The sequence below is a fragment of the Vibrio sp. Y176 genome (assembly GCF_033438945.1).
The window spans coordinates 419304-527850 of record NZ_JAWOQS010000004.1 but is presented as its reverse complement, the minus strand read 5'-3'; the positions used below and the strand labels follow the sequence as shown (position 1 = coordinate 527850).

The following is a 108547-nucleotide window of genomic DNA, read 5'->3' as shown; positions in this document are numbered from 1 at the left end:
TCAGAAGTGAAACGAAATAGCGCCGATGGTAGTGTGGGGCTTCCCCATGTGAGAGTAGGACATCGCCAGGCTTTAAATTTAAGAAGCCCGCTCGAAAGAGCGGGCTTTTTTGCATCTATTGTGCCGTCCTAAATAAGGTTGACACTTTCCACCCCCAAAATTGGAGAGTGTTATGAAATCAACAACTAAAAGAACTCAGCGCGATTACTCCCTCGCTTTTAAACTCACTGTAGTTGATGAGGTTGAAAAAGGAAGCCTCACTTACAAACAAGCCCAAGAGAAGTATGGCATCCAAGGTTGCTCTACGGTTTTGGTTTGGCTTCGTAAGCATGGTCGACTAGATTGGTCTAAAGGGACACCTAACTTTATGTCCAAAGGAGACTCTATGACCGAGTTCAATTCACCTCCTACACCAGAGCAACGTATTAAAGAGCTTGAAAAGCAGCTCGAAGATGCTCAACTCAAAGCCGACTTCTTTGAAGCTGTCGTGAACGTTATGGAACGTGACTATGGTGTTAGAGTGACAAAAAAGCACAAAGAAGCGTTGTCCAAGAGAAAACCATAGTAGGTTTGAGCGTTACGAAGTTTTGTCAGTTAGTACAAATCTCTCGCCAAGCTTATTATAAGCAATGCCAAACTCAATCTCGTTGTGAACATCATGAGCATACTGTCATTGGCTTTGTCCGTGAAGTCAGGCTGAAGCAGCCACGCATTGGCACGCGTAAACTGAAGTTCTTAGCAGCAACAAAGGGCATTCAAATAGGTCGCGATAAGCTCTTTGAACTTCTCAGAAAGCATCGGCTGTTAGTGAGAGCAAGACGAGCCTATCACCGAACGACTGACAGCCGTCATCGATTTTTCTGTCACCCAAACAAAGTGAAAGATGGGCTGACACCAACGAAGCCAGAACAACTGTGGGTTGCTGATATTACTTACTTGCCAACTCAAAATGGAGAGAGTTATCTCAGCTTGGTTACAGACGCTTATTCAAGGAAGATTGTTGGTTTTTATGTGGATGACAACATGAAAACTCAATCAGTTAAGCGGGCATTTATCTTAGCTCTCAGGCAACGGCAGAGTGAAGAAAAGCTAATACACCACTCAGATAGAGGCTCACAATACTGTTCGAAGGAATATCAAGATATCCATAAGAAACATAGAGTGACTTGCTCAATGACTGACGGGTATGACTGTTATCAGAATGCTTTAGCTGAGCGTGTAAATGGGATACTCAAAATGGAGCTCTTGCTGAAGAAACCGAAAGATCTGAAAGAAGCAAGGACGATGGTAGCAGAGTCCGTAGATATCTATAATCAAATGAGGCCTCATACGGCTTTAAAATATAAAACGCCCGATGAAGTACATCGAGCGTTTTAGTTAAAAAGTGTCAACCCATATCAGGACGGGTCATATAGAGTTTTAAAATTAGCTCACTTTATACCTAAAAAGTGTTCATCTAAGGTGCGATATACTTGCTTTCTGCAACCTTCCAAAAGGCTTTAACAAGCGGATTTTCCAGCTGAGTTTTGTTGCAGCAAACACCAAGTTTAAAAGGTTTAATTGGTAAGACTTTTAAACGATTTATCTTTTCTCTTACCGGACTGTTGTTGATTACAACATCAGGTGCGATACCTACTCCACACCCCAATGCAACCATACTTACGATGGCTTCATGTCCGGAGGTTTGTGCGTAGATCTTTGGCTTTATTTTCATTTGTTTGAGCCAAGTATTGGCCCTGTCCCTTGCCGTTCCTGCTTCTGGGAGTATGAATGGAATGACCGACCAGTCTGGTTTTTCTTTTTGTAGCTCTTCAGCAAACGCACTAACCCCAACAGGTACGATGACAGAAAGTGGGATTTCACTGATCGTTTCAAATGCGATTTTATTTGGCATCTGTTCTGACTTGGCTGATATGGCAATATCGGCTTCATCTGCTAGTATTTTGTCGATCGCTTGAGCTGGATCGCCGGTTGATAGTTTGAACTCAATGAAAGGGTTCTGAATACGAAAGTCAGAGATTAGCTCCGGAAGATGGCTGTAGCTTGCAGTAACAGAACAAAAGAGACGGATTTCTCCTTTCAATTCATCCTCGGTTCCCTTCAGGTGACTCTGATACTGCTGCCATTCGCCAAGAATCTTTAAGGCAACTGGGACTAGCTTTTTACCTTGGATAGTTAAATCAACGCTACGGTTGTCGCGTAAAAACAATTGTTGGCTGGTTTCCTCCTCTAATTTTTGTATCTGTCGGCTTAAGGCTGAAGGGCTAATATGCATTGCCGCTGCGGTCTTGGCGAAACTTTTACTCTCACAGAGATGAATGAAAAGTTGCAGGCTTTTGATATTCATTAAATTTTCATTTCCATGTTGCATAAATTGCAATAACTAATTGTGAATATATCACTTTAAGCAATCTCATGTCTGTTTTAGTATGAAGTTATTCGGTAAGGCAATTACTGACCTCAATGGAAGAATCTCAAAGGAGCACCCAGATGGCTAATTATTTCAATACCCTAAACTTGCGCGAGCAGTTGGACCAATTAGGTCGTTGTCGTTTTATGGACCGCAGTGAGTTCGCTTCAGAAGCGGATTATCTGAAAGGTAAGAAAGTAGTCATTGTAGGTTGTGGTGCTCAAGGTCTTAACCAAGGTCTGAACATGCGCGACTCTGGTCTAGACGTTGCTTATGCGCTTCGCCAAGCCGCGATTGATGAGCAACGCCAGTCATTCAAAAACGCAAAAGACAACGGTTTTGAGGTAGGTAGCTACGAAACGCTAATTCCACAAGCTGATCTAGTAGTAAACCTTACTCCAGATAAGCAGCACACAAACGTTGTTGAGACGGTAATGCCGTTAATGAAAGAAAGCGCAGCACTAGGTTACTCTCACGGTTTCAACGTTGTTGAAGAAGGCATGCAAATCCGTAAAGACCTAACGGTAGTAATGGTTGCACCTAAATGTCCAGGTACGGAAGTTCGTGAAGAATACAAGCGCGGTTTCGGTGTACCGACTCTTATCGCTGTTCACCCAGAGAACGACCCAAAAGGTGAAGGTTGGGATATCGCGAAAGCTTGGGCTGCAGCAACCGGTGGTCACCGTGCAGGCTGTCTAGAGTCTTCTTTTGTTGCTGAGGTGAAATCTGACCTAATGGGTGAGCAAACTATCCTTTGTGGCATGCTACAGGCTGGCTCTATCGTGTGTTACGAGAAGATGATTGCTGATGGTATTGATCCTGGCTACGCTGGTAAGCTTCTTCAATACGGTTGGGAAACCATCACTGAAGCACTGAAGTTTGGTGGTATCACTCACATGATGGATCGCCTAACTAACCCTGCAAAAGTGAAAGCATTTGAGCTTTCTGAAGAGCTAAAAGAACTGATGCGTCCGCTATACAACAAGCACATGGATGACATCATCACCGGTCACTTCTCTAGTACTATGATGGCTGACTGGGCAAACGACGATGCAAATCTACTAGGCTGGCGTGCAGAAACAGGTGAAACTGCTTTCGAAAACTACCCAGAAACTGACGTAGAAATCTCTGAGCAAGAGTACTTCGATAACGGTATCTTGATGGTTGCTATGGTTCGTGCGGGTGTTGAGCTAGCATTCGAAGCGATGACGGCATCTGGCATCATCGATGAGTCTGCTTACTACGAGTCTCTACACGAGCTGCCACTTATCGCAAACACTATCGCACGTAAGCGTTTATACGAAATGAACGTGGTTATCTCAGACACTGCGGAATACGGTAACTACCTGTTCGCTAACGTAGCAACGCCGCTTCTACGTGAGAAGTTTATGCCAGCCGTAAATACTGACGTAATTGGTAAAGGTTTAGGTGAAACGTCTAACCAAGTGGATAACGCGACTCTTATCGCTGTGAATGAAACAATCCGTAACCACCCTGTAGAGTACATCGGTGAAGAGCTACGTGGTTACATGACTGATATGAAGCGTATCGCGGTGGGCGGCTAAATGACTGGCCTTAAGGCTCCATTTCGGTGTCGAAGGTGCTCGTTTACTATCGTAAAGTCCGCGCCTTCTCCTAGAAATGAAACCTTAATACTGCGTAATTTACTTAGTCTCAAGTAACGCAGTAGATAAACTCCAGGCAGACTGGAGTGATAAATACAAAATAAACACAACATCTAATCAAAAGGCTTGGTCGCCGTTGACCAAGCCTTTTTGTTTTTAGCCGATTTATCTGCGCGCCGATAAGAAAACGCTCCTTTGTGAGGAGCGCTTTGATACTTATTTTTCAGCAAGCTTTTCTTCAAGTTGTGCCAACTTCTGTTCCATTTCTGTTAGCTTTTGACGTGTACGTAGTAAAACTTGAGTTTGAACATCAAACTCTTCGCGACTTACAACATCTAGCTTGTTTAGCTGGCCTTGGATTACTTGACGAACTTTCTGATCGACATCAGAGCCCAACTCTTTTACAGGTTGAGGCATTGAGTCGTGAATCTGTTTAGCAATTTGCTCTAATTTTTTTGGGTCAAACATAGTGGCTAAAACTCCTTTTGATTTGTCCTCATTTTAAGTAAATGATACGTGAAAGTCGCCATTTAGATGGCAAAAAAGAGAGCGGCAATAAAAAAGGCCACCGAAGTGACCTTTTTGAATGCCTTAATAGCTTATCTGTTATCCGCTAATTCACGATGAGCTGCTTTCGCTTCGTCAACTCGCGCTAACTTCTCCAAGTCTTTGTCTTCAACAAATACTGGCAGAGGTTTGTGTTTTTCAGCTAGGTAGCTGTAAATCACAGGTAGTACAAATAGTGTGAACAGTGTACCGATTGCAAGGCCAGCAACGATGACGATACCGATACTGAAACGTTGCGCGGCACCTGCACCTGTTGCGTACATCAGCGGGATAAGACCTGCGATCATCGCAGCAGTGGTCATTAGGATAGGGCGAAGACGCACTTTCGCAGCTTCCATCACCGCATCAATACGAGACAGTTTATTATGTAACTGCTCTTCCTTGGCGACTTCACAGATCAAGATACCGTGCTTGGTTATTAGGCCGACCAGCGTGATCAAACCAACCTGCGAGTAGATGTTCATCGAGGCCGTACCCCAGGCCAATGCGATCAAGGCACCACATATTGCCAGAGGTACAGATACCATGATGACAATAGGATCGCGGAGTGATTCAAATTGAATCGCCAGAACGAGGAAGATGATCGCAAGTGCAAGACCGAAGGTTGCATACAAGGCACTACCTTCCGTTACAAACTGACGAGATTCGCCCATGTAATCATGGTTATACCCTGCAGGCAGTTTGGTTTGTGCAATATTTTCAAACCAATTAACTGCATCCCCCATCGAAACACCAGGGCCTGTAACAGCACCCACAGTTGCTGAGTTTAGCTGGTTGAAGTGTGGCAAAGAGCGAGGCTCAGCCACCACATCAATGGTAATCAGACTACCTAATGGAACCGCTTTACCGTCCACAGAGCGTACATAGTAGTTCTTCATCGATTCTGGGTTTAGACGCCATTTACGCTCAACCTGAGGAATTACCTCATAAGAGCGGCCATTTAGGTCGATACGGTTTACATAACCATCTGCCATCATGGTGCTGAGGGTGATACCAATGTCTTGCATAGTCACACCGTAGGCACCTGCTTTGTCTTTGTCGATCTTGATCTTCATCGTTGCAGAATCATATTTCAGATCCAGATCGGAATAGACAAACATTGGACTGCTTGCTACTTCCGACAGAATGTCATTTGCAACGGTAAACAAACTTTCAAAGTTGTTTGGCGTTGTAATTACGAACTGTACAGGAAGGCCTGAACCAGCACCTGGTAGCTCCGGCATTTCGTAGGCAGCAATAGACATTCCCGGAATGCTCGAAACAAGCCCACCAACACGCTGTTTGATTTCTGCTTGGCTCGCTTCTCGTTCGCCCCATGGTTTGAGTGTAGCTAAACCAAACGCTTGATTAGAATCCGGTACACCGTTAAATACCTGAGCGTATTCCACTTCTGGTTGATCAGAGAGAATCTTATTCACATCATCCATGGTGTTTTGGATGTAGTCCAAATTCGAATTTGATGGTGCGGTCCCTATGAGTACTACAACACCTTTATCTTCAGATGGAGCTAGCTCGCTAGGAATAAACTTGAATAGGACTGGTAAACTTGCGAATACAATTATCGCAAACACGATCACCACTGGTCGGCTAGCCATTATTGCTTTTAACATGCTTGCGTAGCGATTAGTCATGCCATCAAGTACATGGTGAACTTTTTGCTCAAACTTGCTCGGCTTCTCGTTTGCCTTAAGCATCTTTGAACACATCATCGGTGAGAGTGTTAAAGCGATGATGCCGGATACGAATACTGAACCTGCCAGTGTCAAAGCGAACTCTTTGAACAATGAACCGGTGATACCACCCATCAATGCGATCGGTGCGTACACTGCACCTAGCGTCAATGTCATCGCGATAACTGGAACCGCAATTTCACGTGTACCAATGATTGCAGCTCGGAATGGTGACTCCCCTTCTTTGATGTGACGGTCAACGTTTTCTAGTACAACGATCGCGTCATCCACCACCAGACCGATGGCAAGCACCATCGCCAGTAGCGTCATCAAGTTCCAAGAGAAACCCATTGCCTGCATCACCATTGCCACACCAATCAATGAAAGTGGAATAGTTACGATAGGAATGATTACCGCACGGAATGAACCTAGGAACAGTGTGATAACCACAAGTACGATTACTGCTGCTTCAAGAATCGTTTTGACTACTTCGTGAATTGACTCGTTGATCGCAATCGTAGAGTCGTACATAACGTTCATTTTGATGTTACTTGGTAGGTTGCGCTCAAGCTGAGGCAACAGTTCAAGTACGTCTGCTGCAATGTTGATTGGGTTAGCGCTTGGTGCTGCGTTGATCGCCGCAACCACGGCTTCTTGACCGTTTGCACTTGCGCGATAAACGTCGTGACTCTTCTCCAGCGTTACTTTAGCGATATCACCTAGGCGGATGACATCCCCTTCACCAGTTTTCACGACCAATGCTTCAAGTTCAGCAACGTTTGATACCTGAGTATCTGCGCTACCGTTATAAAGCACGAACTCACCCGTCGCTTGACCGGTTGCAGATTGGTAGTTGTTGGCGTTAAGAACGCTCATCACATCCGTAGCGGTCAACTTCAAAGCGCCCATTTTGGCAGGATCTAGCCATACGCGCAGTGCGTACTTCATACCACCATACAGGTCAACTTTGGATACACCGTTTACAGTGAACAACTGCGGGTTGATTACACGCTCGAGGTAGTCTGTGATCTGGCTTGAAGATAACTCGTCACTCGTAAAGCCGATGTAAAGCACTGCGGTAGTCGAACCTGTCGACATGGTTACGGTTGGATCTTCGGCTTCTTTTGGAAGCTGAGAACGTACCGAGTTCGTTTTCGCTAAGATATCAGCCAATGCTGCATTCGGGTCAGTATTCAACTTCATGTTGACAGTAATGGTTGATTTACCTAGTACCGATTGCGAAGTCATGTAATCAATATTATCGGCTTGCGCCACCGCTTGCTCCAATGGCTGAGTAATAAAGCCTTGGATCAAGTTGGCACTTGCACCGTAGTAACTGGTGGTCACGGTGACCACCGTATTCGTCATTTCAGGGTACTCACGAACTTGCATTTTGAACACCGCTTGCAAACCAAGCAATGCAATCAAAAAGCTGATCGATACCGCTAAAACTGGACGTTTTATAAAAACATCTGTAAAGCGCATAATGCCTCCAACTTAAAGCATTGGTGTTTCAGCAGGTGGGGTAGTTGCATCGCTTTCGACAATGCTTACTTTCGCATGGTTACTCAAACGGACTTGACCCGATGTCACCACTACATCACCTGGCTTTACGCCTTCTAGAATGTGTGCGATATCTTTAGAGCGTTCGCCAACTTTTACCACATGCTGCTTAACGCGTTTTTCGCCATCTTCTTCTGTTACGATGTAAACATTGTCGCCATATAGCGTAAATGTGATCGCGGTTTGAGGTAGAGTGACCTGATTTTCTAACTTAGGCAGAATGATGTTTGCACGCGCGAACATACCACTACGCAGTTTGCCGTCACTGTTAGGGATATCCGCTTGAACTTGAATCAAACCACTTTGTACGTTAACCGCAGGCTCAATCGCAGAAATTGAACCTTTGAAAGGCTGTTCTGGGTAGGCATCCACGAAGATATCCACTTCTTGGTCGATATTGATACGTGAAATATCGGTTTGCGGCACGGTAAAGCGTAAACGCATCACGCTGGTGTCTTCCAGGCGAACAATATCGGTACCCGCTTGTAGGTACTGACCTAGGTACACGTTACGAATACCTACTACACCATCAAATGGCGCTTTGATTTCGCGTCGGTCGATGGTCGCTTTCAAGCTTTCAATGTCCGCTTTTAAGGAGAAGTAGTTCGCTTCTGCTTCGTCATACGCTTCTTTAGAAATAGAGCCTTTTTTAAATAGCCCTTGGTAGCGTTTGTATTTCGCTTCTGCTGCTGGCAACTTGGCTTGCGAGCTCTTTAAATTCGCTTTCTCAACGTCTGAGTCAAGCAGTACTAGTGGCTGACCTGCTTTGACTTGAGTACCGGAATCAAATGCGATTTTATCGATAACACCGCTCGTTTCGTTCGCTACCGTCACGCCTTGATTTGGCTCGATAAAACCAATTGCCTCGATGACTGGTACCCAATCCACCGCTTGCACTTCAGTTACGGTTACTGGGAATGCTGGTTCAGGGCGATTGGCAAACTGCTCCATTTTGTCTTTGATATCAATTAGTCTGTATGTAACAACGCTACCAAAAAGTAATAAAACAATTGATAGCATCAAAATCCACTTTTTCATTCTATTAAGAACTCCAAGTTAGTGTTTAATAATTGCGTCCCAACTGGCTTCAATAGCGGCCTCTAATGCCGTCTTATCCAGTTGATAAAATCCCAAAGCGTGTTTCCGAGCAAGTGCAACACTTGCCTCAAAACTCAATCCAGAAAGTACTTCGTTATCGAGAAGCTTGAATACTCCCTCGTCTTTGCCCTGATTGAAAAGAAGATCTACTTGGGCAAACATTTGTCTCTCAAGTTCCCGAGCTTTGCTACTATTTGAACAGGGTAAAGACTCATATTGGACTCGGTTGCTGATCGCACTTAAGTTCGAGCTCGCTAAATTCCAAATATTGAGCCACATGGTTCGATAACGCTGTTTTAAAGGCATCTCTTCACTAACACCTAGTTGCACCGCAGTAGCAACACGCTTAGCAACGTTAAGGCGTAGTTCCTCTAAAAGATGTTCTTTATCTGAGAAATAACGGTAAATCGTCCCTGCTGCGACACCTGCCTCATTGGCGAGCTTTTGCATGGAAAGCCCTTGAAAACCAGATTCAGCAATGAGTTGTTCAGCAGCGACTAAGATTTGTTCTCGTTTATCTACAGCAGGGTTATCCTTCATAATGTCACCCTTTAGTGAATGAACGTTCATTCATTATAGCTTAAATACCCGCCATTTATGCAACAGAATATTGCACTTAATTGGTGTGAAAATTACAAGAAATCAGCATAGCTTTCACGAGGCCACCCCTTTATCATAGGCGCCACATTCATCACCCGCAGAGAATTTCTATGAAGCTGAACCCTAGTCAAGATGAAGCCGTGAAATACGTGTCTGGTCCATGCCTAGTGCTAGCTGGTGCTGGCTCGGGCAAAACTCGTGTTATTACCAATAAAATCGCTTATCTGGTTCAGCAATGTGGTTACAAAGCGCGTAACATTGCGGCGGTGACGTTTACCAACAAAGCGGCACGTGAAATGAAGGAGCGTGTAGGTCAAACGTTAGGGAAAGGTGAGTCTAAAGGTTTGATGGTATCAACATTCCACACTTTAGGATTGAACATCATCAAGCGTGAGTACAAGCATTTAGGGTTGAAAGCGGGCTTCTCACTGTTTGATGACCAAGACCAGCTAGCTCTGCTCAAAGAGCTTACTGAAAAGCAGCTTGATGGTGATAAAGATCTGCTACGCCAGCTTCTGAGTTGTATTTCCAACTGGAAAAACGACATGTTGACGCCAGAGCAAGCCAAAGCGCGTGCGCAAGGTGAACAGCAACAATTGTTTGCGTTCTGTTTTGATATGTACCAAAAGCAAATGAAAGCCTATAACGCGCTCGATTTTGATGACCTAATTTTGATGCCCGTTTTACTCTTACGTAATCATGAAGATGTTCGTCAGCGTTGGCAGAATCGTATCCGTTACCTACTGGTTGACGAGTATCAAGATACCAACACGAGTCAGTATGAGCTGGTCAAATTAATTGTCGGAGAACGTGGGCGATTGACTGTTGTAGGGGATGACGATCAGTCTATTTATTCATGGCGTGGTGCGAAACCTCAGAACCTCGTGTTGCTGGGTGAAGATTATCCGAATTTGCGTTTGATTAAGCTAGAGCAAAACTACCGTTCAACGAGTCGAATCCTGCGTGCGGCCAACATTTTGATAGCTAACAACCCTCACGTCTATGAGAAGTCCTTGTTCTCTGAAATTCCTGACGGTGAAAAACTCAAAGTGTTGTTGGCTAAAAATGAAGAGCACGAAGCAGAGCGAGTAACGGGTGAACTAATTGCGCATAAGTTCCTAAACCGTACCGAATATAAAGATTATGCGATTCTATATCGTGGTAACCACCAATCACGTTTGATTGAAAAGTCTCTGATGCAAAACCGCGTACCGTATAAAATTTCTGGCGGCACCTCGTTTTTTGCGCGCGCAGAGATTAAAGACATCATGGCGTATTTGCGCGTTTTGGTTAATCCGGATGACGACAATGCATTTTTGCGCATTGTGAATACTCCACGACGTGAAATTGGCCCAGTAACGTTAGAGAAGTTAGGCAGTTATGCCAATATGCGAGGGAAGAGCCTGTTTGAATCGAGCTTTGAAATGGGGCTCGAACAGCACCTAACGGGACGTGGTCTAGAAAACTTGCGTCGTTTCACCCAATGGCTAGTGGCGATTGCTGATCAAGCTGAGCGTGGTGATACCGTCGAAGCGGTTCGTTCGCTAGTTCGTGATATCCATTATGAAGATTGGCTATACGAAACTTCAGCAAGTCCGAAAGCCGCTGAAATGCGAATGAAGAACGTTTCTGACCTTTATTCATGGATAGTGGCGGACCTAGAGGGTGACAACTACGATCAAGAAGAGAAAACGTTAAAAGAAGTCGTTCAACGTTTGACCTTGCGTGACATGATGGAGCGCGGTGAAGAAGATGAAGACAGTGATGCAGTACAACTGATGACCTTGCACGCATCAAAAGGCCTTGAGTTCCCATATGTATACTTAATTGGGTCCGAAGAAGGTATTTTACCGCACCAAACCAGTATTGATGAAGATAACGTGGAAGAAGAGCGTCGCCTGATGTACGTTGGTATTACTCGCGCGCAACGTGAACTGACTTTCACTATGTGCAAAGAGCGTCGGCAGTTCGGCGAGTTGATCAAACCGACTCAAAGCCGCTTTTTGGATGAGTTGCCATTTGATGACGTTGAATGGGAAGTAAACAAAAAGCCAGTATCAGCAGAAGAGCGTATGGCGAAAGGTCAAGCACACATTGCCAATATTCGAGCAATGTTTAAGAAGTAAAGTAACCTTGTTCTCACTGACTAAAAACAAAAAGGCTTGCCAACTGGCAAGCCTTTTTCGTTGATGTCTTTACTTATAGACCTTCAATCATGTGGTCAATTGCTGCGATGATTTCATCGTCAGAACAGTCCATACAGGTTCCTTTGGCTGGCATCGCATTGAAGCCTTCTAATGCGTGCTTCACTAACGTATCTTTGCCTTGTGCAATACGTGGTGCCCAATCATCGGCATTACCTGTTTTAGGTGCGCCGTTTACACCAGATGCGTGACAAGCAATACAAAAAGTACCATAAACTGTGGCGCCATCACGTGGACCGGTTGGTTCTTCTTTCACTGGCTCAGAACCTGCTAGATAAACATCACCGACAGGTTGGATGCGTTCTGCGATCGCATCGTATTCAGTTTGGCTGATGTCAGAAGCTAAAGCTGCCGTAGAAAACGTTAAGGCAGCGAACAAAACGCTAATCATTTGTCGAGACATATCCATTAAACCCACTTCACATTCCCGAGGTAAGTGACTTACCTATTTATATAGTTAGAGTATTAATGCCGAGCAGAGAAATTATTAAATTCCACTGAATGGCATAGAATGATTAGACAACTTGGTTGCAGCTGTTAAATCAATGTAAATAATGGGTGATTATATCCCGATAACTTGTTGCAATAAACAACAAGTTATCCATGACAGGGCGTGAATCACATCAAAAATCCACTTTAACTGAAGATAACTGTCGAAAAAGAGACCAAACGATAAAAAAAGTAAAAAAAGTACTAGACGGCATAGTGTGATATCCGTATTATTCCACTCCGCCGATAGGGCATGCGCCCGTAGCTCAGTTGGATAGAGCGTTGGCCTCCGGAGCCAAAGGTCGAAGGTTCGAATCCTTTCGGGCGTACCATTGCCTCGGAGGATACATCGGTAAAAATCAGTGGTGGCTATAGCTCAGTTGGTAGAGCCCCGGATTGTGATTCCGGTTGTCGCGAGTTCAAGTCTCGTTAGCCACCCCATTCTTTCTTTTTTAGATTGAATGCGGTAGCATTGCTCCCAATCTTGATTCAATCAAGATAAAACATCGTCGGTGAATAGCGCAGCTTGGTAGCGCATCTGGTTTGGGACCAGAGGGTCGGGGGTTCGAATCCCTCTTCACCGACCACTATTTAGTTTATGGCTCTAATAGAGCGGTAAACAGCAAAAATTGATGGTGGCTATAGCTCAGTTGGTAGAGCCCTGGATTGTGATTCCGGTGGTCGCGAGTTCGAATCTCGTTAGCCACCCCATTAATTAAGGTGACTTCTTAGTTGAAGTGTCCTGTCTGATTTGAGAAAATCAGCAAATACAGTTCGGTGAATAGCGCAGCTTGGTAGCGCATCTGGTTTGGGACCAGAGGGTCGGGGGTTCGAATCCCTCTTCACCGACCACTATTAGAAAGCCTGCTTTTTAGCAGGCTTTCGTCGTTTTAGAGTTTATGATCTCGCTTGGACTGTATTAGTCGGTAATGTATCAATGGATTTGAACCCAAGTGGGGTTCGCCTGAAGTTAGAATTCGGCTCTTCACCGACCGCTATTTAGAGCCTCAGTCGAAAGACTGGGGCTTTTTTACATCTCTCCTGAAAAGAATCGGCATTCCATTTCAATTTTCCCCAAAAGTGTACAGCTCTAGGGGCTTTTGACCACCTATGATCTAAATGCTTTTCGAGCTGACAAAATAAACCCCAGAGCAGTGTCTGGGGGTTTGTAGTTTTCTAATCCGCTGCTTTTATTGGGCGAGTGTTTTAAGGATTTCTTTTACTTCTACCGTTTTTTGGATTTCAAAACTTGGCGTTATATCCGTTGAGTTACTTGCGCCTGTCGCATTCACCCACACACTCAAAATGCCCATATTGTTAGCGCCAGCAATGTCAGCAGGTAAAGAGTCGCCCACGTGTAGAGCCTCTTCTGGTTTTACTTCGACCAAGTCGAGCGCTTTTTGGAAAATACTTGTAGCAGGTTTCTCTTCTGGCTCTTCTCCTCCCACAATAATATGGTCCACCCAGTTGCTCATTTGTGTCGCGTTTAATTTAGGGTGTTGAGAAAAAATCGGGCCGTTAGTGATCACGACGAGTTTGTAATGTTGACGAAGGTCGCTGAGCATTTCTTTTACACCAGGGAAGAAAGTGAACGCGCCCATACGTGCAGAGTCAAAGTAGTCTTGAGCTTGTTGAGCCTCTTTTGCAGTGATGCTGACGCCTTGCTCCGCCAAGATGTTTTGGATCAGGCCACAACGGAAGGCATTTTCATCGGGTAGCAGAGCCACAAGGTGAGGGAACTCAGCATTCAGCTTTTTGTATACACCCTGTAAGTAGCGCTGCAAAAACGCTTTTGGCTCGGTAACTTGTGGGTAGGTCTTATGAATCCAAGTTGTAAACGCTTGTCCTGCAACTTTATCGGCTTGTGACGTTGCACATAAAGTCTCGTCCATATCAAAAAAAATCGCTTTAAGCACAGGGGCTCCTTTTATTTACGGCTTGGCTTTGACACTGTTCATCTATTATCCCACTCTCAATTGTGTCGTAAAGGGTTAAAACCGGCGAGTTTTCTTATGACGTACGAATGAGGATAGCGGTACTTTCCTTTGCTTAGTCAATAAACCGCTTAAGTGGCGCATAATCTGCGTTGGAGCAGGATTTGTGTGGTTTTGCTGTTTTGTTCACGTTTTGACCTATCCTTTCTCTTCCTAAGTTTGGCTTTTTGTATTTGCCGACTATTTTATTAATAGTTTTTTATGTTGAAAAAACACTTTTTTCATATGATATTGTTTGTTAAATGTTAATAAATGCACATGAATAATATGGTTAATGATCTTGTTTAGCTCATGTTTACTTTTAGAGCATTTTTCTAGTTTTATTGGTGCATGACGCACAAAAATAGTGTGATATGAAAATGGTTAAATACTTGTTAATGCATTTTTATTCGCTAATTGTGCGTTTATTTAATGTTTTTTCGGCGGAATATACTTTAATTGTTGCTTTTTTGTGTGATTTTTGCCAAATTATTTCCGCATTAAGATTTCAGAGTATTATTCTGAATTTGAACGGATTCATTCAGGTGATGAATGGTGCCTTTGGCATGATTCGATACCACAGACAAGGCAGTAGAGGTCTGAAATGTCACTATTAGAAGTGAAAAACCTTCGTATTGAATACCCATCCCGACACGGCGTTCACGCTGCCGTGAAGTCACTTTCTTTTCATATTGAACGTGGTGAAATCGTGGGTGTTGTTGGCGAATCAGGTGCGGGTAAATCCACCGTTGGTAACGCTGTTATCGATTTGCTTAGTCCCCCAGGTCGCGTTGCTAGCGGTGATGTATTCTTGGATGGAGAAAAAATTTCTGGCCTATCACCAGAAGCGATGCGTAAGGTTCGCGGCTCGAAAATAGGTTTTATTTTCCAAGATCCGATGACCTCGCTCAATCCACTTTTTACTGTTGAGCAACAGCTGAAAGAGACGATCCACGCTAACATGAAGGTCTCTGATGAAGAGGCGTATCAGCGCGCGCTTTCTCTTATGCAGCAGGTTGGTATTCCGCAACCAGAAAACCGCTTAAAACAGTACCCGCACCAATTCTCTGGTGGTATGCGTCAGCGTGTTGTCATTGCTATTGCTTTGGCTGGTGAGCCTGATCTCATCATCGCGGACGAACCAACTACGGCGTTAGACGTTTCTATCCAAGACCAAATCCTCAACTTGATCCGCGAGCTGTGTATCAAGAACAATGTCGGCTGTATGTTAGTTACTCACGATATGGGTGTCGTCTCCAACGTCACCGATCGCGTGGCGGTAATGTATCGTGGTGACTTGGTGGAGTTTGGACCAACAGCCAAAGTATTGGGCGATCCTGATCACTCTTACACTCGCAGTCTAATTTCAGCGGTACCACGTTCAGACAGAAAGCTAGATCGTTTCCCGTTAGTAAGCTATATCGAAGAAGCGGCGGAAATGGAGCCACTCGATATCAAGAACCACTGGTTAGGACAAAGCCAAGATGAGCGTGAGTACACTGGCCCGCTTTTGGACGTGAAGAACGTCAATCTTCGCTTTGTGACCAAAGACTCTTTGTTCGAGAGCCGCCGAGAATACGTGCAAGCATCTAATAATGTGAGCTTTGAAGTGCACGAAGGCGAAACCTTTGGTTTGGTGGGCGAGTCTGGTTCAGGTAAATCGACCATTGCACGTGTGATTGCTGGTTTATACCAACCTAACTCTGGTCAGGTGAAATTCGAGGGCATTGACCTGACCGCTTTAACCTCTGAGAAAGAGCGCCGCCCGATGCGTCGTCAAATGCAGATGGTGTTCCAAAACCCATATACTTCAATGAACCCTCGTATGAAGGTATTCGATATTATTGCTGAGCCAATCCGTTTCCATAAATTGACGAAAAACGAGTCGGAAACTCGCCAAATCGTGAATGACCTATTGGATCATGTTGGTTTGGGTCGAATGGCTGGGCTTAAGTACCCTCATGAATTCTCCGGTGGTCAGCGTCAGCGTATTTCTATTGCGCGTGCGTTGGCGACTCGTCCTCGACTTTTGATTTGTGATGAACCGACCTCAGCACTGGACGTATCGGTACAGGCACAAATTCTAAACTTGCTGAAAGATCTGCAAAGTGAGCTGAACTTGACTATGTTGTTTATCAGCCACGATTTACCTGTTATTCGTCAGATGTGTGACCGAGTAGGTGTGATGCAAATGGGTACACTTTTAGAAGTGGCACCAACAGAACAGTTATTCACGGCACCTCAACACGAATACAGCAAAAAATTGATTTCTCTGATGCCGGAGTTTACTGGCTTGCGAGAAGAGATCGAAACGGCATAAACCAAGCAATTCGCTTGGCTAACCTTTAGTCATAACAAAGACGCAAACACAACAACAAGGGATCCGTATCCCCGCATGAAGGAGTTATGCAAATGAAAACCATGAAAAGCAAATTAGCAGTGGCGCTAATGGCTGCGGGCCTAAGCTTTAACGCAATGGCAGCAGATATCAAAGTTGGCTATGCAGCTGACCCAGTATCGCTTGACCCACATGAGCAGCTATCAGGTGGCACACTGCAAATGTCACACATGGTATTTGATCCGTTGGTTCGCTTTACTCAAAAAATGGATTTCGAGCCTCGCCTAGCAGAAAGCTGGGAACGTATTAACGATACGACTGTTCGTTTCAAACTGCGTGAAGGTGTGAAATTCCATTCTGGCAATACTCTAACGGCTGACGACGTCGTGTGGACGTTCCAGCGTTTACAAAGCTCTCCTGACTTTAAAAACATCTTCGACCCGTACGAAAAAATCGTCAAAGTTGACGACAACACGTTCGATCTTGTAACTAAAGGTCCTTACCCACTAGTGTTGCAAACCGCAACGTACATTTTCCCAATGGACAGCAAGTTCTACACGGGCAAAACTGCGGACGGCAAAGACAAGTCTGAGTTAGTGAAGCACGGTAACTCATTTGCATCGACTAACGTATCTGGCACGGGTCCATTCATTGTGACTTCACGTGAACAGGGCGTAAAAGTGGAATTTGAACGCTTTAAAGATTACTGGGACAAAGAGTCGAAAGGTAATGTTGATAAGCTAACACTTGTGCCAATCAAAGAAGACGCAACTCGTGTAGCAGCGCTGCTTTCTGGCGGTGTAGACATGATTCACCCTGTAGCGCCAAACGACCACAAACGCGTTGAAGATGCTGATGGCATCGACCTAGTCACGCTGCCTGGTACTCGTATCATCACGTTCCAACTAAACCAAAACAGCAACGAAGCATTGAAAGACGTTCGCGTTCGCCAAGCGATTGTTCACGCAATCAATAACGAAGGTATCGTGAAGAAAATCATGAAAGGCTTCGCAACGGCTGCTGGTCAGCAAAGCCCGGCAGGTTACGTAGGTCACGATGACAAACTGGTTCCTCGTTACGATTTGAAGAAAGCGAAAGAACTGATGAAAGAAGCGGGTTACGAAAACGGCCTGACGCTAACGATGATCGCACCAAACAACCGTTACGTGAACGATGCGAAAGTAGCACAAGCGGCGGCGGCAATGTTGTCTAAGATCGGTATCAAGGTTGATCTGAAGACCATGCCAAAAGCGCAGTACTGGCCTGAGTTCGACAAGTGTGCGGCAGACATGCTGATGATCGGTTGGCACTCAGATACAGAAGACTCAGCGAACTTCAACGAGTTCCTAACGATGACTCGTAACGAAGAAACCGGTCGTGGTCAGTACAACTGTGGTTACTACTCAAACCCAGAAATGGACAAAGTAGTTGAAGCTGCGAACGTAGAGACGGACGCTGCGAAACGTGCAGAAATGCTGAAGGGCGTAGAAGCGACACTATACAACGACGCAGCATTCGTACCGCTACACTGGCAAAGTGAAGCATGGGGCGCGAAGTCTAACGTGAAAGCGGCAGATATCGTTAACCCAATGGTAATGCCTTACTTCGGTGACCTAGTGGTTGAATAATCACGGTTAGTCGACTTTGAGGAGGGATGGATTTCCCTCCTCAACTTAAAGCACTCGACTCAATTTTGTTTCAGTCGGATTGAGTTGGTTATTTAGACTGAATTTTCTCTCTAATTTAGAGATCTATGGATAGTTAAGGGGCAAGGAATGTTTTCGTTTCTGGTCAAGCGCCTGTTTCAGGCACTGATAGTGATGTTTGTGATCAGTTTGGTGGCGTTTGCCATTCAGGACAACCTGGGTGATCCGCTGCGTGAGCTTGTAGGTCAGTCGGTTTCGGAATCGGAGCGTCAAGCGCTACGCGACGACTTGGGCCTGAACGATCCCTTTATCACAAAGTACACGCGCTTTGTGGGTAATGCACTGCAAGGTGATTTGGGTACCTCATATTTTTTCAAGCGACCTGCGGTTGAGGTGATTCTCGACAAGCTGGTAGCTACATTAGAGCTCGTGTTTGGCGCGACGCTTATCATCATTGTTTTCTCTATTCCGCTTGGGGTGTACTCTGCGATTCATCCTAAGAGTGTTTTTACCAAATTTGTCATGGCGATGAGCAGTGTCGGTATCTCGATTCCGGTGTTCTTAACCGCAATCATGCTGATGTATGTCTTCTCCATAGAACTTGGTTGGTTGCCTTCCTATGGGCGAGGTGAAACCGCTAACGTACTCGGTTGGGAATCTGGCTTCTTTACCATTGATGGTATCAAGCACCTCATCCTACCTTGTATTGCGCTAGCGTCTATCATGTTGCCGTTGTTCATCCGCTTGGTGCGTTCAGAAATGCTGGAAGTTCTGAGTTCAGAATACATTAAGTTCGCCAAAGCAAAAGGTTTGAACTTACAAAAGATTTATTACCAACATGCACTTAAGAACACCATGCTGCCAGTATTGACAGTAGGTGGTGTGCAGATTGGTACCATGGTGGCCTACACCATTCTTACTGAAACCGTGTTCCAATGGCCGGGCACTGGCTTCCTTTTCCTAGAGGCAATCAACCGTGTAGATACACCGCTGATCACTGCCTACGTTATCTTTGTTGGTCTGATCTTCGTGGTAACCAATACCATCGTTGACTTGCTATACGGCATCATCAACCCAACTGTGAACCTAACTGGAAAAGGAGCTTAATCATGAGCCAATCAAATTTAACACCAGCTCCTGCTCCATCAGCGTGGCAGCGTTTCAAAGAGTCAGATTTTCTGTATTATTTCAAACGCGACAAAGTGGCGATGGCGAGTTTTACCGTCTTTATGATGTTCTTAGTATTGGCATTGGCTGCACCGATTCTTGCGCCAACAGACCCGTACGATCTGACGTCTATCGACATCATGGATTCTGAGTTGCCACCTTCGTGGATGGAAGATGGCGATGAACGCTTTGTGTTGGGTACTGATGAGCAAGGCCGTGATATTTTATCGACCATTCTTTACGGTTCTCGTTTGTCTTTGACGATCGGCTTTTTAGCCGTCGGTCTTCAGTTGATTCTGGGTATCATCATTGGTTTGTCGGCGGGTTACTTCGGTGGTCGTATCGATAGCTTCTTGATGCGCTTTGCGGATGTTCAACTATCGTTCTCAACCATGATGGTGGCGATCATCGTATCGGCCATTTTCAAAGCCAGCTTTGGCAGCGATTTTTACAGCCAATACGCAGTGGTGATGCTGGTGGTGATCATCGGTGTGGCTGAATGGCCGCAATACGCACGGACTATTCGTGCCTCGGTATTGGCAGAGAAGAAGAAAGAATACGTCGAAGCGGCGCGTGTGATGGGCTTTAAAGCTCCGCGAATCATGTTCCGTCACATTCTGCCAAACTGTCTATCGCCAATCTTGGTTATCTCGACGGTACAGGTAGCGAATGCGATCATGTCGGAAGCGGCACTGTCATTCCTAGGTTTGGGTCTTCCTGTTGATCAGCCGTCACTGGGTGCGCTAATCAGCATCGGCTTTAACTACATCTTCTCTGGTGCATGGTGGATTACTGCTTTCCCTGGCATCGTGCTAGTAACATTGGTTTTGGTTATCAACCTGTTGGGCGACTGGCTACGTGATGTATTCAACCCGAAACTGTACAAAGGATAAGAATTTTCCCACCAAGCGTTGTAAATTCACTTAATTCCTTCCTAAACTGAGAGCCGGATGCAAATTCCGGCTCTTTTTTTGCTAGTTATTCTTTGTTCACATTTTTTTGGCGCTTTTCCGCCATGATGACCTTACCCACTAATTTAGAGTGAAGTGTATGGAAATGAAGAAGGCCCAACGCCCATCTAACGTCTTCCAAGCAAGCCTGGCTTTGGGTTTGTTGCTGGTATGCGCCCAGTTTTCTAATCCAGTTGAGGCGGAGGAGTTCCTTTGCCAAGCCACTCAAGCCAGCGAGAAAGAATTACCGATGCTTGAGAAAACATGCCCAATTGGTAACGGAGTATGGGGAAAGAAAGTGCCGCAAGGAGGCAACTACCTTTACTGGATTCAATGCGGATTGCTACCCAAGCCTATGTCTCTCGCGAAAGCTAAGCCTCTCTATAGTAAAATCACGACTGACGTATGGATGAAGCCTGAATCCAAAGGCTATCGCTGTTTGATTGGACCTTACAAGGCATTGTCTGATGCGAGGGATGACTTACGAGGAGTCAAAACCTTGTCGAATTACAAAGAGGCGTTCATCCGAGTGGTTGGGAAAGGGACGAAACAACCAGTAACACCACCTACACCTAAATCTACTGTATCGTCGAAATCAGCCGCATCTTCGGTTAAGCCAACACCGACGGTGACCCCGAAACCCGCGCCAGTTCCTGCTGTGCGAGCTGATACCGACGCCTTTAAAGCGCGGGCAGAGAAGCCAGATACCAAGGCAAAAAGTTCACATGATAGCTCTTCGTCTACGCCTGTTGCTAAGACCAAAGCGAAGCCAATTGTCACTGGAAATGATGACATTGAAGTTCGGTTGAGAACTTCAGTACAGGGCAAAACGTACGTGGTCCCATATTTACTCGATCACCATAATCAGTTTTACATGGAACATGGTAAGCCGTGGAACCGCCTCAACTACGAAAACTCGCACAAAGTATGTCAGCACCTGGGTATGAACTTAGCTAACCCTGCAGAGTTTAAAGCGCTGAGGGCGTCTGGGGTGATGGAAAAAAATCAATGGCCACTGCAACTGCCGTATTGGGGCAAAGATAAGAAAGGTTTGTTCGCCGATCGTGAGCCCAATCAGCTCACCGGGACCTCATTATTGAACGTGGTGTGCGTGAAATAACGACTCAGATATTGTGGTCAAAATATAGAAGAAAGCCCCGAGTTCGGGGCTTTTTTGCGGTCTCAAATATTATCGCTATTTGAGTGGCGTTTCTTTGTGACAGTTAGAGCAGATATACACTTCTTTGATGCCGACCAATCGTTCCCAAAGTGTTCTGCGTCTTCTACGCAAATGCACGCTATCACAGCAAGGGTTAACGATGGTTGCTTTAGTCATCATCACCAGGCTCCAAAATCGGTAGTGAACTCGCGATGCTTGTCATGGCTTCTTTGCTGTTAGAGTACAGACCATATTCCGGTGCGGATTCATGACCGTTTTGTTCTTTACTCCAACGAATACCAATATAAAAGTCACCAAAATCGCGGTTGATGTAACGATGACGAGTTTTGTAATCTGACTCTGAGCCTGTTTCTTCTAGAATCAGCAGTTCACGGTCTTCATCATTCTGGATTTCCCAATTACCTGGAGTTTGGAATCCTGTTGGCATGAACGAAGTGTAGTTGTAAGTATCAGTGTCGTATTCGTACGCACCTGACGAGTATTTCAGGACTGTGTCGTCGCCTGTGCCATTACTTTCTACCATCAAGTCATGCTCTACCGTGCCGTGTTTGATGTGTTCTGCAACCGAAAGTGATTCTGCAAATGGGGTATTGCTTGAGTCCATCCAGAACAGCTCATCATCTGAGATTTTAACGATCATTTGAGTGCCGTTATGCTCGGTTTTGTGCTGGTACAACATTTCATACTCGTCGCCGTAGCTGTTGTATAGCTTACCGTCTTTCAGCTCAACGTCGTTACAGTCTTTATTGTTGTATTCCGTGTAACCAGTTTGTTGGTCCAGATCGGCAAGAATGGCGTAAGCATCGTGTTCCCATGTGTCTTTTAGGAAGTCACTGATGTTCGCTTTGTATTCTTGATTCATCTCATCGTGGTTTGAACCCCAGCAGAATAGTAGGCCTTCAGAATCTTGCATCAACATGGCGTAGCCAATTTCACCATCTTTCTGTGCAAAGCTACCCATTTTCCATTCTTGACCGTTGAAGTGCTCGTGAGTGAAGCCCAAAGTCGGTACTACTGGTGGTGGCGTGACGCCTTCGATAACCGTTGGCATGCTGAGCGCAATTTGTACCGCGGTATGGCCATCTGTTGCGCTAATCGCAAGTACTGCTCCAGCTTCACCTGCTTTTGTTGGTGTGCCTTTAATGGTGATAATTGCATTACCATCCTCAGATACTGTTAGACCTTCAATGTCTACATAGTCCGCTGAGTAGTCGGTAATTTGACCGTCTTTATCTTGGAACAAACCAGAAATATCGAGTGTTTGTTCAAACACTTCACCTTGTTGTAGGTACCAACCATCAACGATGGACTGCAGACGCGCTTGTTCTGTTTCTACAACCATTGGTGGTAAGTTTGCCGATTCGATTTCGAACTGAAATACGGTGCTTACCGTACCCAAAACCTTACCTGACGAATCAATGTCTTGCGCCGTTAGAACAATCTCAAAATCACCAGCTTTCTCTACGATTGCAGTTGGATGTAGAACAATCAGGTTGCCAGTTTGCACAACTTCAATGCCTGTGCCTGCAAAGTTGTGCGTCAGTTTGGTTGTCACAAGGTTTTGGTCTTTGTCTGCAAATAGACCTTCAATGTCTAGCTCTAAGCCATCAAAGTCCACGCCTTGTACGATTTTTGGTAGTTTTTCTAGCTTATCTTTAGCTGCCTTTTCGACGATTTTGTTTATGGTTAGCTTGTTATTAACTGCCGTTTCAGGTGCTAAGGTGTCGCTGTCTGGGGTCGCGTCAGTGATGATTGGACGTAGATTTGGGTCATTGATGTTTTCGCCAGATGCAACAAGACGTTCCACTTCTTGGTTTGCCGCTTGAGCAAACTCCGTGGCTTTTTTCTCGTAATTCGTTGGGTTTTGTGCTTTCGAGTCGGTCAGAATCTGAGCGGTTTTATGTAGTTCGGCGTTTTTTGTCGCACCTTCAACAAAATCACTGTACAGATCAATTGGTGCTTCTTCTGAGCCTCCTAGCGCTTGGTTTACTTTCGCTTTCGCGTCTTCTTCACTAATGGCTGGATCTTTTGCCATTTCAATCGCCACAAGATCCGTGATAGGTGAAATCACGTTTGATGATGTTGGTGCACGGAATACGATTTCGTGCGCCATAGCTTGGCCTGGATGATCCATATCTACCGTGTATTTGCCAGCGTACTCTTTCGCATCCAAGGCGATGAGCTGTTTCTGCTTTGAACCGTTTGGTGTGATGGTCTGTAGCGCTAGAGTGCTTTCTGGTTTTGCATCCAATTTCAGTTGACCTTTCTCATCGGTCAGACCAAGGAATGTTTCTTGAGTGTCCCATTGGCCGTTGTTGTTCGTATCTTCAAAAACAACGGCATGCTTGAAGTAGCCGTCAAAACCTGTGATCACAACGCCGTCGTTAGCACTGTTTGAACCACCATCTGAACCGCCACAGCCTGTAAGAGCGATAGCCACTGACGCTGCTAGTAAACTCACCTTATTCATTATTTATTTGTCCTTGTTTCGTTTCCGAATGAGAAAGTCGCTTTTTTATTATTTTTTTCTTTATATCTCACTAGTGAGATATAAGAGAGTGGTGTCTTTTTAATGACTATTGAGCTTAGGTTCAAGACACGAAAATCCGCACAAAACCCGTAAAATTTATTTCTATTTTTTGTCTATGGTGGAAAATTGATAATTTGATCACGGTTCCAGTTTTGTTTTTGGGATGATTGTTTTGTCAAAATAACCATCTGTAAATAAAGGTTTATTGGGTATTAGTAAGGGCTGGGGCGTGATAAATCATGTTGATCTTAAATTCCTCAACGCGATCAGCGAGCTCAGGTTTTGGACGTAAAATGTAGCTATACACCTCGCCATCAAGTAGCTCGTCGTAAGGGGAATAGTTAAGATCAAACGATAACGATTGTTGTCCAGTAGCAGGGGTGCTGATGAACTCGTGGCAATCAATTTGGTAAGTCGGATCGTCTGGGTTAGGGTCTGATATGATGTCGATTTGATAGTCTCCTTGACCAGCAATGACATGGCTGTGATACCAAATGGCGACATCGCTACAATACAGGTTAGGACCATAAGTGTGTAAATTGAAATCGGATTCGATGCTTTCACCATGAGGACCAATGACTTGAGTACCATAGTGATAAATATAATTGCCAACTTCAGCAACCAGATACCCCCCACTTGGGAGAGGTAGCAAATAATCAAAAAAGGAGATTTGATGCAGATATCGTCCTGTCGGTGCATTGATGCGCTTCTCCATGGACTGCTTGTTCTTTTGCATGGTATAGCTTTCGAATTGTTTACCATCAAACACGGTGGTGAAGTAGTTCCGAGTATCTTCATGAACCTGAGATGGGTATTCTTTTTTGATGGTCCAAATTTGGCGTACACCTTGGACATAAACGATCAACGAATCATCACTGATTTTGTACTTGCCCACTTTTTTCAAGTCTCCCTTTTCAGGACACTGGCGTTTGTTGTGTGAGGCGGCATAACTTACTTCGCCCCCCTCAAACTGAAAGGCCTCGCAATACACCACTTCATACGCGTACGCGATACCTGCAAGATTTTGTGTCGTCTCTAGGCGATAAACTACATCGCCAACTAACGGGTGTTCTGTGTCATTTTGATCGGGTGTGATAACGGGTAACTCAAAGCGCGTTGTGACCCATGCATGATCGCTATTACCGTGATAATCATCGCGCGCTGCTACCGCCAAATATGTGGTGGTTTTTATTTCCTCAGGCGCTCCTTGCACCATCATTTGTCCTTGGTTGAGGACTCTTAACCCATTGGCGTTTTCAAGCCAAATCTGAGTGGTGAGGAGATCGCCATCTGGGTCTTCAAAAAGCTGGTTAAGGTTGAGCGAATAACTCACCGGAGAGTTTTGTTTCAGCTCCCAAGCATAAATAATGGTTTGTAGCTGCTGTTCCACAGTGAGGTTGATGATGGGTTTATTATTCTCTGATGGGTCCTCTTGTGGTCGGCTGTTCTTATCACCCAATGCTGACTCGTAAAACGTGTTGTCTTCTGTGGTATGAAATGGATTCGTAACAGGGCCTGGTTGTCCTAAAAGGGCGGAGTTAAATGCGTCATCTCCCGTTTTTTTAGGAGTGCGATCCAACGCAGAACCTGTCAACGCTTGCTTTACTTCAACTAAAGATGTGCGCTCATATTGACGATGTGCTTGCTGGGTTGACTTGTCGGCGTTGTCTGACGAGTCTTTTACAGATGCCAAATTGTGTTTGTTTGAAATGAAGTAAATACCGAACAAACCGACGCATACTGCGCCGATTATCCAAAGCTTTTTGTTCATGATTACGTGTGCGCCATTCGTGATTGTAGCCAACTGCGAGAGAATTTGAGGTCTTTCTCTATCAGGCTTGCGCTGCACTCGAGTAGCTCACTGATTTCTTGGTTTTTCATGCCCATTAAATACTTGAGTTTGAGTGCGCTCGATTGGCGTGGATAGCGGCTACTGAAACTATCCAGAGCTTTATCCATGATAATCAATTGCTCGAAACGATCTTCTTCATCTCTCATCAATGTAATGTGTTGACGCTTTTGTGCTTGGTGCGAGCGTGCGTTGTCGATCAAGATTTGACGCATCACTTTGGCGGCCATCAAAAAGAAATCGCGCTTTGTTTCAATTTCACTCATGTCGCAGTTGGACATTTTCAGGTAAGCATCATGAATTAATGCCGTGGTGCTGTTGACGCTGTCTGCCAGTACTTTGTTGTCGGTGCCGTACTTTTCTGCATTTCGTTCACGCTCGTGTTGGGCGATCTTACGCAACTGTAAATAAGCAAACTGATAGAGCTCGCTCTCAGCTCGTTTATCACCAGATTGCCATTGTTGAATGATTTGTGTCAGTGCTACTGCTGTTGCCATGGTTATACATCCTCGCTCACTTTGACAAATTCAGAAATGGTGTGGGTTTCAATGCGATCGGAACCGTCTTGGTTGCGCAGAACATTTTGTTGATAGCGATATAAAATGCCTTGCTCCCAAGTTGCACCAGCTGGCAAGTATTCCCAGGTGGTGTAATTGATTTCGGATGGGGTTGTTGACCAACGTACCATGACGTTCATTTGCGCGAGTTCGGCTTTGGGGGCGCTATTGTTGACCCACCACATGTCGGCAAATTCGCGGGTAACATCTTGGGTGTACAGGCTTGTATCGGTTGGGCAGGTGTCCGTATTTTGCGGCAGTCGCATGACTTGTTGATGGCGCATCAATAGGCACGATTGTGTCATGGACTGTTGGTGGTATTCGGTTTGCTGCCACACGCCGAGGTAGTCAATGTCGTGTTCGCTAGTATTGGGATACGTAAACCAGAGCATTTCTGTGCGGTTATTGTGTTGGATGTTTTTTTTACGCCCGAGACCTTGTACTTTTTCCATCAATAACTCGGTGCTCGGATCAAAATTGAGGGCAACGGAGCGGTACTTCCAGTCGCCTTCATCATCGAAGTCTTCGAGAGAAAAGCCATTCAAGTCGTTGCGGGTGCACCCTGTGATTGAACAACCAACGATATTAAACCAATCCGCAAACTTGCTTATCGGTTCGACGACATCTTCCGTGATAGGGCGTTTCATCGAGAGGAAGCAGCCTTGAAAATGATCGCCAATGCTTGGGTGTTCAATCAATGAGTCTTTGGTGATGGTGAATCGAGTTTCACCAATAGGAGGACGATATTTGGGATGATGCTGATAGCGTAGATCGTAAGCACAAGCGCGGCCTTGCCAATCCTTCTTTTTGATGACGATGTTTTTGAACGTCATGTCGCGAGGTTCAAAAATGATCTCATCAGAGGAAAAGTTTTTTTCAATGTACTGCTGGCTTTCGTTTAGGTGCTCAATCGCCTCATTGACAGATACCCAATCGAGATTGAGGTAGTGTTTAGCGTCATCCAGGTAATTGAGATCAAGGCCTTTGAGCTGGCTTTGAAAGTGAGGATCAGAAAGCACACGGTTTGCTAGGACAATTTCCTCACGATTCTCAGGCGTGCTGTCGAGAGAAAGCAGCAGACGCGTCATATTGATGCTGCGGCTAGGTTTGGTTGTCGCCATCGTCGGCGTCAGCACTTCTTGGCTTGATAAGGTCGTCAGCAGATAACCTTTATCATCGTTACCAAGGAAGAAGCTAATTACATCACCGGGTTGGTAATGAAATGCTCCTTGCTGAGTGACGCCAGTGATATTGGAACTGGTTTTGTAATACAGGCCAGTCACTGGGGCGTCGATAAAGTAGCCTTGCTTCAAGGTTGAAGCTGGTGGTTGTGAAGTGGCAGCTGAAACGTCTGCTGCCAACGTGGACGTAGCCGTCAATGCAGACAGCCAAAATACCACTGAACGTGTATACATCTTGTTTTAAGCCTTATTGGTTGGTGCTGTCCTTAGACGCACAATTTGGCTGACAACTCATTGGTGTAGTTAGGTGCTTCTCTGGCACCGGTGTCATCATCGCCAACAACATTTTTTGTTTTATATGTTTGGGGATATCTGGGTTAGAGAGTATCCGCCTTCGTGTTAACTCCATCATGGAGTTCACTGAGAGATGTTCGACATTTTGCCCCTTCGCGTGGAAGATGAGGCGAGTCATTTCGTACATCATATCTTCTGCAATCTTCTTCTCTTGTTGCAGCTGGATATTCTTTTGCATCATGGCGCTGCCAAATAACACACCAGAGAGCACAATGATGCCTGACAATACCGAAGCAAGGGGACGTCGCTGTACCAAGCGAAAGGCGCTATACAATGGCCAGTTTTTTTTCTGCTCGATTGGGCGGCGTTCGATAATTCGTTCGATATCAATGCGCAATGCTCTAGCATCGGTATATCGCATTTGAGTGGCAGGACGCGTTGCGCGTCTTATCACCCAGTAAACATCAGACCAAATTGTTGGTGATGGAAACATCAAAGCGAGAATTTTGCCTAAGGAGTACACGTCGCTTTGCTCTGTTAGAACCTGTCCTGCTTGCTGCTCTGGGCTGGCAAAATTTTGGCTAAACGCAATCAGCGCTGAGGGTGAATCTTCTCGGTTGGAGTGCGCTTTTTGAGTCAAGTTGAAGTCAAGCAGCTTGGGACGCTTGCTACGATCAATCAGTATATTTTCTGGTTTTAGATCGGCATGCAAAACCTGGTGCTGGTGGGCGTGCTCCATCGCCTGGCAGATCTGCTTAAACAACAGCAGCTTCTCCGTTTTTTCTAGCTTATTTTCAGATAGATACTCATCCAAAGTTTGACCAAACACCCGCTCCATCACGATGTAAACCGAATCTTGATGGAGACCGCCGTCAAACACTTTCGCGATGTAAGGATGGTTTAGACGCGCGAGAAGTTGAGCTTCGTCGAAGAGTGCGCGTTGCCCTAACACATTGCTCAAATTGCTTTGAATAAACTTGATAGCCAGATCTTGCTCGAACGTTTCATCTGCACGTAGAGCTGCGTATACGACACCCATGCCACCACGCCCCAACTCATGAGTTAGGCGGTACTTACTGATGATTTCTCCGCTTAGATCGACGTCTTGGTTCGTTGCCTGATGAGCACCAAAATAAAGTAACTGCGTTAGTTGTTCTTCCGGTGTCTCGTTGGCTAAAAGAGGAACGAGTTGTCGATACAGCTCAGGTTGACTTCGTTGCAATGCTTGGAGGTATTGCTGCTTTTGGGAGTCGTCCAGATCAAGCAGGTGGTAGTAAATCTGGGTTTCGCTAGAGCCTAACTGCACTGTGACTAATGTCTTATTCTTTTAGGTACGGCATTTTATAAGAACTTTGATATAAATGTCATTTATTTATTCGGTTTTGATTCACAATCCATGAAACGCAATTTGATGGCTAATGGAGTAATAACGTCATGATTTTGCGAATTATTTTCACTGAGCTTGTCGGCAGAGAGTCTATTCGTCATAATGTTACTTGTAACATTACTGATAAATCACATATTTATGGCTCAACAGAATAAGAAAACTCGTACGACATTGCAGGATGTCGCAGACCAGGTTGGCGTCACGAAGATGACCGTTTCACGCTATATGCGTAACCCTGAATCGGTGGCAGAAAAGACTCGGGCCAAGATTGCGACTGCGATTGAAGAGATGGGTTACATCGAAAACCGTGCACCGGCGATGTTGTCAAAGTCCTCCAGTAAAGCCATTGGTATTTTACTGCCGTCTTTGTCCAACCAAATTTTTGCTTCCTTTGTTCAGGGCATAGAGATGGTGACCAAAGTCAATGGCTATGAGACGCTTTTAGCGCATTTTAGCTACGATGAGCTTGAAGAAGAGCGCAAGATCGCGTCATTACTCTCTTATCAAGTCGATGGACTTATTCTAACTGAAAGCCATCACACGCCGCGTACATTACAGATGATCAAAAATGCGGGCATTCCGGTGGTCGAAACCATGGAACTGCCATCGGAGCCGATTGATATGGCGGTTGGACTCGATCATGAAGATGCGTCGTACACCGTGGTTAAGCAGATGCTAGATACGGGGAAGAGTACAATCGTCTATTTTGGCGCGCGTCTGGATACGCGAACCAAATTGCGGATGCAAGGTTACGATCGCGCGATGACAGAAGCAGGGCTAGAACCCAAACATGTATTAACTGGTGATCATTCTAGTTTTTCTTTAGCGCATGATTTGCTCGAACGCGCACTGGAAACGCACCCAACGCTCGATGGGGTGTTCTGTACCAACGATGACATCGCAATTGGCACCATGCTGAGTGCGCAGCAACGTGGCATTCAAGTTCCACAGCAATTGGCAGTGGCGGGCTATAACGCGCTGGATATCGGTCAAACCATCAGTCCGAAACTGACCAGCGTTGATACGCCGCGTTTCCAAATTGGTGTAAAGAGCGCAGAGCTATTAATTGCGCGCCTGAAAGGCGAAACGCAAGAAGAAAAAGTCTTCGATATGGGGTATCAGATCACGTCGGGAGAGAGTGTTTAACTAATTGTTAACTGCTCTTTGTATTCGCTCATCAATGATATTGGTAGGTTAGGGTATGGCACATCAGCTGGATGCATTGGATCTCAACTTAATGCGTTTATTAAAAGCCGTGGTGGAAAACCGCAGCATCAAGCTGGCCGCAATGCAGCTTGGCATTTCTCAACCGAGCGCCAGCCGCGGCGTGATGAAGTTGAAACAAGTGTTTGATGACCCGCTTTTTGTGCGTAAAGCACATGGGGTAGAGCCATCACCCATGGCGATTCGTCTCGCCGCCGAGTTCGACAATATGGTTGCACCACTGGAAAAAGTGGTGCAAGAATTTGAAGTGTTCGACCCGCTGCAATACCAAGGGCAGATTGCGATTGTAACTGACCCTTATTTGATGGATGAACAAGGGCAGCGACTGCTCACTGGTTGTCATCGAGCCTTTCCCAAAGCGCACTTTGCTTTTTCCAGCTGGAATACTTACTCGCACGATGAAATGTTAGAAGGCGAGCACGATTACTGCATTCTTGACCAAGAGACCGAGCTGTCGAAAGACATTTACATGCGCCCGTTATTCGTTGAAAAACGAGTGATTTTGGCGCGCAAAAACCACCCAACGTTGTCGAAAGTCAGCAATGATTGGGACACGGTGTCCAAACTACCACTTGTCTCTTTGCCTGCGCCCGCGTCATATAAACCGCTTTGTACCGTGGAGTCCGAGTATCGACGTATGGGTTATGAGCCAGTAGTGTTACTGAAGTCCTATAATTTGCGTTTGGCTTGCCAAATGTTGCAAGAAACCGACGCGATTATGTATGCCAGTCAAAGCTCGGCATTGTTGATGCCAGAACTCGCCTCTTACGCAATGCCACCCGTTAATCGTGAGTTTAGCCAGTTTGTTGTCTCTGGCGGTTTCCTTCAAACCAACCGCAACCATCCTTTGCACAGACACCTACATAAAGTGGTGCGACAAACCCTCAATACGCCGCTGATTTTTACGCAATGACGTCACCTTATGGCATCGGCTGAATGAGAGAGTAGATGCTTTAACCTTATCAATATTGTGTGACTACATAGACAACTTACTTCTTAAGATATTCAAAAATGAATATCTCAATTACCTGTCTCTTTTTCCTACCCAGCGCTAACCTTATCTCAAATAGTCAGGAGAAGTGGCTCATTTTTATCTTTTTAACTTTTTGAATGTCGATACAGGTACGTGACATTCACCATTCTCCGTTATGCATTTTTTTAATTTCTGATGGAGGATTAATCATGCTAGTTGCACGTCTATTTTTATTGCTCGCCATCGTTGCCGAAGTGGCTGGCACCAGCACTATGTCTCTTATCGGACAAGGGCACGGGTGGTGGGGCTACATCGTAATGTATGTGCTGATCGCAATCTCTTACTACTTTCTCGCGTTTGCCGCGAAGAAAATATCGATCGGTGTGGCATACGCTGTTTGGGAAGGGTTAGGTATCTCGTTGATCACCGTGGTGTCGATCATCGCCTTTGATGCCCACTTAAACCATCAAGAGTTGTTTGGTTTGATGTTAGCCGTTGTTGGCATTGTGTGTGTGACCTTAGGGGAATCGCATGGTCAACCTAACGCCAAGAAAAATGCCGATAAACCGGCAAAAGAACGTTCATTTTCTACTAGTACAAGGTGCGAATCATGAGTCAATTTTTTACGATGTCATTTGGATTTGTCGTGATGGCTGCCTTGGTCGATATCATGGCCAATATGGCGCTGACACGCTCAAAAGGTTTTAAATATAAAGGCTGGGGCATTGCGGCGATTGTGTTGGTACTGACAGCATTCACGCTGTTGGCACAAGCGGTGAAAGAGATCGACTTAGCCATTGCTTATGCCTCTTGGGGTGCGATCGGTATCTTGGGTACCGCAGTGGGTGGAGCCTTGCTGTTTAAGCAGAAACTCAAGCCAATCGGCTGGTTTGGTATCTTTGTGGTGATTGCTGCGGTCGTAGTGATGAAGACCGCTTGATGTAATTTAATGAATGCTAGATATCGTCATTCTGAGCAGCAAGAGACGAGCGTGATTCAGAATCTACCAACAAAAAGTGCTGTGGCAGAGGGGATTTTCTCTGGCTTCACAGCTCGTTGATATTAGATTCCTGATCTCGCTTAGGCTCGTCGGAATGACGGATTCATTCGTTTTTTAGAAAGAACTGAGGCCAATCCTAAAGCTCGTCATTCTGAACTGCGAGGGACGAGCGTGATTCAGAATCTACCAACAAAAAGTGCTGTAGCAGAGGGAATTTTCTCTGGCTTCACAGCACGTTGATATTAGATTCCTGATCTCGCCTAGTCTCGTCGGAATGACGGATTCATTCGTTTTTAGAAAGAGCAGTGACCAATCCTAAAGCTCGTCATTCTGAACAGCGAGGGACGAGCGTGATTCAGAATCTACTAACAAAAAAGTGCTGTGGCAGAGGAGTTTTCTCTGACGTCATAGCATGTCGATATTAGATTCCTGATCTCGCTTAGGCTCGTCGGAATGACGGATTCATTCGCTTTTTAGAAAGAACAGAGGCCAATCCTAAAGCTCGTCATTCTGAACTGCGAGGGACGAGTGTGATTCAGAATCTACCAACAAAAAGTGCTGTGGTAGAGGGGTTTTCTCTGGCTTCACAGCACGCTGATATTAAATTCCTGATCTCGCCTAGGCTCGTCGGAATGACGGACTCATCATTTTTAAAAAGAACCGAGGCCAATCTCAAAACTCGTCATTCTGAACAGCGAAGGACGAGCAAGAGTCAGAATCTACCAACAAAAAGTGCTGTGGCAGAGGAGTTTTCTCTGGCTTCACAGCACGTTGATATTAAATTCCTGATCTTGCTTGGGCTCTTCGGAGCGACGGATTCATTCGTTTTTAGAAAGAACTGAGGCCAATTCCAACGCTCGTCATTCTGAACAGCGAGGGACGGGCGTGATTTAGAATCTACCAACAAAAAGTGCTGTGGCAGAAGTGTTTTTTCTGGCTTCACAGCTCGTTGATATTAAATTCCTGATCTTGCTTAGGCTCGTCGGAATGACGGATTCATTCGTTTTTAGAAATAGCGGTGGCCAATCTCAAAGCTCGTCATTCTTAATAGTGAGGGACGAGCGTGATTCAGAATCTACCAACAAAAAGTGCTGTAACAGAGGGGGATTTTCTCTTGCTTCACAGCACGTTGATAGTAGATTCCTAATCTTGCTTAGGCTCGTCGGAATGACGGACTCATTCATTTTTAAAAAGAACCGAGGCCAATCCCAACGCTCGTCATTCTGAACAGCGAGGGACGAGCGTGATTCAGAATCTACCAACAAAAAGTGCTGTGGCAGAGGAGTTTTCTCTGGCTTCACAGCACGTTGATATTAAATTCCTGATCTTGCTTGGGCTCGTCGGAACGACGAGGTCTTTCTTCTCGCCTTAAACAATAAAGCTTGCGCCTTCTTCTGCACTCGATACGTTTTGGCGGATCACGCTAAACAGACCTCGTCCCCAAGTTTGTTGGGTCGATTCGGTATCGAAATGAATCAACTCGCGTCCAGTGGTATCGCTTAAGTTGTTCAGTTCGCCCGTTTGGCAATCCAGACGAATCAAATCACCGTTGCGCACCAAACCAATCGCGCCACCACGAATGGCTTCTGGAGAAACATGAATCGCAGACGGAATTTTACCTGACGCGCCAGATAAGCGACCGTCAGTAACCAACGCCACTTTAAAGCCCGCTTTTTGCACGTTACCTAAAATTGGCATCAGCTTGTGCAGTTCAGGCATGCCGTTTGCTGCTGGGCCGTTGTGTGTGACTACAACGATGCAATCTTTGTTCAGCTCACCACGTTTGTACGCGGCTTCCACTTCGTGTTGGCATTGGAATACAATCGCAGGTGCAACAATCACGCGTTGCTCTTCTTTCACCGCAGACACTTTCACCACGGCTTTGCCCAAGTTGCCAGTCAGTACGCGAGTGCCGCCGGTGTTTTGGAAAGTGGCGTCCGGTTTGGCGATCACGTCACCGTCTTGGCTGCCTTGGCACGGTGTCCAAGTCAGTTGGCCATCGATAAGGCTCGGTAGCGTCATTTGGTCTTCAAATTCACCAAACACGGGTTTCACATCGCGATGCAAAAGCTCGGATTGGTTCAAGCGGTGCAATAACGCAGGCACGCCCCCCGCGTCTTGGAACGCGTTCATATCGGCTGGGCCGTTCGGGTAAACGCGAGCTAACAAAGGAACCACATCCGACAGATCGCTGATGTCTTGCCACGTGAGCAAGATGCCAGCAGCACGCGCCACGGCGATCATATGAATGGTGTGATTGGTGCTGCCGCCAGATGCAAGTAGAGCGATGATGCCGTTGACCAAGCTCTTTTCTGTGACCACTTCTGCCAACGGACGGAAGTGTGCAGAACCCGCCGTCATTGAGGCGATTTTCAGAGCCGCGTGATCGGTTAACGCTTTACGCAGTTGGGTATGGGGATGAATGAATGCCGAACCTGGCAGCATCAAGCCCATGGCTTCGAACACCAACTGGTTGGTGTTGGCTGTGCCGTAAAACGTACACGTACCCGCAGAGTGGTAAGCGCGACACTCCATATCCAGCAGAGCGTCTTTGCCGACTTCACCCGCTGCGTATTTTTGGCGCACGTCGACTTTCTCTTCGTTGCTGATGCCTGTTGCCATCAGACCCGCTGGTACAAACGCAGTCGGCAGGTGCGCGTAAGACAGTGCGCCCATCAGTTGCCCCGGGGCGATTTTGTCACAGATGCCAAGCAGTAATGTGGCATCAAAGACATTGTGGCTCAAAGACAACGCCGTTGATTGCGCAATTAAGTCACGCGAAAACAGCGACATATCCATGCCGGCTTGACCTTGAGTCACCCCATCGCACATCGCTGGCACACAACCTGCGACTTGCGCTGTATGTCCGTAGTCCGCCAGCACTTGTTTGATTTGCGCTGGGTAGTCTTGGTACGGCTGGTGGGCGCTCAACATGTCGTTGTAGGCGCTGATCAGCGCGACATTGGCATGAGTAAAATCGAGAATATTTTTCTTTTCAGAAGAGCAAGATGCGGCGACTGCATGAGCTAAGTTACCACAAGATAAACCAACACGGCCTTTGCCAGCTTCGGCTTGCACTTCGGTGCGAGCAAGAAACGCAGCGCGCGCTTCACGGCTGCGCTCGGTCAAACGTTGTGTGACCTCAAGAACAACAGAGTGAGTCATTACGCCACCTCGATCGCTTGCATTTTGATTAGCTCAGCGGCAGAGCGTTCCACCACGTCGCTGATGTCTCCGTCGATACTGACGATCAGAGTTTGAGGCTCGTTGTCTGGGCGCTCTAGCGTCTCGAATTGGCTCTTCACCATGTTTTCTTTCATGAAGTGGCCTTTGCGCATACGCATGCGATTAAGGATCAACTCCATATCGCCATCAAGGAACAGGAAGGTCACGTTGTCGTTGCCTTCGCGGATCTGATCGCGGTAAATCTTTTTCAGTGCTGAACAGACAATAATGCCGTGTTCGTTTTTGCTTTCTAGGCTGTACGCCGCATCACGAATGCGTTCTAGCCATGGCTTGCGATCATCATCGTTCAGAGGCTGGCCCGATGCCATTTTCTGAATGTTCGCTCGTGGATGAAGATCATCACCATCAATGAATTTACGCCCTAGCTTTTTCGCTAGATGCTCACCAATTGTGCTTTTACCACTAGCACAAACGCCCATAACGATGACACTACTACCAGCCATAACTTATCCTCATAACCAAATTTGCGCGTGATCTCAATTTTTGAATTCACTTTAAAATATGGGTTTATCTTATTCATGTTATCGGTAACATGTTACCGGTAACTGAAATAAATGTGAACCATAACACAAACAATAATTCTTAAAGGTGAACCTATGGAGCAATTAACCCAAGCCCCAGATCCTACGTTCCTACTGACGATTGCAGGCCTTGCCATTGCAGCGTTACTCGTTCTGATCATTAAACTGAAAGTCCATGCTTTTGCTTCCCTTACTATGGTGAGTTTAGGCACAGCAATCGCCACTGGCGTTCCTTCTGAGAAAGTCGTATCGACCATGATGGGCGGCTTCGGCGGCACACTGGCTTCCGTGGCATTGCTGGTTGGTCTTGGTGCGATGATCGGTAAAATTCTTGAAGTGACTGGCGGTGCGAAAGTGCTGGCAGACACTTTGATTGGTCGCTTTGGTAAAGAGCGCGCACCATTTGCTTTGGGCGTCGCTTCATTACTGTTTGGCTTCCCAATCTTCTTCGATGCTGGCCTTGTAGTGATGATGCCAATCATCCTAAGTGTGGCGGCTCGTTTTGGTGGCTCACCAATTAAATACGCGTTGCCTGCAGCTGGTGCTTTTGCGGTTATGCACGCGTTTGTTCCACCACACCCAGGTCCGGTTGCAGCGGCAGAATTCCTTGGCGCAAACATCGGTCTGCTATTGGTGGTGGGTATTCTGGTTGCTATTCCAACTTGGTACCTTGGCGCTTACCTATTTGGTTTGTACGCGGGCAAAAAATTCGATATCCCACTATCTAAAGCCTTCTTTAATGGCGAAGCAATGGTGGATGAGCGCAACGCACCAAAATTTGGCACGGTTATGACCATCCTTGTGCTGCCAGTCCTGCTAATCTGTTTGGATACGGTATTGAACACACTGGCGGTTGCAGGTTTGATTGATGGTAAAACGGCACTGGTTGAGTTCCTACGTATGCTAGGTAAAACCCCAGTTGCGTTGCTGATCACTTTGATTGTCTGTCTGGCTGTGTTTGCCAAAGACTACGGCATGGCAAAACTAGAAAAATTATGTGGTGAGTCATTGGCTCCTATCTGTGGTGTTATCCTAGTAACGGGTGCAGGTGGCATGTTTGGCGGCGTACTGCGCTCAAGCGGTATTGGTGATGCACTGGCTGACGTTCTTACAGACACAGGTATGCCTGTGATTGTGGCGGCGTTTGTGATTTCAACTTGTCTGCGTGTTGCTCAAGGCTCGGCAACCGTAGCGCTAACCACTACGGCGGCTCTTATCGCTCCAGTTGTGGCAGCATCAACAGGTTTGAGTGAACTCGACCTTTGCTTTATCGTAATCGCGATTGCGGGTGGTGCAACGGTACTGTCTCACTTCAATGACTCTGGTTTCTGGTTGGTATCTCGTCTGCTTGAGATGGATGAGAAAACCACATTAAAAACTTGGACGGTAATGGAAACGTTACTTGGCAGTATCGCGTTTATTATCGTCGCAACATTAAGCTTTATTCTTTAGAGGTTCCCCATGACAACACTTGAACAACGATTAAGAGAAATCAAAATCGTCCCAGTTATCGCAATCAACGACGTAGCACACGCTCTGCCACTGGCAAAAGTGTTGGTAGAAAACGGTTTACCATGTGCGGAAGTGACATTCCGCACCGAAGCTGCGGCGGAGTCGATTCGCATCATGCGTGAAGCGTACCCAGAATTGTTGATTGGCGCGGGCACCGTTCTGACCACAGAACAAGTGGACATCGCGATCGAAGCGGGCGTGGACTTTATCGTTAGCCCAGGCTTCAACCCAACCACAGTGAAATACTGTCAGCAACGTGGCGTGACTATCGTACCGGGTGTAAACAACCCAAGCTTGGTTGAGCAAGCGATGGAAATGGGTCTGCGTACGTTGAAGTTCTTCCCTGCTGAGCCATCAGGCGGCGTAAGCATGCTGAAAGCACTCACGGCGGTTTACCCAGTTGAATTCATGCCAACAGGTGGCGTAAGCCCATCCAACGTGGAAGATTACCTAGCGCTGAAATCGGTTGTAGCTTGTGGCGGTACGTGGATGGTGCCAACCGCAATGATGGACAACGGCGATTGGGAAGGCATTGCTGAATTGGTTCGCGCAGTTAAGTAAAACGCACAAACGGCTCCGAAATGCCCCCGAACGTTGGGAAACGTGATACGAAAAAGGGTCATCAAGTAACTTGATGACCCTTTTTCTTTTTGGGATGAAACGGCTTTAGAAGTGATGCTTCATAAAGCGCTTAATAAAGCGAATGAAATCTGCTTCGGCTAGCTTCGCGCACTTCAATGTTTGGGCGTGAGACAATTCTACATCTCCCAAGCCTTCTGCCATGTTGGTGATCGCACATACTGCCAATACGGGTAAGCCGCAATGCGCCGCAGAAATCACTTCTGGCACGACCGACATGCCCACTACGTCACCACCGATGATTTGCATCATGCGGATTTCGGCTGCGGTCTCAAAGTTGGGGCCCGTGTAAGAGACAAACACACCTTCATTCAGGTGAATGCCATTGGCTTTGCCTACTTCAAACGCTTCTGCGCGCAGGTCTTTGTCGTACGCATTGGCGAGGCTGAAGAACCTCGGGCCGTACTCTTCATCATTCGGACCGATCATTGGCGATTCAGGCATGGTGTTGATGTGGTCATGAAATACCACCAGAGAACCGACATCAATACGCTCAGGGCGAAGGGAGCCTGCCGCGTTGGTGACGAGCAGAAACTCACAGCCCAGCTTTTTAAAGGTGCGCACGGGCGTTGTCATGACCTTCATTGAGCCGTGTTCGTAGTAGTGACCGCGACCTTTCATGCACACTACGTCTACGCCGTCCATGGTGCCAATTACCAACTCACCAGAGTGTCCTTGCACGGTGCTAACCGGAAAGCCTTCGAGCTCTTCGTATGGAATGACCACTTTGTCTTGTAGCTCGTCTGCCAATACGCCTAAGCCAGAGCCTAAAATAAACGCCGCTTTAGGTTGGAAGTTTGGTTTGCGTTCGCGAATGGTTTGTAGCGCGTCGATTACTGGATCGTGATTCATGTTAGTCACCTTCTGGTTGTGTGTTGATTCCATTGTGTGACTTTCTGCGCTGGTTATCTTTGCTTTATTCTCTACTATCATCCTTAAAAAGAGGATAATGAAACTCGCTAGGACTCAATGCATGAAGTCAGAACCATTTGAGCGCGTGACGCTGAAGATGCTGCGTTACTTTTACGAGGTCGCACAAACCAAGCATTTCACTAAGGCCGCCGAGAACCTTAATATCACCAATTCGCCGTTGAGCAATCGCATCAAAGAGTTGGAAGAAGTGCTTAACGTCAAACTGTTTGAGCGTGATTCAAGAAACGTCATGCTGACGGAGGCCGGGCGATTGTTGGAGTCCAAATGCCAACTGATTTTTCAGACCTTGGATGTCTCGCTCAATCAAGTTCAGCAAGTGGGGTTGAACCAGAGAAATATCTTGCGAGTTGGTGTGGTAAGTAGCGCATTTTGGGGCGGATTTGATCGTCTGTTACAGCGCTTCCATACTGAGCATGACACTTATCACGCCGACATTTTTGACCTCAACCCAGAGACGCAAAAGAAGCACCTTAGCGAGAAGAAAATCGATGTGGGCATTGTGCGTTTTGCTGATGCACTCAACATTTATCCGTATCAGTCGGTATCTTTGGGCAAAGATGTGTTTGTGGTGGCGGTGTCGGAGCAACATGAGTTAGCCAGCAAATCTTTGCTGCGGCTCCAAGATTTAAAGACGTGTGAGTTTGCGTTTATGAGTTTGGCGAATTCTGCCTCGGCAAACTTCATCATCAATGCCTGTCTGCAAGAAGGCTTTTCACCCCATCTTGGCAAACAAGTGGTGGAGCCAAGCACCTTGATGGCGTATGTGGCAAACAGCAATACCGTGACGTTGGTGCCGTCGACGTTTTCTCAGCATCATTGGCATGGGATTCGTTTTATCAAGCTGAAAGAGTCACTGCGTGCAGACTTGTGTCTGATTCATGACGGTAAGCAGGAGAGTGCTATCAAAGCCGAGTTTATTCGCACGTTATTGGAGAATGCGAGTTAAGCATGGTCTAACAAAAAAAGGTCATCCTAAGATGACCTTTTCAAATGATTCGCTGAAATCAGCAATGCGATTAGCGCGTAATTAACGCATCGTTACCCAATACCAATACAGGTGATTTCTGGAATAAATCTGGAAAGGTTTACATTATAAGACTTGATAATCTTTTCCAGAAAGTGGGTTCTTTCTAGCTGTCTTTCCTAAATTTTTGAGTTTTAATGGTATCAGTTTCCAGAAAAACTGTCATGGTGTAGTGCTCTGTATTTCATGATTATGACTTGCTTTTTGCCATAGAGGCACCATTTATAAATTGTTCGATAAACTTTACTGTTAATCACTGGCGGAGATCAGAGCTTTGCTATCTCTGAACTAAAACGACATCTGTCTATATTTTGATATTATATATGCGCAAATCAGCATATCTGATGTAAGCTTACTTATAATAGTTAATTTGAAACAACACTCTCAGGTTGAAAAGTGAATAGGCTATGGAATTACTACACGAGACACATCAACTACATTTTTTTTCTAAAAATAGTGATATAGAGCCAACTGCTCCGTTTATTAATGCTTTTAAGAATGAACTTCAAGCTTTTAATCTTGTTCCAGTTTCTGGAAACGAATTGAATTTGAGTGGTTCTGTAGGGCAACAGAGACAGTATCTAATACTCATGACGCCAGACAATAAACTGAGAATTGAGTTTCCTACGTCAGAGGTTGTAGTTATTGTTGAGGGTGGAACTCTTGAAGAGTTTCGCGATATTAGCAGCACTGTACTTTCAGCTCTTGAAAAGCTGTTTCCTATGAAGATGGCTAATAGATTATCCATACTCAATTCTAAGTACTTTCGCAGTAATGTTGATAGTTACAGTCGTCTTTACCATAAGTTGTTTACCTACAAGGATGCCGAACCTTTTGAGTGGGACAATCGTATTGTTGAAAGAAAAGAGCTTCCAGAGTCTAAAGAGCTGATAAACAGTATCAGCACGATAAGACGCTGTGAAGTAAAAACCCCATTCATTGATGGTGGTCGCCAGCAAGATATAATAGCAATGGAAATAGACAGTAATACCCTTCATCAGCATTCATCTATGAGGTTCTCTATTCCTGAAGCAAGGCGCGTTTTTTCTGAATTGTATGACAACAATGATAGCTTGACTTCCGCTCTGGTACGCTATTTTTAGGAGGTAATATGGATAATCTAACTGATACACTACCACCTAAAGTTCAGTTTATTTCAAGCGGCTCGCGTGGCTCTTTAACGCTATATTCTGGCAGTTCAACCTCACAGGTGTTTCAGTTTAGAAGTGAAGAGCAGGAACGTTGTGCAAAGCAGATCATTTCTTTTGTTATGAAAGATGATTTTGTTGAAGGCGAGATTAGTAAAACTCAGCTATACCTTGAAAAATTGCATCTGAGAGACCCCTTCTTATTCAGGGACAGTTTTACAAGAGCTTGGGTAAAACTGTTTGGTTTGGACAATGAAGTTCATATTTATACTCTCGCTTCTGTTGCTTCATGTCTTCCATATGAGTGGCTGGAGCATCATGGGATTACGCTAATTTTGGGGTGTAGTTCTCACCCTAGCCTTCTTGTCAATGAAGCCTGCTTGAGACTAGCGGAAGCTTGGGAACAACATGACCATGTAGAGTATTTGAAAAAAATGCGCACATTTGATTATCCTTGGCTAGAAGAATATCGAGTAAACGTCATTGAGTTTTTAGAGAGGTTGAGCTGATGACGTATTTACTTAGAAAAATTAACCCGAATAAGTGGCAACCTAACTTAGGTAAAGTATCTGCGAGACATAGTGCTGATGCAATTACGGGATGTACTCGAACTACGTCCAACACACTCTCTGTATGGCATTCAGACACAAAAGATTTTAATGATGAAAGCGTACAGAATTTAATTGTTGGGCTCGCCATCACCATGCCTCAACCTGCGAAAATTGATTTATTATGGCTTGAAGAAGATAGCTTAGTCGCCAAGGGGCTAAAGGTAACGCACACAGATCCCGGAAGCGATTATGTAGCGATTAACTCACTTCATAAAGACATTGAAGAGCTAGATCACGAAGGTCTTGGAATTGTAAGTGAGCATATTGTAAATCAATTCTCTGATCATCAAAATTACAAGCAGGTGCCAAGACCAGTGCTGATTAGCATGGTTTCTGAGTGGGTATTAAAATCTGATACGTTTAATCTCGAAGATTTAAATGATAATTGGTTAGATGCTGTTCAAAAGTATTTTGAAAATAACCCTGATGCGACCAAGTAGTGTCTGTTTAAATTTTATAATACAGGGTGTTAGATAATAATTTCTATGCAAACTTGCTTTTTATTCCGTTTTGAACATTGCGAACGCTGAACGCTAAAGTTTGATAATTTTTCCGTGTATTACGGCGATTAAGGCTAGGCAAAGTTAACCATAAAACTATCTAAATCTTTTGCGACAATATCTAACATTTTCTTCTCGGACTGTTGGAGTATAACCGCATGATAAGAGAATTTTCCACGTAATTGTTGATAGTTTAATTGATAGACTTTTCCGCTCAACATTGTTTCGATCGGATTACTGTATCCCTTGAAAAAACCAAATAGTCCAGTTCTTTGCTCCAAACAAGTATTTATAGATGCCGCAATATTTACAACATCTTGATAGTCATCGCAAAACTGTCTTAATAGGTATTGATAATCAGATTGATAAGTCTCAAACCCATTTTCTAACGCTACTGTTGTCTTTAACTCATTAATTTGTTTAAAAATAGAAGATAGACGCCTGTAAAGAGTTGACACGTCTATCTTGGCAATATCTCTCATATTTCGTTTATAGTGGCGTTCGTCTAAATTTAGGCTTTCTGTTGGTTTTTGTGTTTCCTCTACAATCATTATCATTAAGCTTTTGAACGTATTTAACACATAGTCTGAGTCATGCACTTTAGATATCCTTATTTGAATGCTGTTATGCTAGCTCGGTTAACCTTAATAAGCTTGTCTTTTAGCTCTGAATTCTCATACTCCAACTCATCAATACGAGCCAATGCTTCAACCAGTTTATCGTTCAGATGGTGCTGTGCAGCAGCAAACAAAGCTAACTTTTCTCGTTCGACCTCATACTTGGCTTTGTAATTATCTTTGATACGTCTTTGTTCTTTCAGCTTGGTACGAACGTTCTGGATCTCTGGCTGTACACTCTCCCCTTTGCCTAATAAGATGTCAGCTTTGAGCTGTTTAACCTTTTCTACGAACTCAGGATAGTAATAACCGCTGCCATTACCTAGGTTTGCTTCCTCCTCAACAGCACGTACACTGAGTTTACGGTGAGTAGGGATACGCTTTGGCTTACCTTGTCTAATGCGTTCTAGAGCTGCTTCTAATGCTAGTTTTGTGTTTTCGCTCTTACTCATAAGTTCGTTACCCTCAAATTAGGCTCGAAAGGGGTGAAAGGTATATCGAAGTCTGTCATGACGCTCTCCGCAGCTCGAACTTGTGTGATGTAGTGACTGCGTTCACTTACGGATAATTCGTCACACGATTTCATGTATGTTACTAAGCTGTCGTGTTTTTTCTTCCACCAACTCGCTTGTTTTTTATCAATAATGCTACTACCAGACCCACAACTCACACAGAACTGAGGTGCGACAACTCCTTCCATATCGCAGTCATAACCGGATTTGCAATAACTGTGCATTGAACCATGGAGAGTCAGCTTTCCATCTTTGACTGCTTTGTATATCACTTCCCAGGAACTATAGATGGTCGGTATATTCCCACGCATTTTCATAATTGCCTTACCATGAGTACCTGATAGTGTTTCATCGGAATGCCACTGTTTGAAGATTTTATTGGCAGTAGTTTCTGCGTTAATTTCCTCAAGAGTCAATTGAAATCTTTTATCTGCCTTTAAATCCCTTAGGCTCGCTAGCCTTCCGCCATTGGAGTACCATTCTGTCATTGAAAGATAGAGATGTTTAAATTGATGTTTAAGTGCAACATGAGTGCTAAAGCGATTCTTTATGCAGTAAAATGCAAGTGTGCGTCTAAACTGGTGAGTACAAAAGTACCAAGGCTGGCCAATTATTACTTTTTGTTTTAACTTTTCTATTGAACGAGGATTAGACTCTAAGCATTCTTTATAATCTTGTTCCGTCGTTACTAGATTCAACTGCTTACAAAATCGTTGTAATCTTTTGTTCCAGTCCGGAATTATATTCGGTGGTTTCGAGCGAGCATTTCTGTTTAACCATAGAGAGTTCTCGTATTTCTTGTCTGGATAATTAAATTCTTCTCGCCAGTTCTTTGTCAGCACCGTCATTAAATCAATTGCAGTTTTTGAAGCTGCAGCAGTAACCCAAGTTTCTCGTCTTTCTCCTAACTTAAATGTGTGTGATTGTAGCATATGGTGGACGCGACCATTTAGCTCATCTTTGTAGTAACTATCAGGAGTTAGCTTTTCTAACTCAGACGTACGCATACCACTAAAGCCTCCACAAGTTATGTAACTTGCAGTGATAAGCTGCCCGAAATACCGTAAGAATTCACTGGCATTGTTAAGTGGAGTACTCGGTATTTTTTTGGCCAATGGAGCAATGATAGTTTTAGGTGGGAGTGGTTGGTTATCATTGATACAGAGCGCGTGTTTATGATGGTTAATGGCACTCGCGTTATCCATAAATGTAAAAACATGGCCCTGTTTGATTTTCTCGCAGACAATATGCTTACCTCTAAGATAGTTTTCTTGTAATGCATTTTCCGTGTCAGCAATTAATTGAGCGTGAGGAAGTGCAGTTTCAATAAGCTTGATAGCTTTTCCATAGATTTCATTGCACAAGCGTTCAGGGATAACTAGAGTTTGTTGTGCTTCTCTATTGCTGAGTTTTTTGGACTCTGCCTGTGGTTTGATAAGTTCAATATCTAATTTGATTTTATGCCAACCACTATCATGGATGGCGCTATTGATAGCCCCAAGGCACAGTTCAATTGATCGTTGAGAATAGTTTTTCTCTTGTAGGCTGTATTTGAATTTATCCCATGTTGTCGGGCAAGATAGGGCTCTTAGAGATGATGCTCCCTCTTGTTGTAGAAAGCGATAAACTATTTTTATTTTTGATAGCAGTGATAGAACTCCAGAAAAGTTCAACGCCTTTTGTTTGTTGTAACCTTTGTTAAAAATCCACCCAAAGGCAATTATTTTTAATTCTCGTTGTAGTTCAGGTGTTGCACTAAATTCGTTGAAGTTTAAGTTGTAGTTTTTTGTGTCACGAGAGAAAGAAAAACAATTCCAGTTGTTTTGGCCGAATCTAGCGGTGATACTCCCATTTAGATCTTTGCAAATAATGATTTTATCTAACTTATCGAACTGCTTATGGTGATAAAAATTGACAGGATCAACATATTGAATCTTATGTTTTTCCGGGAAGCTTACGTCATAAAGATGATTCATATTCATACTTTTACCTGACTAGAGCTAGGAGGTATCAACCCAAATACAGCATCTGGTCCATCCCAAATAGGGTGGTAGCCATCGTCATTCAGCTTTTTTTCAGCCTGCTTCAATAGCTTATTTCTTATATTAGGAAGTATCTTTTCATCTATGAACTTGATAATTTCAGTGAAATTTGCATGAAAATGCTTACTATCAAGATGAAGATATAATGATTCTTCGATACAAGCTTTAAAGCTCAATAAGCACCATATATCTACAAGAGATTGAACAATCACTTGACTAGGGCAGCCAAAGCATGCCAATAAATCAGAGCAAGCTAGCCATTCGCCATCTTTAGCTAGACCTTGCTTGAGAGCTCTTCTTGTATAGTTTTTAGATCTTTGGCCAAAAGGTGAACTACAACTCCCACCGTTAGGTGTCCTACTTAGATCTGGAAATTGTATCTTGTATTCTTCCTCTATAACTAACTTATTGATTCCTAATCTTATCTTTGCATCAATAGGGCTTGCGCCGGTTTTTACCTGTTCTTCTCGTATAGATAAAGCATCTTGAATCATACCGTTATTTGATACTTTATTGCCTTCACTGTAGTTTTTTTTGCGGGTGCTTGATGTATTTCCCAGCATAATATTGTTTGCTAAATCACCTTGGTTATATGCGGTGATTTGAGCACCTGTTTCACGAAAGCGACTAATTACTGGGCGTAATCGACGACCTGTTTGGTCGTTAAATGTAAAATGCTTTTCAAGCCATAACTTAAGGAAAGCTTGGAGGTTTGAACTTTTCATGGGGATAACTTTATTAAATGCAACGGATTGAAGTAACGTCGCATTGCTATCTTTTGAAATTAATTTTGAAGCGTTGAGTAAGTTGTCAAAAAAACCCATAGCGTATTTAGGAATTTCAAGATCGTGAGAGCCAATTTCAATATGTATGGTCTTGAAAGCACGGCGCTTAAAAGCTGGCATGGTGTACCAGTATTCACCCAAAGTTGCTGATGTGTTACTTGGTTGTTTGAGCTGAAATAAATCACTTGTGTTCGCATAAGTATAGTAAGACAACAGGAATGTCCCAGCACACATCATTTTAGTTATTCCACTACACAAGCTGTATATTTTCCCATCCCATTCAAAGGTCATAGTGGGGATAGATTTATAAGTATGAATGTGTTTTTCGGGAGCTTGGATAAATTGCTTATAAGTTTGTTTAAAAAGACTTCGTAGAAATGGTAAAAGTTGATTTAAATCGCTGCGCGTATAGGCTTCAAATGAACTTAGGTCACTGCTATCCATGACTGGAATGTTAGAGAAATAGTTGTGTGGGAGGCCGAGATAGTTTTTGGCCATAATATACAAGATATGTCGCTTTGTTTTATAGGTGCTTCTTTTTTGTTCTCCCTGCATGACTTTAGTTTGTTCATAGAGCATATAGTCTTCAAACGATGATTTAGTGAAGGCTTCTTTGTCATTTTCATCACACCATCTTAGATATAGAGAACACCGAATAAAGATTGTGTATAAAGTCTCATTACTCTTACCTTCCTCTAGGTCATCCTCAAATCGAGATTTTAATTGCAGTACAAAACTTTCACGTTTAGCGTTTTCAAATTTATTGCTTTGTTGTAGTTGTTTAGTTGTTGGTACCTTCTTAAAAAGGAATCGATTAAAGTCTGCTTTGTTGTTGTCCTCGGTATTCAATGGCAATGATAAGTCTGGGTTCCAGCGTGATACATAGAGCAACTTAGTCATAAATCCTCCCCAAGAAAATCGTGCATGAGTGTATCAAGGATACCGAATTTTACTTTCAAGGCTTCCTTACGCTGCAAGTAACGCAGATACTTCCAAGTCGTGGATTCATTTCTATGTCCCATCCAGCTCATTAACAGCTCCATACACTCCATTGGAGATAGACCAGCCTCAAGTAAGTCATTTAAGCGGCATGTGGCGTAGGTTGAGCGCAGGTCGTGGAAGCGATGATTAAAGGTGGGGGAGGTTTTCTTGACGGATGTTCTAAATTCCGCCCATCTTGCTTCAATAGATTTAGCTGTTACAGGATTGCCTTGCTCACTCACAAAAAGAGGCTCATGATGCTCACACAGAGCAAATCTTTCGATTGTATCTTGCTTTAGTGAAGACGCATTCTTGGGCAATAATTCTAATTTGGCATTGAGTTTGTTTACCCGTTTAATTCTACGTTCAGAGGTACGGTATTCATTCAGTGTGGTCAATAACTCTGATGAGATTTCTACACGTCTTTGCTTTAAGTATTTAGTCTGAACACCTGTCGATTGAGGCGATAGAATTATCTCGCAACGATGCTCACTTTCAGCTAGTGGTGTTGCGGTATCAAGAGCATTTAGGGAGAGCGTGGCAATTTCTTGTATCCGCATTCCAGTATCAATAGAAATTAACACCTGCAAGCGTAATTCTTCGGATGTGCTAGGAAGGTGCTTTGTCAGAATATTCAGTGACTCTTGACTGAGTGGAGATAAAGGTCGAATGTTCTTACTACTTGCATCCTTAGGTATTTTTATTCGCAAGTCGCTCGTTTCAACGGTAAACGTTGGAGTTATGTGTGCCAGTATTCTCGTGCTTTGAACCGATACAAACTCCATCTTAAATGGGGCTTCTTTTTCGTTATTTATTTTCAAGTAACCATCATGCATTAACCACTTGTAGTAGTTAACAATCTGATTCATTCGCACGCTTGCTGTACTGTGTGCTAAGTCACCGCTCTTAATTTTCTTTAGCAGATAAGAACGGAAAAGATAGGTTGGTTTCAGTCTTTTGACAGGAGGGAATTTATTCCACGCTAACTGTTTATCTTCAAGGAATTGGTAGTAAGCCAGTAATGCTTGAGAGCATGGTGAAAGGTCTTTAGCTGCTTTGATGGTTTTCTGATAGAAGAGGTAACTATTAGCTTCGTGATTGAACGAACCGTCCTGATTAAACAGTGTAGGTAATGAGCCAATACTTCCCTTAATAGGGGAGCATTGGCAGATATTATCACTGACTGATAATTCTGTCTGTTTATAGACATTGTTTGATTGTATGAGGTACATAAATTCACCTAGAAAACCACTGACTATACATCCAGCATAGTCAGTGAAGGATTGTTTTCCAGATTTATTTATGTGTGTAAGATACTTTTCCTACACTAACCCCTCATGGTAACGAACTCTTCTGAGCCCGTTGGGTGGATAGCCACAACAGAGTCGAAGTCTGCTTTGGTTGCGCCCATCTTCATTGCTACGCCGAAGCCTTGGATCATTTCATCTACCGTGAAGCCGATGCCGTGTAGGCCAACAACCGTTTCTTCTTCGCCCGCACATACAAGCTTCATCTTACATGGTTGACGGTGCTTAGTAACAGCGGTGTACATCGCAGTAAAGCCAGATGTGTAGACTTTGATGTTGTCTTTGCCGTACTTCTCTTCTGCTTCTTGCGTTGTTAGACCGATAGTGCCGATTGGTGGGTGGCTAAATACCACAGTTGGTACCAAATCGTAGTCCATCTTCGCGTTTGGTTTGTTGTTGAAAAGACGCTCAGAAAGTTGACGACCCGCTTTCACTGCTACTGGTGTTAGTTCGATACCGCCTTCCATGATGTCACCCACACAGTAGATGCCTTTCACGTTAGTTTCTTGGTATTCGTCTACCTTGATGTAGCCTTTTTCGTTCGTTGCCACGCCGGTTGACGCTAGGTTGATTGCGTCTGTCGCAGGGTGACGACCGATTGCCCAAATCAGTTGGTCAACGTTTTGGCTTTCACCGTTTTCTAGGTGCAGAGTTAGGCTGCCATCGGCTTCTTTTACCACTTCTTTTGGTACAGAGTGGGTGTGCAGTTTTGGACCTTCTGCGTCCATCACTTCAACCAACGTATCGATGATCATTGGATCGAAGCTACGCAGTGGTGACTCTTTACGTACGAACAGGTGCGTTTCTGTACCTAGCGCGTGCAGTACGCCAGCAATTTCAACTGCGATGTAGCCAGCACCCACAACCGCAACGCGTTTTGGTTGCTCTGCTAGGTCGAAGAAGCCGTTTGAATCGATGCCGTATTCAGCGCCTGGAATGTTTGGAATAGTAGGACGACCACCAACCGCGATCAGGATGTGATCTGCTGTGTAGTGTTCACCGTTTACTTCGACAGTTTTTTCGTCAACAAACTTAGCAAAGCCTTTAATCACGTTTACTTTGTTGTTGCCAAGAACGCGATCGTAAGATTGGTGAATACGACCGATGTATGCCTGACGGCTCTCAACCAGTTTGCTCCAGTCGAAACCTTTCACGTCGACATCAAAACCGTAATCTTCTGCGTACAGGTTCATTGCTTCTGCGATTTGCGCGCCATGCCACATCACTTTTTTCGGTACACAACCTACGTTTACACAGGTACCGCCAAGGTCTTGAGCTTCGATTAGCGCAACTTTCGCGCCGTACATCGCCGCACGGTTTGCAGATGCGATGCCGCCACTGCCGCCACCGATACAGATATAGTCAAAATGAGTCGCCATTACTTTCTCCAAGAGCTTATAAATTTTATCTGGTACATAGATAGATTGGGATGACCTTGCCCGAACTCAATGCCACCGTTATCCCACTATCATAAATCGAATTCGACTAATTCCTAAATGGGAAAAAGCGACAATACTTATGACAAATAGCGATGAGAGGCACAAAAAGAAGAATAAGCACGATTGGAGGGAGAAGGTGAGAGCATAAAAAAGCGCAACGAGAATATCGTTGCGCTTGAAGATAGCAGTACTGAAGTGCTTACTCTGGCACAATCCAGTCCACTTTCCAGTGGCCAGTTGCTGGTGCGATCGCGTCTTGCAGGAATGGCAGAATCTCTTTCATCTGGCTTTCCAGTTTCCATGGCGGGTTAATCAAAATCATGCCGGATGCCGTCATGCCGCGCTCGTTGGTATCTGGTGCAACACCTAACTCGATTTGCAGAATTTTACGAATGCCCAGTGCTTCCAAGCCTTCGATCATATCTTCGATGTCGTGACGGTTTACCACTGGGTACCAAATCGCGTAGATACCGGTTGCCCAACGCTTATGGCTCTGATGAATCGCGCGCACTACATCGCGGTACTCTTTCGCGAGCTCGTATGGTGGGTCAATCAGCACCAAACCACGACGTTCTTGTGGCGGTAAGCTTGCTTTGAGGCGTTGGAACCCGTCCTCTTTGAAGATGCTCACTTGGCGATCACGATGGAATTCTTGCTCTAACAATGGGTGATCGGCCGGGTGCAACTCGGTCAGCACCATGCGATCTTGTGGGCGGATTTGCGCGCGCGCCACACGTGGTGAGCCTGGGTAGTAACGCAGCTTCTCGCCATTGTTGAGCACTTTAATGGCATCGATGTAGCTTTTGATGTCTTCGGGAATGCTTGGGTTATCCCAAATACGTGCGATGCCTTGTTTGTATTCGCCCGTTTTTTCAGACCATTCGTGAGTCAGATCGTAACGGCCCACACCCGAGTGGGTATCGTGATAAACGAATGGCTTATCTTTTTGTTTCAGCGCATCAAGAATGAGGCTTTGAACGATGTGTTTGACCACGTCGGCATGGTTGCCAGCGTGGAAGCTGTGGCGGTAACTTAACAAATTAAACTCTCGAAACACTCTTTGGTTGAGTGTGGTCTGTGATTTTCACTCTATGGCGGTATTATACTCAAGTAACTTAAAGATGTAGAACTTCCAATCAAATCTGTTCCTCTGATAAGGGGACGCTATTGAAATTTCTTTAAGTCACCCACACTTACTATTGGTAATCGAATTGAACTAGGTGAGTTTCTCGCACTCAAAAGGGTGTGCAATTTCATTTAGGTATAACAAGACTCAAGGACAGAGTAGCGCTGGTTGACTATATGATGGTCATCGCGGCATAGAGAAAGGGAACGGAGCTCCCCCAATCCATGTTGCTGGCTCGTCTGTACATTGAGTTGGCCTATCTACACAAAATAGACAGGCAATCACAGAGTCAAAACACAAAAGGAATTATTCATGTCTAATCCTCTTCTGACGTTTACGGACCTACCTCCGTTTTCTCAAATTAAACCAGAACACATCAAGCCTGCCGTTGAGCAAGCGATTGCTGACTGCCGAGCAAAAATCGATGAAGTTCTACAAGACAACGCTCACCCAACTTGGGACAGTGTGATTGCGCCAATTGAAGAAGCGGATGATCGCTTAAGCCGCATCTGGTCGCCAGTGGGTCACATGAACTCGGTAGTGAACAGCGAAGAGCTACGTGAAGCTTACGAAAGTTGCCTACCAATTTTGTCAGAGTACGGCACTTGGGTTGGTCAGCATAAAGGGTTGTACGAAGCGTACAAAACCATCAAAGCGAGCGAAGAATTTGCAACGTTAACTCGTGCCCAGCAGAAAACCATCACTGATGCACTGCGTGATTTCGAGTTATCAGGCATTGGTTTGCCATCCGATGAGCAGCACCGTTACGGCGAGATCAGCAAACGTATGTCTGAGCTGAGCTCTAAATTCTCTAACAATGTGCTGGATGCCACCATGGGTTGGACCAAGCACATCACGGACGAGAAAGACCTAGCAGGTATGCCAGAATCGGCGCTGGCAGCAGCGAAAGCTGCCGCAGAAGCAAAAGAGTTAGATGGTTACCTCATTACGCTAGATATCCCATCTTACCTACCTGTCATGACGTACTGCGATAACCAAGAGTTGCGTAAAGAAGTGTACGAAGCGTACGTGACGCGCGCTTCTGATCGAGGTCCAAACGCAGGCAAATGGGATAACTCAGAAATCATTACTGAGCAGCTAAAACTGCGCCATGAAATTTCACGTATGCTAGGTTTCAATACTTACAGTGAAAAGTCGTTAGCAACAAAGATGGCTGAAACGCCGGATCAAGTGCTGGGCTTCCTGAATGACCTAGCGACACGAGCGAAACCGCAAGGTGAACGTGAAGTCGAAGAGTTACGTCAGTTTGCGAAAAGTGAGTTTGGTGTTGAAGAGCTGAACGTTTGGGATATCGCTTACTACAGCGAGAAACAAAAGCAGCACCTGTTCCAAATTTCGGATGAAGAACTGCGCCCATACTTCCCAGAGTCAAAAGTCGTGAGCGGTCTGTTTGAAGTGCTAAACCGCGTGTTTGGCATGACCGTTACTGAGCGCGAAGGCGTAGACACTTGGCATGAGTCCGTGCGCTTTTTCGATATCTTTGATGCTGAAGGCACACTCCGTGGCAGCTTCTACCTAGATCTCTACGCTCGTGAACACAAACGTGGCGGCGCGTGGATGGATGATTGTCGTGGTCGTCGCGTTACGCTATCTGGCGAGCTACAAACGCCGGTTGCGTATCTAACGTGTAACTTCAACCGTCCAGTGGGCGACAAACCAGCACTGTTCACGCACGATGAAGTCGTGACGTTATTCCATGAATTTGGTCATGGAATCCACCACATGTTGACGCAAGTTGATACAGGTGCTGTTTCAGGTATTAATGGCGTGCCTTGGGATGCGGTTGAGCTACCAAGTCAGTTCCTAGAAAACTGGTGTTGGGAAGAGGACGCGCTGGCGTTCATTTCTGGTCACTATGAGACAGGTGAGCCGCTACCGAAAGCGATGCTAGACAAAATGCTCGCAGCGAAAAACTTCCAATCTGCGATGGGTATTTTGCGTCAGCTAGAATTCGGCTTGTTCGATTTCACGCTTCACACTGAATATGACCCAGAAGTGGGTGCGCGTGTACTGGAAACTCTGGCGAAAGTGAAAGAGAAAGTCGCGGTAGTTCCTGCGGTTGAGTGGGCGCGTTTCTCACACAGCTTCGGCCATATTTTTGCTGGTGGCTACAGTGCGGGTTACTACAGCTACCTATGGGCTGAAGTGCTGTCGTCAGACGCGTATTCTCGCTTTGAAGAAGAAGGCATCTTCAACAAAGAGACGGGTCTAAGCTTCCTGAACAACATCCTAGAAATGGGGGGCAGTGAAGAGCCAATGGAGCTGTTCAAGCGCTTCCGTGGCCGCGAGCCACAAATCGATGCACTGTTGCGCCACTCGGGTATTGCGGCGTAAATTGAGCAAAAAACATCAAGGCCAACCGTTCGGTTGGCCTTTTTTGTACAGTTTTTATAAAAAATTTTACGGATTTACGTTGCGGTTGATCGGGTTCTGCAACGATATCAATGTCTCCGTGGACTGAACCTCATCAATGGCTTGCAGCTTGTCGATCAGTACAAATTGCAGCTCTTCAATCGATTTGCACATCAATTTGACGAATATGTTATACGCGCCCGTGGTGTAGTAAGCTTCAACGACTTCGTCGAGCGCGTTGAGTTTTTCTAACGCGGAGTGGTAATCACGAGCTGCATTGAGGTTAATACCAATAAAGCAGCACACATCGTAGCCAAGCTTTTTGGTATTGATGATCACCTCCGTTCCTTCGATGATGTCCGCCGACTTCATCTTCTCGATACGCACATGGATAGTGGCAGGGCTGACATCGAACTGCTTTGCCATTTCTGCGTAGGGCGTTCTGGCGTCAGCCATCAGTGTTTTTAATATTGCGCGGTCAAGGTCGTCGAGTTTCGGCAGGCTCGCATTCATACTATGATTTCCGTTAGGGATAGAGTTTTACCTCCCTTTTATACTCATAGCGGATAGGATTCACAAGGTTTGGCAGGAGTAACTGCGGGTTAACTCCGAGCTATGGAGATAATGTGCAGCGTTTTCTGGTTATTGCCGCGCTATGTTGGAGCGCGTTTGCTACGGCCTCAGATCCGAAGGTGTTGGTCGTGCACTCCTATCATCAGGGTTTTTTCTGGACGGACTCCATACAGCGAGGCATCGAGCAACAGCTGGGCGATCGAGCGCTGGACATGCGTGTGCTCTATCTAGACTCGAAACGTAACCAGAGTGAGCAGTTTTTTGCACAACTAAAATCCTTATATCTTACGAAATTACGCAAAGAGCGATTCGATGCCATTTTAGTGAGCGATAACAATGCGCTTGAACTCATGCAGCGTTTAGCCCCAATCATCAAAGACACCCCAGTTATATTTAACGGCATTAATAACTACCATCCTTCTTTACATCGTTCTCTGAATGCAACCGGAGTCATGGAAGATGTCGATTTGGAAGCGAATCTCGCTCTTATTGAGCGCTTACATCCGAACTACACACAAGTTCTCATAGTCAGTGACCACTCGGTGACCGGTGAGGTGTTGCGTTATCAAATCGACAATTTTGTCCTCAAGTTCCCGCAATATCGAGACAAAATCGTACAAGTTGTCCCAGACAGTATCATCGATCTAAAACAACAAGTCGCAAAACTGAGTTCCGATAAAGTCGTCTTGTTCTGGACCTATTACCGAGATAAACAAGGTATGGTTGGCAGCGAGCGTGACTGGGTTGGTGTCAACAAAGTCTCAAACGCGCCGCTGTTTATGGTGCATGACATTGGTTTGGGTCATGGCGCAGTTGGAGGGGTTATTCAAAGTGGTTATCGGCATGGTATTGAGAGTGCAGAGATGCTTGAATTCGTTTTGGATAACCCTGATCAGCCTCTGCCTGCCGTGAAAAAAAGTGATTCTGAAATAAAGCTCGATTACCAAGCGGTAGCGCGTTGGGGATTGGGGGCTGAACAAGAGGTTTCTGCGGTATTTTTTAATAAGCCAATGAAGCTTTCTGAACGTTTTGCCAAGGAAATTCGCCTGTTTGGTAGTCTGTTTGTGGTGATGTCGGTGGTCATTTTGCTGATGGGTTATTATTTACAGCGGATGCGTCGCAGTGAGAGCGCTGCGCGAGAAAGCCAGGCTATTCTAGAATCGATTTTCGATCAGAGCATGCAGTATATGGGCATTTTGGATGCCAACGGTGTGCTTAAATCGGGCAACGATCACCTTCAATCCTTACTTTATCACCAAGGACTGCGCTTAGACCGACCACTTTGGTTTCACCCCAACTGGAGTGAAAAAGCACAAGCGTTGCTTGAGGAGTATTTCCACGCGCCTCACCATCAAGTGTCGACGTTTGAAGCTGAAATTTGGAGTAAAGAACACGGCGCATTGGTGTTAGAAGTTTCGCTCAAGCCTTTTTCTCAGCAAGTAGGGAATCATAAGCAATACTTGTTTGAAGCGCGCGATATTACCAGTCGTAAATTGATGGAGGACAAGCTCTACCAACGTGAGTCAACCCTACGCAACTATTACGAGCAGCAGCCCGTGATGATGGTGACGCTTGATAGTAATAACCGAATTCAAGAAGTGAATCGATTTGCTCAACTACTTCTTGGCTACAAACCGATGGACATGCTCGGACATCGCCTGAGGGAGTTCTATTTTGATGACAAAGTGCTGTTCCCTCGCCAAGTGTTATTGCAACCCAACCAGCAAGTGCATGGTGTTTGGCGACGTGAAGTCGAGTATCGTCATGCAAATGGTCATCGTGTTTGGGTGCGCGAGAATATTCGTCCGCTGAGTGAATCTGAGCAACTGCTGATTGTGGGCGAAGATATTACCGAAACCAAACTGCTTTCCGAGAAATTGGAATACCAAGCTCGCTATGACTTACTGACGGGGACTTACAACAGAAACCACTTTGAACTAGAGCTTAAGACCGCACTGTGCGAAGTGGACAGCCATCGTCGAGTCCACGCCATGTTGTACCTCGACTTAGATCAACTAAAAGTCCTCAATGATACGGTTGGGCATGATGCAGGTGATGCGGCGATTCAATTCTGCGCAAGTATGCTGGAAGGCGTTCTGCCGTACAATTCCATCTTGGCTCGAATGGGAGGCGATGAGTTTGCGGTGTTACTCAAAGACTGTGACGAATATGGCGCCATCAATATTGCCAAACTGATCATCTCGACACTAAGCGAACACCTCTTTATTTGGGAAGACACACGCCTGTTCATCAGTTGCTCAATTGGTATCCGTATCATCGTTCATACCGCTGATACGCCACAAATGGTGCACGCTCAAGCAGACTCTGCTTGTCACGCCGCTAAAGAGCAAGGCCGTAACCGCTATAATCTATTCAGCTTAGATAACGAAGAGTTGCAGCGTCGTCAGATGGAAATGCAGAGCGTCAATTTGGTGCATGAGGCATTGTCGAATCAACGTTTAGAACTGTTTGCTCAACCGATAAAAAGCTTACAAAAGCACGAGACTCAAATGTATTTTGAGATTTTGGTGCGTATTCGCAATGGGTACGGTGATTATGTTTCTCCTGCGCTGTTTATCCCTGCTTCCGAGCGCTACAACATTGCCCATTGGATTGATAAGCAGGTTATTACTCAAACGCTAGAGTGGTTTGAACAGCGTCCTGAGGTGGTTGAACAGCTTGGTCGCTGTTCGATAAACCTTTCAGGTCAATCTATGGGGAATCAAGAGTTTATTGACTTCTTATTGGATCGATTGGAAAGTTCGACTCTGCCGTGTGAAAAAATCTGCTTAGAAATCACCGAGACAGCAGCGATGAGTAATCTGGATCAAGCCATTGAGCTGTTTACCAAGCTAAAGGCTTTGGGTTGCATGATTGCATTGGATGATTTCGGGTCTGGATTGTCTTCATTTGGTTACTTAAAGAAACTTCCTGTCGATATCGTGAAAATTGATGGTCTTTTCGTGCAAGATATCAACGTAAATGAAATGGACCGCGTGATGGTTCGTTCAATCAATGACTTGGCGAAACAGCTCGGCAAAGTGACGGTGGCGGAGTTTGTCGAAAATGACCAGGTCATGCAGCATTTGATAGACCTCGGTGTGGACTACGGCCAAGGCTACGGTATTGGCCATCCTAAGCCGCTTTCTGAGCTAGTGGAGCAACTGACGGCTGTATAACCTCTGCGTAGCAAGCTCAACCTAGCATTAATAGGTAACTTAGGTATACACTCAGCGCCAGTTACCTCGATTTTTATTGGAGCCTCCTTTTGCAACTGCAATTGATCTGTGAAAACCCGTCTCAACAATCTCATCTTGATGAACTCGCTGCGCGTTGGCAGCTTTCACACACTGACTATAGCGATTTTGCTTTGGTGCTAACCACCGAGCGTTTGGAGCTACGTAAAGTGGATGAGCCAAAGCTGGGTGCAATCTTTGTGGATTTGATTGGTGGTGCGGTAGGTCATCGTCGCAAGTTCGGTGGTGGTAAAGGCCAAGCAATTGCGAAAGCGGCGGGGTTGAACAAAGGGGCAACGCCAACCGTGTTAGACGGCACGGCAGGTCTTGGTCGTGATGCGTTTGTGCTCGCCTCGCTAGGTTGTAAAGTGCAGATGGTCGAGCGTCATCCAGTCGTAGCGGCTTTGTTAGATGATGGCTTGGATCGAGCGAAACAAGACCCAGAAATCGGCACCTGGGTATCTGAGCGCATGTCGCTAATCCATGCCTCTAGCCATGATGCGCTGGAACAATTGGCGCAAGATAAAGACTTTGTCCAGCCAGATGTGGTGTATCTTGACCCGATGTATCCGCACCCAGAAAATAAAAAGAAGTCGGCGCTCGTGAAAAAAGAAATGCGCGTTTTCCAATCGTTGGTTGGCGCCGATTTGGACGCCGATGGCTTACTAGAACCAGCCATGGCGTTAGCCACAAAGCGTGTAGTAGTTAAACGCCCAGATTATGCTAACTGGCTGAACGAGAAAAAACCGACCATGGCGATTGAAACGAAAAAAAATCGCTTCGATGTCTATGTTAAAGCATCGATGGCATAACTTCCTGACGGCTCAACTTTTCTTGTCACAGTACGGTGTGTCGTGCTGTGACTCAGCCTCTCTTTCCTCGTCTCTATTGATAGTTTTCTCTTGCTAATTCCCTTCCCTGACTGTATATCTAACTAAGAATTATTATTATTTCACTTGTTGTGATGCGGTCGATAACTGGGAAGCTGGAGTAGTAGAATGGCTAAACGTTTATGTAAAATGAGTCGCAAACAGATCGCGGCAGAACTTGGTGATATCCATCGTTTAGTTGTCGCACCAAAATTCGTTTGTCGTTCTTGCGCACGCTCTTCATCGGCCAAAGATACCCTTTGTAAGCCAGCCGCAATTCCTCCACAAAAATGCCAAGACAAGCCATTGAGTGAGCAACAAGCATGTGGCTTATTGGTTGAAGCTCTGCCATCACAAGCGATTCCAGTGACCACTAAACAAAGCAACGAAAAAGCCGCGATTGTGAAGCGTGTTGTTGAGCGTGTGAAAGAGAAAAAACAAGCCGAAAAATCTCCGGAGCCAGTAAGAGCCGACGCACCAGTATGGTTTGATTTAGCGGATAAAAAATCGCTCAAGAAAGCGAAAAAAGCACTGAAAAAGCACTATAAGCAGCAAAAGAAGTTGCTAAAAGTGGCGAAAAAACAACAAAAGTTACTTAAGCGTCAGCGCAAGCTTGAAGCGCGCAATGCGAAACTAGAAGTGCTGCTGCCAACGCCACCTAATGCTTTGATGAACGCAATCTCACAAGCCAAAGTGCATTAATCAAACAAAAAACGCTCTCCAGTCGGAGAGCGTTTTTTATTGTCGAAATGTTTATAGGATTAGCTGCGTTACTTATTGGCGTAACTCATCTCTACGCGCTTTTTCACCCAGGTTTCGTTAATCCATAGGGATAGCATGATGATCGCACCGCCAATGGCGAGTCGCATGACATCAACATCGCGGTTCCAAATCACAATGTTTACAATCAAGCCCGCCGGAACCAATGCATTGTTCATTACTGCCAGTGCACCTGCGTTCACCATAGTCGCGCCTTTGTTCCAAGCAAAGTAACCAAAACCAGAAGCAATCAACCCAAGGTATGTCAGAATGCCCCATTGCGTTGTAGTGGTTGGTAGTTTTTCGAGGTTACCCATGAGCGCGAAAGCCACGGTTGCTACACAAAGTGCACCTAAGTAGAAGTAGCCAAACACGGTGTGTTGTGGCAAATCGACGGGTTCACTCTCCATGATATATTTGTAGCCCACCTGACCGATGGCAAAGCAGAGGTTTGCTCCTTGTACGACCAAAAAGCCCAGTAGGAAATCTTCATTAATGCCTGCAAATTTAATCCAGGCGGCACCAAATACGGCTATTGCTGCGGTAACTAAGTACCAAGGTGAAAAGCGACCTTTCAAGAAGTCATAGATTAGCGTGACGTAAATGGGTGTGAATACGGTGAACAGCAATACTTCTGGCACGGAAAGGAGCAAAAAAGATTGGTAGTAGAAGCAATACATCAAACCGAGCTGGAAGCCACCGACGGTCATCAGTTTCGCGATCAGGGATTTGCTAACGCCACGGAATTTCAAAAAGGGAATGAAAACCAGGCTCGCCAGTGCCACGCGCATGAACACCGAGAACCAAGAATCAACCTGACCGGCGAGGTAAACGCCGATCAGGCTAAATGAGAATGCCCAAAGTAGGGTAACTGCGGATAGATAAGCCATGGATGAGAATCTTTATCAACAACAAATGTGCCCGCAGTCTAACCAAGTTTTATCGTTGCGCCAATCAGTCTTTTAGCGGTACGACCAGCATATCGACTGGTGAGCAGTTAATAAGCTGTCGAGTCGAAGATAGAATCTTGCTCCAGAAATCTTGGTGATGACCACAAACCACCAAATCGATACTGTAGTCTTGAATGGTATCGCACAGCTCATTACTCAAATCGCCACTACCGACTAAAGTATGGGCAATTGGGTATTGCGCATATTCTGCGAAGTTTGCCAATTGTGTGCGCGATGCTTCCATTGCTTGATGTTGCGCTTCTGCCATATTGATATCGATAAGCCCGGTGTAGAGTTCTGCGTAGTTCACGTCGATGTGAATAAAAGAGACTTTCGCATCCAGAGGTTTAGCCAGTGATACGGCTTTCTTAATCAACACTTTACTGTCGTCTGAAAGGTCGACTGCCACAAGTATGTGTTTGTAACTCATATTGCTATCTCCTTGTAAGGTCATAGTTTTAGATTAGCACCAACCCCAAAAAAAATTTGCTGAAGTGATCTCATATCGGTGCCGTAGGTACAAAGTCTTGTCTCAGTAATCATGTTATAGTGGCGTTATACCCAAGTGACTTTGATATGCTGAAATAAGCGTAGTGTTACTGACTAGAGTTGAAGTGAAACTTCGCCGTGTCTGCCAGACCAAGCTATTCTCGCAGCGTCATTTATTTCGAGGTTACTTGGGTATATTGCATGCACAATAATAGGAGTTAACATGCTGTCTCAAACTATGGTCGAACAATTGAATGAGCAAATTAACCTAGAATTTTTCTCATCCAATCTATACTTACAAATGAGTGCTTGGTGTGAAGACAAAGGTTTTGAAGGTGCGGCTGAATTTTTACGCGCTCACGCCGTAGAAGAAATGGAGCACATGCAACGCCTATTCACTTACGTGAGTGAAACTGGCTCAATGCCAATCTTAGGCGCTATTGATGCGCCAAAGCATGACTTTGCGAGCCTAGGTGACGTTTTCCGCGAGACATTTGAACATGAGCAAATGATCACGGAAAAAATCAACAAACTGGCGCACGTTGCATTTACTAGCCAAGACTACTCAACGTTTAACTTCCTACAGTGGTACGTGTCAGAACAGCACGAAGAAGAGAAGTTGTTTAAAGGGATTTTAGATAAGATCGAACTGGTAGGTGAAGACGGTAAAGCGTTGTTCTTCATTGACAAAGATCTAGCACAAATGGCGAAAGAAGGTTCATCTTCAATCATGGATGCTCCAGCTGCGTAAACGCGTTTTGGGACGTTGTAAGTAGCGGGTAAAGACGAAGTGTTGATCGTCTTTTTCTCTTGAGCATTGTTGAAGATGTAGGGAGGAAAAGATGATCAGTGGAGACACAATCTTATTTGCGCTAATGGTGGTAACTGGAGTTAATATGGTCCGGTATCTCACCGCTCTTCGTTCTCTAATTTATATCATGCGTGAAGCGCATCCGCTGTTATATCAGCAAGTTGATGGTAATGGTTTTTTTACCACTCATGGAAATGTCACCAAGCAGGTGAGGTTGTATCACTACATTAAAAGTAAAGAATATCATCATCACCACGATGAAATTTTTACTGGTAAGTGTGAAAGAGTGCGTGAATTGTTTGTTCTATCGACCGCGTTGCTCGGCGTGACGCTACTTGCAGCCTTCATTCTCTAAGAGTCAATAATCTAGATAGTTGTTCTGTCTGAGATTTTGCGGACATACAGAGCGCTTAGAGTTTAAGCGCTTTTCCCTTTCGGTATTTGTCGGTAGAATGTCGCGCCTAGAAAGCAAGGATGTGCAATGTGCACATCCTTTTTTATTTTGATTCGATACCAATCAGTCTAAGAGCTACCGATGAGTAAGAAATTTGATGTTGTTGTAATTGGCGCAGGCGCAGCAGGTTTAATGTGTGCTGCAGAAGCAGGCAAGCGAGGCCGCCGTGTTTTGGTGCTCGATCATGCTAAAAAGCCAGGACGTAAAATCCTTATCTCGGGCGGTGGTCGTTGTAACTTCACTAACTACGACGTTTCAGCTAATCACTATTTGTGTCAAAACCCGCACTTTGTTAAGTCGGCGCTCTCCCAATACACTAACTGGGATTTCATCTCGATGGTGTGTAAACATGGCATTGAGTTCGAAGAGCGTGATCACGGCCAGTTGTTTTGTGTCGATGCATTTACGGCCAAAGATATCGTGAAGATGTTGTTAGCTGAGTGTGACATGCCGAACATCGAGCAGCGTTACCAATGCGATGTTCATTCGATTGAAAAAATTGATGAAGGCTTTCGTTTGCATGCTGGTACTGAGATTGTCGAATGTGAGTCTTTAGTTATCGCAACAGGTGGCTTGTCGATGCCAAAACTGGGAGCGACACCATTTGGTTATAAAGTCGCGGAACAATTTGGTCTTCGAGTTATCCCAACCACGGCAGGTCTTGTACCATTTACTCTGCATAAAGAAGACAAAGAAGACTTTGCTGAGTTATCTGGTATCGCGGTACCTGCGGAAATTACGGCTGAAGATGGCACCATGTTCAAAGAAGCCCTGTTGTTCACACATCGTGGGTTATCTGGTCCAGCAGTGTTACAGATTTCTTCATTCTGGCGGGCCGGACAAAAGGTGTTGATCAATCTTGTGCCAAACGATGATGTTGCTGAGTTATTAGAACGCAGTCGTGAGAAGCATCCAAATCAGTCACTCAAGAATACGCTTGCCAAAGTGCTGCCTAAGCGTCTGGTTGAAGTCTTAATTGAACGTAAAGAGCTAGTCGATAAACCGTTAAAACAGTTCAATCAAAAGGAGCTTGCGGCGATTGTGGAGCGCCTAGAGCATTGGGATATCGCCCCGAATGGCACTGAAGGCTACCGAACTGCGGAAGTGACACTCGGCGGTGTCGATACTGATCACTTATCCTCGAAAACCATGGAATGCAAAGACATTAAAGGGCTTTATTTTATTGGTGAGGTGATGGATGTGACTGGTTGGCTAGGGGGCTACAATTTTCAGTGGTGCTGGTCGAGCGGTTTTGTTGCGGGGCAGTGGGTTTAATCAAACACCAAACGCAGCCTAACTGCATAAAAGATAAGATACAAAAAGAGCACTGAGTTTTATTCAGTACTCTTTTTGTATTCCCATAGCGAGTTACTCGTCTTGATACTTTTCGAGTTTGTTATAGAGCGTTTTCACGCTAATGCCTAACTCCTGCGCTGATTCCGTTTTATTGCCTTGATTCTCTTCAAGGGTATTGAGAATGGCGGCTTTTTCTAGCTCTTCTAGCGAAACGCCCGCCGGAACAAGGTCTTCGATGCTGGTGCCTGTTTCCAATGGTGGTGTGTCGAAGATCAGGTGTTCATCTCGGATGGTGTCATCAGCCAAAATAAATGCACGCTCGATCGTGTGTTTGAGCTCACGGACATTACCTGGCCAGTCGTGTGCAGCGATTTTTTGGATCGCAGAGTCAAGAATCGTTTTGGTTTTTGCCTCATTGGCGTTGCGGTGCGCAATAAAGTGCTTGGCCAGACCGACGATATCACCGCCTCGTTCTCGCAGTGGCGGTATCGTTAATGGGAAATGCGATAAGCGGAAAAACAGATCTTCACGCAGGAACTGCTCCTCAATGGCGATTTTAGGATCACGGTTTGTAGCAGCAATGATGCGAGTATTAGCGATATGAACTGTATTACTGCCAACTGGGCGATACTCTCCGGTTTCTAGCACCCGCAATAGCTTCACTTGATGCTCGATAGGCATCTCGGTGATTTCATCTAAAAATAGGGTGCCGCCCTCTGCCTGCTTAAATACACCTTGGTGAGTTTTATTTGCTCCGGTAAAAGCGCCTTTCTCATGGCCAAACAGTTCACTATCAACCAATTCAGGGCTAATGGCACCACAGTTAATCGCTATAAAGGGCTGCTGTTTACGCTCACTCGCTAAGTGGATGGTCTGCGCCACCAGTTCTTTGCCTGATCCACTTTCACCGACAATAAGGACGTTGGCTTCTGTTTTAGCAACGCGCCTGATCATACGATAGAGCTGATGCATCGGAGAGGAAGAGCCGACCAAAAGACCAAATTGGTCAAGATCGCTGGTGGACACTTTACGCCCTTGATCTTGTTTGTGTTGATAGTACTGGCTGACTTCACTCAGGGTGTCCGTCAGAATGGCAATATCAACGGGCTTTCTGTAGTGAAAAATAGCACCCAAGTTCATCAGCTTATCCAAGTTCTCGTTTGGAGCGCCAGAGCTAATGATGATCAAGTCCATATCGTAGATGTCTTCGATATTAGAAAGACGTTGATAATCTGCACTAGTAAAGTGGGCGACTTCAACAATCGCAACTTCCGGTTTGAGTTGTAGGAAATCTTCAATCCATTGGTCTGCGGCATCGATGTCATGCAGACGAAATTTGTTCAGTTCCTGGCAAGAAGCGATGGCATTTTTAAGTGATGGATCTTGTATTCTTAGAAACAGGCTTGGCATCGACATAGAAATGTCCTCTTTACTATGACAGAAACAATGTACGTGGATTATTCTCACTTCACAAGACAAAATATTGTCAGCATAGATTTAAGGATTTGTTCGGTATTTTTATGTTGTTAGCCCCTTTTTGATATATATCGGTGAGAGCCATCAGTAGATATTTCCTTTTGTTCAGATTTTTATTTTTAAAATAATAATTTTGCTATTAATTGATTCTGGATAAATAGCCTTTCTGTTTTATCAGGTTATTTCGGCACAAGTGACGGAGGCTTTATCACCGATTAAAAATTACATTTTTTACGTGTAAATAATTCATGCTTATACTTTATTGCTCATCTAATTTTTACCTCTTTCCTTTATTAGTCACTTAAAAACAATGAGTTATAAAGTTGGCACATGGTTTGCTCCTAGGGAAGTGCAACGTCAATAAAGGAGAATTACCATGAATAACATCGCAGCTAAAATTGTACTTACGTCAGTTCTTGCTACTTCATCTACAGCAGTCTTAGCGAGTGATAAATGGGAAAAAGAATCCATGGACGCTTGGCTAGATGGTAAAGCTGAAACCACACTACTGCTAAACAGCAATCTCAACTCTTTTGATATCAATACCGATGTTGAGAATCAGGTCGTTACCCTTTCTGGTTCGGTAAACAATGATCTTGAAAAATCTCTTGCCGAAGAGCTTGTTACTGGTCTTGATGGTGTGAAAAAAGTAAACAACGAATTGTCAGTAGTGAATGAAGGCAAGAAAGAAACTGATTCAGAAGCTTTAGCTACACTGACCGATTCTAAAATCACGACTATAGTTAAAACGCGCCTACTAATGGATACCAATGTGAGTGGTACGGATATTGATGTAACGACAGAACGCAAAACGGTAACGTTGGCAGGTAAAGTTAATTCAGATGCGGAGCATGATCTTGCAATTTCAATTGCAAATAACACCAATGACGTAAATAAGGTGATTGATAAGCTAGAAGTGGTTCAATAATAGCGAGCCGAGTGATTTAACCCACTTTTATTAGGAGGTAACACTATGGTTCGTTGGATGTTTATTTTTCTGGCACTGGCACTAATTTCTGCACTATTAGGCTTTACCGGTATTGCAGGAGCTGCTGCCTCTATCGCGCAAGTGATATTTTACCTATTCCTATTGTCATTAATTGTATCAATAGTGATTGTTCTGCTGGGAAGAAAAAACGTAAATAGATAGGAGATTCCATGCGACTTACGTCATTTATTTACCGTATCGCCGCAGTATTCGGTTTGGTGTTTGCGTTGGCAGCTTGTAGTGAAGAAGGGCCAATGGAACAGGCCGGCAAAAAGATAGATGAAGCCGCCGAAGAAACCCAAAATGCGATTGAAGATGAATGTGAAAACATTAAAGAAAATCTAAACGCTGAAGACCAAGACTGTTAGCCGAATCAGGTTAGGTTTTTTACGCATAGCTATGTAAGAGAGGGGCGGTCAATAACCGCCCTTCCTTTTGTCCCAATTGTTTACAATCAGATAAGGAGTCAAAGATGAAAAACATATTTGATGTACTGAAAGAGAGTCATGAAAAGCAGCGCCTTTTACTCGATGCTCTGATGGAAACGTCTGGAGATTCCCCCGCTCGTGAAGAGTTTTACCACAACCTTAAAGAGGAACTCGAACAGCACGCAGCGGCAGAAGAGCGATTTTTCTACGCGCCTTTAATAGATAGCGATAAGACCATTGATCTCACTCGCCATGGCATCGCAGAGCATCATGAAATTGATAAAGTGATTGCACAGCTTGATGCAACCGATATGAGCTCGCCAGCGTGGCTCAACCTAATGAAAACCTTGCGTCACAAAGTGTTGCACCATCTTGAGGAAGAAGAGCAGCGTTTCTTCCAGTTAGCCGGTAAGGTAATGACCGATAAGCAGAAAATGAAACTAGCGGATGGTTATGTTGAAGAGATGGCAAGCTAGGTAGAGTGTTGGACCTTTTCGTGCCATTTCGGCACGGGAAGGCACTCAATCAAGGCGTTTACTCAAGTTCATGTATCCAAACTCAATCCCCCGCGTATTCTAACTTCCACTAAAAAGTTCACTCGTTGAAGGCAAGGAGAGCGAATGTTTATCATCAAATATTATATTCTTGGCGCTCTGATCAGTTTATTGGCCGCTATCTATACGCCTCAAATTATCGTTAGTCTGCTGTTCTTGTGGATATCTCTTTCTTTAGCGTTGGTCAGCGTAGCCTACGTATTCGACATTCCCTCTATTTTTAGAAAAAACCAAGATGGCAAGATTGTCAGGTGGATTCGCTGGGCATTCATTCCATTTTTATTGGGGGCTAGAGCGTATAACGCCTGGGAAAGACGGCGTGATACTGTGCCTCCAATCCAAAAAGTCAGCGACAATTTATACCTATCTCGCCGTTTGTTTCAGAGTGACTTAGATTTTCTCGAATCCAATGAGATCTCTTGTATTGTCGATGTCACCGCAGAATTTGCAGGCCTTGAAAGTGCGATGACCGACAAGCAGTTTCATTACCTTTCGATTCCGGTACTCGACCACAAAGCCCCAACGCTAGAGCGCCTTCGCCATGCGATTAACTGGATTGATACTCAAATCTCGTGCTCGCGGGCTGTGGTTGTGCATTGTGCGTTAGGGCGTGGTCGTTCAGTGTTTGTTGTGGCGGCGTATTTACTGAGCAAAGACCCGTCACTGACGGTTGAATCTGTGATGAAAAAAATCAATGACGTACGTAGTACCGCGAGATTAAATAAATTACAGATTAGGACGTTACGAGCGATCAGTGAAAAAGGCGTACTGGGGCTGGATCAATCCACTTGGATGGTGGTTAACCCTGTTTCAGGTGGCGGCAAATGGGAGGAAAACGAACAGCACTTGATTCGTGAGCTAACCAAAAAATATCGCTTGAGTATTCATCAAACCACCACAAACCTCAGCGCCGAGCAGCTAACACAACAGGCAAAAGAAAGTGGAGCTAAGCAAATCATCGTAGCTGGTGGCGATGGCACAGTAACAGAGGTGGCGAGCCAATTGGTGGATACCGACCTAAAACTCGGTATTGTTCCGCTCGGAACTGCCAATGCGTTATGTCATGTGCTCTATGGCGTTGGCGCCAAATTCTCACCGGTCGAAAAAGCGTGTGAAGCGTTGCTTGGCGGACACTGCCAACGTATTGATACTGCGGACTGCAATCAGCGGCTTATTTTATTGGTCTTAGGTATTGGGCTAGAACAGAAGATGATCGAGCACGCTCAGCGAGAAGAGAAAAATGTTTTTGGACAACTCGCTTACCTCACTGGCTTTTTTAATGCTGTAGTGGCGGAAGAAACGCAAGCTTTAACCGTTTCGTTAGACGCTCCAACTGAAGATGGAAACCACGACAATAATACACAAACGCTTGAAGTCCATAGTTTTGTCGTTGCGAATATCGCTCCATTTAGTACGTTGCTTGCCCAAGGTGGTGATGCGCCGCAGCCTGATGATGGCAAGCTGCATATCACATATTTAGATAACACCGAGTCTTTAGGCGGACGTCTTATCGCCTTGTCGGATCTGACATTAACGAGCGTAGGTGCACAGGAAGAATCGACACATTTTCAATACGCGACGGCTCAGAGCGTCACTATTTCTGCGAATAAACCGATTGAGTATGTGATTGATGGTGAACTGTATTCTGATGAGCAACTAGCAATCAAGCTGCGTCCAAAGTCATTGAACGTATTTGTTCCAAGCCAGAGACGTAAATCAGCTTCGCTTTAACACAGATAATCCGCGGATAACGCGCCATTTGCTTCGTATTCTACATGGCGCTTTTTCTGTGTTGTTTGATGATTTGGTGTGCGTCGTAAAAAGGCTATTAAGGTCGCTGCGTAGATGCAGCGGCTTTTTTCTATCTGCCCCTTTTACTAGGTTGATTGGGGATGAGGGTTAAACAAAGTGAAGAAAGAAGGGCGAGTATAATTACTCACCCTGAGGCAAGTGCTTTTCAATTTCATCGTTTTCAACTTGTAAAGCAGCTAACCAATAAGAAACAAGTGCGGTTAAGTTGGTGTCGTCAATGGCTCTAAGCAGGGCTTTTAAATCATCTAACAGTAATTTATTCATAAAATGCATTTCTTTGTAATTACCTAGCTCGGCAACGCCGTATTCGGTGGCATTTTCTGCAATGAATTGTTCACCATCTTGGTCGAAAAACAGCTTCGCCATCTTTTTGATCATCACTTTTTCTATTTTCACGAATCGATATGCCGCTCTTGCGAGTGTCATATGTGATTGCGGGTTAACGAGAGGCAAACACGTTTGGCGATGGTGTGTCATTTTTACGAGTAGCTCCCTTACTCGATTGTTATCCAATGTCATAGTGACCTCTTTATTTATGACTATTGTCGTGGGACATTTCTCGTGATGGTTATGTTAATGCGCCTGTGGGCTTGTCAGAAATGGCCAAAGCAAGTTGGCCATTTCGTTGATCAATACCGAGCTTTATTGCAAAGGCGACCACCAAGTTTTAGCTAATAAGGCTGATGCTGCTGAGTTTTTCTTTGCAGATTTTTATATCGCTACGAACTTTCAGCAGAACCGAGTTATCCGCCTGCTCTGGGTGGGAAGTAATCAAATTCTCAATCTCTTTGAGTACCTTGCTTTCGACACCTTCAAGCTGTTCTAAATACATAGACTCTTTGTCAGAGGACACTTCCTTCATCACGTCGCTGTAGACCTCACGTGCCTTGATGGTGTAGGAAACCGGAGTGTCGTCGGCAGATTCTTCATTGTTACTTGCTAGAGAGTAGGGAGTGAGCTCAATGACTGCACGCTCACGTACTCTGAGCAGTTCTACCAACACATTATTCAAAGAAGTGTTGTCGATGTTCTCGATGGCCTTGTTGTAAATTTCATTTCCGCTTTCGATAAGCTCAATGATTGAGGCGATGTTTTCATTTTTCATATGCCACTCCTTATTTACTGGTGATAGGGGTGTTTGAGCGTATGGAATACAAACACGATGTTTCGTCTTCAGTTGCAGGTTGTATGCCAATGAACTTTAAGTCTTATTAATCAGTGACTTAATATCTTGTTTTGCAATAACTTGCTAACAGTCGGTAAGGCGCTAAGAAAAAATTACAAGAATGGCGGGGAAAGCCTGGAAAGAATTACACGTACAGATACGGCTTTTTATCGAAATAAAAATAAAATCAATAAAAAACAATAACTTAAAATTCTGGCATGGATATGGCTTTGTAGGGAGTAAGTGAGGTCAAACATTGTTTCACTTGATTCACTATTCAACTCATTAATGGAGGCTAGTTATGGCTACTACAAAAGAAAGCACAGTAAAACCTCAAGAGCAGTTAGAAGAAGCATATCACTTAGCGGAGCAAGCCACGACGGAAGCCGTTGGCGCGATGAAAGACCAAGCCAAAGAGAAGCTGGATGTAGGTGCGCAGCAAGTTCAGCAGGCGACTAAGTCGGCAGAAAATGTAATCAAGGAGCGCCCATTGCTGAGCATAGGTTGTGCCTTCCTTGCTGGTTGGGCGGTTTCGAAGCTGATCAAATAATAGTGGTCACCAAGGATTAAGCCACACAACAGAAAGGCGAGGCTTCACATGAATAACTCAGGGCAAGTTACCAATCAGCAATCAGGCTCGGCGGCTTCAGACAGCGGCCGAGCCCCTGATGGGGCAGAAGAACAGGATATCCAACAAACCATTAATGGTTTGAGCAGCATTCTTGCGCAATTGGACCAACTGACGAAATCGCTAGAAGCATGGTCAGGTTCAACGTTGGATTTGTTCCTCTTGGAGATGAAAGTTAACGTGTCCGCAGTGCGTCAGATTTTGCTGTGTACCGTTGTTTTTACCCTATTGTCGGTATTGTTCGTATTCAGTTTGTGCCTTGCCTCTGGGGTGGTGGCTTATCAGTTAACTGCCAACGTATATGTTGCCGTGGGTGTATTTATCACATCATTAGGCTTGGCATTATTTGCTTTAGCCTGGTGGCAGAAGCGTTTAGTTGGATTTCTTGGATTCAAAAATACGACAGAACAATTACAGGAGGGGTGGGATGCGCTCGCTACAAAAGCTCAATCGAGCCATGCGGATCAAGCGGATGGAAGGTAAAGCATCTCTAGAGCAATGTTGTTTGTCGATGGAAATGTTCACGTTTACCACCAAGAAGTTTGTGAGAGAAAACCCTTGGACGACATTAGGCATTAGTGCTGTCGTTGCCGTTACCGCAGCAAAAGCAGGTCGATTGTCTCGACTGACTTCTTCTATTTCGTCAATGGGGCTATTGGTTAGCAGCGTGTCTGATATTACCGATTCGCTCACAAAGCCGGTCGCGGCAGCTTCTCTGGATGAGTCAGATGCGGAGCAAAATGGAAATGCAGCAACACAAGTAAGCAACGCTGCGACGACAGAGGGCGAACCACTCTAATAGCGGATTTCACCGCAAAATTTTCTTACCGATTCTGAGCTTATTATGACAGCGAAATTGAACATTCCTGCCAACACTGCGATTGGTGCAACGCTTCTCGTCCTGTTACTCGTCCCAGGGCTGTATTTTGCCAAGCCAATATTGTTACCTATTGTGCTTAGCACCTTTATTTCTCTGCTGTGCAGCCCTTTCATTAATTATCTTGAAGACAAAGGTTTACCACGTGCTATTACCGTCGTGTTGACGCTGTCATTCCTCGTTGGCGCCTCAATTATTGGTCTCGCCGCCATGTCGGAGCCCGCCAAGCAATGGTGGTCTGAGCTGCCCAGTATCGTGAAAAATGTGTCGCAAGAAGTAAGCGAAGTTACTAAAGCTTCGGCTGATCACCTTAATACTCCATTGAATATCGCCAATGATATGAGTATGGATGAGGTCGGGAACAACACCGTATTTTCTTTGGTAAAAACGCTCGCGACCACTACGCCGACGATTTTGACACAAGCGATGATCGTGCTGTTTATGGTTTACTTTATGCTCAATCATGGACGAAGCTTATTTCGAAAGTCAGTGTCTTACTTACATGGGTTCGCCAAACAGCGCCAAGCGATTGAGTTGGTCAAAGCGCTACAGAAAGATCTATCTCGATACATTGGCACCATCACTTTAGTGAATGCTGGGCTGGGGTTGAGTGTCGGGGCCGTGTTTTTTGTTCTAGGCCTTGAAGATCCATTTCTATGGGGCGCATTTGCAGGCGTGATGAATTTTGCGCCGTACCTCGGCCCTGTCATATCCATGGTGAGCTTTGGCTTTGTTGCTTATCTTCAGTTGGAGTCGGTCAGTTTTATGCTGACGGTTGTGTCTATCTATTTACTGCTCAATTTGATTGAAAGTCAGTTTGTTACACCAACACTATTGGGGAAAAGGTTTAATTTAAACCCATTAGTGATTTTTGTTTGGCTTGTTTTTTGGGGTTGGCTTTGGGGCGGAATGGGACTATTGATCGGTGTGCCGTTACTGGTTTGTATCAATATTTTGGTTGATCGCCTAGAGTTGTGCCAATCAACCCAAAATCAAGCAAAGCAAATCACCTCCGCGGACGTGGCACCGCGAGAGTGACTTGAGGAGCAAGCTGGTTCAACGAAACAGTTTTTCAGCGCTCACTGGCTGACTAAATAAATATCCCTGACCATAAATACAGCCTTTTTCGAATAAATAATCGGCTTGTTCCCGAGTTTCTATCCCTTCCGCGACGACTTTCAACGACAGCGTTTTTCCCATGGCAATAATGGCATTCACAATCGCGTTGCTGTCGCTATTACTTGGGACATCACTGACAAATGAGCGGTCAATTTTCAGTTTGTTGATTGGCAAACCTTTCAAGTAAGACAAAGACGAATAGCCAGTTCCAAAGTCATCCAGAGAAATCTCAATACCCAGTTCTCTTAATTGATTTAACGATGCAATGGCTTGCTGAGGGTCGATCAGTAAAAAGCTCTCTGTGATCTCCAAATCTAACCGTTGGGCAGGGTATCCGGTGTTATCGAGGATAGTACTTAATCGCTGAATGAAATTTGACTGCTGAAGCTGCAACGCAGAAACATTGACGGCGATTTTGCCAAACTCGATGCCTTGGTCCAGCCAAGCATTACCTTGCAAACAAGCTTGTTGTAACACCCACTCACCAATGCTTTGAATCAGCCCTGTTTTTTCTGCAATTGGAATAAAGTCTGCTGGTGGTACAAGGCCAAACTCTGGATGCTGCCAGCGTAATAAAGCTTCCACGCCGACAATCGTATTTTGTTCCAAATTGTATTGCGGTTGGAATTCTAACCGGAGTTGTTGTTTTTCTATTGCTTGATGCAAAGCGGATTGAATGCGTACATGGGATACGGATTTATCGGTCAAATCCGGTGAGTAAAACGCGTAGCCGTTGCGTCCATTTTTCTTCGCTAAGTACATCGCGGTGTCTGCGTTTTTCAGTAAGGTTTCACTGTCTTGACCGTCTCTTGGGTACAAGGCAATACCAATACTGGTCGAGACACGAAGTGAGTCGTGATTTGCCAAGTCGAATGGTTGCTGGAATACGCTTAGAATATCGCCGACGGTTTCCAGTAAGGCAACATCACTATGGATGTCTGGCAAAATAATCACAAATTCATCGCCGCCAATGCGAGCCACATGCGCAGTGAGGTGAAGCACATCTTGCAGACGAATCGCTAACTTAGACAGCAATTGGTCACCACAGAAATGGCCCATGCTATCGTTGATGTGTTTGAAATGGTCGATATCTAAGAATAGGGTGGCAAACGTCTGCTGGTTTTTGTGTCCGGTTTCGATGTGTTGCTCAAGTAAGCTGAGTAAATGGGTTCGATTAGGTAGATTGGTTAATGGATCGTAAAAAGCCATGCGTTGCAGCTTTTCTTCGTGTGCCTTACGCACAGAGATATCTTCAAACACACAAATGTAGTTAATAAGGTGGTTTTTATCGTCCATTACGGCGCTAATGGTCGCTAATTGCGGATAAATGCTGCCATCTTTCTTTCTGTTGATGAATTCGCCTTTCCATTGGCCTTTGTTTTCGAGTTGATGCCACAACTGTTGATAGAAACCTTGATCATGATGACCTGAGCGCAGAATTCGTGGGTTTTTTCCTATCACCTCTTCAGAGCGGTAACCTGTAATTTGGGTAAAAGCCGTGTTTACATCAATGATGTTGGCATTGCGGTCTGTAATGACCATGCCTTCTTGCGAATTGTTGAAAATTTGGGACGCTAAGGAGAGCTGCGTTTCTACCATTTTTCGGCGGGTGATGTTACGTGTCATCCCCAGAATGCCGATTAAGTTTCCCGCATGATCACGGACAGGAGACTTAATGGTTTCTAGCCAAGTGGGGTTATTGTTTTCATCAATTTGACGGCATTCTTCAACAATATTTTGCGTGCCAGTGGCAACCACCAATTTATCGGCATCAATGAATTTTTCCGCACGTTCATGGCTAAACAGGGCAAAATCGTCTTTTCCAATGATTTCACTGTTGGTTTTTTGCCACGCGTTTTCTACGCTTCGGTTGGTCATCGAATAAAGGCCATCCATGCCTTTTATCCACACGTGGTCTTCAAGGCAGTCGATAAACTCTTGTAGTGTTGGTGTTGGCTTTATTTCCGCGCTTTGATGTCGCGTTTGTTCTTGCTGCCAGTGCAAGTTGATATCAAAGCTGATCCGCCCCGCGATTGCGCTTAGCCATGCCGAAACAACCGTTGATTGATCATTAGGGTGAGTCAGTGTCAGTACGGCAAGCAATTCGCCATTAGGTAGCCAAATCGGTCCAATGCTCAAGGTTTGCTCTTCAAAGGGGGTATGGCTAGCTGTAAAATCTGTCGGCGTAAAGTGATCGACAACTTGCGTTATCACATCGATGATAGCACGATGATTTTGGGTTGAGGTGGACACCTCAGTCGATAGCCACTGCTGAGTATCGCTCAGAGTATAAAGCTGTCCCTGAGCTTGAGTTACATCACAGCATTGTCGCAGAACGTGTTGCCAGTCTGCCATCAAAGGCGAAGGAATAGCGAAGCGAAACATAATTAATAACGAGTCCTAAATCGCCCAAAGGTAATTATATTAGAATCTAGCGTAAGCTATTGGGCTTTGTGAGTATCGTATCCAACGCGTAGCTAAATCCTAGCAGCGTAAAGTGCTTTCTATCATTAAAATGTTATCTATATCTCTTTTTTATCCAACTTATTGCATCGTTTTTTAGGGCTTTTGATAGGTGATTAAGAAGCGTTTACCGCTTTGGTTTTCTTGCCCCATGAGACTTGCTGAATGACTAAGCCACTGATGATCAATACCAGGCCAATCAAGGTTGAAGGATGAATTTCTTCGCCGATGATGGTAGCTAACAACATGAGTGAGATAAATGGAGAAGCAAAGATCAGATTACTGATACGCGCGGTGTTTTGCGTTGATTTGAGTGCGCTCAGCCACAAAACGAAAGTGATCCCCATTTCAAACAGTCCGACATACGTCACCGCTGCCCAGCCTTTAATTGAGATTGCCTGCCAGCTCGCACCTTCATAAAGACTTAAACCAATGGCGAATGGAATAGCGACCAAAAAGCCGAGCAGAACGCCAACCACAGGGTCGGCCTTATTTTTGGTATTTAAAATCCAGTAACCGGCCCACAGCAGCGTTGATAGCAGAGCAAGACCAACACCCAACGGGCTTTCAAATTCCATGCCTAAAAGATTGCCTTGTGTGGCAATCACTATCACGCCGACATAACTAAAACCGCAAGCCAGCCAGTCCTTACCACGGATCTTTTGTCCTAAGAAAACAGCGGCCATTAACGTTAAGGTGATGGCCCAGCTGTAGTTGATCGCTTGAGCCTGAGATGCGGGCAGCAAGTCATATGCTTTGAACAGAATAACGTAATACGCCAAAGGGTTAATCAACCCAAGCAGTAGGTAATACCAAGGGTTTGAGAAAAATGTAGCGCTTAACTGGCCCAATTTACCTTGCACACCACAGATTACTGTTAGCGCAATCGCAGAGACGATGCTGGCAATGCATAGCATTTGAATTGGCGTAAATTCTGCCAGCGTGAGTTTAAATGCGGTTGCAACGGTAGACCAAAGTAATACTGCTGAGAGCCCAAATCCTAGGGCGCGACGCTCGTTCATGATGCCTCTGCGTGATGATGTACCGCTCGGTTTGGATAATTTGAGCGGAAGAAAGAATATTATAGGAAGGCCTAGTGTATGCGAGGATTTTTCATCCAACAAACTGGACATTTATCCAGTGTCTAAATACCATTGTTATAGATACAAAACACAGGCTAACTCGCTATTATGCAATGGATTCTTGAGTACCAATCTCTCATTCTCTCTTCTCTTTGTGCTGCCACGCTTAGTGGTGTCGCTGCCGGTTGGTGGGTGAAACAGCGTTTTATCACCCAAACTCAGCTTCTCGAGCAACAACTTGTTTCAGAAAAACAGCTTCATCAACAGCAACTTGAACAGGTCAAGCAAAGCCTTGCCGATGCCCAGCAAGAGTTGGATGAATTAGATGATGAGCGCGATAAAGCCGCGTTTGAAGTACGCCAAACACATGGAAAGCTGATGGCAGCTATGGAAAAGCTGCGTTACTTCGAGGCCGTAAAGCAAGAGCGCCAGCAATACTTTGATGAGCTTGGTCAGATGCGTGAACACAAATCACGTCTAGAAACGCAACTGCGTGAGCAGCAAGCTCGCCATGAGCAAATAAACCAAGCCAATGCCGAAAAACTGCAAATTCTAGAGCAAGCGGAAGCGCGCCTGAAACAGCAATTTGAGCACTTGGCTAACCAACTGTTTGAAGAAAAAACCGCGAAGGTCGATTTGCAAAACCGTCAGAGTTTAGAAGGCTTGTTGTCACCGCTTAGAGAACAGTTAGAAGGGTTCAAAAAGCACGTTAATGACAGCTTTAGCCAAGAAGCTAAAGAGCGCCATACCTTAGTGCATGAGCTGAAAAACCTGCAACGTTTGAATGAGCAAATGACGCGCGAAGCGGTTAATTTGACCCAAGCGTTGAAAGGTGACAACAAACAGCAAGGTAACTGGGGCGAAGTGGTGCTCGCTAGGGTACTTGCCGAATCTGGCTTGCGTGAAGGACACGAATATCAGACTCAGGTGAACTTACAAAATGAAGCAGGGAAGCGTTACCAACCTGATGTCATTGTTCATCTCCCACAAAACAAACAAGTGGTTGTGGATTCTAAAATGGCGCTGGTTGCCTATGAGCGCTACTTCAACGCCGAAACTGATGCTGAGCGCGATCAGGCTTTGAATGCGCACTTAGCTGCTCTACGTGCACATATCAAAGGGTTAAGCATGAAGGACTACCACAAACTCAAAGGTATTCAGAGTTTGGACTATGTACTTATGTTTATTCCGGTTGAGCCGGCGTTCCAAGTCGCGATTCAAGCCGATCCGAGCTTGATTAAAGACGCGATGGAGCAAAACATCATTTTGGTGAGCCCAACAACGTTGCTGGTGGCACTGCGCACCATTGATAATCTATGGCGTAATGAACGCCAAAATGAAAACGCCAAAATGATTGCGCAGCGTGCGACAAAACTCTACGACAAATTACGATTGTTTGTAGACGACATGGAGGGGCTCGGTGGTGCGCTGGATAAGGCGAATCAAAGCTATCAAGGTGCGATGAACAAGCTTGCCACAGGGCGCGGAAATGTGATTCGCCAAGCCGAAAGCTTTAAACACTTGGGAGTTGAAATTAAACGACCGATTTCTTCCGACCTCGCGCAGTTAGCGCAGAGTGATGCATTTTCAGAAAATGACCCGTTAGTAGAAAGACATCCGGCTGAGGATAAAGTAAACTAATCGCCCGCAGTGCAGTGGGCGATTTTATTTGTCAACAAACGCCCCGTAGAGGAAAGCGCTGCCTAAGAGGAATTAGAATGACGGACACAAGTTTGCAATCCAATACAGCGTTAGAGAATGAAACCACTCACTTTGGTTTCTCTACAGTGGCAAAAGACGAAAAAGTGACTAAGGTTGCCGAAGTATTCCACTCCGTGGCAACAAAATACGACATCATGAATGACCTGATGTCAGGTGGTATTCACCGCCTTTGGAAGCGCTTCACTATCGATTGTAGTGGCGCTCGCCCTGGCCAGCGTATTCTTGACCTAGGTGGTGGTACGGGGGATTTGACGGCGAAATTCTCGCGCATTGTTGGCGATGAAGGCCATGTCATCCTTGCCGATATCAATAACTCAATGCTTAACGTTGGTCGCGATAAACTGCGTGACAACGGTATTGTGGGTAACGTGCATTACGTTCAAGCCAACGCAGAAGAACTGCCGTTCCCTGATGATTATTTTGATGTTATCACCATCAGTTTTTGTTTGCGTAATGTGACAGACAAAGACAAAGCGCTTCGTTCAATGTTCCGCGTACTGAAGCCAGGCGGCCGTCTATTGGTGTTGGAATTTTCAAAACCAGTGCTAGAGCCGTTATCGAAAGTATACGACGCATATTCATTCCACTTGTTGCCGAGAATCGGTGAGCTAGTTGCGAATGACTCAGAGAGTTACCGCTACCTAGCGGAGTCAATCCGTATGCATCCAGACCAAGAAACGCTGGAAGGCATGATGCAAGACGCAGGTTTTGAAAACACCAAATACTACAACTTAACTGGTGGTATTGTGGCTTTGCATCGCGGTTATAAATTCTAAGGGTTAACGGCATGCCATTTGAACCACTTATCACCGCTGTGATTGAAACGTCACTGAATACACTGATCAAAGACGACCCTGCATTGGGCCGTCGTTTAGCGCGTCTAAAAGGTCAAGTTATTCAAGTTCACCTGAAAGAGATCAATAAAACACTGACATTCGTTTTTAGTCAGCAAATTGATGTGCTTGGTCATTACGAAGGGCAGCCTAACTGCTATCTATCGCTCAACTTGAGTGTGTTACCAGAGCTGCGCGATCAGGCCAACATCACTCGTCTTATTAAACAAGATAAACTTGAACTCGAAGGCGATATTCAATTGGCGCAGAAATTCTCTCAGTTGATGGTGGATTGCAAACCAGATGTTGAAGAGTGGTTGTCTCGCGTGACTGGCGATGTCGCCGCACATACCTTTGTGCAAGGTTCAAAAAACATCGGCAACTTTCTTGCGTCTCAAGCAGAAAAACACCAGCGTCATCTTGCGCAAGTAGTGACTGAAGAATGGAAACTGGCTCCCGCTCCGTTAGAAGTGGCCTATTTCTGCGACCAAGTTGATGAGGTTCGCAGCCAGGCTTCTCGCATTGAAGCTCGTTTAACGGCTTTGCTGAATAAGCTGGATGCAGATAAGCCTGCATTGGAGAAACCATGACGCCAGCAGAACTAAAGCGCTTATACCACATCGCCAAAGTACAACTGGAATACGGCTTAGATGAGCTGCTTCCCGATCACCAACTGACCAAAGCGCCGCTTTTACTGCGCAAAAGCTTGTTTTGGATTAAGAACAAGCACCCAGAAAAACCACTCGGTGAACGTCTGCGTTTAGCACTGCAAGAGCTGGGGCCGGTTTGGATTAAGTTCGGTCAGATGATGTCGACGCGCCGTGACTTATTTCCTCCGCATATCGCTGATCCCCTAGCTTTACTTCAAGACCAAGTCGCGCCTTTTGATGGCGAGTTGGCAAAAAAGCAGATGGAGCAAGCATTAGGTGGTCCGTTAGAAAAATGGTTTACCGAGTTTGATATCAAACCACTGGCGTCTGCGTCGATTGCTCAGGTACATACTGCGCGCATAAAAGACACTAACCAAGAAGTGGTATTAAAGGTTATCCGCCCAGATATTCGCCCAGTCATTGATTCAGATCTAAAACTGATGCACCGAATGGCGCGTATAGTCGCCGGAGCGATGCCTGAAGCACGTCGTTTAAAACCAGTTGAAGTCGTGCGTGAATACGAGAAAACCCTGCTTGATGAACTCGACTTGCGACGTGAGGCGGCGAATGCCATTCAGTTGCGCCGCAACTTTGAAGGCAGCGAAGAATTATATGTTCCTGAAGTTTTTCCCGACTTCAGTAATGAAACTGTCATGGTTTCTGAGCGAATATATGGCATTCAAGTCTCTGATATTGAAGGCTTGAAAGCAAATGGCACCAATATGAAATTGCTCGCGGAACGCGGTGTGAGTGTGTTCTTCACTCAGGTGTTCCGAGACAGCTTTTTCCATGCCGATATGCATCCGGGTAATGTGTTCGTCAAACCCGAACATCCAGAGAACCCAATGTGGATAGGGCTAGATTGCGGAATCGTTGGTACACTTAATAGCGAAGACAAGCGTTATCTGGCGGAAAACTTCCTGGCGTTTTTCAATCGTGACTACCGCCGAGTGGCGGAGTTACATGTGGATTCAGGGTGGGTGCCTGCGGATACCAATGTCGATGAGTTTGAGTTCGCGATTCGCATTGTGTGTGAGCCTATTTTTGCTAAGCCATTGTGCGAAATCTCCTTTGGTCATGTGTTGTTGAATTTGTTCAACACGGCACGTCGATTCAATATGGAGGTTCAGCCACAACTTGTACTGTTGCAAAAAACGCTGTTGTACGTGGAAGGGCTTGGTAGGCAGCTATATCCTCAACTTGATTTGTGGGAGACCGCAAAACCATTCCTGGAAGAATGGATGATGAATCAAGTTGGGCCGCAAGCTCTAGTGAATGCGATTAAAGACCGCGCACCATTTTGGGCAGAGAAATTACCTGAACTGCCAGAGCTACTTTACGATAGCCTGAAACAAGGTAAAGCGATGAATCAACGTATGGATCAGCTTTATCAAGGGTATCGCCAGAGCAAGCGCCAGCAGGCGACAGGAAAGTTTTTGTTTGGCGTTGGCGCGACTTTAGTCGTATGCTCGGCAATATTGGTGAACGATGCTTTTGAGCAGCTTTCGTTGGCCTGCGGTATCGCAGGTGTCACATTTTGGCTGCTTAGTTGGCGAGCTTATCGTCAATAGACGTTAAACTCTTGAAATATTTTTGTTTGTTTAAAGACCCGAGGTAAAGAGAATGGGTGGTATCAGTGTTTGGCAACTTCTAATCATTGCTGTAATTGTTGTATTGCTATTCGGAACAAAGAAACTACGCGGTATCGGTGGCGATCTGGGTGGTGCCGTTAAGGGCTTCAAAAAAGCGATGAGCGAAGATGAACCTGCGAAAAATGACAAAGACGCAGACTTCGAACCAAAAAGTCTAGAAGAGCAGCAGAAAAAAGAAGCTGCTCCTGAAACGAAAAAAGACAAAGAGCAGGCGTAAAACGTGTTTGATATCGGTTTTTGGGAACTGGTATTAATATCTGTTGTTGGTCTGGTCGTTCTTGGGCCGGAGCGTTTGCCTCATGCTATTCGCAGCGTGTCTCGCTTTATCGGTGCCGCTAAGAGTATGGCAAATAGCGTCAAAGACGAATTGTCACACGAGCTGAAAGTCCAAGAGCTGCAAGAAAACTTGCGCAAAGCAGAACAAATGGGGATGGATGATTTGTCCCCTGAGTTGAAATCTTCAGTTGAAGAGTTGAAGAAGGCAGCGCAATCTGTAAATCGTCCTTACGCAAAGAACATCGATTCAGAGGCTGAGCCTGTAAAAACAGAGCCAGCAGCAGAAAAGGTAGAGAAAGCGCAAGAGAGCAAGGTTACAGCGGCAGATAAGAAAGCCGAATAGTCTCATTAGGAGGAGCTACTAGTGATTGGTAGCTCCTTTTTGATCTGGTTTTTAATAAGAGGTTTGCCATGTCTACCGTCGAGCAGACACAACCTTTAATTAGTCATTTGTTGGAGCTTCGCAACCGACTACTGCGTTCAATCCTCGCAGTGTTGGTCGTGTTTGTTGGACTAATTTATTTCTCTAACCACATTTACGAGTTTGTTTCCGCACCTTTAGTAGAACGTCTACCTGAAGGCGCGACCATGATTGCTACGGATGTAGCGTCACCTTTTTTTACGCCACTTAAGCTGACGTTAATTGCTTCGGTATTTATTGCGGTGCCGTTTATCTTGTATCAAGTGTGGGCATTTGTAGCGCCAGGTTTGTACAAGCATGAACGTCGATTGATCATGCCACTGCTATTCTCTAGTTCGCTATTGTTCTACTGTGGAGTTGCATTTGCCTACTTCGTGGTATTTCCATTGGTGTTTGGCTTCTTTACCGCCATCTCTCTTGGTGGAGTAGAGTTTGCAACTGATATCTCGAGTTATCTCGACTTTGTGCTGGCGCTATTTATGGCGTTTGGTATCGCATTTGAGGTGCCTGTTGCGATTATTTTGTTGTGTTGGACTGGGGCCACTACACCAGAAGATTTAAGACAGAAACGTCCTTATATTATAGTGGCTGCGTTTGTCGTAGGTATGGTGTTAACGCCACCAGACATGATCTCGCAAACCTTACTCGCTATTCCGATGTGTTTACTGTTTGAAGTCGGTTTGTTCTTCGCGCGTTTTTATACTCGTCGAAGCGAAGAAGTAGAAGCGGAAACCGAAGAATAAGGCTAATCTAGATGTGAAAAGCGGCTCAATTGAGCCGCTTTTTTTGCGGTTGGTTTTTTCTTGGGCTAATTACTTAACTTTCATGACGTAACCACATTTTGTGCATACGTATACTTCCTTGATGCCCAGCAGCTTTTGAAAAAAACTGCGCGGTACGCGTTGTAAGTAAGCACCATGTGTACACACTTCAACTTCCATATTCATGCTGTTTTACATTTGTGCTAATTAATGGGCGTAAATCAGTATAGAAAAATAATGTGTCGAGTTGTCGACAGTTTTGCAAAGCGGACGAAGTAAAGTGACGATATGAGAAGTAAGTAGAGTTGCTAGTTAATTATTATGTTTATCAATAATTTTGTATGGATTGTTCTACTATTTCAACGGGTTGAATCGTTCATTCAATAGTTTAGGTGATAAAAAAGCGACGTTGATTTCGTCGCTTTTTTCAATTCTCGTGAATTAAATATTAAACAGCTTTTTGGCATTCTCAGTCGTTATGGCATCGATGGTTGCGATGTCGACATCACGCAAGTCGGCAACACGTTGTGCAACGAGAGAAGTGTAGGCTGGTTCATTACGTTTACCACGGTGTGGCACCGGCGCTAAATATGGACAGTCGGTTTCTAAAATGACCCACTGCATATCCAAATGTGGAATGACTTTATCCATCCCGCCATTCTTAAAGGTTGATACGCCACCCAAGCCTAAGTGGAAGCCTAGCTCATTGATTGCTTGTGCTTCTTCTAAGCTGCCTCCAAAACAGTGGAATACACCACGCAGACGACCATCTTGCTCTTGTCGTAGCAAAGTGAGTGTTTCTTCAATCGAATCACGAGTGTGGATAACGACTGGTAAATCCATCTCTTTTGCCCAGTTAAGTTGAGCTACGAACGCCATTTCTTGCTCAGCACGATAGGTTTTATCCCAATATAGGTCGATACCAATTTCGCCCACCGCAATAAACTTGTGTTTCTCAAACCAACCGCGGATGATCTCCAACGTTTGTTCAACATTGCTGTCCACATAACAAGGGTGCAGCCCCATCATTGAGTGGCATACGTCAGGATATGCCGCTTCGGTTTTTAGCATGGGCTCAATTGAGTCCAGATCGATGTTTGGCAACAGGATTTTATTAATGCCTTGCGTTAAGGCGCGTTGTACTACTTCATCGCGGTCGTTATCAAATTCGCTAGCATAGATGTGCGCGTGGGTATCGATCATCGTTACTCTCTGTGCTTCATGGTTGGTTTCGTATTCGAAGTATACTTGAGTGTGAGTGCTGGGTCATTTTCAGTTTTTTTCATTACCTTTTTCCAGATTGTCACTCGCAACATGCATCAAGAGTGATATGATTTTGTTCACCAGATGATTTGATCATCATAACCGTCCAGACAAGGAGAAAATGGTGTCTGTATCAATTCAAGGTCCATTCCCTGCACGCCGTATGCGTCGTTTACGTAAGCACGATTTTAGTCGTCGTTTGATGGCTGAGAACCAACTTTCTGTTAATGATCTGATTTACCCAATGTTCATTCTTATGGGTAAAGATCGTCGTGAGAGCGTGGAGTCCATGCCGGGTGTAGAGCGTTTGTCGATTGATTTAATGCTAGAAGAAGCACAATACCTTGCAAATCTAGGCGTTCCAGCAATCGCGCTTTTCCCTGTCGTAAACCAAGACGCTAAAAGCTTATGTGCTACTGAAGCCTACAACCCAGAAGGTTTGGTTCAGCGAGCAGTACGAGCGCTTAAAGAACACATTCCTCAAATTGGTGTAATCACAGACGTGGCACTCGACCCATTCACGACACATGGCCAAGACGGCATCATCGATGAAGATGGCTACGTAATGAATGATGAAACCACAGAAGTATTGGTTAAGCAGGCTTTGTCTCATGCAGAAGCGGGTGCTGACGTAGTCGCGCCTTCAGACATGATGGATGGCCGAATTGGTAAGATCCGCGAAGCATTAGAAAACGCGGGCTACATTCATACTCAAATCATGGCTTACTCGGCTAAGTACGCATCGAACTACTACGGACCATTCCGTGATGCGGTTGGCTCTTCTTCAAATCTAAAAGGCGGCAACAAGAAAAACTACCAAATGGACCCAGCAAACATTGATGAAGCGATTCACGAAGTGGCGCTAGACATCAATGAAGGTGCGGACATGGTGATGGTTAAACCTGGTATGCCATACTTAGATGTAGTTCGCCGAGTAAAAACTGAACTTCAAGTACCGACATTTGCTTATCAAGTCTCTGGCGAGTACGCGATGCATAAAGCGGCGATCATGAATGGCTGGCTCAAAGAGCGTGAAATTGTGATGGAATCACTATTGTGCTTCAAACGTGCAGGTGCAGATGGCATCTTAACGTACTTTGCGAAAGACGTTGCTGAGTGGTTGGCAGAAGAGAATGCACAAACTGCTCAACACCTAAATCGTACTCCGGAAGCGACAGAAGAGTAATTATCGCTCAGTGAGAAATACCAGACCAACAAGAGTTGTTCGTCTGTATATACCCAAGTAACCTCAGGCGGATTACAACAGTAACAATCCAAGGTGCTTGGGTATTTTTATTTTGGAGAAGAGAACAATGACAATGCTGATTCGTGAAGGCACATTGGAAGAAGCACTTCAAGTTGTGGCGCGTGTTACCGAGTTTTCGAAAGGAGAAACGGTAGACTCCATGACTCAACGTTTAGAAGAGAAAAACAGTTTAATCCTCGTTGCAGAAAAAAATGGCACGATTGTCGGCTTCAAAATAGGTTACGAATTAGAGGATGGTGTTTTCTATAGCTGGTTAGGTGGTGTTGTCCCTGAAGCTCGAAATGAAGGCGTGGCACAGCTGCTTTTGGAAGCTCAAGAGGATTGGGTGGCAGAACAAGGCTACAACACATTAAAAGTGAAATCTCGAAACCAGTTTCCGGCTATGCTTCGCTTGTTATTGAGAAATGGCTATATCATTGAAAAGTTTGAAGAAAAAGTAAATCTTCGAGAGTCTCGAGTGCATTTCATTAAAGCAATGTGAAAATAAATGAGATTTTTTCTCATTTAACTGTTGACTACGAAATGAGAATCATTATTATTAAAACTGTCTTAGGGAATGAGGAAAGTTCACAAGGACGTTGAGTGACTTATTAACAGAAGTTAATTAACTGAAAGTTGAGAAGTGATGAAACATTTTTCCGAGAACTTGCACGAATTCTTTTTGACACGACATTGCTCACATTGCTTCCAGTGTAATTTATAGCTTCTTGGTTAAGCTGCTCTATTTACAGAATTTGCTTTACCACTTCTGCTAGGCGACCCCATTCGGGTCGCTTTTTTCTTTTCTACGATTTCTATTTGACGTCACTATTAATATCTTTTCCACATGCGATGATCATTTTAGGATCGTTGATCTTCTCGCCGTTATGCGAATTTATTACTATAAATCAATGATTTGAGTTGGTGTTTTCTTGTGTTTTTTGTTATTGGATAACCAGTGGATAATTTCTATAAACAGAGTTATCCACAGGAGGTGGTGTTTTCGTGAATAAAGTCGGAAAAATTTACGCGACCTAGATCGAGCGAACAAGATAGATTCGGATCAGCAGTCATGGCATCCTAGGCAGATCTCTCAAGTACTGAATTGGATACAGACAATTATGGCAAGTATTCCTGAAAATCCGTTGATCCTTATCGACGGCTCTTCTTACCTATATCGCGCTTTTCACGCCTACCCGGGCACCATGAGCAATGGTGAAATTCCAACTAATGCCGTTTACGGCGTCGTGAACATGTTACGCAGCATGATGCGTCAGTTTGCGTCTGAGCGCATCGCGGTGGTTTTCGATGCAAAGGGAAAAACCTTTCGTGATGATATGTATGCAGAATACAAAGCGAATCGTCCGCCAATGCCGGATGACCTGCGTTGTCAAATTGAACCATTACACAATGTTATTCGTGCAATGGGTTTGCCGCTGATCTGTGTTCCTGGCGTCGAGGCGGATGACGTCATCGGTACGTTAGCATACCAAGCATCACAAAAGGGCATGCCTGTATTGATCAGTACTGGTGATAAAGACATGGCGCAGCTAGTGGATGATAACATTACCTTGATCAACACCATGACGAACGTCGTAATGGATCGTGAAGGTGTGGTTGAAAAGTTTGGCATTCCACCTGAGTTGATCATCGACTACTTAGCACTGATGGGCGATAAAGTAGATAACATTCCTGGTGTACCGGGTGTCGGTGATAAAACAGCGACCGCACTACTGCAAGGCATTGGTGGTCTGACGAAGTTGTATGAAAACCTCGATGATATTGCAGGGCTTGGTTTCCGTGGTTCTAAAACCATGGCGAAAAAGCTCATCGACAACAAAGAAAATGCCATGCTTTCGTATGAGCTAGCGACCATAAAATTGGATGTTGAGCTTGAGGAAACGCCAGAATCATTGCTGAAAGCGGAACCAAATAAAGACGAATTAGTGAAGCTATATGGCCAACTGACGTTTAAATCTTGGTTGAATGAACTACTTGAAGGCGGTTCTGGATCTGTGGAGGCCGTAGAGCTTGCAGGATCTTCACAAGCTTCTTCTTCTCAAGCCGAGATGGAAACTTCTTCGGTAACAATCGATCGCAGCCAATATGAAACAATTCTGGATAAAGAAACCTTCAATGCTTGGCTAGATAAACTTCAAACGGCTGAGCTGTTTGCATTTGATACGGAGACCGATAACCTAGATTACATGCTAGCGAATCTAGTTGGTTTGTCATTCGCTGTCGATGAAGGTATTGCGGCTTATGTGCCAGTTGCACATGACTATTTAGATGCGCCTGAACAGCTTGATCGTGATTGGGTACTAGAACAGCTGAAGCCAATTCTTGAAGATGCAGCGAAAGCAAAAGTCGGTCAAAACTTAAAGTATGATGCGTCTGTACTCGCTCGTTACGACATTGAGCTAAAAGGTATCAAGCACGACACGATGTTGGAATCGTATATCTACAACAGTGTCGGCGGTAAACACGATATGGACAGCTTGGCGCTTCGCTTCCTACAGCACAGCTGCATTTCTTTTGAGCAAATTGCAGGTAAAGGCAAAAATCAGCTTACGTTTAACCAAATCGAACTGGAACAAGCATCGCCATACGCGGCAGAAGATGCGGATGTGACCCTTCGTCTGCACAATCGCTTGTTTGCTAATATCGAGCAGGATGAAAGCCTGAAGACAGTTTACGAAGAGATTGAAATGCCGTTGGTGCCAGTTCTTTCGCGCATTGAACGCACTGGGGTCTTTATCGATGAAATGAAGCTGAGTGCGCAGTCGGTCGAGATTACCGCTCGCCTTGATGAGCTTGAAAAGAAAGCGTACGAAATTGCAGAGCAAGAGTTTAACATGAACTCGCCAAAGCAATTACAAGCCATCCTATTTGAAAAAATGGGTTTACCGGTTGTGAAGAAAACGCCATCAGGCACACCATCGACGAATGAAGAAGTTCTGCAAGAACTCGCGCTAGACTACCCACTACCAAAACTGATTTTGGAATACCGTGGTTTGGCGAAGCTAAAATCAACTTACACCGACAAACTGCCGAAGATGATCAACCCATCAACGGGGCGCGTGCATACTTCTTACCACCAAGCAGTGACTGCAACGGGTCGTCTATCTTCTACTGATCCGAACTTACAGAACATTCCAATTCGTAACGAAGCTGGCCGTCGTATTCGTCAAGCGTTTGTCGCGCCATCAGGGCATAAAATCTTAGCGGTCGACTACTCGCAAATCGAACTTCGCATCATGGCGCACCTTTCTGGTGACCAAGCGTTATTGGATGCATTCCGTGATGGCAAAGATATCCACGCGGCAACCGCAGCAGAAATCATGGGTGTTTCTATTGAAGACGTTTCAAGTGAGCAACGTCGTCGTGCGAAAGCGGTTAATTTCGGTCTTATTTACGGCATGAGTGCGTTTGGTTTGGCGAAGCAATTAGGCATTCCTCGTGGTGAGGCTCAAGCGTACATGGATACATACTTTGAACGTTACCCAGGCGTGATGCAGTACATGGAAGACACACGCAGCACGGCAGCAGATAAAGGGTATGTTGAAACGATTTTTGGTCGACGTTTGCATTTACCAGAAATCAAATCACGCAACGGGATGCGTCGTAAAGCTGCTGAACGTGCGGCAATCAACGCACCAATGCAAGGTACGGCTGCGGACATCATTAAGAAAGCGATGCTGTTGGTTGATCAGTGGATTCAGGAAGAAGGCAATGGTCGTGTGAAGTTATTAATGCAAGTACACGATGAATTGGTCTTTGAAGTTGAAGAGTCATCATTGTCCGAAATTGAAAGTAAAGTACAGAAATTGATGGAATCTGCAGCAGAGCTAAAAGTACCGTTGGTTGCAGAAGCAGGTCATGGTGATAACTGGGATCAAGCTCATTAGTCACTTTTAGACCAAAATAACCAATTAATTATGAGCCAGCGCACAAACGCTGGCTTTTTTTTGAGATTAAAAAAGCTAGAGCAAAGTTAACTTTGATGTTGCTTAATAAAAAATTCATGAAAAAAAACTACAAAAATTCTTTGCAATTCTGACCAATTGTTGTACATTAATACTCGTAGGGTACAGAGGTAAGATGTTCTATCTTTCAGACCTTTTGTTTCACGTTATTGGATTAGGCTGATTCAGCCGCCCCAGTCAGTTTTTGACTGGGGCGTTTTTTATTGGGCAAAAGAAAATTATTCTTTTGGATCAGTAGCTTAAAGCAAACCTTCAGAAACCTTCTTTTTTGACCTTTCTAAGTCACTGCAAAATCTCGATTTTTCCTTCAAATTTATTGCGTTATTCATCCTGTAAATTTACGCCAGTCACACTATTATTTTTTCTTGAAAGAAACTAAGTTACATCTTTTTGAAGCTTTGCTTGGCTTAACTGTCTGAATTGTAACGCTATTGGGTGTTTTTGGAGTGAATGTTTGGTGATACACAGGAAACAAGAGCGCTTTTTAACCTATTGAAATCGAATCTCAGTTCAGCAATGCTTCGTCACATAACAATAATTACCAATTTTTCTCTCCCGTTATCCCTGCCAGGAAGGCGGGGATTTTTATTGCCTGTTATTTAGTTCAGATAAACAAAAGCCCCACCAAATGGCAGGGCCGTGTCGAAGAAATTTAACAAATATTGTTAATTATTCTTCATCGCTCGCTGGTATCTCTTGTTCGTCTTCTTCTATCAGGTGTGCTAGTGCTGGTGCAAACCAGGTATCCAGTTTTGCACGTAGCTGATCGACACCTAATCCTTTAAGTGAGGAGAACACATCAACAGAAACGTCACCACCGAAAGTTTCTACTTGCTTACGAACTTTCAGTAGAGTTTGTTTGCGTGCACCACTTTTTAGTTTATCTGCTTTGGTTAGCAAAACCTGCACAGGAATGTGGCTATCGATGGCCCAGAAAATCATTTGTTGGTCGAGATCTTTCATTGGATGACGAATGTCCATTAGAACCACTAAGCCTTTTAGGCACTCGCGTTTCTGTAGGTATTCACCCAAAGATTTCTGCCATTTGTTTTTCATTTCTACCGGTACTTGAGCAAAACCGTATCCAGGTAGATCGACAATGTGACAACCTTCTTCTACTTTGAAAAGGTTGATTAATTGCGTACGACCAGGTGTCTTTGATGTCTTGGCTAAGCTTTTTTGATTAGTTAGACGGTTAAGTGCACTCGATTTACCAGCGTTTGAGCGTCCTGCAAACGCAATTTCGACACCTTCGTCTTCCGGCAGGTGACGAATATCGGGTGCGCTGGTGATGAAATGCGTATTTTGGTAATGAATTTTTACGCTCACTGTTAACTCCATCTCGACTTTGTGTAGTCGATTGATTACTTTTTTGTGAAAATGTGTAAAATAACCGTGCTCGGCATAAGGTCGCCTATTGTACCATGAGTGTACGCGGTATGTTCACATTCCGTGGTACTGGAAGCTTGATAATTATAATGGAATGTCATGAAGAAATTAGCGCTAATTTTGAGTCTTTTAGCCAGTTGCTCAGTATGGGCCCAAGGTAATATTGAGGCTGGTAAAGCAAAATCACAAACCTGTGTCGCCTGTCACGGAGCAGATGGCAACAGTGCAATAACAACGTACCCGAAACTCGCAGGCCAACACGCTAAGTATCTTGAGAAGCAGTTAAAAGAACTTAAGCTAGGCATGACAAGTGGTGGTAAACAAGGTCGTTACGATCCTGTAATGAGTGGTATGGCAATGCCACTGAGCGATGAAGATATCGCAGACCTATCTGCTTACTACGCTTCGCTACCAGTTTCAGAAAACTCAACACCTGAAGATGTAGTAGCAAAAGGCAAAACGCTTTATACCGCTGGTGATGCCGAGCGTGGCCTAACCGCATGTATTGCATGTCATGGTCCTCGTGGCAATGGTACTGAGCTTTCAGGTTTCCCGAAAATTTCTGGTCAGCATGCTGACTACATCAAAGCTCAGCTAGAAAAATTCCGTGATGGCGACCGTGGTAATGATATGAATGCCATGATGCGCGACATCGCGAAGAAAATGACAGACGAAGATATCGAAGTGCTGTCTAAATACGTTGGCGGTCTGCACTAATATACCTAAATCGCTCAAGAACCTGCATCTTGAGCTGGTTGGGTAGATGTCCCTACATCGTTCGAGCAACTTGTACAAAAATGCCCTAGTGAATCCACTAGGGCATTTTTGTTCGTGACAGATATCACAGTCGAGTTTGGATACGAAAGCGATAGTTGGCTCGGCAGTTTGTGAGACATTTGCCATACTTGATGTTGGCTTTTTCTTGTTAGTGTTTTTAAGTTTTTGATTAAATGATAATTTTGATTTTTTAGAAAAATAGGCGGATTATTTTTTCAACCCATTACTTGTGAGCATAACGGGATGGCGTAAAGTAGAAGTCGTTCACAGGGAGTGAATGTAAGGATTTAAGACCACGGTTTAGGTCTCCAAGGATGTAGCTCGGATGCTTGGTGATTTAGAAAGGGATTTAGATAGGTAGGGAGCCTATCAGATAAGGATGGTCATCTCGTCTGACGGTTAAGACAGTGAAACGGATCAGGCACAGGAAGTTGCTCAGTAGACAGGAAGTAAACGGATAGCCAAAACTCATCAGGAAGATGAAAAACAACTCTTTTTGGCAGGGAAAGCTCTAAAAACAAAGGGATCATTGGTGCACCAAATGTGTGCAACACAGTTTCGCCAATTGATGGCACTTAGAAAGCGACAGTCTGACTGTCGCTTTTTTTATATCCGTTGACTTGCTCAGTCGTAACTTGAATTGAGATTACAGCACTTACTTTAGCTTTATAGGTTGTAAACAAAGTTTTTTAACAAAAATTGCTGAAAAAATACTCAACAACACTCCAATCCGAGTTCACTTTCTGGTATGTTTCGCATCCCTGTTTGAGGAAGTCAGCATGCATACCTGTCCTTTATGCCAAAATCAGCGCACTCACCATTATTTTGAAGATAAGCGTCGTGAATATCTTCAATGTGAGCAGTGCAGCTTGGTATTCGTAAATCCAGACCAACGTTTGGATGCGGAAAGCGAAAAAGCTCACTATGATTTGCATGAGAACAACCCCGATGATTTGGGTTACCGACGCTTTTTGTCGCGTATTGCTGACCCGATCACTGAGCGAATTTCTCCACAATCAAATGGTATCGACTTTGGTTGTGGTCCTGGCCCAACGCTCTCCTTGATGCTGGAAGAGGCGGGGCACAACATGGCGTTGTACGATCTCTACTACCACCCTGATACGTCGGTTTTAGAAAAAACGTACGACTTCATGACAGCAACAGAGGTGATAGAGCACCTCTACCACCCAGATTTGGTGTGGAAGCAATGGTTGAATTTAGTTAAGCCAGGGGGCTGGATAGGCCTGATGACGAAAATGGTCATCGACGTGGAGGCTTTCAAATCATGGCATTATAAGAACGATCTCACTCACGTAGTGTTCTTTAGTCGTGACACGTTCCAGTTCCTAGCAGAGCGGGATAAGCTCGAACTCGAATTTATTGGTAATGATGTAATTTTACTGAGGAAACCCCAGTAATGAGCCGTAGTAAAAAATCTAGAAAACCGGGTGCCGCTGGTGCACCTGAGTTTGTTGTAACTCGTAACCGTACAGAATCTGATGTGGAAGGCCGCTTACGCAAGCGTGCTAAAAAGCGTAAAGGTCTGAAAACGGGTAACCGTAACTCAGAAGTTAACGAGCAGAAAAAGCAAGCTGCTGCACAAAATCGCGACCCGCGCTTAGGCAGCAAAAAGAAAATACCTCTGATTGTTGAACCTGCGAAGAAAATGACGAAGCAAGAGCGTCGTTTGTCGGCAGAGCAAGAACTAGAGATGCTAGAAAATGACGCGCAATTGAACGTGTTGCTAGACCGTATTGAAGCGGGTGAAAACCTGGGCACAGGTCTACAGAAATTCGTCGATGAGAAACTCGATCGCATTGAGAAGCTAATGGACCAACTAGGTTTGTTGGAACCTGAAGAAGAGGAAGACTTCACTGCACCTGCTGAGAAAAGCACGCGCAACGATGATGACTTGCTGGCAGATTTCGACGACATTAATTTCGACGACTATAAAGGATAATTAAGCTATGAATGTAACCTTATTAGCTATTGCTGGTGTTGTGATTATCATCGCACTCGCTTCTTATGCAGGTTACCTTCTGCTTCAATTGAAAAAGCAAAAGGAATTGCAGCTGAAGCATCAAAAATTGGCGATAGACAAACGTAACGCCAACATTTTTGAGAATGTGCATACCTTGTGTCAGGCGGGCATTCAAGGCCAGTGCGATTTATCTGAAATCAGTATCCGTGTGTATAACATCATGGATTATGTACAAGGTGAAGACCGCGTTGATTTCGATAAAACGTACCCTGCGATTTCTGAGCTTTACCACATCGTGAAAGATATGGCGCGTGGCGAAGAACGCCAACAACTTGCCAAGAAAGAGCGTATGCAACAGAACTTGACGCGTCATAAAGCGGAAAGCCGCCTCACTGATGCGATTATTGAGGAGCTCAAAGTGTTGCAGAAAAACGTCCAGCCACTGAATAATCAAATCAATATTCAGATGATTTAAGCGCGACCTCCAATAGTCTCCTTATGGCTAATGGGGGTATCGTGATCACGCTAGCACTTCTTTAGTTTTATACTTAAAAAGCCAGTCGGCGTTGCCACGCTTGTCATCGTCGTATGGCAAAATAGCGGCTCTGAATATCGGGTGACGGCTTTCGTTGCCCTAGCATTTAACGGAAAGTACCACCATGTCGAATCAACACACTGAATCGAAACAGCAAATCGTCTGGGATCAAGCGGTATTGGATAAGTACAACTATTCCGGGCCTCGTTATACGTCGTACCCAACGGCGCTGGAGTTTCATGAAGCGTTCACCATTTCTGATTATGATATGGCATGCACTCAATACCCAGAACGCCCATTATCGCTGTACGTACACATTCCGTTCTGTCACAAGCTTTGTTACTACTGTGGATGTAATAAAGTCATTACGCGCCACTCGCACAAAGCGGATGAATACCTCGACGTGCTTGAACACGAAATTCGTCAACGTGCTGCATTACTTGTGGGTCGCACCGTGACGCAATTGCATTTTGGTGGTGGTACACCGACGTTTCTCTCTGAAAAGCAAATCACGCGTGTAATGAGCCTGCTACGCCAAGAGTTTACTTTTAGCAGCGATGCTGAAATCAGTATCGAGGTTGACCCGCGTGAAATAGAGCTGACCATGCTGGATCATCTGCGTAGTGAAGGCTTCAATCGCTTGAGCATCGGTGTTCAGGACTTCAACAAAGAAGTGCAAAAGCTGGTGAATCGTGAGCAAGATGAAGAGTTCATCGTTGCGATGGTTGCGCGCGCAAAAGAGTTAGGCTTTCGTTCGACGAACCTAGATTTAATTTACGGTTTACCGAAGCAGACCAAAGAATCTTTTGCCAAGACTCTAGAACAAGTGCTAGAGATGCAGCCGGGCCGTCTATCCGTGTTTAACTACGCGCACATGCCACAGTTATTTGCAGCGCAGCGTAAGATTAAAGACGAAGACCTGCCAAAGGCAGAAGAGAAGATGGCGATTCTGCAAGACACCATCGCGACACTGACTGATGCTGGCTACCAATTTATCGGTATGGACCACTTTGCTTTGCCGGACGATGAACTTGCTGTTGCCCAGCGCGAAGGTATTTTGCATCGCAATTTCCAAGGCTACACCACACAAGGTGAATGTGACTTGGTTGGCTTTGGTGTTTCTGCAATCTCGATGATCGGCGATGCGTACGCGCAAAACCAGAAAGAGCTGAAGAAATACTACGCTCAAGTCAACGAACTTCGTCACGCTCTATGGAAAGGGGTCTCTCTGGACTCCGATGATTTGCTCCGTCGTGAAGTGATTAAGCAGCTGATTTGTAACTTCAAGTTAGACAAGAAAGCCATTGAGTCTGAGTTTAAAGTGAAGTTTGATCAGTACTTTAAAGAAGACTTACAGCTACTTCAGACCTTCATCAACGATGAGCTGGTGGAAGTGGATGACAATGAAATTCGTGTGACGCTGCGAGGTCGTTTGCTGATCCGTAATATTTGTATGAGCTTCGATAAATACCTACGAGCGAAGGCACGTCAGCAACAGTTCTCTCGTGTGATTTAATCAGAGATACAGATTCAAGATATAAAAAATGCCAGCAGATGCTAGCATTTTTTATGTTTTCGCTGGATTTAAGCGCGATCTTTTACTTTTTCTTTCAGTTCCGCTTTTTCTGCTTCTGAAAGGAATGCAATCTCAAGGCCATTAATTTGCGCTTGGCGAATCTGGTCTTGGCTCAGACCAGCGGCTGGTGCCGCTACTTCGTATTCGTATGGCAGTTCGATACCTTCAACCGCTGGATCGTCAGTGTTCAGACACGCAAGAATGCCATGCTCTAGGAACTGCTTGAGAGGGTGGTTTTCTAGCGTTTCTACCGTACTTGTTTGGTAGTTTGACGTCAGGCAAGATTCAATACCAATGCGGTTTTCTGCTAGGTAATCCATCAGTTTTGGATCGTGAATCGCTTTTACGCCGTGACCGATACGAGTTGCGCCCAGCTCATTGATTGCTTGCCACATGCTCTCTGCACCTGCTGCTTCACCAGCATGGACCGTTACCCCAAGGCCAGCATCGCGTACTTGCTTGAAGTGAGACACAAAGCGATCACCCGGTTGGCCTAGCTCGTCACCCGCAAGGTCGACGGCAACGATGTGATCTTTCTGGCTCAGAATGCCGTCCAGTTCTTGTTGACATGCGTCAGTGCCAAATGTGCGACTCATGATACCGATCAGGTTGGCTTTCACGCCAAAATCGCGCATACCCGCTTGCACACCGTCCACGACGGCTTCAACAACCCCCGTTACTGGTAGTTTGTGTTTCATCGCCATGTAGTAAGGAGAGAAACGCAGCTCTGCGTAATCGATTTGTGCGTTTAGCGCGTCTTCTACGTTTTCGTACGCGACACGACGACACGCATCTAAATCGCCCAGTACAGCAACACCCCAGTCGAGCTTAGAAAGGAAAGCAACAAGAGAGGGTTCCGCTTCGACAATTTGAACGTGAGGAGTGAGAGACTCAATATCGTACGCTGGTAGGGCAATGCCAAACTTTTGGCCTAGCTCAAGAATCGTTTTAGTACGAATGTTACCGTCGAGGTGACGGTGCAAATCAGTAAGAGGAAGGTTCTTCGTTATCATTTTGTCGATCCGGATAGTTATGAACTGGAACAGGGCCCAAACATCATCTGTGACAATACATGGGTAAGATTTGCAGTTAAGTATAAATAACAGTTGGGTAGATTGTCAGTAGAGGATGACTAGGAAATCAACGATTCTCGCTCTTTTCTACTTCATGTTCACCAAATGTGTTGGCCATTCTTCTAGTGGCATAGGGCGGCTGTAGTAGAAGCCTTGCACCTGATTACAGCCTAAAGAGCGCAGTAATTGTGCTTGATTGCTATCCTCGACACCTTCCGCGACGACATTAGTTTTGAGACCTGCTGTGATATTGATGACGGCAGCGACGACTGAACTGTTTAAGTTTTCTTGTGTGAGTTGATTGATGAAGGTGCGATCAATCTTCAAGCAGGTAAACGGCAGAGAGTGGAGGTAACCCAGTGATGAGTAGCCGGTGCCAAAGTCATCTATCGCGATACCAATACCCATTTCACGCAGTTTAGTCATATTTTCTAGTGTGGTCGGTGCGCTATCAATGATACGTGATTCTGTGATCTCTAGTGTGAGGTTACTTGCTGGTAATTTCGTGATATCCAATACGCTTGTCACCGTATCAACAAAACTTGGGCAAGATAGTTGATTAACGGAGATATTCACATGCAGTTGGAAGTCCGACGGCCACTGTTTGCTTTCGATCGCTTGGTAAGTGTCGCGACAAGCTTGTAACAGAATCTGTTGGCCGATGGCTTTGATCATGCCGCTTTCTTCCGCGATTGGGATAAAATCTAATGGTGACACCATACCTGAGTCGCTATGCCAACGCGCAAGTGCTTCGGCGCCACACACTGTGCCACTGTCGAGATCCACAATCGGTTGGTAATGAGGAATAAACTCTCGGTTTTCAATGCCAGTTTGGATCTTGGTCAGCATTTGTGTACGAAACTTTGAAGCGCTCGCTAGTTCTGGGCTGTAGTGACAAACACCAGTCAGTGAGTCTTGTTTGGCGTAACTTAATGCGATGCTGGCGTTGCGTAACCATAAAGGCATGGTTTCGTTTGGCTGGGTTTGTACAATACCAAGTGAAATCTTCATCACTACATTCTCGCCTTCCACCATAAATGGGGTGGAAAAGAGTTGCTGTAATCGACGCTCGGTTTGTTTAATTTTGGTTTCCGTGTCGACATTTGAGAGAAACACCGCGAATTCGTCACCACCAATCCGAGCCAATAATGCGTTGTCACGAAACTGCTGTTTTAACCTTTTAGCGATGCTGACCAACAACTGGTCGCCGTTGTGATGACCCACACTGTCGTTGATATCTCTAAATTTGTTGATGCCAAGTAAAAATAAACTGCCGTGACAAAGATGAGACTGATTTTCACAGATTTCGACCAAACCCTGACGACTATATAAGCGTGTCAGAGAGTCATAAACCAACTGTTCACGCAATGCTTTGAATGACGCTCTTAGATTGTTCGCCATTTCATTAAAAGCATGGACCAGTACGGTTGTCTCATACACATAACCAGGCTTTGGCATGCCGCTATCCCAATCCCCATTTGCCAGGTGCTGAGCGGCGGCGGCCGTTGCGTTAATTGGTCTGGTAACTCGGTTGAAAATGATCCAACTGATGGCGATCCCAAATAGGCTTACAATAATGCCAACGAGCCAGCTCTCTTGCTGGCTTTTCGGTAACAGGCCGAGAAGCTCGGACTCCGAAATGGAGGTGCCAATAAACCATGTTAAGCCATCTTGGTCTCGATACGGGGTTAGCCGACTGAAAATACGTTGGCCATCATGTTCAAATGAAAAAGTATAAGGTTGCTTGGTGTTGTTGAGATCGAAAGACCGGACGCGGCTCGCACTGATTTTGATGATCGGGTCTGCGTTTTCTGCGGCAAGCAAACGCTGCCCTTTATCCGAAAATTTTGTGCCCCATGAGATGACGCTTCCCGGGCCTGAGTGAGCGATTAAACGATGATCTGGGTCCATGATGTAGACCGACGCTTTAGTGTTGTATTTTAACTCGCGCAGGAATTCGTTGAATGTATTGATACGAATGTCTGTCACCAAAACACCAGCAAATTGGTCGTGTTTGTACACCGGCGTCATGGCTGATAGCGTAATATCCTGGCGTTCATCAGCATTGGTATAAATTTCAGACCAAGTGGCGTTTTGGCTCTCTGCAACGGGCTTATACCATGGGCGAGTGCGAGGATCGTATTGGGAGATAACCGTTCGAATGTTGTTACTCACATGGTTGGTTCCATAAATAACCAGATCACCATCGGTGTGGCGATCTTGCACCATTAAGGTGTAATCGTCGGAAAGTTCGCGGCGAAAGCCTGCAAAGTCGCCGTTTTCTGAACCAAATGCGATTACATCCAACTGCGGTATCGATTGGTAAAGATTTTTGAATGCACTTAGCAGGTAGTTTTGAATGTCTGAGGTATCGTGAGGGCGATAAAGGTTGTGATAGCTGACGTTGTGCGCGAGAGCCATAACCGCAGTAAAAGGCTTACGTAGATAGCTATTGAGGTGGTCGTGGACACTTTCGGTTAACACGGAAAGTTGCTTGTCACTGATATCCGTGACCACTTCTTCGTAACTTTGTTTTTGGACGTAGACAATGACACCGATCGCCAGTAAGAAGATCATGACAAATGGAATCAGAACAGCAGTACGCAGTGTAATTTGAGTCGTAGCAGTAGACATCGCCTAATCACATAGATGGTGGTGCGCCACAATTGTACTGATGTTTTTATTAATATCGAGTGACAAACGACGCTCGTTGTTAACGCACCACGTAAGTGATTGTCAGTACAATTCTTTTAATTTTCTGGTGAGTGTATTTCGCCCCCAGCCTAATACTTTAGCGGCATCTTGCTTATGACCTTTAGTGTGCTCTAAGGCTGCTTCTAATAAAATGCGTTCAAATTCTGGTAAAGCGTAAGAAAGTAGTTCTTTATCTCCTGCTGCGAGTGAATGCCGTGCCCAATCCGCCAATTGTTCTTGCCAACTACCATGTGCAGAGTCTGAAATGGATTTTTTCTCTTCTAGTAGTTCGCTTGGCAAGTCATTTGGTAACACCTCGCTACCACTGGCCATAACGGTTAACCAACGGCAAATATTCTCTAATTGACGCACGTTGCCAGGCCAATCAAGGCGGTTAAGAATCTCTACAGTCGACGGGTGGAGAGTTTTTGTTTCCACACCAAGCTCATCAGCCGCACGGATAAGAAAATGCTGTGTAAGCTTTTCAATGTCTTGCTTACGCTCACGCAGTGCCGGGATCTGAACGCGAATCACGTTTAAGCGATGAAATAGGTCCTCACGGAAGTCACCTTCTTGCACCAGCTTTTCTAAGTTCTGGTGTGTTGCCGCGACAATTCGTACATCGACACTGATCGGAGAGTGACCGCCCACTCGATAAAACTGCCCGTCAGCTAGAACGCGTAGTAAACGAGTTTGAATGTCCAATGGCATGTCGCCGATTTCGTCTAAAAATAGAGTGCCGCCATTGGCTTGTTCGAATCGTCCTTGACGAACATTGTTTGCCCCCGTAAACGCGCCTTTTTCGTGGCCAAACAGTTCTGATTCAATCAAGTCTTTGGGAATCGCCGCCATATTGAGCGCAATGAAAGGTTTGTTAGCACGTGGACTGTGACGGTGCAGTGCATGAGCAACGAGTTCTTTACCCGTGCCCGATTCACCGTTAATCAAGACTGAAATAGAGGAGCGAGAAAGACGACCAATGGCGCGAAACACCTCTTGCATCGCTGGTGCTTCACCGATAATTTCAGGCGTTTCTGCTGGAATGTCTTCTGGAGAGAGCTGCTCGCGTTTGTTTTCGTGGCTGTGTGCAATGGCTCGTTCAACCAGAGTTAAAGTTTCATCAATATCAAAAGGTTTTGGTAAATATTCAAAAGCACCTTTTTGGTACGCATTCACTGCTGCATCTAAATCTGAGTGCGCGGTCATGATAATCACGGGAAGGTCTGGGTAATCGCGCTGTACTTGTTTTAGTAGCTCCAACCCATCAATACCTGGCATGCGAATGTCTGATACTAGAACATCCGGCACTTCGCGTTCGAGCGCCATTAACACGCTTTCTCCATCGGCATAGGTTTCACATTTGATGTTGGCAGAGGAGAGCGTTTTCTCCATTACCCAGCGAATTGAACTGTCGTCATCAACGACCCAAACATATCCTTTACTCATGTAGTAATCCTTGCAGCAAACCGAAAAACTGACGCGACTTGAAGTCCATTAGCGCAATCAGATCGGCAGATAAATAGTAAATGTTGTGTGACCAGGCCAGCTTTCTACGTCTATTTTTCCATTGTGCTGGTCGATCAAATTTTGCGAAATAGATAGCCCTAATCCAGTTCCTCCCTCGCGGCCACTGACCATGGGATAGAACAGCGTGTCTTGTAGTTCCGGTGGAATACCTGGACCGTTGTCTGTGATTTCGACACGAGCAGCGAGTTTACAGCGTTTGCCGTGAATATTGGCTTGATGCACCGTTCTGGTGCGAATGGTTATTTTCCCGTGTTCTTGATGGCTAAGAATTTGTGCGGCGTTGCTGACGATATTAAGCATTGCCTGCTCGATTTGGTCTGTATCCATCAAAATCTCTGGCAAGCTTGGGTCATAATCTCGTTCAATGATGATTGAGCGTTGTGACTCTAATTCAACCAGTTGGCGAACCTTTTCAAGAATTTGGTGCAGATTCTCTTGTGTCTTCTTACCTGGCTTTTGCGGTCCTAGTAATCGATCCACGAGCGCCCTTAAACGGTCTGCTTGCTCAATGATGATGTGTGTATATTCGGTGAGAGAGGGCTCTGGCAGCATTTTTTCTAGCAATTGCGCCGCACCGCGTAAGCCGCCAAGCGGATTTTTAATCTCATGTGCAAGCCCTCGGACTAACAGCTTCGCTGCTTGTTGTTGGGCGTGTTGGTTCAGTTCTTGAGAGAGTCGGCGCTGCTGATCAATTTTGCGCATCTCGACCAGAAGCATCAACTGCTTTTGCCAAGTGATAGGGCTAACCGTCACCTCTAGCATTAAAGGGCGGCCATCAACAACGAAAGTGACGTCACTGTCGGTGATGCTTTGGCCACTTTGCAACGGTTGAGTGAGCAGCGCGAGATCCAGCGACGCATGCTGAATCAATTGAGAAAGTGATTGTTCAATAATTCGTTTGGCGCTTTGAGAAAACAGCAATTCGGCAGCCGGATTGGCATAACGGATGGCCAATCCATCATCAAGAATCAGCGTTGCTGTCACCATATTGTTGAGAATGGCACTAGGAAGACTGGTATCCACATTACGTCCTTGTTTTGCTTTAAGATTGTGCGATGCACAATAATGGTGCAATTGAACGTTAAGTATGGCGAATAAATCTTAGAAGAAAAAGTGAAAAGCATCGCTGTGATGTGATTTTTTTCACCAGATATTCTATTTTGCCCCTTTTACGGTCGGCTTAACACTTGCTCTATGTAAATGCACCGTTATAGGGCTAGTAGATGCAATAAGCTTGCCGCTTCTTTTCGCGTGCACAGCAAGTGTGTGAGTGCCTCGGTCAATATTGTTTAACTGCCACACTATATGGTTTTGTGGTGCACCATAAGGTTTTCCATCGAGTAACAATTGCAATTGCTCACCGATACCAAGCTTGCGATTGGTTTCTAATTGAATATTGATGATGCCTCGATTGCTGCGGATGGTCTCGTTGTGCTTGGGAGCCAGCATCGAGAGTTGTAATGGGAGAGGCTTCTCGGTTGTTTTATCTGGCTTGTTTTGTGATGCAGTAGATGGCGTAGTCTGAGGTGCGAGCGATTCAGTACTTTCTACCTCAGGAGCTGGTGCGCTGGCTTCAAGGTTTGGCAGTGCGATCGCTTTTGCTCCTTTGTTTGGCGTATCGCTAAAGTGAACCACGCCATTTTCATCTACCCACGTATACGCGACCTGCGCGAAGGCGATAGAGGCGATTAACAATCCGCTGAGTGCACACAGTGATGGAATAAGCTGAACTTTCATTGCTCACCTTCTCTTGTTCGATGATTTCACGTTTCAATGGCTTAGCTCTTTGACCTGTAAGGAAAAATTCTAAGTGTATTTTTATTATCCCCTCATGTTAAACGTCGAAGCTTGAGTGGCGAATACAAAAAAGGCCCGCCTGCGAGGCGAGCCTAATATTTTATTGCTGTGTTTACATTTTACACAGTGTCGACCTTACACAGAGTAGTAAAGTTCGAACTCAACAGGGTGAGTTGTCATGTTCACACGCTCTACGTCCTGAGACTTAAGGTCGATGTATGAATCGATGAAGTCGTCAGAGAATACGCCGCCCGCTGTTAAGAACTCACGATCAGCATCTAGCTCTGCTAGCGCGTCTTTTAGTGAGTATGCAACAGTTGGGATTTCTGCTGCTTCTTCAGCTGGAAGATCGTAAAGGTCTTTATCCATCGCTTCGCCTGGGTGGATCTTATTCTTGATACCGTCAAGACCAGCCATAAGCATTGCTGCGAAACATAGGTATGGGTTCGCCGCTGGGTCACCGAAACGAACTTCGATACGACGTGCTTTCGGGCTTGGTACCACTGGGATACGGATTGAAGCAGAGCGGTTACGCGCTGAGTAAGCTAGCATTACTGGTGCTTCGAAGCCTGGTACAAGACGTTTGTACGAGTTTGTTGATGGGTTAGCGAATGCGTTGATTGCACGAGCGTGTTTGATGATACCACCGATGTAGTAAAGCGCCATTTCAGATAGACCGCCGTACTTGTCACCAGCAAATAGGTTTACGCCATCTTTTGCTAGAGACTGGTGAACGTGCATACCGCTGCCGTTGTCGCCAACAAGTGGTTTAGGCATAAACGTCGCTGTTTTACCAAACGCGTGAGCAACGTTGTGTACAACGTACTTGTAGATTTGGATTTCGTCAGCTTTGGTTGTTAGCGTGTTGAAACGAGTTGCGATTTCGTTTTGACCCGCCGTTGCCACTTCGTGGTGGTGCGCTTCAACAACAAGACCCATCTCTTCCATTACTAGACACATAGCAGAACGGATGTCTTGAGATGAATCTACTGGAGCTACTGGGAAGTAACCACCTTTAACGCCTGGACGGTGACCTTTGTTACCTTCTTCGTAGTCAGAACCTGTGTTCCATGCTGCTTCTACATCGTCGATCTTGAAGAAAGAGCCTGACATGTCTGTCGAGAACTTCACGTCATCAAATAGGAAGAATTCTGGCTCAGGACCGATAAGTACAGTATCTGCAACACCTGTAGAACGCATGAAGTCTTCAGCGCGTTTTGCGATAGAGCGTGGGTCACGGTCGTAGCCTTGCATTGTTGCAGGCTCTAAGATGTCACAACGGATATTTAGTGTTGCGTCTTCCGTGAATGGGTCAAGCACAGCAGAAGATGCGTCAGGCATCATTACCATGTCTGATTCGTTGATACCTTTCCAGCCAGCAACTGATGAACCATCGAACATTTTACCTTCTTCGAAGAAGTCTGCGTCGATTTGGTGAGCAGGGATCGAAATGTGCTGCTCTTTACCTTTTGTATCAGTGAAGCGTAGGTCAACAAACTTAACTTCGTTTTCTTGGATCAGCGATAGAACGTTTTCTACTGACATCTTGGATAACCTCCAGTGTTAATAAGCGGTAAAAGCTCGATTTATGAATTATTCATGAAACCTGGCATTGATTAATCAATTTGACTTTTCATTAATCGATGCTGTTTTAACTAAAGCCAAAACCGTGCCAAAAAAAATATTCCATTAATTTCAAGCAATTGTGTTTTTGAATGCTAGTTTGGTGCACTTGCTTGCACCAAAATGATCTTTGCTTGCACTATTATGGTGCCAAAAATCATTGTTGCACCATAATGTGACAGGTACATTGCGTATTCAGCCCATTTTTTGAGCAAGAGTCAATTTGAATTATGCATCGATTAGAATAAAGTTGCGTTTAATCAATTCGTTCTGAGGAAGAAAATGGGCATTAAGCGTAAAAATCGCAGAAATGCTCGGGAGTAGATCACATATTTCTAGGCTTTTTGCTAAAATCTGGTACATTATGGCCGTTTTTTTAATCAGCAAATGTCGCCAGAGAGCACCCGTTCTCAGCGTGGGGGCATTTCATCTATCTAAGTGAATCAATATCCATGGCTACTCCACAGATTGATAAATTAAGAAATATCGCGATCATCGCGCACGTTGACCACGGTAAAACGACGTTGGTTGACAAGCTGCTACAACAATCAGGCACGCTTGAGTCTCGCGGTGAAGCTGAAGAGCGAGTCATGGACTCGAACGACATCGAGAAAGAGCGCGGTATTACCATTCTTGCTAAAAACACAGCAATCGACTGGAACGATTACCGTATCAACATCGTAGATACTCCGGGACACGCGGACTTCGGTGGTGAAGTTGAGCGTATCATGTCGATGGTAGACTCTGTACTACTTATCGTTGACGCTGTTGATGGTCCAATGCCTCAAACGCGTTTCGTAACACAAAAAGCGTTTGCTCACGGTCTAAAACCAATCGTTGTAATCAACAAGATTGACCGCCCTGGTGCACGTCCTGATTGGGTTATGGACCAAGTGTTCGATCTATTCGACAACCTAGGTGCAACTGATGACCAGCTAGACTTTAAAGTAGTTTACGCATCAGCACTTAACGGTTGGGCTTCTCTAGAAGAAGGCGAAACTGGCGAGAACATGGAACCATTATTCCAAACTATCGTTGATGTTGTTGACGCGCCAAATGTTGACCTTGATGGTCCACTACAGATGCAAGTTTCTCAGCTAGACTACAGCTCTTACGTTGGTGTTATCGGCGTGGCTCGCGTAACTCGTGGTAGCGTTAAACCAAACCAGCAGGTAACCATTATTGGTGCTGACGGTAAAACTCGCAACGGTAAAGTGGGTACAGTAATGGGCTACCTTGGCCTAGAGCGTCACGAAGTGGAACAAGCTAACGCGGGTGATATCATCGCAATCACTGGTCTTGGCGAGCTGAAAATTTCTGACACTATCTGTGCACAAAACGCAGTAGAAGCATTACCACCATTGTCTGTTGATGAACCAACAGTAACGATGACGTTCCAAGTAAACACGTCTCCATTCGCGGGTAAAGAAGGTAAGTTCGTAACGTCACGTAACATCCTTGAGCGTCTTGAGAAGGAATTGGTACACAACGTTGCACTACGCGTTGAGCAAACAGACGATCCAGATAAATTCCGCGTATCAGGTCGTGGTGAACTTCACCTTTCTATCCTGATCGAAAACATGCGTCGTGAAGGCTTTGAGCTAGCAGTATCTCGTCCAGAAGTAATCATCAAAGAAGAAGATGGTCAGTTGATGGAACCGTTCGAAACGGTAACTATCGACGTAATGGAAGAGCACCAAGGCGGCATCATGGAGAACATCGGCCTACGTAAAGGTGAGCTGAAAGACATGTCTCCAGACGGTAAAGGTCGTGTGCGTATGGACTTCGTTATGCCATCACGTGGTCTGATCGGTTTCCAAACGGAATTCATGACACTGACTTCAGGTTCAGGTCTTCTTTACCATACGTTTGATCACTACGGCCCGCACAAAGGCGGTAACATCGGTCAACGTGTAAACGGTGTACTAATCGCGAACGCGATGGGTAAAGCGCTAACTAACGCACTGTTCAACCTTCAAGAGCGTGGTCGTCTATTTATCGGTCACGGTGTTGAAGTTTACGAAGGTATGGTTATCGGTATTCACAGCCGTGACAACGACCTAACGGTAAACGCACTGAAAGGTAAGCAGCTAACCAACGTTCGTGCATCTGGTACCGATGACGCACAGGTTCTTACTCCGCCAATCAAGATGACTCTTGAGCAAGCACTAGAATTCATCGATGACGATGAGCTAGTAGAAGTAACGCCTGAAAGCATCCGTATCCGTAAGAAGTTCCTAACGGAAAGCGACCGTAAGCGTGCTTCTCGTGGCGCGAAATAATTTTCGTTAAGCGATTCAATTAAGAAGAAGCCTCGAGTTATGCTCGGGGCTTTTTGTTTTCTGGAGTTGAATATGAACCCGATTATTATCACCGGTGGGCCTGGTGCGGGAAAAACAACACTGCTGAATGCGCTAGACGCGTGTGGTTACGCCACGTTTCCTGAAGGATCTCGTGATTTGATTGAGCAGCAAAGCCAGTTAGAAAATGGTATTTTGCCGTGGACGAATTTACCTGAGTTTGCCAAGTTATGCCTTGGGTTGATGGACAAACAAAAGAGTGATGCGCGTTGTCATGATGTTGCGTTTGTTGATCGCGCCATCCCCGACATCATTGCATACCTGCAAGTGGGCGGCTGTAAGGTTGACCAAGCTTTCTTAACCGAAAGTGCTGGGTACCATAGTCAGGTGTTTACTTGTCGACCTGAAGCATCCATTTACGTACAAGATGAAGTGCGTCCGCACAGCTTTGAAGAAGCATTGGAGATTCATCAGTCGTTAGTGAGTGTCTATACTGAGTTGGGTTATGAAGTGATAGAAGTACCATGGGGAACTGTGCCAGAGAGAGTAGGCTTTGTTCGAAGAGTCATCGGTTTACTCGGTAAGGTCGCCGACTAAAACCTCCTCACTAGGAGGAGGTCTAAATCATTTACTTTTGATTGAGCTTTTGTAGGAATTTATCGGACTCTGCAATCGCTTCGTTCATTTGTTTGATCGCAAACTGGATGTCTTTCTCTAAGCTAGAGAACTCACCTTGCAAAGAACCAATCGCACTGGCGTTAAGGTTGTGTTTTAAGTACAACGTGTTGTCACGTAGCGTATCCAGTACCGGTGTCATCTTTTTCTCTGCACGCTTCATAGCGCTAAGCATGGTTTTGTACGAGGCTTTGGTTTCACGTAGTTTTTGCTCGCTTGAACGACGCAGTTTCGCACTCGAGTACAGCTCTAGCTCATCTTGCCACTCATCAAACAGTGCGCCGGATACGTCTTCAATCGCAGCAATACGGTCACGTACGTCTTGAGCCGCTTTTTCGCTATCTTCGTATTTGTCATTGATGTTGTTGTAGACATTTTCTAGCTCACCACCATCAAAGTTGGTGATCGCAGACAAGGCTTCAAGTGCACTGGTGAATTCTTCTTGTGCATCTTGTTGAGATTCTTTGGCATCTTCGACGCGGTCGACCATAATATCTCGTTTATGATACCCAACCTGCTCCATTGCTGAGTAATAAGCAGATTGACACCCTGTTAAAGTGAAAATTGATAGTACAATTGCTAATAAATAAGGCATTCTTATGTCCTCGGCGCTAATTATGGGATGAACTATGAACCAGTTATCAGAGAGTTACAAGGCGAGATTAATCAATCTACTGCCAAGTTGCGTCGCGTTTTTTAAGTATCTTCTTAAGCGATTAACGCATGACCGTGTGAATGTGAACGCGGGCTATCTTGCCTACATTACCTTGTTATCCATCGTGCCAATGCTGACGGTATTGTTATCAATATTGTCGAAATTTCCCGTTTTTGCGAACGTTGGTGAGGTGCTGCAAGGCTACATTATTGAGAATTTTGTGCCGGCTTCTGGAGAAGCTGTACATACGGCATTACAGGAATTTGTGGCGAATACGGGCAAAATGAGCGCGGTTGGCGGTGGGTTTTTATTCATCGCAGCGGTCATGCTGATTTCCAACATTGATAAGAACTTAAACTACATTTGGCGAGTTAAAGACAAGCGCCGTTTAGTCTTTTCATTCTCTATGTATTGGATGGTACTCACGTTAGGGCCGATCATGGTCGGTGCGAGTATTGCGGCGACGTCGTACGTGACTTCGCTGCAAATTTTAGAGAACGAGACATTATCTGGTGCGTTTAATTTATTTCTGCGTTGGCTACCGTTGTTGCTGTCCTTTTTTGCTTTTCTTGGCTTGTATATTCTAGTGCCGAATAAAAAAGTACACCTCGCTCATGGTGCCATGGGGGCAGCAGTCGCCGCGATACTGTTCGAGTTGAGTAAAAAAGGCTTTGCGCTTTACATCACTCAGTTTCCGTCTTATCAGCTCATCTACGGCGCGTTAGCGGCGATTCCTATCTTATTTGTTTGGGTGTATTTATGCTGGATGATCGTGTTATTGGGGGCGGAAGTTACGGCTGCGCTTGGTGAGCGAGAGCACTGGAGTGAAGATTTAGACATGATACACTCGACCGCTGAATCTCAGTTAACAGATGAAGGAAGCGAGAGTAGTGATAGCGCTAATTCAACGAGTCAGTGAAGCGGCCGTCCGCGTGGATGGTGAAGTCGTAGGAGAAATTGATCGTGGTCTGCTGGTCTTATTGGGCGTAGAGAAGGACGACGATGAAGCTAAAGCAAAGCGTTTAATGGAGCGTGTTACAACCTACCGTGTGTTCGAAGATGACGAAGGCAAGATGAACCTGAACGTTAAACAGGTGGAAGGTAAAGTGCTGGTGGTTTCTCAATTTACGCTGCCTGCGGATACAAAAAAAGGCACGCGAGCTGGCTTTTCTCGCGGTGCGCATCCTGTGGATGCAGAGCGCTTGTATGATTACTTTTCTGACTTGTGTGAAGAAGTTTTACCCACACAGCGTGGCCGCTTCGCTGCCGATATGAAAGTGTCCTTGGTGAATGACGGTCCAGTGACGTTTTGGTT

Annotated in this window: 93 protein-coding genes and 5 tRNA genes (1 of these 98 running past the window's edge); 58 read left to right on the top strand and 40 right to left on the bottom strand. The window is 45.1% G+C overall.

The features are described from left to right. Nucleotides 1–172 precede the first annotated feature (172 nt). A protein-coding gene (locus R7O13_RS13645) for an IS3 family transposase (RefSeq protein ID WP_172563519.1) occupies nt 173–1377 on the top strand; the annotation gives its coding sequence in 2 pieces (ribosomal slippage) (nt 173–524 and nt 524–1377; 1206 coding nt in all). A 79-nt stretch (nt 1378–1456) separates the two neighbouring features. On the opposite strand, the gene ilvY is transcribed toward R7O13_RS13645, so the two are convergent. After that, a complete protein-coding gene (gene ilvY / locus R7O13_RS13640; protein ID WP_005379097.1) occupies nt 1457–2347 on the bottom strand; it encodes an HTH-type transcriptional activator IlvY in 891 nt (296 codons plus the stop codon). 143 nt (nt 2348–2490) lie between these two features. On the opposite strand from ilvY, the gene ilvC reads away from it, so the two are divergent. Continuing rightward, complete coding sequence (gene ilvC, locus R7O13_RS13635) at nt 2491–3975, top strand: ketol-acid reductoisomerase (protein WP_318304045.1); 1485 nt, start codon at nt 2491–2493, stop codon at nt 3973–3975. 276 nt (nt 3976–4251) lie between these two features. Here the strand turns inward: ilvC and ubiK are convergent, their stop codons facing one another. From ubiK to R7O13_RS13615, 4 genes are all read right to left on the bottom strand, one after another. Beyond that, nucleotides 4252–4503 carry a ubiquinone biosynthesis accessory factor UbiK gene (gene ubiK / locus R7O13_RS13630; RefSeq protein ID WP_005379099.1) on the bottom strand — a complete coding sequence of 84 codons (252 nt, stop codon included), beginning with the start codon at nt 4501–4503 and terminating at the stop codon, nt 4252–4254. Between the two features lie 131 nt (nt 4504–4634). Beyond that, on the bottom strand, nt 4635–7757 hold the full coding sequence (gene vmeD, locus R7O13_RS13625) for a multidrug efflux RND transporter permease subunit VmeD (RefSeq protein ID WP_033907400.1): 3123 nt from the start codon (nt 7755–7757) through the stop codon (nt 4635–4637). Nucleotides 7758–7769: 12 nt separating this feature from the next. Continuing rightward, a complete protein-coding gene (locus tag R7O13_RS13620; protein WP_042523871.1) occupies nt 7770–8873 on the bottom strand; it encodes an efflux RND transporter periplasmic adaptor subunit in 1104 nt (367 codons plus the stop codon). 18 nt (nt 8874–8891) lie between these two features. Then, nucleotides 8892–9473 (bottom strand): TetR/AcrR family transcriptional regulator, encoded by a 582-nt coding sequence (locus R7O13_RS13615; protein WP_005384254.1) that lies wholly within the window; start codon nt 9471–9473, stop codon nt 8892–8894. A 170-nt stretch (nt 9474–9643) separates the two neighbouring features. Here R7O13_RS13615 and rep point away from each other — a divergent pair, with 170 nt between their 5' ends. Further along, nucleotides 9644–11659 (top strand): DNA helicase Rep, encoded by a 2016-nt coding sequence (gene rep / locus R7O13_RS13610; protein WP_005379104.1) that lies wholly within the window; start codon nt 9644–9646, stop codon nt 11657–11659. A 73-nt stretch (nt 11660–11732) separates the two neighbouring features. Here the strand turns inward: rep and R7O13_RS13605 are convergent, their stop codons facing one another. Continuing rightward, nucleotides 11733–12146, bottom strand: a complete 414-nt coding sequence (locus R7O13_RS13605) for a c-type cytochrome (protein WP_005384252.1) — start codon at nt 12144–12146, stop codon at nt 11733–11735. A gap of 335 nt (nt 12147–12481) precedes the next feature. On the opposite strand from R7O13_RS13605, the gene R7O13_RS13600 reads away from it, so the two are divergent. From R7O13_RS13600 to R7O13_RS13580, 5 genes are all read left to right on the top strand, one after another. Further along, nucleotides 12482–12558, top strand: a tRNA-Arg gene (locus tag R7O13_RS13600). 33 nt (nt 12559–12591) lie between these two features. Next, nucleotides 12592–12667: transfer RNA gene (locus tag R7O13_RS13595), tRNA-His, on the top strand. A gap of 69 nt (nt 12668–12736) precedes the next feature. Next, nucleotides 12737–12813 (top strand) — tRNA-Pro (locus R7O13_RS13590). A gap of 48 nt (nt 12814–12861) precedes the next feature. Next, nucleotides 12862–12937 (top strand) — tRNA-His (locus tag R7O13_RS13585). A gap of 64 nt (nt 12938–13001) precedes the next feature. Then, nucleotides 13002–13078: transfer RNA gene (locus R7O13_RS13580), tRNA-Pro, on the top strand. 338 nt (nt 13079–13416) lie between these two features. Here R7O13_RS13580 and R7O13_RS13575 read toward each other — a convergent pair. After that, nucleotides 13417–14142 carry an HAD family hydrolase gene (locus R7O13_RS13575; RefSeq protein ID WP_033907401.1) on the bottom strand — a complete coding sequence of 242 codons (726 nt, stop codon included), beginning with the start codon at nt 14140–14142 and terminating at the stop codon, nt 13417–13419. 661 nt (nt 14143–14803) lie between these two features. Between R7O13_RS13575 and R7O13_RS13570 the strand changes: the two genes are divergently transcribed. The 5 genes from R7O13_RS13570 (at nt 14804) to R7O13_RS13550 (ending at nt 21420) form a co-directional block, all read left to right on the top strand. Continuing rightward, nucleotides 14804–16519 carry a dipeptide ABC transporter ATP-binding protein gene (locus tag R7O13_RS13570; RefSeq protein ID WP_005379108.1) on the top strand — a complete coding sequence of 572 codons (1716 nt, stop codon included), beginning with the start codon at nt 14804–14806 and terminating at the stop codon, nt 16517–16519. 92 nt (nt 16520–16611) lie between these two features. Beyond that, nucleotides 16612–18165, top strand: coding sequence for an ABC transporter substrate-binding protein (locus R7O13_RS13565; RefSeq protein ID WP_186584564.1), 1554 nt, complete (start codon nt 16612–16614; stop codon nt 18163–18165). A gap of 147 nt (nt 18166–18312) precedes the next feature. Next, nucleotides 18313–19290, top strand: coding sequence for an ABC transporter permease (locus tag R7O13_RS13560; protein WP_005379110.1), 978 nt, complete (start codon nt 18313–18315; stop codon nt 19288–19290). Nucleotides 19291–19292: 2 nt separating this feature from the next. Next, nucleotides 19293–20243 carry an ABC transporter permease gene (locus R7O13_RS13555; RefSeq protein WP_005384239.1) on the top strand — a complete coding sequence of 317 codons (951 nt, stop codon included), beginning with the start codon at nt 19293–19295 and terminating at the stop codon, nt 20241–20243. A gap of 157 nt (nt 20244–20400) precedes the next feature. After that, nucleotides 20401–21420 carry an SPOR domain-containing protein gene (locus R7O13_RS13550; protein ID WP_053349776.1) on the top strand — a complete coding sequence of 340 codons (1020 nt, stop codon included), beginning with the start codon at nt 20401–20403 and terminating at the stop codon, nt 21418–21420. A gap of 75 nt (nt 21421–21495) precedes the next feature. Here R7O13_RS13550 and R7O13_RS13545 read toward each other — a convergent pair whose 3' ends face one another. The 6 genes from R7O13_RS13545 to R7O13_RS13520 form a co-directional block, all read right to left on the bottom strand. Beyond that, the gene (locus R7O13_RS13545; RefSeq protein WP_012841245.1) at nt 21496–21639 is read right to left on the bottom strand and encodes a hypothetical protein; all 144 of its coding nucleotides are present in this window, start codon (nt 21637–21639) and stop codon (nt 21496–21498) included. Beyond that, a complete protein-coding gene (locus tag R7O13_RS13540; RefSeq protein WP_005384237.1) occupies nt 21629–23950 on the bottom strand; it encodes a hypothetical protein in 2322 nt (773 codons plus the stop codon). The genes R7O13_RS13545 and R7O13_RS13540 overlap by 11 nt, the downstream gene beginning before the upstream one ends. A gap of 262 nt (nt 23951–24212) precedes the next feature. Next, on the bottom strand, nt 24213–25781 hold the full coding sequence (locus R7O13_RS13535; protein ID WP_170890709.1) for a hypothetical protein: 1569 nt from the start codon (nt 25779–25781) through the stop codon (nt 24213–24215). Nucleotides 25782–25783: 2 nt separating this feature from the next. After that, on the bottom strand, nt 25784–26356 hold the full coding sequence (locus tag R7O13_RS13530; RefSeq protein WP_005379118.1) for a sigma-70 family RNA polymerase sigma factor: 573 nt from the start codon (nt 26354–26356) through the stop codon (nt 25784–25786). A 2-nt stretch (nt 26357–26358) separates the two neighbouring features. After that, nucleotides 26359–27831 (bottom strand): chromosome partitioning protein ParA, encoded by a 1473-nt coding sequence (locus tag R7O13_RS13525; RefSeq protein ID WP_318304040.1) that lies wholly within the window; start codon nt 27829–27831, stop codon nt 26359–26361. Nucleotides 27832–27844: 13 nt separating this feature from the next. Then, nucleotides 27845–29197: a serine/threonine-protein kinase gene (locus R7O13_RS13520; protein ID WP_005384231.1), complete on the bottom strand. Its 1353-nt coding sequence runs from the start codon at nt 29195–29197 to the stop codon at nt 27845–27847. 219 nt (nt 29198–29416) lie between these two features. Between R7O13_RS13520 and R7O13_RS13515 the strand changes: the two genes are divergently transcribed. The 4 genes from R7O13_RS13515 to R7O13_RS13500 all read left to right on the top strand — a co-directional run bounded on the left by R7O13_RS13515 (nt 29417) and on the right by R7O13_RS13500 (nt 32415). Continuing rightward, the gene (locus R7O13_RS13515) at nt 29417–30424 is read left to right on the top strand and encodes a substrate-binding domain-containing protein (RefSeq protein ID WP_213960923.1); all 1008 of its coding nucleotides are present in this window, start codon (nt 29417–29419) and stop codon (nt 30422–30424) included. Between the two features lie 55 nt (nt 30425–30479). Beyond that, nucleotides 30480–31415 (top strand): LysR family transcriptional regulator, encoded by a 936-nt coding sequence (locus tag R7O13_RS13510; RefSeq protein WP_005379132.1) that lies wholly within the window; start codon nt 30480–30482, stop codon nt 31413–31415. Nucleotides 31416–31684: 269 nt separating this feature from the next. Then, on the top strand, nt 31685–32089 hold the full coding sequence (locus R7O13_RS13505) for an SMR family transporter (protein WP_005384225.1): 405 nt from the start codon (nt 31685–31687) through the stop codon (nt 32087–32089). Then, nucleotides 32086–32415: an SMR family transporter gene (locus R7O13_RS13500; protein ID WP_005478614.1), complete on the top strand. Its 330-nt coding sequence runs from the start codon at nt 32086–32088 to the stop codon at nt 32413–32415. Before R7O13_RS13505 ends, R7O13_RS13500 begins: the two co-directional genes overlap by 4 nt. Before the next feature lie 1428 nt (nt 32416–33843). Here R7O13_RS13500 and edd read toward each other — a convergent pair. Together edd and R7O13_RS13490 are read right to left on the bottom strand one after the other, a co-directional pair. Next, a complete protein-coding gene (edd, locus tag R7O13_RS13495) occupies nt 33844–35640 on the bottom strand; it encodes a phosphogluconate dehydratase (protein ID WP_025501098.1) in 1797 nt (598 codons plus the stop codon). After that, nucleotides 35640–36164 (bottom strand): gluconokinase, encoded by a 525-nt coding sequence (locus R7O13_RS13490; RefSeq protein ID WP_005467756.1) that lies wholly within the window; start codon nt 36162–36164, stop codon nt 35640–35642. Before R7O13_RS13490 ends, edd begins: the two co-directional genes overlap by 1 nt. A 153-nt stretch (nt 36165–36317) precedes the next feature. On the opposite strand from R7O13_RS13490, the gene R7O13_RS13485 reads away from it, so the two are divergent. Both R7O13_RS13485 and R7O13_RS13480 read left to right on the top strand, forming a co-directional pair. Further along, entirely contained in the window at nt 36318–37694 is a 1377-nt protein-coding gene (locus tag R7O13_RS13485) for a GntP family permease (protein WP_262638794.1), read from the top strand. Between the two features lie 9 nt (nt 37695–37703). Next, on the top strand, nt 37704–38315 hold the full coding sequence (locus tag R7O13_RS13480) for a bifunctional 4-hydroxy-2-oxoglutarate aldolase/2-dehydro-3-deoxy-phosphogluconate aldolase (RefSeq protein ID WP_005379148.1): 612 nt from the start codon (nt 37704–37706) through the stop codon (nt 38313–38315). A 105-nt stretch (nt 38316–38420) separates the two neighbouring features. Here R7O13_RS13480 and xapA read toward each other — a convergent pair whose 3' ends face one another. Continuing rightward, on the bottom strand, nt 38421–39245 hold the full coding sequence (xapA, locus tag R7O13_RS13475; RefSeq protein WP_064368884.1) for a xanthosine phosphorylase: 825 nt from the start codon (nt 39243–39245) through the stop codon (nt 38421–38423). Nucleotides 39246–39366: 121 nt separating this feature from the next. On the opposite strand from xapA, the gene R7O13_RS13470 reads away from it, so the two are divergent. From R7O13_RS13470 to R7O13_RS13455, 4 genes are all read left to right on the top strand, one after another. Next, the gene (locus R7O13_RS13470) at nt 39367–40272 is read left to right on the top strand and encodes a LysR family transcriptional regulator (RefSeq protein WP_318304038.1); all 906 of its coding nucleotides are present in this window, start codon (nt 39367–39369) and stop codon (nt 40270–40272) included. A 485-nt stretch (nt 40273–40757) separates the two neighbouring features. Continuing rightward, entirely contained in the window at nt 40758–41453 is a 696-nt protein-coding gene (locus tag R7O13_RS13465; RefSeq protein WP_318304036.1) for a hypothetical protein, read from the top strand. Between the two features lie 8 nt (nt 41454–41461). Further along, on the top strand, nt 41462–42007 hold the full coding sequence (locus R7O13_RS13460; RefSeq protein WP_318304035.1) for a hypothetical protein: 546 nt from the start codon (nt 41462–41464) through the stop codon (nt 42005–42007). Then, a complete protein-coding gene (locus R7O13_RS13455) occupies nt 42007–42549 on the top strand; it encodes a hypothetical protein (RefSeq protein ID WP_318304033.1) in 543 nt (180 codons plus the stop codon). The genes R7O13_RS13460 and R7O13_RS13455 overlap by 1 nt, the downstream gene beginning before the upstream one ends. Before the next feature lie 134 nt (nt 42550–42683). On the opposite strand, the gene R7O13_RS13450 is transcribed toward R7O13_RS13455, so the two are convergent. The 7 genes from R7O13_RS13450 to R7O13_RS13420 form a co-directional block, all read right to left on the bottom strand. Continuing rightward, nucleotides 42684–43208 (bottom strand): hypothetical protein, encoded by a 525-nt coding sequence (locus tag R7O13_RS13450; protein ID WP_318304032.1) that lies wholly within the window; start codon nt 43206–43208, stop codon nt 42684–42686. A gap of 11 nt (nt 43209–43219) precedes the next feature. Beyond that, complete coding sequence (locus R7O13_RS13445) at nt 43220–43678, bottom strand: hypothetical protein (RefSeq protein ID WP_318304031.1); 459 nt, start codon at nt 43676–43678, stop codon at nt 43220–43222. Next, entirely contained in the window at nt 43675–45720 is a 2046-nt protein-coding gene (locus R7O13_RS13440) for a hypothetical protein (RefSeq protein ID WP_318304029.1), read from the bottom strand. Before R7O13_RS13440 ends, R7O13_RS13445 begins: the two co-directional genes overlap by 4 nt. Beyond that, complete coding sequence (locus R7O13_RS13435) at nt 45717–47465, bottom strand: hypothetical protein (RefSeq protein WP_318304027.1); 1749 nt, start codon at nt 47463–47465, stop codon at nt 45717–45719. The genes R7O13_RS13440 and R7O13_RS13435 overlap by 4 nt, the downstream gene beginning before the upstream one ends. Further along, nucleotides 47462–48778, bottom strand: a complete 1317-nt coding sequence (locus R7O13_RS13430; RefSeq protein ID WP_318304025.1) for a tyrosine-type recombinase/integrase — start codon at nt 48776–48778, stop codon at nt 47462–47464. The genes R7O13_RS13435 and R7O13_RS13430 overlap by 4 nt, the downstream gene beginning before the upstream one ends. 95 nt (nt 48779–48873) lie before the next feature. Continuing rightward, nucleotides 48874–50232, bottom strand: a complete 1359-nt coding sequence (gorA, locus tag R7O13_RS13425; RefSeq protein WP_042522575.1) for a glutathione-disulfide reductase — start codon at nt 50230–50232, stop codon at nt 48874–48876. A 259-nt stretch (nt 50233–50491) separates the two neighbouring features. Further along, nucleotides 50492–51331, bottom strand: a complete 840-nt coding sequence (locus R7O13_RS13420) for a 23S rRNA (adenine(2030)-N(6))-methyltransferase RlmJ (protein ID WP_248487186.1) — start codon at nt 51329–51331, stop codon at nt 50492–50494. A 399-nt stretch (nt 51332–51730) separates the two neighbouring features. On the opposite strand from R7O13_RS13420, the gene prlC reads away from it, so the two are divergent. Next, nucleotides 51731–53773, top strand: coding sequence for an oligopeptidase A (prlC, locus tag R7O13_RS13415; RefSeq protein WP_017635033.1), 2043 nt, complete (start codon nt 51731–51733; stop codon nt 53771–53773). 66 nt (nt 53774–53839) lie between these two features. Here prlC and asnC read toward each other — a convergent pair whose 3' ends face one another. Further along, nucleotides 53840–54304, bottom strand: a complete 465-nt coding sequence (gene asnC, locus R7O13_RS13410; RefSeq protein WP_005389595.1) for a transcriptional regulator AsnC — start codon at nt 54302–54304, stop codon at nt 53840–53842. A 113-nt stretch (nt 54305–54417) separates the two neighbouring features. Here asnC and R7O13_RS13405 point away from each other — a divergent pair, with 113 nt between their 5' ends. From R7O13_RS13405 to R7O13_RS13395, 3 genes are all read left to right on the top strand, one after another. Then, nucleotides 54418–57543, top strand: a complete 3126-nt coding sequence (locus R7O13_RS13405) for an EAL domain-containing protein (protein ID WP_318304021.1) — start codon at nt 54418–54420, stop codon at nt 57541–57543. 89 nt (nt 57544–57632) lie between these two features. Beyond that, nucleotides 57633–58412: a class I SAM-dependent methyltransferase gene (locus R7O13_RS13400; RefSeq protein WP_318304020.1), complete on the top strand. Its 780-nt coding sequence runs from the start codon at nt 57633–57635 to the stop codon at nt 58410–58412. A 186-nt stretch (nt 58413–58598) separates the two neighbouring features. Continuing rightward, complete coding sequence (locus R7O13_RS13395) at nt 58599–59171, top strand: hypothetical protein (protein WP_053349764.1); 573 nt, start codon at nt 58599–58601, stop codon at nt 59169–59171. Nucleotides 59172–59239: 68 nt separating this feature from the next. Here R7O13_RS13395 and R7O13_RS13390 read toward each other — a convergent pair whose 3' ends face one another. Together R7O13_RS13390 and uspA are read right to left on the bottom strand one after the other, a co-directional pair. Beyond that, on the bottom strand, nt 59240–60118 hold the full coding sequence (locus R7O13_RS13390; RefSeq protein ID WP_151514515.1) for a carboxylate/amino acid/amine transporter: 879 nt from the start codon (nt 60116–60118) through the stop codon (nt 59240–59242). Between the two features lie 64 nt (nt 60119–60182). Continuing rightward, on the bottom strand, nt 60183–60608 hold the full coding sequence (uspA, locus tag R7O13_RS13385) for a universal stress protein UspA (RefSeq protein WP_005379165.1): 426 nt from the start codon (nt 60606–60608) through the stop codon (nt 60183–60185). Nucleotides 60609–60890: 282 nt separating this feature from the next. On the opposite strand from uspA, the gene ftnA reads away from it, so the two are divergent. From ftnA to R7O13_RS13370, 3 genes are all read left to right on the top strand, one after another. Continuing rightward, on the top strand, nt 60891–61418 hold the full coding sequence (ftnA, locus tag R7O13_RS13380; RefSeq protein ID WP_005379167.1) for a non-heme ferritin: 528 nt from the start codon (nt 60891–60893) through the stop codon (nt 61416–61418). A 91-nt stretch (nt 61419–61509) separates the two neighbouring features. Beyond that, entirely contained in the window at nt 61510–61833 is a 324-nt protein-coding gene (gene uspB / locus R7O13_RS13375; protein WP_005379169.1) for a universal stress protein UspB, read from the top strand. A gap of 180 nt (nt 61834–62013) precedes the next feature. Continuing rightward, a complete protein-coding gene (locus R7O13_RS13370; RefSeq protein ID WP_005382944.1) occupies nt 62014–63207 on the top strand; it encodes an NAD(P)/FAD-dependent oxidoreductase in 1194 nt (397 codons plus the stop codon). A gap of 93 nt (nt 63208–63300) precedes the next feature. Here R7O13_RS13370 and R7O13_RS13365 read toward each other — a convergent pair whose 3' ends face one another. After that, nucleotides 63301–64644: a sigma-54 interaction domain-containing protein gene (locus R7O13_RS13365; protein ID WP_005382945.1), complete on the bottom strand. Its 1344-nt coding sequence runs from the start codon at nt 64642–64644 to the stop codon at nt 63301–63303. Nucleotides 64645–65080: 436 nt separating this feature from the next. Between R7O13_RS13365 and R7O13_RS13360 the strand changes: the two genes are divergently transcribed. From R7O13_RS13360 to R7O13_RS13340, 5 genes are all read left to right on the top strand, one after another. Further along, entirely contained in the window at nt 65081–65632 is a 552-nt protein-coding gene (locus R7O13_RS13360) for a BON domain-containing protein (RefSeq protein WP_005379174.1), read from the top strand. A 45-nt stretch (nt 65633–65677) separates the two neighbouring features. Then, on the top strand, nt 65678–65854 hold the full coding sequence (locus tag R7O13_RS13355; protein WP_005379177.1) for a DUF1328 family protein: 177 nt from the start codon (nt 65678–65680) through the stop codon (nt 65852–65854). A gap of 8 nt (nt 65855–65862) precedes the next feature. Next, nucleotides 65863–66060: a hypothetical protein gene (locus R7O13_RS13350; protein ID WP_005379178.1), complete on the top strand. Its 198-nt coding sequence runs from the start codon at nt 65863–65865 to the stop codon at nt 66058–66060. A 104-nt stretch (nt 66061–66164) separates the two neighbouring features. Continuing rightward, nucleotides 66165–66596 (top strand): hemerythrin domain-containing protein, encoded by a 432-nt coding sequence (locus R7O13_RS13345; protein WP_005379185.1) that lies wholly within the window; start codon nt 66165–66167, stop codon nt 66594–66596. A 144-nt stretch (nt 66597–66740) separates the two neighbouring features. Next, nucleotides 66741–68405, top strand: a complete 1665-nt coding sequence (locus tag R7O13_RS13340; RefSeq protein ID WP_053303419.1) for a diacylglycerol kinase family protein — start codon at nt 66741–66743, stop codon at nt 68403–68405. A gap of 201 nt (nt 68406–68606) precedes the next feature. On the opposite strand, the gene R7O13_RS13335 is transcribed toward R7O13_RS13340, so the two are convergent. Beyond that, on the bottom strand, nt 68607–69005 hold the full coding sequence (locus R7O13_RS13335) for a hypothetical protein (RefSeq protein ID WP_005379193.1): 399 nt from the start codon (nt 69003–69005) through the stop codon (nt 68607–68609). 148 nt (nt 69006–69153) lie between these two features. After that, nucleotides 69154–69591 carry a DUF2383 domain-containing protein gene (locus tag R7O13_RS13330; protein ID WP_213893893.1) on the bottom strand — a complete coding sequence of 146 codons (438 nt, stop codon included), beginning with the start codon at nt 69589–69591 and terminating at the stop codon, nt 69154–69156. Nucleotides 69592–69952: 361 nt separating this feature from the next. Here R7O13_RS13330 and R7O13_RS13325 point away from each other — a divergent pair, with 361 nt between their 5' ends. Genes R7O13_RS13325 through R7O13_RS13310 form a run of 4 tightly spaced genes read left to right on the top strand, consistent with a single transcriptional unit; the run spans nt 69953 to nt 72194 of the window. Then, nucleotides 69953–70201, top strand: coding sequence for a hypothetical protein (locus tag R7O13_RS13325; RefSeq protein ID WP_005379196.1), 249 nt, complete (start codon nt 69953–69955; stop codon nt 70199–70201). 48 nt (nt 70202–70249) lie between these two features. After that, nucleotides 70250–70762, top strand: coding sequence for a phage holin family protein (locus R7O13_RS13320; RefSeq protein ID WP_318304017.1), 513 nt, complete (start codon nt 70250–70252; stop codon nt 70760–70762). Next, nucleotides 70752–71078, top strand: coding sequence for a hypothetical protein (locus tag R7O13_RS13315; RefSeq protein ID WP_005379200.1), 327 nt, complete (start codon nt 70752–70754; stop codon nt 71076–71078). Before R7O13_RS13320 ends, R7O13_RS13315 begins: the two co-directional genes overlap by 11 nt. A gap of 45 nt (nt 71079–71123) precedes the next feature. Next, a complete protein-coding gene (locus R7O13_RS13310) occupies nt 71124–72194 on the top strand; it encodes an AI-2E family transporter (protein ID WP_005379202.1) in 1071 nt (356 codons plus the stop codon). 18 nt (nt 72195–72212) lie between these two features. Here R7O13_RS13310 and R7O13_RS13305 read toward each other — a convergent pair whose 3' ends face one another. Then, nucleotides 72213–74660, bottom strand: a complete 2448-nt coding sequence (locus R7O13_RS13305; RefSeq protein WP_318304016.1) for an EAL domain-containing protein — start codon at nt 74658–74660, stop codon at nt 72213–72215. A 194-nt stretch (nt 74661–74854) separates the two neighbouring features. Then, entirely contained in the window at nt 74855–75760 is a 906-nt protein-coding gene (locus R7O13_RS13300; RefSeq protein WP_025768291.1) for a DMT family transporter, read from the bottom strand. Nucleotides 75761–75928: 168 nt separating this feature from the next. On the opposite strand from R7O13_RS13300, the gene rmuC reads away from it, so the two are divergent. The 7 genes from rmuC to tatC all read left to right on the top strand — a co-directional run bounded on the left by rmuC (nt 75929) and on the right by tatC (nt 82117). Next, nucleotides 75929–77461, top strand: a complete 1533-nt coding sequence (gene rmuC / locus R7O13_RS13295) for a DNA recombination protein RmuC (RefSeq protein ID WP_005379209.1) — start codon at nt 75929–75931, stop codon at nt 77459–77461. Nucleotides 77462–77538: 77 nt separating this feature from the next. Next, complete coding sequence (gene ubiE / locus R7O13_RS13290) at nt 77539–78318, top strand: bifunctional demethylmenaquinone methyltransferase/2-methoxy-6-polyprenyl-1,4-benzoquinol methylase UbiE (RefSeq protein ID WP_005379210.1); 780 nt, start codon at nt 77539–77541, stop codon at nt 78316–78318. A gap of 11 nt (nt 78319–78329) precedes the next feature. Further along, nucleotides 78330–78965, top strand: a complete 636-nt coding sequence (locus R7O13_RS13285) for an SCP2 domain-containing protein (protein ID WP_005379213.1) — start codon at nt 78330–78332, stop codon at nt 78963–78965. Then, complete coding sequence (gene ubiB, locus R7O13_RS13280) at nt 78962–80596, top strand: ubiquinone biosynthesis regulatory protein kinase UbiB (protein ID WP_005379226.1); 1635 nt, start codon at nt 78962–78964, stop codon at nt 80594–80596. The genes R7O13_RS13285 and ubiB overlap by 4 nt, the downstream gene beginning before the upstream one ends. Nucleotides 80597–80648: 52 nt before the next feature. Next, nucleotides 80649–80894, top strand: a complete 246-nt coding sequence (gene tatA, locus R7O13_RS13275; protein WP_005382958.1) for a Sec-independent protein translocase subunit TatA — start codon at nt 80649–80651, stop codon at nt 80892–80894. A 3-nt stretch (nt 80895–80897) separates the two neighbouring features. Further along, on the top strand, nt 80898–81296 hold the full coding sequence (tatB, locus tag R7O13_RS13270; RefSeq protein ID WP_158157092.1) for a Sec-independent protein translocase protein TatB: 399 nt from the start codon (nt 80898–80900) through the stop codon (nt 81294–81296). A 68-nt stretch (nt 81297–81364) separates the two neighbouring features. After that, a complete protein-coding gene (tatC, locus tag R7O13_RS13265; RefSeq protein ID WP_005379234.1) occupies nt 81365–82117 on the top strand; it encodes a twin-arginine translocase subunit TatC in 753 nt (250 codons plus the stop codon). Between the two features lie 459 nt (nt 82118–82576). Here tatC and R7O13_RS13260 read toward each other — a convergent pair whose 3' ends face one another. Then, nucleotides 82577–83338 carry a TatD family hydrolase gene (locus R7O13_RS13260; protein ID WP_115385649.1) on the bottom strand — a complete coding sequence of 254 codons (762 nt, stop codon included), beginning with the start codon at nt 83336–83338 and terminating at the stop codon, nt 82577–82579. A gap of 184 nt (nt 83339–83522) precedes the next feature. Here R7O13_RS13260 and hemB point away from each other — a divergent pair, with 184 nt between their 5' ends. The 3 genes from hemB to polA all read left to right on the top strand — a co-directional run bounded on the left by hemB (nt 83523) and on the right by polA (nt 88552). Next, the gene (gene hemB, locus R7O13_RS13255; protein WP_031777176.1) at nt 83523–84584 is read left to right on the top strand and encodes a porphobilinogen synthase; all 1062 of its coding nucleotides are present in this window, start codon (nt 83523–83525) and stop codon (nt 84582–84584) included. Between the two features lie 127 nt (nt 84585–84711). Next, on the top strand, nt 84712–85146 hold the full coding sequence (locus tag R7O13_RS13250; RefSeq protein ID WP_005379245.1) for a GNAT family N-acetyltransferase: 435 nt from the start codon (nt 84712–84714) through the stop codon (nt 85144–85146). 619 nt (nt 85147–85765) lie between these two features. Continuing rightward, complete coding sequence (polA, locus tag R7O13_RS13245; protein WP_318304013.1) at nt 85766–88552, top strand: DNA polymerase I; 2787 nt, start codon at nt 85766–85768, stop codon at nt 88550–88552. 747 nt (nt 88553–89299) lie between these two features. Here the strand turns inward: polA and yihA are convergent. After that, nucleotides 89300–89959: a ribosome biogenesis GTP-binding protein YihA/YsxC gene (yihA, locus tag R7O13_RS13240; RefSeq protein WP_017635019.1), complete on the bottom strand. Its 660-nt coding sequence runs from the start codon at nt 89957–89959 to the stop codon at nt 89300–89302. Between the two features lie 159 nt (nt 89960–90118). Between yihA and R7O13_RS13235 the strand changes: the two genes are divergently transcribed. The 5 genes from R7O13_RS13235 (at nt 90119) to hemN (ending at nt 94828) form a co-directional block, all read left to right on the top strand. Continuing rightward, complete coding sequence (locus tag R7O13_RS13235) at nt 90119–90736, top strand: c-type cytochrome (RefSeq protein WP_005379248.1); 618 nt, start codon at nt 90119–90121, stop codon at nt 90734–90736. 839 nt (nt 90737–91575) lie between these two features. Further along, nucleotides 91576–92214 (top strand): class I SAM-dependent methyltransferase, encoded by a 639-nt coding sequence (locus R7O13_RS13230; RefSeq protein ID WP_005379250.1) that lies wholly within the window; start codon nt 91576–91578, stop codon nt 92212–92214. Further along, a complete protein-coding gene (gene yihI, locus R7O13_RS13225; RefSeq protein WP_005379252.1) occupies nt 92214–92756 on the top strand; it encodes a Der GTPase-activating protein YihI in 543 nt (180 codons plus the stop codon). The genes R7O13_RS13230 and yihI overlap by 1 nt, the downstream gene beginning before the upstream one ends. A gap of 7 nt (nt 92757–92763) precedes the next feature. Next, complete coding sequence (locus R7O13_RS13220; RefSeq protein ID WP_005379254.1) at nt 92764–93252, top strand: DUF2489 domain-containing protein; 489 nt, start codon at nt 92764–92766, stop codon at nt 93250–93252. A gap of 184 nt (nt 93253–93436) precedes the next feature. Continuing rightward, nucleotides 93437–94828: an oxygen-independent coproporphyrinogen III oxidase gene (hemN, locus tag R7O13_RS13215; protein WP_104979917.1), complete on the top strand. Its 1392-nt coding sequence runs from the start codon at nt 93437–93439 to the stop codon at nt 94826–94828. A gap of 68 nt (nt 94829–94896) precedes the next feature. On the opposite strand, the gene add is transcribed toward hemN, so the two are convergent. From add to glnA, 6 genes are all read right to left on the bottom strand, one after another. Then, nucleotides 94897–95901, bottom strand: a complete 1005-nt coding sequence (add, locus tag R7O13_RS13210) for an adenosine deaminase (RefSeq protein WP_256895989.1) — start codon at nt 95899–95901, stop codon at nt 94897–94899. A 147-nt stretch (nt 95902–96048) separates the two neighbouring features. Next, nucleotides 96049–98595, bottom strand: coding sequence for an EAL domain-containing protein (locus R7O13_RS13205; protein WP_064376870.1), 2547 nt, complete (start codon nt 98593–98595; stop codon nt 96049–96051). A 102-nt stretch (nt 98596–98697) separates the two neighbouring features. Next, nucleotides 98698–100101 (bottom strand): nitrogen regulation protein NR(I), encoded by a 1404-nt coding sequence (glnG, locus tag R7O13_RS13200; protein WP_017821941.1) that lies wholly within the window; start codon nt 100099–100101, stop codon nt 98698–98700. Nucleotides 100102–100158: 57 nt separating this feature from the next. Then, a complete protein-coding gene (gene glnL / locus R7O13_RS13195; protein WP_017821940.1) occupies nt 100159–101205 on the bottom strand; it encodes a nitrogen regulation protein NR(II) in 1047 nt (348 codons plus the stop codon). Nucleotides 101206–101337: 132 nt separating this feature from the next. Then, a complete protein-coding gene (locus R7O13_RS13190) occupies nt 101338–101919 on the bottom strand; it encodes a DUF4124 domain-containing protein (RefSeq protein ID WP_017635013.1) in 582 nt (193 codons plus the stop codon). A gap of 195 nt (nt 101920–102114) precedes the next feature. Beyond that, complete coding sequence (gene glnA / locus R7O13_RS13185; protein ID WP_005379275.1) at nt 102115–103524, bottom strand: glutamate--ammonia ligase; 1410 nt, start codon at nt 103522–103524, stop codon at nt 102115–102117. A 530-nt stretch (nt 103525–104054) separates the two neighbouring features. Between glnA and typA the strand changes: the two genes are divergently transcribed. Next, nucleotides 104055–105884 (top strand): translational GTPase TypA, encoded by a 1830-nt coding sequence (typA, locus tag R7O13_RS13180; protein WP_005379276.1) that lies wholly within the window; start codon nt 104055–104057, stop codon nt 105882–105884. A 72-nt stretch (nt 105885–105956) separates the two neighbouring features. Then, complete coding sequence (locus tag R7O13_RS13175) at nt 105957–106499, top strand: AAA family ATPase (RefSeq protein ID WP_005382971.1); 543 nt, start codon at nt 105957–105959, stop codon at nt 106497–106499. Between the two features lie 31 nt (nt 106500–106530). On the opposite strand, the gene R7O13_RS13170 is transcribed toward R7O13_RS13175, so the two are convergent. Next, a complete protein-coding gene (locus R7O13_RS13170) occupies nt 106531–107172 on the bottom strand; it encodes a DUF2959 domain-containing protein (RefSeq protein ID WP_005382972.1) in 642 nt (213 codons plus the stop codon). Nucleotides 107173–107206: 34 nt separating this feature from the next. On the opposite strand from R7O13_RS13170, the gene R7O13_RS13165 reads away from it, so the two are divergent. Together R7O13_RS13165 and dtd are read left to right on the top strand one after the other, a co-directional pair. Beyond that, nucleotides 107207–108151, top strand: coding sequence for a virulence factor BrkB family protein (locus R7O13_RS13165; RefSeq protein WP_005379281.1), 945 nt, complete (start codon nt 107207–107209; stop codon nt 108149–108151). After that, nucleotides 108123–108547: the 5' portion of a D-aminoacyl-tRNA deacylase gene (dtd, locus tag R7O13_RS13160; RefSeq protein ID WP_005379282.1), read on the top strand. 10 nt of this gene lie beyond the right edge of the window; 425 of the gene's 435 nt are visible here — the first part of the coding sequence; it begins with the start codon at nt 108123–108125; its stop codon lies beyond the right edge, outside the window. The genes R7O13_RS13165 and dtd overlap by 29 nt, the downstream gene beginning before the upstream one ends.

Bases quoted from the DNA above. Each gene is read 5' to 3' on its own strand.
- R7O13_RS13460 (WP_318304035.1), top strand. From the start codon at position 41,462: ATGGATAATCTAACTGATACACTACCACCTAAAGTTCAGTTTATTTCA.
- R7O13_RS13170 (WP_005382972.1), bottom strand. From the start codon at position 107,172: ATGCCTTATTTATTAGCAATTGTACTATCAATTTTCACTTTAACAGGG.
- polA (WP_318304013.1), top strand. From the start codon at position 85,766: ATGGCAAGTATTCCTGAAAATCCGTTGATCCTTATCGACGGCTCTTCT.
- tatA (WP_005382958.1), top strand. From the start codon at position 80,649: ATGGGTGGTATCAGTGTTTGGCAACTTCTAATCATTGCTGTAATTGTT.
- rmuC (WP_005379209.1), top strand. From the start codon at position 75,929: ATGCAATGGATTCTTGAGTACCAATCTCTCATTCTCTCTTCTCTTTGT.
- R7O13_RS13220 (WP_005379254.1), top strand. From the start codon at position 92,764: ATGAATGTAACCTTATTAGCTATTGCTGGTGTTGTGATTATCATCGCA.
- ubiB (WP_005379226.1), top strand. From the start codon at position 78,962: ATGACGCCAGCAGAACTAAAGCGCTTATACCACATCGCCAAAGTACAA.
- R7O13_RS13505 (WP_005384225.1), top strand. From the start codon at position 31,685: ATGCTAGTTGCACGTCTATTTTTATTGCTCGCCATCGTTGCCGAAGTG.
- glnG (WP_017821941.1), bottom strand. From the start codon at position 100,101: ATGAGTAAAGGATATGTTTGGGTCGTTGATGACGACAGTTCAATTCGC.
- R7O13_RS13340 (WP_053303419.1), top strand. From the start codon at position 66,741: ATGTTTATCATCAAATATTATATTCTTGGCGCTCTGATCAGTTTATTG.
- R7O13_RS13325 (WP_005379196.1), top strand. From the start codon at position 69,953: ATGGCTACTACAAAAGAAAGCACAGTAAAACCTCAAGAGCAGTTAGAA.
- typA (WP_005379276.1), top strand. From the start codon at position 104,055: ATGGCTACTCCACAGATTGATAAATTAAGAAATATCGCGATCATCGCG.
- R7O13_RS13440 (WP_318304029.1), bottom strand. From the start codon at position 45,720: ATGAATATGAATCATCTTTATGACGTAAGCTTCCCGGAAAAACATAAG.
- R7O13_RS13545 (WP_012841245.1), bottom strand. From the start codon at position 21,639: ATGATGACTAAAGCAACCATCGTTAACCCTTGCTGTGATAGCGTGCAT.
- R7O13_RS13550 (WP_053349776.1), top strand. From the start codon at position 20,401: ATGGAAATGAAGAAGGCCCAACGCCCATCTAACGTCTTCCAAGCAAGC.
- edd (WP_025501098.1), bottom strand. From the start codon at position 35,640: ATGACTCACTCTGTTGTTCTTGAGGTCACACAACGTTTGACCGAGCGC.
- ubiK (WP_005379099.1), bottom strand. From the start codon at position 4,503: ATGTTTGACCCAAAAAAATTAGAGCAAATTGCTAAACAGATTCACGAC.
- R7O13_RS13300 (WP_025768291.1), bottom strand. From the start codon at position 75,760: ATGAACGAGCGTCGCGCCCTAGGATTTGGGCTCTCAGCAGTATTACTT.
- R7O13_RS13390 (WP_151514515.1), bottom strand. From the start codon at position 60,118: ATGGCTTATCTATCCGCAGTTACCCTACTTTGGGCATTCTCATTTAGC.
- R7O13_RS13350 (WP_005379178.1), top strand. From the start codon at position 65,863: ATGCGACTTACGTCATTTATTTACCGTATCGCCGCAGTATTCGGTTTG.
- R7O13_RS13530 (WP_005379118.1), bottom strand. From the start codon at position 26,356: ATGGCAACAGCAGTAGCACTGACACAAATCATTCAACAATGGCAATCT.
- R7O13_RS13620 (WP_042523871.1), bottom strand. From the start codon at position 8,873: ATGAAAAAGTGGATTTTGATGCTATCAATTGTTTTATTACTTTTTGGT.
- R7O13_RS13315 (WP_005379200.1), top strand. From the start codon at position 70,752: ATGGAAGGTAAAGCATCTCTAGAGCAATGTTGTTTGTCGATGGAAATG.
- gorA (WP_042522575.1), bottom strand. From the start codon at position 50,232: ATGGCGACTCATTTTGACTATATCTGTATCGGTGGCGGCAGTGGCGGC.
- add (WP_256895989.1), bottom strand. From the start codon at position 95,901: ATGATAACGAAGAACCTTCCTCTTACTGATTTGCACCGTCACCTCGAC.
- xapA (WP_064368884.1), bottom strand. From the start codon at position 39,245: ATGAATCACGATCCAGTAATCGACGCGCTACAAACCATTCGCGAACGC.
- R7O13_RS13555 (WP_005384239.1), top strand. From the start codon at position 19,293: ATGAGCCAATCAAATTTAACACCAGCTCCTGCTCCATCAGCGTGGCAG.
- uspA (WP_005379165.1), bottom strand. From the start codon at position 60,608: ATGAGTTACAAACACATACTTGTGGCAGTCGACCTTTCAGACGACAGT.
- R7O13_RS13330 (WP_213893893.1), bottom strand. From the start codon at position 69,591: ATGAAAAATGAAAACATCGCCTCAATCATTGAGCTTATCGAAAGCGGA.
- R7O13_RS13465 (WP_318304036.1), top strand. From the start codon at position 40,758: ATGGAATTACTACACGAGACACATCAACTACATTTTTTTTCTAAAAAT.
- R7O13_RS13485 (WP_262638794.1), top strand. From the start codon at position 36,318: ATGGAGCAATTAACCCAAGCCCCAGATCCTACGTTCCTACTGACGATT.
- R7O13_RS13165 (WP_005379281.1), top strand. From the start codon at position 107,207: ATGAACCAGTTATCAGAGAGTTACAAGGCGAGATTAATCAATCTACTG.
- R7O13_RS13360 (WP_005379174.1), top strand. From the start codon at position 65,081: ATGAATAACATCGCAGCTAAAATTGTACTTACGTCAGTTCTTGCTACT.
- R7O13_RS13250 (WP_005379245.1), top strand. From the start codon at position 84,712: ATGACAATGCTGATTCGTGAAGGCACATTGGAAGAAGCACTTCAAGTT.
- R7O13_RS13345 (WP_005379185.1), top strand. From the start codon at position 66,165: ATGAAAAACATATTTGATGTACTGAAAGAGAGTCATGAAAAGCAGCGC.
- glnA (WP_005379275.1), bottom strand. From the start codon at position 103,524: ATGTCAGTAGAAAACGTTCTATCGCTGATCCAAGAAAACGAAGTTAAG.
- R7O13_RS13490 (WP_005467756.1), bottom strand. From the start codon at position 36,164: ATGGCTGGTAGTAGTGTCATCGTTATGGGCGTTTGTGCTAGTGGTAAA.
- R7O13_RS13355 (WP_005379177.1), top strand. From the start codon at position 65,678: ATGGTTCGTTGGATGTTTATTTTTCTGGCACTGGCACTAATTTCTGCA.
- R7O13_RS13190 (WP_017635013.1), bottom strand. From the start codon at position 101,919: ATGAAAGTTCAGCTTATTCCATCACTGTGTGCACTCAGCGGATTGTTA.
- R7O13_RS13480 (WP_005379148.1), top strand. From the start codon at position 37,704: ATGACAACACTTGAACAACGATTAAGAGAAATCAAAATCGTCCCAGTT.
- yihI (WP_005379252.1), top strand. From the start codon at position 92,214: ATGAGCCGTAGTAAAAAATCTAGAAAACCGGGTGCCGCTGGTGCACCT.
- hemN (WP_104979917.1), top strand. From the start codon at position 93,437: ATGTCGAATCAACACACTGAATCGAAACAGCAAATCGTCTGGGATCAA.
- R7O13_RS13310 (WP_005379202.1), top strand. From the start codon at position 71,124: ATGACAGCGAAATTGAACATTCCTGCCAACACTGCGATTGGTGCAACG.
- R7O13_RS13455 (WP_318304033.1), top strand. From the start codon at position 42,007: ATGACGTATTTACTTAGAAAAATTAACCCGAATAAGTGGCAACCTAAC.
- vmeD (WP_033907400.1), bottom strand. From the start codon at position 7,757: ATGCGCTTTACAGATGTTTTTATAAAACGTCCAGTTTTAGCGGTATCG.
- R7O13_RS13365 (WP_005382945.1), bottom strand. From the start codon at position 64,644: ATGTCGATGCCAAGCCTGTTTCTAAGAATACAAGATCCATCACTTAAA.
- R7O13_RS13335 (WP_005379193.1), bottom strand. From the start codon at position 69,005: ATGACATTGGATAACAATCGAGTAAGGGAGCTACTCGTAAAAATGACA.
- R7O13_RS13320 (WP_318304017.1), top strand. From the start codon at position 70,250: ATGAATAACTCAGGGCAAGTTACCAATCAGCAATCAGGCTCGGCGGCT.
- R7O13_RS13510 (WP_005379132.1), top strand. From the start codon at position 30,480: ATGGCACATCAGCTGGATGCATTGGATCTCAACTTAATGCGTTTATTA.
- R7O13_RS13435 (WP_318304027.1), bottom strand. From the start codon at position 47,465: ATGACTAAGTTGCTCTATGTATCACGCTGGAACCCAGACTTATCATTG.
- ilvC (WP_318304045.1), top strand. From the start codon at position 2,491: ATGGCTAATTATTTCAATACCCTAAACTTGCGCGAGCAGTTGGACCAA.
- R7O13_RS13235 (WP_005379248.1), top strand. From the start codon at position 90,119: ATGAAGAAATTAGCGCTAATTTTGAGTCTTTTAGCCAGTTGCTCAGTA.
- R7O13_RS13260 (WP_115385649.1), bottom strand. From the start codon at position 83,338: ATGATCGATACCCACGCGCACATCTATGCTAGCGAATTTGATAACGAC.
- R7O13_RS13570 (WP_005379108.1), top strand. From the start codon at position 14,804: ATGTCACTATTAGAAGTGAAAAACCTTCGTATTGAATACCCATCCCGA.
- R7O13_RS13445 (WP_318304031.1), bottom strand. From the start codon at position 43,678: ATGAGTAAGAGCGAAAACACAAAACTAGCATTAGAAGCAGCTCTAGAA.
- prlC (WP_017635033.1), top strand. From the start codon at position 51,731: ATGTCTAATCCTCTTCTGACGTTTACGGACCTACCTCCGTTTTCTCAA.
- R7O13_RS13565 (WP_186584564.1), top strand. From the start codon at position 16,612: ATGAAAACCATGAAAAGCAAATTAGCAGTGGCGCTAATGGCTGCGGGC.
- uspB (WP_005379169.1), top strand. From the start codon at position 61,510: ATGATCAGTGGAGACACAATCTTATTTGCGCTAATGGTGGTAACTGGA.
- R7O13_RS13175 (WP_005382971.1), top strand. From the start codon at position 105,957: ATGAACCCGATTATTATCACCGGTGGGCCTGGTGCGGGAAAAACAACA.
- tatC (WP_005379234.1), top strand. From the start codon at position 81,365: ATGTCTACCGTCGAGCAGACACAACCTTTAATTAGTCATTTGTTGGAG.
- R7O13_RS13230 (WP_005379250.1), top strand. From the start codon at position 91,576: ATGCATACCTGTCCTTTATGCCAAAATCAGCGCACTCACCATTATTTT.
- ftnA (WP_005379167.1), top strand. From the start codon at position 60,891: ATGCTGTCTCAAACTATGGTCGAACAATTGAATGAGCAAATTAACCTA.
- R7O13_RS13525 (WP_318304040.1), bottom strand. From the start codon at position 27,831: ATGTATACACGTTCAGTGGTATTTTGGCTGTCTGCATTGACGGCTACG.
- R7O13_RS13395 (WP_053349764.1), top strand. From the start codon at position 58,599: ATGGCTAAACGTTTATGTAAAATGAGTCGCAAACAGATCGCGGCAGAA.
- R7O13_RS13470 (WP_318304038.1), top strand. From the start codon at position 39,367: ATGAAGTCAGAACCATTTGAGCGCGTGACGCTGAAGATGCTGCGTTAC.
- R7O13_RS13500 (WP_005478614.1), top strand. From the start codon at position 32,086: ATGAGTCAATTTTTTACGATGTCATTTGGATTTGTCGTGATGGCTGCC.
- ubiE (WP_005379210.1), top strand. From the start codon at position 77,539: ATGACGGACACAAGTTTGCAATCCAATACAGCGTTAGAGAATGAAACC.
- R7O13_RS13205 (WP_064376870.1), bottom strand. From the start codon at position 98,595: ATGTCTACTGCTACGACTCAAATTACACTGCGTACTGCTGTTCTGATT.
- R7O13_RS13430 (WP_318304025.1), bottom strand. From the start codon at position 48,778: ATGTACCTCATACAATCAAACAATGTCTATAAACAGACAGAATTATCA.
- asnC (WP_005389595.1), bottom strand. From the start codon at position 54,304: ATGAATGCGAGCCTGCCGAAACTCGACGACCTTGACCGCGCAATATTA.
- R7O13_RS13605 (WP_005384252.1), bottom strand. From the start codon at position 12,146: ATGGATATGTCTCGACAAATGATTAGCGTTTTGTTCGCTGCCTTAACG.
- rep (WP_005379104.1), top strand. From the start codon at position 9,644: ATGAAGCTGAACCCTAGTCAAGATGAAGCCGTGAAATACGTGTCTGGT.
- R7O13_RS13615 (WP_005384254.1), bottom strand. From the start codon at position 9,473: ATGAAGGATAACCCTGCTGTAGATAAACGAGAACAAATCTTAGTCGCT.
- R7O13_RS13535 (WP_170890709.1), bottom strand. From the start codon at position 25,781: ATGAACAAAAAGCTTTGGATAATCGGCGCAGTATGCGTCGGTTTGTTC.
- R7O13_RS13515 (WP_213960923.1), top strand. From the start codon at position 29,417: ATGGCTCAACAGAATAAGAAAACTCGTACGACATTGCAGGATGTCGCA.
- R7O13_RS13305 (WP_318304016.1), bottom strand. From the start codon at position 74,660: ATGTTTCGCTTCGCTATTCCTTCGCCTTTGATGGCAGACTGGCAACAC.
- R7O13_RS13540 (WP_005384237.1), bottom strand. From the start codon at position 23,950: ATGAATAAGGTGAGTTTACTAGCAGCGTCAGTGGCTATCGCTCTTACA.
- R7O13_RS13560 (WP_005379110.1), top strand. From the start codon at position 18,313: ATGTTTTCGTTTCTGGTCAAGCGCCTGTTTCAGGCACTGATAGTGATG.
- ilvY (WP_005379097.1), bottom strand. From the start codon at position 2,347: ATGAATATCAAAAGCCTGCAACTTTTCATTCATCTCTGTGAGAGTAAA.
- R7O13_RS13285 (WP_005379213.1), top strand. From the start codon at position 78,330: ATGCCATTTGAACCACTTATCACCGCTGTGATTGAAACGTCACTGAAT.
- R7O13_RS13370 (WP_005382944.1), top strand. From the start codon at position 62,014: ATGAGTAAGAAATTTGATGTTGTTGTAATTGGCGCAGGCGCAGCAGGT.